The 115,343-nt window shown below is 37.6% G+C and carries 98 protein-coding genes, 16 tRNA genes, 2 rRNA genes and 5 pseudogenes (2 of these 121 cut by a window edge); 23 read left to right on the top strand and 98 right to left on the bottom strand.

The features are described 5' to 3' along the window. Positions 1 to 1,925, top strand: the 3' portion of a protein-coding gene (locus AC4QJR_RS06605) for an MMPL family transporter (protein ID WP_496525704.1). It extends 307 nt beyond the left edge of the window; the window shows 1,925 of its 2,232 coding nt (coding positions 308-2,232); the start codon falls outside the window, past its left edge; the stop codon is at positions 1,923 to 1,925. 72 nt (positions 1,926 to 1,997) lie between these two features. On the opposite strand, the gene alaP is transcribed toward AC4QJR_RS06605, so the two are convergent. Further along, complete coding sequence (gene alaP / locus AC4QJR_RS06600) at positions 1,998 to 3,398, bottom strand: alanine permease AlaP (protein WP_251456620.1); 1,401 nt, start codon at positions 3,396 to 3,398, stop codon at positions 1,998 to 2,000. A gap of 232 nt (positions 3,399 to 3,630) precedes the next feature. On the opposite strand from alaP, the gene AC4QJR_RS06595 reads away from it, so the two are divergent. Continuing rightward, the gene (locus AC4QJR_RS06595; RefSeq protein WP_098572127.1) at positions 3,631 to 4,941 is read left to right on the top strand and encodes a PucR family transcriptional regulator; all 1,311 of its coding nucleotides are present in this window, start codon (positions 3,631 to 3,633) and stop codon (positions 4,939 to 4,941) included. A 129-nt stretch (positions 4,942 to 5,070) separates the two neighbouring features. Continuing rightward, on the top strand, positions 5,071 to 6,204 hold the full coding sequence (gene ald, locus AC4QJR_RS06590; protein WP_098572126.1) for an alanine dehydrogenase: 1,134 nt from the start codon (positions 5,071 to 5,073) through the stop codon (positions 6,202 to 6,204). A 41-nt stretch (positions 6,205 to 6,245) separates the two neighbouring features. On the opposite strand, the gene AC4QJR_RS06585 is transcribed toward ald, so the two are convergent. The 6 genes from AC4QJR_RS06585 to AC4QJR_RS06560 form a co-directional block, all read right to left on the bottom strand. Then, positions 6,246 to 6,476: a hypothetical protein gene (locus tag AC4QJR_RS06585; RefSeq protein ID WP_496525703.1), complete on the bottom strand. Its 231-nt coding sequence runs from the start codon at positions 6,474 to 6,476 to the stop codon at positions 6,246 to 6,248. A gap of 282 nt (positions 6,477 to 6,758) precedes the next feature. Next, positions 6,759 to 7,328 (bottom strand): 5' nucleotidase, NT5C type, encoded by a 570-nt coding sequence (locus tag AC4QJR_RS06580; RefSeq protein ID WP_496526631.1) that lies wholly within the window; start codon positions 7,326 to 7,328, stop codon positions 6,759 to 6,761. Beyond that, entirely contained in the window at positions 7,328 to 8,434 is a 1,107-nt protein-coding gene (gene ribD, locus AC4QJR_RS06575; RefSeq protein ID WP_496525702.1) for a bifunctional diaminohydroxyphosphoribosylaminopyrimidine deaminase/5-amino-6-(5-phosphoribosylamino)uracil reductase RibD, read from the bottom strand. Before ribD ends, AC4QJR_RS06580 begins: the two co-directional genes overlap by 1 nt. Next, entirely contained in the window at positions 8,427 to 9,179 is a 753-nt protein-coding gene (locus tag AC4QJR_RS06570; protein WP_375376728.1) for a GTP cyclohydrolase II, read from the bottom strand. The genes ribD and AC4QJR_RS06570 overlap by 8 nt, the downstream gene beginning before the upstream one ends. A 130-nt stretch (positions 9,180 to 9,309) precedes the next feature. Then, positions 9,310 to 10,725, bottom strand: a complete 1,416-nt coding sequence (locus AC4QJR_RS06565; protein ID WP_496525701.1) for a SpoVR family protein — start codon at positions 10,723 to 10,725, stop codon at positions 9,310 to 9,312. A 91-nt stretch (positions 10,726 to 10,816) separates the two neighbouring features. After that, complete coding sequence (locus AC4QJR_RS06560; RefSeq protein ID WP_496525700.1) at positions 10,817 to 11,803, bottom strand: M14 family zinc carboxypeptidase; 987 nt, start codon at positions 11,801 to 11,803, stop codon at positions 10,817 to 10,819. Between the two features lie 137 nt (positions 11,804 to 11,940). Between AC4QJR_RS06560 and AC4QJR_RS06555 the strand changes: the two genes are divergently transcribed. Further along, entirely contained in the window at positions 11,941 to 12,195 is a 255-nt protein-coding gene (locus tag AC4QJR_RS06555) for a YhdB family protein (protein ID WP_026565946.1), read from the top strand. A gap of 149 nt (positions 12,196 to 12,344) precedes the next feature. Here the strand turns inward: AC4QJR_RS06555 and AC4QJR_RS06550 are convergent, their stop codons facing one another. Then, a complete protein-coding gene (locus AC4QJR_RS06550; protein WP_496525699.1) occupies positions 12,345 to 14,087 on the bottom strand; it encodes a phospho-sugar mutase in 1,743 nt (580 codons plus the stop codon). Positions 14,088 to 14,280: 193 nt separating this feature from the next. Further along, on the bottom strand, positions 14,281 to 14,667 hold the full coding sequence (locus tag AC4QJR_RS06545; protein ID WP_496525698.1) for a YhcU family protein: 387 nt from the start codon (positions 14,665 to 14,667) through the stop codon (positions 14,281 to 14,283). 107 nt (positions 14,668 to 14,774) lie between these two features. Between AC4QJR_RS06545 and AC4QJR_RS06540 the strand changes: the two genes are divergently transcribed. Then, the gene (locus AC4QJR_RS06540) at positions 14,775 to 15,698 is read left to right on the top strand and encodes an RluA family pseudouridine synthase (protein ID WP_496525697.1); all 924 of its coding nucleotides are present in this window, start codon (positions 14,775 to 14,777) and stop codon (positions 15,696 to 15,698) included. Positions 15,699 to 15,749: 51 nt separating this feature from the next. Here AC4QJR_RS06540 and AC4QJR_RS06535 read toward each other — a convergent pair whose 3' ends face one another. Beyond that, on the bottom strand, positions 15,750 to 16,007 hold the full coding sequence (locus AC4QJR_RS06535; RefSeq protein ID WP_098572117.1) for a GlsB/YeaQ/YmgE family stress response membrane protein: 258 nt from the start codon (positions 16,005 to 16,007) through the stop codon (positions 15,750 to 15,752). 394 nt (positions 16,008 to 16,401) lie between these two features. On the opposite strand from AC4QJR_RS06535, the gene AC4QJR_RS06530 reads away from it, so the two are divergent. The 3 genes from AC4QJR_RS06530 (at position 16,402) to AC4QJR_RS06520 (ending at position 18,732) form a co-directional block, all read left to right on the top strand. Continuing rightward, positions 16,402 to 17,019, top strand: a complete 618-nt coding sequence (locus AC4QJR_RS06530; RefSeq protein WP_251456635.1) for a DUF47 domain-containing protein — start codon at positions 16,402 to 16,404, stop codon at positions 17,017 to 17,019. Between the two features lie 11 nt (positions 17,020 to 17,030). Continuing rightward, on the top strand, positions 17,031 to 18,038 hold the full coding sequence (locus AC4QJR_RS06525; protein ID WP_496525696.1) for an inorganic phosphate transporter: 1,008 nt from the start codon (positions 17,031 to 17,033) through the stop codon (positions 18,036 to 18,038). A gap of 106 nt (positions 18,039 to 18,144) precedes the next feature. After that, entirely contained in the window at positions 18,145 to 18,732 is a 588-nt protein-coding gene (locus tag AC4QJR_RS06520; RefSeq protein WP_098572115.1) for a YitT family protein, read from the top strand. Between the two features lie 36 nt (positions 18,733 to 18,768). On the opposite strand, the gene AC4QJR_RS06515 is transcribed toward AC4QJR_RS06520, so the two are convergent. The 11 genes from AC4QJR_RS06515 to deoR all read right to left on the bottom strand — a co-directional run bounded on the left by AC4QJR_RS06515 (position 18,769) and on the right by deoR (position 28,947). Next, entirely contained in the window at positions 18,769 to 19,296 is a 528-nt protein-coding gene (locus tag AC4QJR_RS06515; RefSeq protein ID WP_496525695.1) for a hypothetical protein, read from the bottom strand. Positions 19,297 to 19,311: 15 nt separating this feature from the next. After that, positions 19,312 to 22,014 (bottom strand): hypothetical protein, encoded by a 2,703-nt coding sequence (locus tag AC4QJR_RS06510; RefSeq protein WP_496525694.1) that lies wholly within the window; start codon positions 22,012 to 22,014, stop codon positions 19,312 to 19,314. After that, positions 22,011 to 23,423, bottom strand: coding sequence for a glycosyltransferase family 2 protein (locus AC4QJR_RS06505; protein WP_496525693.1), 1,413 nt, complete (start codon positions 23,421 to 23,423; stop codon positions 22,011 to 22,013). The genes AC4QJR_RS06510 and AC4QJR_RS06505 overlap by 4 nt, the downstream gene beginning before the upstream one ends. 3 nt (positions 23,424 to 23,426) lie before the next feature. Then, positions 23,427 to 24,464: a HEAT repeat domain-containing protein gene (locus AC4QJR_RS06500; RefSeq protein WP_496525692.1), complete on the bottom strand. Its 1,038-nt coding sequence runs from the start codon at positions 24,462 to 24,464 to the stop codon at positions 23,427 to 23,429. Further along, positions 24,451 to 24,888: a response regulator gene (locus tag AC4QJR_RS06495; RefSeq protein WP_496525691.1), complete on the bottom strand. Its 438-nt coding sequence runs from the start codon at positions 24,886 to 24,888 to the stop codon at positions 24,451 to 24,453. The genes AC4QJR_RS06500 and AC4QJR_RS06495 overlap by 14 nt, the downstream gene beginning before the upstream one ends. A gap of 243 nt (positions 24,889 to 25,131) precedes the next feature. Further along, on the bottom strand, positions 25,132 to 25,935 hold the full coding sequence (gene proC / locus AC4QJR_RS06490; protein ID WP_496525690.1) for a pyrroline-5-carboxylate reductase: 804 nt from the start codon (positions 25,933 to 25,935) through the stop codon (positions 25,132 to 25,134). Between the two features lie 14 nt (positions 25,936 to 25,949). Continuing rightward, entirely contained in the window at positions 25,950 to 26,462 is a 513-nt protein-coding gene (locus AC4QJR_RS06485) for a DUF3189 family protein (RefSeq protein WP_496525689.1), read from the bottom strand. A gap of 115 nt (positions 26,463 to 26,577) precedes the next feature. Then, positions 26,578 to 26,976, bottom strand: coding sequence for a cytidine deaminase (locus tag AC4QJR_RS06480; RefSeq protein ID WP_098572202.1), 399 nt, complete (start codon positions 26,974 to 26,976; stop codon positions 26,578 to 26,580). A 25-nt stretch (positions 26,977 to 27,001) separates the two neighbouring features. Beyond that, a complete protein-coding gene (locus tag AC4QJR_RS06475) occupies positions 27,002 to 27,172 on the bottom strand; it encodes a XapX domain-containing protein (RefSeq protein ID WP_098572109.1) in 171 nt (56 codons plus the stop codon). A gap of 24 nt (positions 27,173 to 27,196) precedes the next feature. Next, a complete protein-coding gene (gene deoC, locus AC4QJR_RS06470) occupies positions 27,197 to 27,871 on the bottom strand; it encodes a deoxyribose-phosphate aldolase (RefSeq protein WP_496525688.1) in 675 nt (224 codons plus the stop codon). A gap of 134 nt (positions 27,872 to 28,005) precedes the next feature. Next, a complete protein-coding gene (gene deoR / locus AC4QJR_RS06465) occupies positions 28,006 to 28,947 on the bottom strand; it encodes a DNA-binding transcriptional repressor DeoR (protein ID WP_098572107.1) in 942 nt (313 codons plus the stop codon). A gap of 186 nt (positions 28,948 to 29,133) precedes the next feature. Here deoR and AC4QJR_RS06460 point away from each other — a divergent pair, with 186 nt between their 5' ends. The 4 genes from AC4QJR_RS06460 (at position 29,134) to AC4QJR_RS06445 (ending at position 34,366) form a co-directional block, all read left to right on the top strand. Continuing rightward, positions 29,134 to 31,311, top strand: a complete 2,178-nt coding sequence (locus tag AC4QJR_RS06460) for an MMPL family transporter (RefSeq protein WP_496525687.1) — start codon at positions 29,134 to 29,136, stop codon at positions 31,309 to 31,311. A gap of 216 nt (positions 31,312 to 31,527) precedes the next feature. Continuing rightward, positions 31,528 to 32,643 carry a metallophosphoesterase gene (locus AC4QJR_RS06455; protein ID WP_496525686.1) on the top strand — a complete coding sequence of 372 codons (1,116 nt, stop codon included), beginning with the start codon at positions 31,528 to 31,530 and terminating at the stop codon, positions 32,641 to 32,643. Positions 32,644 to 32,796: 153 nt separating this feature from the next. After that, positions 32,797 to 34,077 (top strand): ArsB/NhaD family transporter, encoded by a 1,281-nt coding sequence (locus AC4QJR_RS06450; protein ID WP_098572104.1) that lies wholly within the window; start codon positions 32,797 to 32,799, stop codon positions 34,075 to 34,077. A gap of 7 nt (positions 34,078 to 34,084) precedes the next feature. After that, complete coding sequence (locus AC4QJR_RS06445; protein WP_496525685.1) at positions 34,085 to 34,366, top strand: hypothetical protein; 282 nt, start codon at positions 34,085 to 34,087, stop codon at positions 34,364 to 34,366. Positions 34,367 to 34,462: 96 nt separating this feature from the next. On the opposite strand, the pseudogene larC reads toward AC4QJR_RS06445, so the two are convergent. From larC to AC4QJR_RS06415, 6 genes and pseudogenes are all read right to left on the bottom strand, one after another. Then, a pseudogene (gene larC, locus AC4QJR_RS06440) lies at positions 34,463 to 35,920 on the bottom strand (nickel pincer cofactor biosynthesis protein LarC). Between the two features lie 44 nt (positions 35,921 to 35,964). Continuing rightward, on the bottom strand, positions 35,965 to 36,720 hold the full coding sequence (gene larB, locus AC4QJR_RS06435) for a nickel pincer cofactor biosynthesis protein LarB (protein ID WP_098572100.1): 756 nt from the start codon (positions 36,718 to 36,720) through the stop codon (positions 35,965 to 35,967). A 25-nt stretch (positions 36,721 to 36,745) separates the two neighbouring features. After that, on the bottom strand, positions 36,746 to 38,218 hold the full coding sequence (locus AC4QJR_RS06430) for a gluconokinase (RefSeq protein WP_098572099.1): 1,473 nt from the start codon (positions 38,216 to 38,218) through the stop codon (positions 36,746 to 36,748). Positions 38,219 to 38,363: 145 nt separating this feature from the next. Beyond that, a complete protein-coding gene (gene larE / locus AC4QJR_RS06425) occupies positions 38,364 to 39,164 on the bottom strand; it encodes an ATP-dependent sacrificial sulfur transferase LarE (RefSeq protein ID WP_098572098.1) in 801 nt (266 codons plus the stop codon). Between the two features lie 88 nt (positions 39,165 to 39,252). After that, a complete protein-coding gene (locus AC4QJR_RS06420; protein WP_496525684.1) occupies positions 39,253 to 40,023 on the bottom strand; it encodes an SDR family oxidoreductase in 771 nt (256 codons plus the stop codon). 22 nt (positions 40,024 to 40,045) lie between these two features. Then, the gene (locus AC4QJR_RS06415) at positions 40,046 to 41,314 is read right to left on the bottom strand and encodes a nickel pincer cofactor-dependent isomerase, group 22 (RefSeq protein WP_496525683.1); all 1,269 of its coding nucleotides are present in this window, start codon (positions 41,312 to 41,314) and stop codon (positions 40,046 to 40,048) included. Positions 41,315 to 41,552: 238 nt separating this feature from the next. On the opposite strand from AC4QJR_RS06415, the gene AC4QJR_RS06410 reads away from it, so the two are divergent. Continuing rightward, complete coding sequence (locus tag AC4QJR_RS06410) at positions 41,553 to 42,734, top strand: ROK family transcriptional regulator (protein WP_496525682.1); 1,182 nt, start codon at positions 41,553 to 41,555, stop codon at positions 42,732 to 42,734. Between the two features lie 376 nt (positions 42,735 to 43,110). Here AC4QJR_RS06410 and moaD read toward each other — a convergent pair whose 3' ends face one another. From moaD to AC4QJR_RS06295, 23 genes are all read right to left on the bottom strand, one after another. After that, positions 43,111 to 43,344: a molybdopterin converting factor subunit 1 gene (gene moaD / locus AC4QJR_RS06405; protein ID WP_496525681.1), complete on the bottom strand. Its 234-nt coding sequence runs from the start codon at positions 43,342 to 43,344 to the stop codon at positions 43,111 to 43,113. Further along, positions 43,337 to 43,744, bottom strand: coding sequence for a molybdenum cofactor biosynthesis protein MoaE (locus AC4QJR_RS06400; protein ID WP_496525680.1), 408 nt, complete (start codon positions 43,742 to 43,744; stop codon positions 43,337 to 43,339). The genes moaD and AC4QJR_RS06400 overlap by 8 nt, the downstream gene beginning before the upstream one ends. A gap of 292 nt (positions 43,745 to 44,036) precedes the next feature. Beyond that, on the bottom strand, positions 44,037 to 45,029 hold the full coding sequence (locus tag AC4QJR_RS06395) for a molybdopterin-binding protein (protein ID WP_496526630.1): 993 nt from the start codon (positions 45,027 to 45,029) through the stop codon (positions 44,037 to 44,039). Positions 45,030 to 45,437: 408 nt separating this feature from the next. After that, positions 45,438 to 46,835 carry a sigma-54 interaction domain-containing protein gene (locus tag AC4QJR_RS06390; protein ID WP_496525679.1) on the bottom strand — a complete coding sequence of 466 codons (1,398 nt, stop codon included), beginning with the start codon at positions 46,833 to 46,835 and terminating at the stop codon, positions 45,438 to 45,440. Between the two features lie 222 nt (positions 46,836 to 47,057). After that, the gene (locus AC4QJR_RS06385; protein ID WP_496525678.1) at positions 47,058 to 48,830 is read right to left on the bottom strand and encodes a sigma 54-interacting transcriptional regulator; all 1,773 of its coding nucleotides are present in this window, start codon (positions 48,828 to 48,830) and stop codon (positions 47,058 to 47,060) included. 816 nt (positions 48,831 to 49,646) lie between these two features. Next, on the bottom strand, positions 49,647 to 50,108 hold the full coding sequence (locus tag AC4QJR_RS06380; protein ID WP_496525677.1) for a pyridoxamine 5'-phosphate oxidase family protein: 462 nt from the start codon (positions 50,106 to 50,108) through the stop codon (positions 49,647 to 49,649). Positions 50,109 to 50,156: 48 nt separating this feature from the next. Next, the gene (locus AC4QJR_RS06375; RefSeq protein WP_496525676.1) at positions 50,157 to 50,966 is read right to left on the bottom strand and encodes an alpha/beta fold hydrolase; all 810 of its coding nucleotides are present in this window, start codon (positions 50,964 to 50,966) and stop codon (positions 50,157 to 50,159) included. 416 nt (positions 50,967 to 51,382) lie between these two features. Beyond that, positions 51,383 to 52,780, bottom strand: a complete 1,398-nt coding sequence (locus AC4QJR_RS06370; RefSeq protein WP_496525675.1) for a UbiD family decarboxylase — start codon at positions 52,778 to 52,780, stop codon at positions 51,383 to 51,385. A gap of 74 nt (positions 52,781 to 52,854) precedes the next feature. Further along, positions 52,855 to 54,270: a sodium:solute symporter family protein gene (locus AC4QJR_RS06365; protein ID WP_496525674.1), complete on the bottom strand. Its 1,416-nt coding sequence runs from the start codon at positions 54,268 to 54,270 to the stop codon at positions 52,855 to 52,857. 56 nt (positions 54,271 to 54,326) lie between these two features. Next, complete coding sequence (locus AC4QJR_RS06360; protein WP_496525673.1) at positions 54,327 to 54,644, bottom strand: UbiX family flavin prenyltransferase; 318 nt, start codon at positions 54,642 to 54,644, stop codon at positions 54,327 to 54,329. Between the two features lie 112 nt (positions 54,645 to 54,756). Next, positions 54,757 to 55,605 (bottom strand): R2-like ligand-binding oxidase, encoded by an 849-nt coding sequence (locus tag AC4QJR_RS06355; protein ID WP_496525672.1) that lies wholly within the window; start codon positions 55,603 to 55,605, stop codon positions 54,757 to 54,759. A gap of 62 nt (positions 55,606 to 55,667) precedes the next feature. Beyond that, positions 55,668 to 56,819, bottom strand: a complete 1,152-nt coding sequence (locus AC4QJR_RS06350; RefSeq protein WP_496525671.1) for an iron-containing alcohol dehydrogenase family protein — start codon at positions 56,817 to 56,819, stop codon at positions 55,668 to 55,670. A gap of 13 nt (positions 56,820 to 56,832) precedes the next feature. Continuing rightward, positions 56,833 to 58,290, bottom strand: a complete 1,458-nt coding sequence (locus AC4QJR_RS06345; protein ID WP_496525670.1) for an aldehyde dehydrogenase family protein — start codon at positions 58,288 to 58,290, stop codon at positions 56,833 to 56,835. A 15-nt stretch (positions 58,291 to 58,305) separates the two neighbouring features. Next, positions 58,306 to 59,658: an MFS transporter gene (locus AC4QJR_RS06340; protein ID WP_496525669.1), complete on the bottom strand. Its 1,353-nt coding sequence runs from the start codon at positions 59,656 to 59,658 to the stop codon at positions 58,306 to 58,308. A gap of 115 nt (positions 59,659 to 59,773) precedes the next feature. Next, the gene (locus tag AC4QJR_RS06335; protein ID WP_496525668.1) at positions 59,774 to 60,433 is read right to left on the bottom strand and encodes a UbiX family flavin prenyltransferase; all 660 of its coding nucleotides are present in this window, start codon (positions 60,431 to 60,433) and stop codon (positions 59,774 to 59,776) included. 698 nt (positions 60,434 to 61,131) lie between these two features. Next, complete coding sequence (locus AC4QJR_RS06330; protein WP_496525667.1) at positions 61,132 to 61,533, bottom strand: PaaI family thioesterase; 402 nt, start codon at positions 61,531 to 61,533, stop codon at positions 61,132 to 61,134. A gap of 499 nt (positions 61,534 to 62,032) precedes the next feature. Next, positions 62,033 to 62,824: an enoyl-CoA hydratase/isomerase family protein gene (locus AC4QJR_RS06325; RefSeq protein ID WP_496525666.1), complete on the bottom strand. Its 792-nt coding sequence runs from the start codon at positions 62,822 to 62,824 to the stop codon at positions 62,033 to 62,035. Between the two features lie 21 nt (positions 62,825 to 62,845). Next, positions 62,846 to 63,331 (bottom strand): (2Fe-2S)-binding protein, encoded by a 486-nt coding sequence (locus AC4QJR_RS06320; protein WP_496525665.1) that lies wholly within the window; start codon positions 63,329 to 63,331, stop codon positions 62,846 to 62,848. A 4-nt stretch (positions 63,332 to 63,335) separates the two neighbouring features. Continuing rightward, positions 63,336 to 64,205, bottom strand: coding sequence for an FAD binding domain-containing protein (locus AC4QJR_RS06315; RefSeq protein ID WP_496525664.1), 870 nt, complete (start codon positions 64,203 to 64,205; stop codon positions 63,336 to 63,338). A gap of 51 nt (positions 64,206 to 64,256) precedes the next feature. Next, positions 64,257 to 66,677 (bottom strand): xanthine dehydrogenase family protein molybdopterin-binding subunit, encoded by a 2,421-nt coding sequence (locus AC4QJR_RS06310; protein ID WP_496525663.1) that lies wholly within the window; start codon positions 66,675 to 66,677, stop codon positions 64,257 to 64,259. A 2-nt stretch (positions 66,678 to 66,679) separates the two neighbouring features. Continuing rightward, positions 66,680 to 67,285, bottom strand: coding sequence for a nucleotidyltransferase family protein (locus tag AC4QJR_RS06305; protein WP_496525662.1), 606 nt, complete (start codon positions 67,283 to 67,285; stop codon positions 66,680 to 66,682). Then, on the bottom strand, positions 67,282 to 68,403 hold the full coding sequence (locus tag AC4QJR_RS06300) for an XdhC family protein (protein WP_496525661.1): 1,122 nt from the start codon (positions 68,401 to 68,403) through the stop codon (positions 67,282 to 67,284). The genes AC4QJR_RS06305 and AC4QJR_RS06300 overlap by 4 nt, the downstream gene beginning before the upstream one ends. A 49-nt stretch (positions 68,404 to 68,452) precedes the next feature. Beyond that, on the bottom strand, positions 68,453 to 69,217 hold the full coding sequence (locus AC4QJR_RS06295; RefSeq protein ID WP_496525660.1) for a response regulator transcription factor: 765 nt from the start codon (positions 69,215 to 69,217) through the stop codon (positions 68,453 to 68,455). 614 nt (positions 69,218 to 69,831) lie between these two features. On the opposite strand from AC4QJR_RS06295, the gene AC4QJR_RS06290 reads away from it, so the two are divergent. Further along, positions 69,832 to 70,224 carry a thioesterase family protein gene (locus tag AC4QJR_RS06290; RefSeq protein ID WP_496525659.1) on the top strand — a complete coding sequence of 131 codons (393 nt, stop codon included), beginning with the start codon at positions 69,832 to 69,834 and terminating at the stop codon, positions 70,222 to 70,224. A gap of 561 nt (positions 70,225 to 70,785) precedes the next feature. Here AC4QJR_RS06290 and AC4QJR_RS06285 read toward each other — a convergent pair. From AC4QJR_RS06285 to AC4QJR_RS06235, 11 genes and pseudogenes are all read right to left on the bottom strand, one after another. Continuing rightward, positions 70,786 to 72,051 carry a benzoate/H(+) symporter BenE family transporter gene (locus AC4QJR_RS06285; RefSeq protein WP_496525658.1) on the bottom strand — a complete coding sequence of 422 codons (1,266 nt, stop codon included), beginning with the start codon at positions 72,049 to 72,051 and terminating at the stop codon, positions 70,786 to 70,788. Positions 72,052 to 72,773: 722 nt separating this feature from the next. Further along, the gene (locus tag AC4QJR_RS06280) at positions 72,774 to 73,712 is read right to left on the bottom strand and encodes an MBL fold metallo-hydrolase (RefSeq protein WP_496525657.1); all 939 of its coding nucleotides are present in this window, start codon (positions 73,710 to 73,712) and stop codon (positions 72,774 to 72,776) included. A 141-nt stretch (positions 73,713 to 73,853) separates the two neighbouring features. Next, positions 73,854 to 74,033: a MoaD/ThiS family protein gene (locus AC4QJR_RS06275; protein WP_496525656.1), complete on the bottom strand. Its 180-nt coding sequence runs from the start codon at positions 74,031 to 74,033 to the stop codon at positions 73,854 to 73,856. Positions 74,034 to 74,054: 21 nt separating this feature from the next. Then, a pseudogene (locus AC4QJR_RS06270) lies at positions 74,055 to 74,546 on the bottom strand (molybdenum cofactor biosynthesis protein MoaE). A 128-nt stretch (positions 74,547 to 74,674) separates the two neighbouring features. Continuing rightward, positions 74,675 to 75,014: pseudogene (locus AC4QJR_RS06265) on the bottom strand (ThiF family adenylyltransferase); the annotation flags it as partial. A gap of 184 nt (positions 75,015 to 75,198) precedes the next feature. After that, positions 75,199 to 76,215: a GTP 3',8-cyclase MoaA gene (gene moaA / locus AC4QJR_RS06260; RefSeq protein ID WP_496525655.1), complete on the bottom strand. Its 1,017-nt coding sequence runs from the start codon at positions 76,213 to 76,215 to the stop codon at positions 75,199 to 75,201. Positions 76,216 to 76,354: 139 nt separating this feature from the next. Further along, positions 76,355 to 76,754, bottom strand: a pseudogene (locus AC4QJR_RS06255) (molybdate ABC transporter permease subunit). Between the two features lie 166 nt (positions 76,755 to 76,920). After that, positions 76,921 to 78,177 (bottom strand): benzoate/H(+) symporter BenE family transporter, encoded by a 1,257-nt coding sequence (locus AC4QJR_RS06250; protein ID WP_496525654.1) that lies wholly within the window; start codon positions 78,175 to 78,177, stop codon positions 76,921 to 76,923. Positions 78,178 to 78,308: 131 nt separating this feature from the next. Continuing rightward, positions 78,309 to 79,100 carry an enoyl-CoA hydratase/isomerase family protein gene (locus tag AC4QJR_RS06245; RefSeq protein ID WP_496525653.1) on the bottom strand — a complete coding sequence of 264 codons (792 nt, stop codon included), beginning with the start codon at positions 79,098 to 79,100 and terminating at the stop codon, positions 78,309 to 78,311. A 31-nt stretch (positions 79,101 to 79,131) separates the two neighbouring features. Further along, positions 79,132 to 80,700, bottom strand: coding sequence for an AMP-binding protein (locus tag AC4QJR_RS06240; protein WP_496525652.1), 1,569 nt, complete (start codon positions 80,698 to 80,700; stop codon positions 79,132 to 79,134). 43 nt (positions 80,701 to 80,743) lie between these two features. After that, positions 80,744 to 81,199, bottom strand: coding sequence for an SRPBCC family protein (locus AC4QJR_RS06235; protein ID WP_496525651.1), 456 nt, complete (start codon positions 81,197 to 81,199; stop codon positions 80,744 to 80,746). Between the two features lie 417 nt (positions 81,200 to 81,616). On the opposite strand from AC4QJR_RS06235, the gene AC4QJR_RS06230 reads away from it, so the two are divergent. Together AC4QJR_RS06230 and AC4QJR_RS06225 are read left to right on the top strand one after the other, a co-directional pair. Then, positions 81,617 to 81,817, top strand: a complete 201-nt coding sequence (locus tag AC4QJR_RS06230) for a helix-turn-helix domain-containing protein (RefSeq protein ID WP_496526629.1) — start codon at positions 81,617 to 81,619, stop codon at positions 81,815 to 81,817. 98 nt (positions 81,818 to 81,915) lie between these two features. Beyond that, complete coding sequence (locus tag AC4QJR_RS06225) at positions 81,916 to 82,137, top strand: transposase (RefSeq protein WP_496525650.1); 222 nt, start codon at positions 81,916 to 81,918, stop codon at positions 82,135 to 82,137. Positions 82,138 to 82,208: 71 nt separating this feature from the next. Here the strand turns inward: AC4QJR_RS06225 and AC4QJR_RS06220 are convergent, their stop codons facing one another. From AC4QJR_RS06220 to AC4QJR_RS06205, 4 genes are all read right to left on the bottom strand, one after another. Next, on the bottom strand, positions 82,209 to 83,069 hold the full coding sequence (locus AC4QJR_RS06220) for a sugar phosphate isomerase/epimerase family protein (RefSeq protein WP_496525649.1): 861 nt from the start codon (positions 83,067 to 83,069) through the stop codon (positions 82,209 to 82,211). 2 nt (positions 83,070 to 83,071) lie between these two features. Beyond that, positions 83,072 to 84,076: a Gfo/Idh/MocA family protein gene (locus AC4QJR_RS06215; protein ID WP_496525648.1), complete on the bottom strand. Its 1,005-nt coding sequence runs from the start codon at positions 84,074 to 84,076 to the stop codon at positions 83,072 to 83,074. Between the two features lie 69 nt (positions 84,077 to 84,145). Continuing rightward, positions 84,146 to 85,306 carry a Gfo/Idh/MocA family protein gene (locus AC4QJR_RS06210; protein ID WP_496525647.1) on the bottom strand — a complete coding sequence of 387 codons (1,161 nt, stop codon included), beginning with the start codon at positions 85,304 to 85,306 and terminating at the stop codon, positions 84,146 to 84,148. A gap of 2 nt (positions 85,307 to 85,308) precedes the next feature. Further along, positions 85,309 to 86,196 (bottom strand): sugar phosphate isomerase/epimerase family protein, encoded by an 888-nt coding sequence (locus tag AC4QJR_RS06205; protein WP_496525646.1) that lies wholly within the window; start codon positions 86,194 to 86,196, stop codon positions 85,309 to 85,311. A 187-nt stretch (positions 86,197 to 86,383) separates the two neighbouring features. Between AC4QJR_RS06205 and AC4QJR_RS06200 the strand changes: the two genes are divergently transcribed. Further along, positions 86,384 to 87,640 carry a helix-turn-helix domain-containing protein gene (locus AC4QJR_RS06200; RefSeq protein WP_496525645.1) on the top strand — a complete coding sequence of 419 codons (1,257 nt, stop codon included), beginning with the start codon at positions 86,384 to 86,386 and terminating at the stop codon, positions 87,638 to 87,640. Between the two features lie 106 nt (positions 87,641 to 87,746). On the opposite strand, the gene gnd is transcribed toward AC4QJR_RS06200, so the two are convergent. Together gnd and uxaC are read right to left on the bottom strand one after the other, a co-directional pair. After that, positions 87,747 to 89,159, bottom strand: coding sequence for an NADP-dependent phosphogluconate dehydrogenase (gnd, locus tag AC4QJR_RS06195; RefSeq protein WP_098572089.1), 1,413 nt, complete (start codon positions 89,157 to 89,159; stop codon positions 87,747 to 87,749). A 155-nt stretch (positions 89,160 to 89,314) separates the two neighbouring features. Continuing rightward, entirely contained in the window at positions 89,315 to 90,718 is a 1,404-nt protein-coding gene (gene uxaC, locus AC4QJR_RS06190; RefSeq protein ID WP_496525644.1) for a glucuronate isomerase, read from the bottom strand. Positions 90,719 to 90,976: 258 nt separating this feature from the next. Between uxaC and AC4QJR_RS06185 the strand changes: the two genes are divergently transcribed. Beyond that, positions 90,977 to 92,173, top strand: coding sequence for an ROK family transcriptional regulator (locus AC4QJR_RS06185; protein WP_496525643.1), 1,197 nt, complete (start codon positions 90,977 to 90,979; stop codon positions 92,171 to 92,173). 59 nt (positions 92,174 to 92,232) lie between these two features. Here the strand turns inward: AC4QJR_RS06185 and AC4QJR_RS06180 are convergent, their stop codons facing one another. Both AC4QJR_RS06180 and AC4QJR_RS06175 read right to left on the bottom strand, forming a co-directional pair. After that, positions 92,233 to 93,612, bottom strand: coding sequence for a glycoside-pentoside-hexuronide (GPH):cation symporter (locus tag AC4QJR_RS06180; protein ID WP_496525642.1), 1,380 nt, complete (start codon positions 93,610 to 93,612; stop codon positions 92,233 to 92,235). 329 nt (positions 93,613 to 93,941) lie between these two features. Next, complete coding sequence (locus AC4QJR_RS06175) at positions 93,942 to 95,351, bottom strand: MFS transporter (RefSeq protein ID WP_496525641.1); 1,410 nt, start codon at positions 95,349 to 95,351, stop codon at positions 93,942 to 93,944. Positions 95,352 to 95,777: 426 nt separating this feature from the next. Between AC4QJR_RS06175 and AC4QJR_RS06170 the strand changes: the two genes are divergently transcribed. Next, positions 95,778 to 96,437, top strand: a complete 660-nt coding sequence (locus AC4QJR_RS06170) for an FMN-dependent NADH-azoreductase (RefSeq protein ID WP_496525640.1) — start codon at positions 95,778 to 95,780, stop codon at positions 96,435 to 96,437. 490 nt (positions 96,438 to 96,927) lie between these two features. Continuing rightward, positions 96,928 to 97,911, top strand: a complete 984-nt coding sequence (locus tag AC4QJR_RS06165; RefSeq protein ID WP_496525639.1) for an ATP-binding protein — start codon at positions 96,928 to 96,930, stop codon at positions 97,909 to 97,911. 47 nt (positions 97,912 to 97,958) lie between these two features. On the opposite strand, the gene AC4QJR_RS06160 is transcribed toward AC4QJR_RS06165, so the two are convergent. The 5 genes from AC4QJR_RS06160 to nagA form a co-directional block, all read right to left on the bottom strand. Next, a complete protein-coding gene (locus AC4QJR_RS06160; protein ID WP_496525638.1) occupies positions 97,959 to 98,936 on the bottom strand; it encodes a CAP domain-containing protein in 978 nt (325 codons plus the stop codon). Between the two features lie 140 nt (positions 98,937 to 99,076). After that, positions 99,077 to 99,814, bottom strand: a complete 738-nt coding sequence (locus tag AC4QJR_RS06155) for an SIS domain-containing protein (protein ID WP_375376697.1) — start codon at positions 99,812 to 99,814, stop codon at positions 99,077 to 99,079. Positions 99,815 to 99,840: 26 nt separating this feature from the next. Continuing rightward, positions 99,841 to 100,563: a GntR family transcriptional regulator gene (locus AC4QJR_RS06150; protein WP_251456695.1), complete on the bottom strand. Its 723-nt coding sequence runs from the start codon at positions 100,561 to 100,563 to the stop codon at positions 99,841 to 99,843. A 31-nt stretch (positions 100,564 to 100,594) separates the two neighbouring features. After that, positions 100,595 to 101,332: a glucosamine-6-phosphate deaminase gene (gene nagB / locus AC4QJR_RS06145; protein WP_496525637.1), complete on the bottom strand. Its 738-nt coding sequence runs from the start codon at positions 101,330 to 101,332 to the stop codon at positions 100,595 to 100,597. Further along, a complete protein-coding gene (gene nagA / locus AC4QJR_RS06140) occupies positions 101,329 to 102,528 on the bottom strand; it encodes an N-acetylglucosamine-6-phosphate deacetylase (protein ID WP_496525636.1) in 1,200 nt (399 codons plus the stop codon). The genes nagB and nagA overlap by 4 nt, the downstream gene beginning before the upstream one ends. 270 nt (positions 102,529 to 102,798) lie before the next feature. Here nagA and nagE point away from each other — a divergent pair. Further along, positions 102,799 to 104,235: pseudogene (gene nagE, locus AC4QJR_RS06135) on the top strand (N-acetylglucosamine-specific PTS transporter subunit IIBC); the annotation flags it as partial. A 15-nt stretch (positions 104,236 to 104,250) separates the two neighbouring features. Continuing rightward, a complete protein-coding gene (locus AC4QJR_RS06130) occupies positions 104,251 to 104,766 on the top strand; it encodes a PTS sugar transporter subunit IIA (RefSeq protein WP_496526628.1) in 516 nt (171 codons plus the stop codon). 38 nt (positions 104,767 to 104,804) lie between these two features. On the opposite strand, the gene yhbH is transcribed toward AC4QJR_RS06130, so the two are convergent. The 6 genes from yhbH to queG form a co-directional block, all read right to left on the bottom strand. Next, entirely contained in the window at positions 104,805 to 105,971 is a 1,167-nt protein-coding gene (yhbH, locus tag AC4QJR_RS06125; protein WP_026565896.1) for a sporulation protein YhbH, read from the bottom strand. Between the two features lie 282 nt (positions 105,972 to 106,253). Next, positions 106,254 to 108,149, bottom strand: a complete 1,896-nt coding sequence (locus AC4QJR_RS06120) for a PrkA family serine protein kinase (RefSeq protein WP_098571987.1) — start codon at positions 108,147 to 108,149, stop codon at positions 106,254 to 106,256. A 323-nt stretch (positions 108,150 to 108,472) separates the two neighbouring features. Next, positions 108,473 to 109,222, bottom strand: a complete 750-nt coding sequence (nfsA, locus tag AC4QJR_RS06115) for an oxygen-insensitive NADPH nitroreductase (RefSeq protein WP_496525635.1) — start codon at positions 109,220 to 109,222, stop codon at positions 108,473 to 108,475. A 51-nt stretch (positions 109,223 to 109,273) separates the two neighbouring features. Beyond that, a complete protein-coding gene (trmL, locus tag AC4QJR_RS06110; RefSeq protein WP_098571986.1) occupies positions 109,274 to 109,747 on the bottom strand; it encodes a tRNA (uridine(34)/cytosine(34)/5-carboxymethylaminomethyluridine(34)-2'-O)-methyltransferase TrmL in 474 nt (157 codons plus the stop codon). A gap of 73 nt (positions 109,748 to 109,820) precedes the next feature. Beyond that, entirely contained in the window at positions 109,821 to 110,696 is an 876-nt protein-coding gene (locus AC4QJR_RS06105) for an amidase domain-containing protein (RefSeq protein ID WP_496525634.1), read from the bottom strand. A gap of 84 nt (positions 110,697 to 110,780) precedes the next feature. Then, the gene (gene queG / locus AC4QJR_RS06100) at positions 110,781 to 111,911 is read right to left on the bottom strand and encodes a tRNA epoxyqueuosine(34) reductase QueG (protein ID WP_496525633.1); all 1,131 of its coding nucleotides are present in this window, start codon (positions 111,909 to 111,911) and stop codon (positions 110,781 to 110,783) included. A 110-nt stretch (positions 111,912 to 112,021) separates the two neighbouring features. Here queG and AC4QJR_RS06095 point away from each other — a divergent pair, with 110 nt between their 5' ends. After that, positions 112,022 to 112,693: a B3/B4 domain-containing protein gene (locus tag AC4QJR_RS06095; protein ID WP_496525632.1), complete on the top strand. Its 672-nt coding sequence runs from the start codon at positions 112,022 to 112,024 to the stop codon at positions 112,691 to 112,693. 78 nt (positions 112,694 to 112,771) lie between these two features. Here the strand turns inward: AC4QJR_RS06095 and AC4QJR_RS06090 are convergent. From AC4QJR_RS06090 to AC4QJR_RS06005, 18 genes are all read right to left on the bottom strand, one after another. Continuing rightward, positions 112,772 to 112,845, bottom strand: a tRNA-Gly gene (locus AC4QJR_RS06090). A 331-nt stretch (positions 112,846 to 113,176) separates the two neighbouring features. Next, positions 113,177 to 113,258: transfer RNA gene (locus AC4QJR_RS06085), tRNA-Leu, on the bottom strand. Positions 113,259 to 113,285: 27 nt separating this feature from the next. Next, positions 113,286 to 113,371, bottom strand: a tRNA-Leu gene (locus AC4QJR_RS06080). A gap of 42 nt (positions 113,372 to 113,413) precedes the next feature. Then, positions 113,414 to 113,487, bottom strand: a tRNA-Cys gene (locus AC4QJR_RS06075). A gap of 8 nt (positions 113,488 to 113,495) precedes the next feature. Next, positions 113,496 to 113,570, bottom strand: a tRNA-Gly gene (locus AC4QJR_RS06070). 4 nt (positions 113,571 to 113,574) lie between these two features. Then, positions 113,575 to 113,649: transfer RNA gene (locus AC4QJR_RS06065), tRNA-Gln, on the bottom strand. Between the two features lie 29 nt (positions 113,650 to 113,678). Further along, positions 113,679 to 113,754: transfer RNA gene (locus AC4QJR_RS06060), tRNA-His, on the bottom strand. 11 nt (positions 113,755 to 113,765) lie between these two features. Beyond that, a tRNA-Trp gene (locus AC4QJR_RS06055) sits at positions 113,766 to 113,839 on the bottom strand. A 5-nt stretch (positions 113,840 to 113,844) separates the two neighbouring features. Next, positions 113,845 to 113,929, bottom strand: a tRNA-Tyr gene (locus AC4QJR_RS06050). 49 nt (positions 113,930 to 113,978) lie between these two features. Then, a tRNA-Phe gene (locus AC4QJR_RS06045) sits at positions 113,979 to 114,051 on the bottom strand. A gap of 5 nt (positions 114,052 to 114,056) precedes the next feature. Next, positions 114,057 to 114,133 (bottom strand) — tRNA-Asp (locus tag AC4QJR_RS06040). Positions 114,134 to 114,135: 2 nt separating this feature from the next. Next, positions 114,136 to 114,209, bottom strand: a tRNA-Met gene (locus AC4QJR_RS06035). A gap of 18 nt (positions 114,210 to 114,227) precedes the next feature. After that, positions 114,228 to 114,303: transfer RNA gene (locus AC4QJR_RS06030), tRNA-Val, on the bottom strand. A gap of 38 nt (positions 114,304 to 114,341) precedes the next feature. Then, positions 114,342 to 114,416: transfer RNA gene (locus tag AC4QJR_RS06025), tRNA-Glu, on the bottom strand. Between the two features lie 18 nt (positions 114,417 to 114,434). Further along, positions 114,435 to 114,526, bottom strand: a tRNA-Ser gene (locus AC4QJR_RS06020). Between the two features lie 5 nt (positions 114,527 to 114,531). Beyond that, positions 114,532 to 114,606, bottom strand: a tRNA-Asn gene (locus AC4QJR_RS06015). Between the two features lie 14 nt (positions 114,607 to 114,620). Next, positions 114,621 to 114,737 (bottom strand): 5S ribosomal RNA (gene rrf / locus AC4QJR_RS06010). A 128-nt stretch (positions 114,738 to 114,865) separates the two neighbouring features. Further along, positions 114,866 to 115,343 (bottom strand): 23S ribosomal RNA (locus tag AC4QJR_RS06005) (it continues 2,458 nt past the right edge of the window).

Here is a 115,343-nt window from a genome sequence, read left to right as displayed (position 1 = left end):
AAAATCCAGTAGATTCACAGGATTCTATTGTACCTTTTTATCAATTCCCACTCCCTGTACTTAAACAGCAGCTTTCAGAGGATGGTACTACCTTAATTTTACCTATTACGTTTAAAAAGGATTCAGACAAGGAGCAAATGGCTGATGGCATATTAACATTCAAAGAAAAAGCTGCTTCTATTTTTCCGGAGAATCCAAATAAAGCAAAAATGGGGGATAAAGATCAACTACTATTAAGAATTACTGGACCTGCAGGCGTTTCAACAGATGCAACAGCATTATTTAGTCAAGGAGACCTCTCCTTACTATTTGGAACAGTCGCTATTGTTCTCGTCTTATTACTACTAATTTATCGTTCACCGATTTTAGCTTTGATTCCATTATTAGGGGTTGGGATTGCCTATGGTGTCATAAGTCCCATTCTAGGTGGAATTGCAAAGGCTGGATGGATTGAAATGGACTCACAAGCCCTTTCGATCATGACGGTACTACTTTTTGGTGCAGGAACTGATTATTGTTTATTTCTCATTTCCAGATTTAGAAGTAATCTACTTGAGGAAAACAATAAGCTGACCGCTATGAAACTCTCATTAAAAGGCGCATCTGGTGCTATTGCAATGAGCGGGCTAACGGTTGTTTTCTCACTGCTAGTGTTATTACTATCTGAATACGGTGCGATCCACCGCTTCGCCATTCCATTTAGCTTATCTATACTAATCATGATGGCCGCTAGTCTAACGTTAATACCGGCACTCTTAAGTATTATTGGCAGAGCCTCCTTTTATCCGTTCATGCCGCTGACTAGATCTATGCAAGAAGAACGCGCCAAAAAGAAAGGAAAAACACTACCGCCTCAAAATAATAAAGAAGGATTTGGTGCACGACTAGGAAAACTTATCGTGAAAAAACCAATTGAGTTAATGGTAATTACGTTATTATTTCTAGGTATTTTTGCATTCTTTTCATCCAAAATTGTCTATACCTACGATACCTTATCTTCTTTTCCAAAAGATATGCCATCAAGAGAAGGGTTCAAGATCATTTCAGAACACTTTAATCCAGGTGAACTAGCACCTGTTCAAGTAATCGTGCAAACTGATGGGAAATCAAACGCTGTAAAAGAAGATTTAGAGAAACTAACTTTCGTTGAAATAGTTTCTGAAGGGGAACAGGGAGTAAAAAATAGCAATATAATTAGCTATAATGTAGAAATGAATGTTAACCCCTACTCAAATAAAGCAATGAGTCATATTCCAGACCTTCGCACAACAGTAGAGAACAGCTTAAAAAATGCTGGAATTGTGAAAACATCTGATCATGTTTGGATTGGGGGTCTAACGGCTGAACAGTATGATACCAAACAGACAACCAATCATGATAGCAGCATCATTATTCCGATCGTTATTAGTATCATCGCTGTATTACTGCTTGTTTATCTTCGTTCAATTACAGCCACAGCTTATTTAATTGGAACGGTTCTATTATCATACTTTAGTGCACTTGGACTCGGTTGGGTACTACTTCATTATATTTTTGGAGTTGAAGCGATCCAAGGATTTATTCCGCTTTATGCCTTTGTTTTTATCGTGGCATTAGGGGAAGATTATAATATCTTTATGATTTCGAGTATATGGAAAAAAAGCAGGCATTTGCCACTTCTTCAAGCCATTAAGGAAGGTGTCGCTGAATCTGGCTCAGTTATCACTTCTGCTGGTTTAATTCTAGCTGGAACATTTGCGATATTAACAACCTTACCTATTCAAGTCCTTGTACACTTTGGAACAATTACTGCAATCGGTGTTTTATTGGACACCTTCATTGTACGACCATTACTTGTTCCATCCATCACCGTTTTACTGGGAAAATGGGCCTTCTGGCCGTCCAAAAGGGCCATGGCAGCTGTAAAAGAAAATTCAACGAATTAATATTTGCCATAAATAAAGCAGTGGGGATCAAACTCTCCCACTGCTTTTTCTTATAGTAAACGATGATAATTTTTAGCTTACTCGTTCATCAACCTTATCCTGGTTTGAATTTCGTTTATGGAATCCTTTTGTATAGTAAACCGCGACCAAGAAAACTAAGAATAAAGGTCCAATAATTAGTGCAATCCGAGTATCTGGATTATACGCCATGAGACCAATGACGAAAGCTAAGAAGGCTAATGAAAGATAAGAAGTAAACGGAAACAATGGCATCTTATATTTTAAAACCTTTTCCTCAGCGGGCTTTAAAGTTTTACGATAGCGAATTTGCGATAAAAGAATAACTCCCCAAGTCCAAATCGCTCCAAAGGTTGCGATACTCGTTACCCAAGTAAAAACTTTTGCTGGGACAATATAATTTAAGACAACACCAATTAGTAATGCACCTGCAGAAGCTATGACTGCAACACCTGGAACACCACTTTTAGTTACTTTCGCGAAATTCTTAGGTGCCTCATCATGCTGTGCTAGATTAAATAACATCCGTGCCGTACTAAAAATTCCACTGTTACACGATGACAATGCTGCTGTAAGTACGACAAAGTTTATAATACCTGCTGCCCCCGGGATCCCAATTTGTTCAAAAGTAAGTACAAACGGACTGCCTTTTGTACCAATTTCCTCCCATGGATAGATGGACATGATCACGAATAGTGCACCTACGTAAAAAATAAGAATACGCCAGAATACCGAATCAATGGCTCTTGAAAGAGACTTTTCAGGGTTTTTAACTTCCCCAGCTGTAACACCAATCATTTCAATTCCTAAATAGGCAAACATAACCATTTGTAATGATAGCAAAACACCCTTAATTCCGTTCGGGAAAAGACCGCCATGTTCCCATAAATTCTTAATGCCGGTAGCGATTCCCCCGTTGCCAATTCCAAAGAAAATCATTCCAAGACCAATGGCAATCATCGCAATAATCGTAACAATCTTAATAAGCGCAAACCAAAATTCTAATTCACCATACGCTTTTACAGCTAGAAAGTTGACCCCTGCCATGATCACAAGTGCTGAGAGTGCCCAGATCCAACGTGGAACATCTGGGTACCAATACTCCATGTAAATTCCTACAGCCGTGATTTCAGCCATGCATGTTACAACCCATAAAAACCAATAATTCCAGCCTGTGATATACCCAGCAAGTGGACCTAAATAATCCCTAGCATATTTACTAAAAGAACCAGCAACCGGTTTTTGAATCGCCATTTCGCCCAATGCACGCATGATAAAAAACATAATTAGTCCAGCAACCGCGTATCCAACCAAAATACCTGGCCCCGCCATTTTTATTGCGGTTGCAGATCCAAGAAATAGTCCCACCCCGATGGCTGCCCCTAAAGACATCAAGGTGATATGCCTTTCTTCCAAACCACGATGAAGCTCTTTACCCTGAGTGTTCTTACTCATATAAATCCCCCTTATAAATACACTTTAACACTTTCTCATCCCATAGAAATAATTTCTTTGCTTTTTTACTATAGCAATCTTAGTCTTCACTTTTAAGTCTTTTATTACTTAATCCTCCTTATTACCTAATTGTTACCGCTTTCAAAAAGAGTAATTATGAAAATATTTTCTCTTTTTGAATTACTCGGAATCATTTTAACATTATAGCACATTATTTATTTTGTAAAAATAAATGAAATTATCATATTTTTTTTGTAAAATTAAACAAAGGGATTTTTTATATTTTAATCTGGGGGTAATCGTTCTGAATACTAGACTACCTGATCCATTTAAGACTGCCTTCGAAAGCTTAGATGAATTTGCTGACCTTATTAGTCAGGTACTAATGTGCCCTATTACAATTGAGGATGCAAATCACCGTCTACTTGCCTATAGTACACATGATGAACGAACGGATCCTGCGAGAATTTCTACTATCATTGGACGAAGGGTGCCGGAAAAGGTTATTAATCAATTATGGAAAGAAGGAACAATTCCTGCTTTACTAAAGACCCAAGAACCGATCCGTGTGAAAAATATAAGTGACATCGGTCTTAACAATAGAGTCGCCATTTCGATTTGGAAACAAGACGAAGTGATTGGATTTATTTGGGCAATTGAAATTGATAAGGTTTTAACAGAAGGGGATTTTATTCTTTTAAAGAAAGCCGCAGATTCCGCAAAAAATAAACTATTACAGCTTCAGACGAGAAAGAACAAAAAAGAAGAACGTTCACAAGAATTCTTTTGGAAACTTTTAACAGGTCATCTTAAAGTAAAAGAGGAGATTTTCGATCATTTCCACTCACTACAATTAACGCCACCCGCCTTTTTTGCAGTTCTTGTTTTTCAGTTTCAGGAAAATATCACGAACAAAGTAGAGCAATCGATATCATATCTGTTAAAAACCAATCAAAGAATAAAAATTATTCTTTACACAATAGACTGCAATCAACTCATTCTAATGGTATCCACCACGACTATTGAGAACCCTTTCAATGAACTGGAACAATTTGCAAAATCCTTTGTTCTTCAAATGAGTGAGAGATATGGAATCAAAGAAATCAAACCAAGCTATAGCAGTATTTATGAGGATTTTCTACAAACAAGCAAGGCCTATAAAGAAACATTAGCTGTTTTAACAATTAAAGAAAAGTTCCCATTAGAGACTAAGGATATTTTTACCTATCAAAAGCTTGGCATCTATCAAATAGTAGATCTTATTTTAGAAAAAAGACAAACTGATGCCTATGAAAATTATGCCTTAAAAAGGCTTCATGAATACGATCAGAAACACAATAGCAACTTGGTCGAAACATTAGAGGTTTTCTTAAATAAAGATAACAACATAAATGATGCAGCTAAGGAACTAAATGTCCATGCTAATACATTAAACTATCGGCTTAAACGTATCACGGAAATTGGGGATATAAATTTAAGAGATCCTAATCAAAAGATGATTCTTTTCATAGATTTAAAGCTGGAAAAATATCAGGGGATTTGAACGGTTTGTGAAAATCCCCAAAAAGAATGATTATCTTTCTCTTTTCTAAACAAAGAAATTCTCTAGGAAACATTCTATACTTTAGCCATAGCAAGACACTTATATGTAACTAGGGGAGGAAATTAAATTATGTTTATTGGGGTACCTAAAGAAATTAAAAATAATGAAAATCGTGTAGCACTAACTCCTGCGGGTGTTGTTTCATTCTTAAATGCTGGCCATAAAGTATTAGTGGAAAAGGACGCAGGAATTGGAAGCGGTTTCACCGACGAAGCTTATGCTAAAGCTGGTGCTGAAATCATAGATAGCGCTGAGCAAGTATGGACTAAATCTGATATGATTATGAAGGTAAAAGAGCCTCTTTCAAGTGAATATAAGTACTTCCGTCAAGGTTTAATATTATTTACTTACTTACACTTAGCAGCAGAGCCAGATTTGGCTCAAGCTCTTAAAGATAAAGGTGTCATCGCGATTGCCTATGAAACTGTATCTATGAACCGTACTCTTCCATTGCTTACCCCAATGAGTGAAGTGGCTGGTCGTATGGCTGCTCAAATTGGTGCGCAGTTCTTACAAAAGAATAATGGAGGCCTTGGCATTCTTCTTGCAGGTGTTCCAGGTGTTAACCGCGGAAAAGTTACTATTGTCGGCGGAGGAATTGTTGGAACCAATGCCGCAAAAATGGCTATCGGGTTAGGTGCAGACGTGACAATCATTGACTTAAGCGCAGATCGCCTTCGTCAATTAGATGATATTTTTGGAAATCAAATCAAAACATTAATGTCTAATCCTTTCAATATTGCCGAAGCAGTCGCAGAAGCTGACCTTCTTATCGGTGCTGTATTAATCCCTGGTGCCAAAGCACCTAAGCTTGTTACTGAAGAAATGGTTAAATCAATGAAACCTGGTTCAGTAATCGTCGATGTTGCAATTGACCAAGGTGGTATCGTTGAAACAATCGATCATGTAACAACACATGATAATCCAACATTTATCAAACATGGTGTTGTCCACTATTCAGTTGCAAATATGCCTGGGGCTGTACCTAGGACTTCAACAATGGCCCTTACAAATGTAACGGTACCATATGCATTACAGATCGCTAATAAAGGTGTTTTTAAAGCCATTTCTGAAAATGCTGCATTATATCTTGGGGTTAACGTGGCTAACGGTGAAATTACGTATGAAGCAGTGGCAAAAGATCTTGGCTATGATTATGTAACAGTAGAGAAGGCCTTAGAAAAAGAACTTGCTTCAATTTAATATTCGTATAAGAAGGCAGCTATTTAATCAGCTGCCTTCTTTTACTTTGGTTTTTCATAAACTGAGTTGCTGCGTTCAAATCCTGGTGGTCTTTGGACAGTTTTCATGATTTCAAAGGCAATCGTGTCCGAACTTCGGTCGCCTTCGGACTGCATTCGTGATTTCAAAGGCAAGTCCTGTCCGAACTTCGGTCGTCTTCGGACAGTTTTCATGATTTCAAAGGCAATCCTGTCCAAACATTGGTCGTCTTCGGACACCTTTCGGGATTTCAACGTCAATCCTGTCCGAACTTCGGTCGCCTTCGGACTGCATTCCGGATTTCAAAGGCAATCCTGTCCGAACTTCGGTCGTCTTCGGACAGTTTTCATGATTTCAAAGGCAATCCTGTCCAAACATTGGTCGTCTTAGGGAACCTCTCGTGTTTTCAAAGGCAAATCCTGTCCGAACTTTCGTCTTTGGACACCTTTCGGGATTTCAAAGACAATCCTGTCCGAACTTCGGTCGTCTTTGGACAGTTTTCATGATTTCAAAGGCAATCGTGTCCGAATTATATTTTATACCTTTTCTGTTATGATTCCCTCAAGTTCACTCCAATTTACAATTCGTGGTAAGTTCAAATGACGATTATAGGATTGATCGCGAAGAAAAAGTTTTATGGATTCGTTTAATAAGGTATCTAATATTTCAGGTTTATCATCAAAATAATAATCGAGATGTAACTTTTTAATGATTTCTACCTTTTCATGATCCTGCATTCCGTAAAAAAATCTTTCATCATTAACAGGAAAGCCGTTTTCTCTCATCCATTCCTTCGTTCGTTCACCATGTTCTTTAGGCCTTGCTGTTATATAGTATATTTCGTGCCCGTTCTTCTCCAGTTGTTGTAAAGTTTCAACTGCATCAGGAAAGGCAGGGCATGATGTATAATAAATTTCTTCTAATGAATTATTCCACATTTCTTTCCCTTGTAGATCAGTCAATCCAAAAGGTTCATGTATTTCAACTCTTTTTAAGTTTTGAAAAATTTCAATTGGAACATTCTGATTCAACCTTTTATTATAGATATTAAAAGCATGTTCTCGTAGATTGATTAATGTATCGTCAATATCAAAACCAAATCTCATCACATAATTCCCTCTTTTGAATAGCTTGGGTAGCCAATAAATTTATAGTCTTTTCCTATTTTAATGATTGAAGTATCCACTAAATCTATTGCATCAGCCATTTTCTCTATTCCAGTTCCTTCAAGGAAAGTAGGTGCTTGCTTTCCACCGATTAATTTAGGTGCAAAGTATAGGATTACTTTATCAATACATTTATTTTCTAGAAAAGCTGCATTTATGGTACCCCCTCCTTCAATTAATACAGAGGAGACTAAGTTCTCACCTAAAATTTGGACCACTTCATTAGGATCAACTTTTTGCAATCCATTAGTGACAAAAACTTTTATCCCTAAAGACTTTAATGTTTCTTCCTTAGCCTTGTCATAATTCTTGCTTGTAAAAATCCACGTTTCTGCAAGGTTATCAGTGACAACTTTAGACCCTAGAGGAATCTTTAAGGTTGAATCCAGAATTACTCGAATAGGATTTCTCCCATTTGGGATTCTCGTTGTTAATTCAGGGTTATCTTCTATTACCGTATTTACACCTACTAGTATAGCCATATTTTCATTGCGAAGATGATGAACATCGGTTCTTGATTCTCCAGAAGTAATCCATTTACTGTTTGATGCGTAAGTAGCAATTTTTCCATCTAAGGTAACCCCTGATTTCAAAGTGACAAACGGTCTTTTCTCAACAATAAACTTATTGAACACTTCATTCATCCGATGGGATTCCTCTTGTAGAACTCCAATGATCACTTCAATTCCAGCATCTTTAAGTATTTTTACACCATTACCTGCAACAACAGGATTAGGATCAAGTGTCGCGATCACTACTCTTTTTAATCCTGCTTCAACGATTGCTACAGCACAAGGGCCTGTCCTGCCATAATGGGAACACGGTTCCAATGTGACATAAATGGTACCTCCCTTGGCCGCTTCACCAGCCATACGTAGTGCGTGAATCTCGGCATGTGGCTCTCCTGCTTTTAAATGTGCACCGATACCGACTACACGGTTTTCATTCACTATAACGGCTCCAACAAGTGGATTGGGGTCGGTTTGGCCTTTCATTGCTTTGGCATTTTTTATAGCCAAATCCATATAGAACTCATGATTAGTCATTTGGACAAGTCTCCTTATCTCTTAAATGACCCGAACGTCTAATTTTTGTCTGAAGATACTTCTCGTTATATTCAGATACATCTCCCCACAAAGGCTGCCGGCCTGAGACCTCTAAACCAGAACTTTTTAATGCTTCTAACTTTTTCGGGTTGTTGGTCATTAGTGTTACAGGTTTTGAGCGTAATGCTTTAAGAACTAAAATCGCATCTCCATAATTTCTTGAATCATCTACAAAACCAAGTCCTTCATTCGCTTCAACCGTATCATAACCATTTTCTTGAAGAACATATGCCATTGCCTTGCTAAATAAACCAATTCCTCTGCCTTCATGGTTAGCTAAATAGAATAGTGCTCCTGTACCATGTTCTGAGATCATCTTCATTGACTTTTTTAATTGAAATCCGCAATCACACCGTTTGCTTCCAAAAATATCACCTGTATGGCAAATCGAATGGAATCTTATGATTGCATCGTCTCCGTATTCAAAATCACCGTATACTAAAACACTAGATTGTTGGAACTCCGCTAAATTCGCCGAAGATAGTTTTTCAATAATTCTTTCAAAATCCTCCGTTACTTCATCACAATTCAGCCAGCAGTACCACTTAAAAACGACCGTTTCACCATATAAATTAACGGGAAGCCGAATCGGACCGACTAAGTATATCGCTCCTTTTTGTGATTTTATTAATTTAATTTTGTCTTCTAAAACAGAAAGCACATTAGGGCTTAGCGTTTGTTTCATCAATTTTATCCCCTTTTTAACATAGTGTTCACTTAAATAAATAATATATATTCATGAAATGATATTCCTGTTTTCTATTATCCTAAATAAAAAATAGGCTACCTTGATAGTACAAGATAGCCTCAAGAAATTACAAATATTTGCGATGCACCCCTTTACCATCATAGGAGAACAACATTTTTCTTTCTTCGATCATCGATTCAATATGGACAGGTCTTCCCCAAAGCTGCTGGATGTATGGAAGTACTTTCTCGAGATATTTAACATCAAGTTCCACGCCTTCATACCAATGCTTTAAATAAAGTTCACCATTCTTTAAATAGTCTCCATCATTAACCGTAATATATGGGAATCCGCCATTTACGCGCATATTGACAAGCTGATCGCGAACCTGTTCCCATTGTTTATCAACTATTTTGTAGTCCCTGCCTTGTTTTTGGAAAAGATACATATCTTCGCGCATGACCAGGTCCTTATTTAAATAATTTCGCAAGAAGGAAATATCAGACTCCACTTCTCTTACTTCAAATATCTTTTCTCTTCCAGACCCTGGCATTACTCCCCTTCGTATCATCTCTTCTGTCGGATTATTGTACCGCTCTTCGATATCCTCAAAAATCTTGATTCCTAAGTAATATGGATTGATTCCCGTTTTGGAAGGCTGCACCACGCCAGCATTCAGTTTAGCAAATTCAATGGCTTCGCCGCTTGTTAGATCCATTTCTCGTAATATCCGTTGATGCCAAAAAGAAGCCCAGCCCTCGTTCATGATTTTTGTTTCAAGCTGTGGCCAGAAGTAAAGCATTTCCTCCCGCATCATTGTCAAGATGTCTCGCTGCCAATCTGTTAATTCTCGACTGTAGGTTTCAATAAATAATAATAAATCCTTCTCTGGTTTCGGAGGAAATTTCCGTTTCCTTGGTTGATTTGTTTCCTTTTTATCCCTTTCATCTAATCCCCATAGATCATCATAGGGCGTTGCCGCTTGAACTTCATGTTCATCGTCTGACTCGTCATCTCCAATTGACCAAGATAATTTAGGTCTCATCAATGATGGATCAATGTGTTCATCGATGGCCAATACCGCGTCAAGGAAAGTTTCTACCTCCTTTTTGCCGTATTGAATTTCATATTGATGAATCCTTTCAGCCGTAGCTGCCATACTTTCGACCATATCCCGCTTCGTATTTTGAAAACGAACATTATTCTTAAAGAAGTCACAATGTGCTAAAACATGGGCAACAATTAATTTATTTTGTATAAGGGTGTTAGAGTCAAGTAAGAAAGCATAGCATGGATTGGAATTGATAACCAATTCATAAATTTTACTAAGGCCTAAATCATAATGAAGTTTCATTTTGTGAAATTGCTTTCCAAAGCTCCAATGTGAAAATCGGGTTGGCATACCATAGGCCCCAAATGTATAAATAATTTCAGCAGGGCAGATTTCATAGCGCATTGGATAAAAATCCAATCCAAACCCGGTTGCGATTTCAGTAATTTCACTGATCGCATATTCCAGTGCATTACGTCCTTCCACATTCATTAGCCATTCCCCCTTTTCCTCTTACCACAATGTATGAAGTAAAAAGGAGAATGATGAAACAAGATAGAAAAAACAATGGGCAAGTATGGCTTTAATTTGATATTTTTTTAGCCTCTTTTGCAATTTTTAATCCTACATATTGATTTCGTTTCCATTCCTTTTGAAAAATTGATAGGGGTGGATTGGTTTCACCAACTAGGTAACTTATTTCGATTGTCATCGCCGGCCTATGATAAGTAGTGATAAACCAATCCGTGAACCCGCCACCCGTTGCGTTTTGATCCGGCACTGCTAATTTATACCCGGTTATCTTCGATATTTTTTTGGCAATCCGTTCATCCCGTTTTAAATTTTCGCCATTTTTATAATTCCAATAAATTTCTCTTCCTGCCGTGTGATATGCAATGGCAATCGTAGGGTTGATTTCCTTAATAAAATTTGTAAGGGATTTTACTTCTTTTGATTCCAGTGGTTTTTTCCCTTTATAGAATTTATACCACGGCGATGCTGGTTCTGGTTTGAGACTTTCCCATCCTGCCGGATATTGCCTGTTCAGGTCAATTCCTATGCCATTTGACTTCCATCGCTGAAAATCTCTTGAGCCATCATTCATCTTGACCAAAAGCTTCTGTTGTTTAGATGAAAAACCTTTCATATCATTCTGTTGGATGGTAACACCATCAGGATTTAACATAGGCACAAACCAGATGGAAACATCATTCAAAATTTGATTGGACTTGAAACCAAAAAAGGTTCTCTCATTATATGTCGATGCATAAGACTCAAGCATTTTCATTAGCATTAGGCTAGTCATCCATTCTCTGCCATGATGCGAACCAATTAAGACCACATTCTTCTTTCCCGTACCTAGCTTGATTGCCCAAATATCGCAGCCAAAGTGGGATGTACCGATTGATTGGACTTTTATTTTTTTTTTATATTTTTTGGTTAGTTTTGAAAGGTCATCTTCTAACATCTCAAAACTATAAGATTTATTGCCTTTAACAATTTTTGCGCTTGTCATATTTTCCTGTTGAACTGTAAAAAAGACGATGATACAGATTATGATTTTAGCCATATGACCTCCATTTGTTAAATTATGCAGGTAAATGTTGAAAACAGCGTAAATACTGAATGTCCAACATTTTCTGTGAAAGTTATCGTCAAAATATCACACAATAATCTCAACTCCTAATAAGGAGGAGATAAAAATAAATGAATAAAATGGATTATGATCGAGCGCTGTATTATACCCATCGTTCTGAGTGGGATAATTTACTGATTTTAATGGTACGAACAAAAGACCAATTCTTATCAAAACGAATTGAACAATTCCTGCATGCCTACAACTTTGAACGTGATTACACTGTTATTGAAACTAAACTGTATAATCTGCTGCGCTACATTGACCATGCAAATGAAACGGTAGAAGCGGACCCTAATGAGATACCGATGTATAGTCTTTCCTAATTTAGCAAGTGAATGCAAATGAAATTGAGAAACTTTTTACTAACCGGACCAAAGAATTCCACCACCAAAAAACACGGCTTCCCCAAGTGGGAAGCCGTGTTTTAAAACAGTCTTAAGATTTTAGTTACACAATCGGATATTGTTGTTAATTAAATTTCCTGAACCATTTTCATTTTATTGTTAACTAACGCCATAAAATCATTTTCAATGGTTTTTAGCTTTGCTTTGCTTTCTTCTAAGCTGTTACTATTGACACCAAAATAGAACTTCACCTTTGGTTCTGTACCAGATGGACGTAAACAAACCCATGAACCATCCTCAAATGTATACTTTAAAACATTCGATTTAGGTAAATCAATTGATTCTTTCCCTTTGTTCGTTACACGAGTACTTGTTAAATAATCCTCCGCAGTGGCTGCAGCTAATGTTCCAAGGCTGGTAATCGGCTCTGCACGGAAAGAAGCCAATAACTGTTGAATTGTCTCTGCGCCTTCCTTGCCTTTTAAGGTTAGGGAGCGTAAGCCTTCTTGGTAATATCCATACTTTTCAAATACCTGCATCAATCCTTCATAGAGGGACATGCCTTGTTTCTTATAAAAAGCACAAACTTCCGTTGCTAAGAGAGCAGCCTGTACCGCATCTTTATCACGAGCAAAATCACCAATTAAATATCCGTAAGACTCTTCATATCCAAATAAAAATTTACGATCGCCAGCTGCCTCATATTGATTGATTTTTTCAGCGATAAATTTAAAACCTGTTAACACATCAACTGTTTCTAATTGATTAGCCTCAGCAATCTTCCGGCCAATTTCAGATGTAACGATTGTTTTTAAAACCACTCCATTCTTTGGCAGTGTTCCTTTTTCCTTTTTCTGGGTAATAATGTAATCCAGTAACAAAGCACCCGTTTGGTTACCAGTGAGAACGACATATTCTCCCTCAGGATTTAATACAGCAATCCCTAAACGATCTGCATCAGGGTCTGTTCCAATTAAAAGATCTGCACCGATTCTTTTCCCATCACGAATCGCTAATTCAAAGGCAGCATGTTCTTCAGGGTTAGGACTTTTTACCGTTGAGAATTCTGGATCCGGAAGTTCTTGTTCTTTGACAATCGTTACATTCTTATATCCCAATGCTGATAGTGCAGCACGGACAGGCTTATTAGCGGTTCCATGGAGTGGCGTAAAGACGATTTTGATATCTGTTTCCTGAGCAAGAGTTGGATTCTCAGATATCGTTAATAGTTTCTCCGTATAAGCTTGGTCAATTTCCGAACCAATCGTTTTAATTAATCCTTCTGCTCTTAATTTTTCTTCACTATCAACCTCAATGAGTAATTCATTTTCAATCTCATTTACCTTTGCAATTACTTCATCTGCCGCTTCTAGTGGCAGTTGGCCACCATCCGATCCATATACTTTATAGCCGTTATATTCAGGTGGGTTATGGCTTGCAGTAACCACAATGCCTGAATAAGCATTTAAATATCTTAGAGCAAATGATAATTCAGGAGTGGGTCTTAATTCATCAAAGACATAGGTTTGAATACCCTTTGTGGCCAAAGTTCTTGCAGCCTCCAGCGCAAATTCTGGAGATTTATGGCGTGAATCATAAGCAATGACTACTCCGCGCTGTTTTGCTTCCATTCCATGGTTTTCTATGTATGCTGCTAGGCCAGCTGATGCTTTGCGGACAGTATAAAGGTTCATTCGGTTGGTACCAACCCCAATTTCTCCACGCATACCACCAGTACCAAATTCTAAATTTTTATAAAAGGCTTCCTCTAACTGCCTCTCATCCTTCATTAATTCATTTAATTGATTCTGCAATTCAGTATCCAATCCGTCAAATTCCATCCAACTCTTTGCTGTCTGTTTCCAATTCATGTCGATTCCCTCCAAATTTTGTCTACTGTTATTGTTTCTAATATCAACACTGTTACTCCTTTAAAAATCTTATCAAATTAAACGACAATTTTCGCAGAAGTAAATTTATTCAGTTCTTTTTCTATATTACCTCATATCCTACAATTTTTAGTAGAAAAAAATAAAAGCCTGCATGTGCAGACTTTTATTTAACTTATATTAGTAACTCATTATCAGCTTTAGAATAGATACTTAACATAGGAATTCTTATACTTTTTGCTTCTTCGAAATGTTCATATTTGAATGGAAACAGTAAACCAAACTCCGTTAATGTCTCCACATTCTTATTAAATAATGTTGCATACTGCTCATCAGGTTGAGAGGACTCTAGAATGGAGATTAATGTTTGAATACATGTCATTACCTGAAAGGCATCTTTTAATGTATTAAACTCTTCAGATGTATGAAGAACTTTTAATCGCTCAAAACGAAAAATCTCCTCATCAGTAAAGTAGAGCGGAAATATATTCGAATAAATGTACCTCACCAGTCCGTTAATTTCTTTTTCTTGACTTGGCGTCGAGGCAAATACAATTTTCACTTAAAACCCACCTTTGCCATCGCTTATTTCTGACGTATTGTATATGATAAGAATAACATAACTAAGTCAGTATTGACCGTGGTAATTATAACCTTAAGGAGAATTAAATGCTAAACACAATGCGAATGGGAGAATGGTTTCAAATAGTGGTCCCGTTAGAATGGAATGGAAAAACCATAGAGGAAATTTTTCGGAATGTCTGGGAAGCCCCTAAAAAATTAACCCACACCTTTAGAATGGAGGATAAGGTGAAAATTAATGGAGAACGCGCGAACTGGACTACGCCTCTTATCAAGGGTTCCAAATTGCAATTAAAACTATTTGAGGACGAAAGTATAGAAATTTTGCCCAAATTTATAGATATAGACATACTTTTTGAGGACGAACATGTTTTGGTTATTAACAAACCACCATTCATGAATAGCCATCCGAATAACCCACTAACAGATCAAGATACACTGGTTAATGCAGTACAATTTTATCTTCAAGCCAAAGGAGAAAATCGGAACATCCGTCAAGTTCACCGATTAGATCGAGATACATCAGGTGCCATTCTCCTTGCTAAACATTCACTAGCAGGGGCTATACTGGACCAGATGCTTTTTAAGAGAAATATTAAAAGAACCTACATTGCGTTAGTTCATGGGGTAGTTAAACAAAAAAGAGGCTCTATTAACGAACCGATTGGACGGGATCGCCATCATGCAACTAAAAGGAGAATTTCTCCAACGGGTCAATCTGCCCTTACCCATTACACGGTAGTAAAAGTGGACAAAGAGAAACAACTTTCATATATAAAATGTTGGCTCGATACTGGGAGAACACATCAAATCAGGGTTCATTTAAGTTACTTAGGGCATCCATTAGTTGGAGATACGTTGTATGGCGGAAAACCAATTGTGAATAGACAAGCACTGCATGCCGCAAAGATTGAATTCATTCATCCATTTACTCAGGAAAAGATTGTATGTCATGCTCCATTTGTGGATCGACCTGTAATTTTTAAGAATATTGATATCCTTTCATTATAAAGCACAAAAAAGCCTCCGAGCATTTCGGAGGCCTTCTCAAGTAAAGAGATATTATCTATCGGTTCTTCTAAAGGCTCGCAGAATGAAACTTACTAGCAAGACCAAAACAGCTGACCCAATAATTGCAGGAATTATTGCAAAATCAGCGACATGCGGCCCCCAATCACCTAAAACCGCAGTTCCAAGCCATGCCCCAACAAAACCTGCAATGATATTACCAATAATGCCACCCGGAATATCTCTTCCAACGATAAGACCGGCTAACCATCCAATAATCCCACCAATAATTAATGCCCAAATGAAACTCATTCAGTACACTCCTTTTTAGTAACCAATTATTTTGTCTCAGGCAGTTGGAAAAGTAACTTATTTTCATGCTACCTGTATTAATAAAGTACCCTATTTTCTTTTATATACTCAGAAAAGAAAAAAAAGATAAATTCTTAACACGGGAACTAAGTACATAAATACATAAATTTAGGCAAAAGTAAAAATATCTTTATTTCAGAACTAATTAACAACATATTAATGTAAAGATTTTGTTAACATACATAAAATTTGTTTCAATAAATTGAACGATTCAAAAGATTCTAATGTTAAGTTTTTGTAAATTTATAAAGAATTTGTTTCATTTTTCGACATTTTTCAGATAAAATTACTTGGGTCGGTATACGATTGTTTAATTGAAAATGGGGGTAATCACATGGCATTTAAAAAAGTAGATAAATTCTCAGCATTACTTAGTAATATTTCTGCAAACTTAAAGGAAAGTGCAAATTTCTTTACTGATTACAAATTGAAAAATGTGAGTGATTTAAAAATTTTCTCAGAGAAAATGAAGGAACTTGAAACAAAAGGTGATACATATGTGCATGAAGTAATTAAGGAATTGAATGATGCATTCATCACTCCGATTGAACGGGAAGACATCCTTCACCTAGCAATGAGTATGGATGATGTACTTGATGGGCTTGAAGGTTGTGCCGCATTATTTGAAATGTACTCTATTACAAATGCAGATGAATTCATGAAGAAATTTGTGGATGCGATTCAAGGTAGTGTCCATGAAATTGACAAAGCCGTTGAACTACTTTCCAATAAAAAGTTACAGCAAATAAGAGAACATGCCATTAAGATAAAGGATTTTGAATCCAACTGCGATAATGTCTTACGCCAGTCGATTAAAAATTTATTTACGGTCGAAAAAGACCCGATCCGAATTATCCAATACAAAGAAATTTATGAAAACCTTGAAGATATTGCCGACTATTGTCAAACAGTTGCCAATACACTTGAAACCATTATCATGAAAAATGCCTAAGGAGCAAACATATGAGCGTTGTATTAATTCTTACAATTTTAATTGTCATTGGTGCCCTTGCATTTGACTTTATTAATGGATTCCATGATACTGCAAATGCAATTGCTACATCTGTATCCACAAAAGCACTTAAACCACGCCAAGCAATTATTTTAGCAGCAATAATGAATTTTGTTGGAGCATTGACATTTACTGGGGTTGCCAAAACTATCTCTAAGGACATTGTTGATCCATTTTCACTTACAGGTGGTCATACAGGATCAATTGTTATTTTTGCAGCACTACTTTCTGCTATCATTTGGAATTTACTTACTTGGTATTATGGAATTCCAAGCAGTTCTTCACATGCGATTATCGGATCCATTGCTGGAGCTGCCATTGCGGCGAAGGGGTTTGATGTAATAAAGGCTGAAGGTTTTATTAAAATTCTTGAGGCGTTAATTCTATCACCTATTTTAGCTTTTACCGTTGGATACATTGTTTACAGTATTTTTAAGGTCGTTTTTAAGAACTTTAATTTAACTAAAACGAATCGATCATTTCGTTTAATTCAAATTGCAACGGCCGCGTTGCAATCCTATTCACACGGAACAAACGATGCACAAAAATCAATGGGGATTATTACCATGGCTCTTTTAGCTAACGGTTATCTTCATACAGATGAAGTTCCTTTTTGGGTTCAACTCTCTTGTGCGATTGCAATGGGACTAGGGACCTCGATTGGCGGATGGAAGATTATCAAAACTGTTGGTGGTAAAATTATGAAGATTCGGCCTATCAACGGTGTTGCAGCCGATTTAACAGGGGCAGCAATTATCTTCGGTGCTACTTATATTCATTTACCTGTTAGTACAACTCATGTTATCTCATCAGGAATCTTAGGTGTAGGTGCTTCTCATCGCTTAAAAGGAGTTAAATGGGGTACTGCCCAACGAATGTTAATAACATGGGTTATTACACTTCCAATCACAATCCTTTTAGCAAGTATTATCTACTTCATCCTTAATATCTTCTTTTAAAAAAGAAACCAGAAATATTTTCTGGTTTCTTTTTTGCTATATCACTTCTAAAAGTACCGAACGCTCATATTTTTATGATAGAGGACAAGTTTTGGGGTGATGGTTGATGAAAGAAAAACTAGCAGCAATGCTGCTCGGGAGTTTGCTCTTAAGCCTTGGAGTAAATGGATTTTTAGTTCCCTATCATTTACTTGATGGAGGAGTCATCGGGTTAGGACTAATCATTCATTATTTTTACGGATGGCCGGCTGGACTAAGTATTATTGTATTAAGTCTGCCTTTATATGTGTTGGCCTGGTTCTTTGAGAGGCGCTATTTCTACTACAGCCTCCATGGACTTATCATCTCTTCCTTTTGTATTGATTTTCTATCCTTTATTAATGGTAAAATTGAAATAGGGATATTACCAAGTACAATTATTGGCGGATTGCTTGTCGGAATTGGAATAGGTCTAATGCTTCGCTATGAAACCAGTACAGGCGGGACAGATTTGCTTGCCCAATTATTAACTAAATTTACTTCTGTTAATATTGGGATCATCATCTTCTTAATAGATGGTCTAGTCATCACAAGCGGTATTCAGGTTGTCGGGTTGGAGAAGTTCTTTTATTCTCTACTCACGATCATATGCGTCGGCGTTATGACGGCGTTAACAGTAAGAGGTAACAATAATCAACATTTTCCTTATTATTAAACAAAAGGAAGGACAGAGCTTGTCCTTTCCGTAATACTACTTTCCCAATATGTCCATTGTTCGATACGTTTCTTTCATAATTCCATAGGATCTCTTCAACCGTTCATTAAATGATGGTTCTTCCCACTTCTTCCAGCTATATATATATGCATCTGACTCGTGAATCCGATTCTTATTTGTTTTAGGTAATGTTTGAGTGACCTTCCCTAGTTCTGTTGTTACTAATGCGAGTCGAATTCCACTTGTTTCATCACTGCCAGATAAACCACTTTCCCAGACATCACCCATTACTTCCTTTAAACTAGGGTCTTTCACATTCAAGAGCTGCCATGGAATCCTTCCTTCGATCACTTTTCTATCATTACTAATGCTAACATCTGTTAATGAGTCGAATTCTTTACTATTTGGATTGGCGTTCCCAAACTTTAGTTTTCCTGTCTCGTAACTCGCAAATGGAATTACCTCTTTGGTAGTTGGAATTGTTAATTCCTTATTAAGAGCAAGCCTGATGGGATGAAATACACCATTATTCTTTTGATTGGCATACGGTTCCTCAGCAATCATCTTCAGAAGATGGGCCTACTGATAATAAAAGGCATCATAGTAACTATCGACCATGATACTTGAAGTCTCATGTCCTGTAAGACTTACTAAAAAATCAACTCCAAAGTCTGTTTTGATTGATATATGATCGTTTAATGGAATTTGGGTTTGGCCCTGTTGCTTAATAGAGTCAAGCAGAAGGAAGGTTCCTTGTCTGCGAAAATCAACTGGTCGATTATATTTTAACAGGAAATATAAATATCCATTGTCAGAGGTCAACCGAACTTCATTTAAAGTGGCCTTTTTATCTTTGCTAGGATGACTCTTCTTGACTCCCGATAATTCCCAATCCTTAGCATTTCCATCCACAATAATTTCTTTTTCTTTTTTCCCAGGTTCAAATTCTAATAAGCCAAAGTGCTGTTCATTTGTTTGCACGTTATTCCAAAATGGCCTTCGGTCGGGATTATCAAAATCCATGGTATTCCATGTTCGCTTAAACCATTCATCCTGCCAAGTGAAGACAAGCCCCCCCATATAGCCTTCTGATACAATTGATTCATATAAATGCTTATTTATATTTCCTTGTTCTTCTTCTGAATGAAATCCTTGGTTCATTCCATATGCATTTTTATGTGTTAACCCTCTTGAAGACGGAACACCAAATTCTGCAACAAGCACTGGCATTTGATGGACAGCACGCAGCTCATTTAAATAGCCAGCATAATTGTTTTTCTTCCCCGTTTCATCTACATAATTAAGGTATGACTTTTCATAGTTAAGAAAATCAGGATAATATGGATAGATATGATAGGAGGCAAATATTCCTGCAGAAAACTGTTTTGTTGCCTTAATATGATTTGGATTCACAGAAACCATATCTTCATTCTCCAGTGGTTCAGTGGGATGCTTCAACAAATCTGTTGTAACCCAGTTCGTAAAACTCATTGAATGCTGCCACTGGTAGTGTTTCACCTCATAATCAGCAGCATAATCCATTAAACCAGCGAGCCAAATTTCAAACGGATTAGCCCCTTCTGTTTTAAAGTATTTCCCTGTAAATTGACTAATTTTTGAATGCTTATCATTCGTGTTGGTGACCATGGCTGGATCCCATTCCGTGCCAACAATGATTCCCAGAATGTACTTCGAAATATCGTACTTATATTCACCTGACGCATGGCCTGGCCGGTCTGGAATGTTTGCTTTTCCATGGATTATATCTATCATATTTTTTATTTCCAGCTTCGCGTCGTCTAGATTTACTTTGGCAAAGGCATCTTGTGTGTGAATCAGATTCTCTTCATTAACCCATGTCCCATGGAATAAGAATAATGGCTTTTTTGCGATTTTGTTATATTCATGAAAGGCTTCATAAAATTGTGGTGGGTGGAGTGTGTAAATTCTTATCGCATTTGCGTTCATTTCACCAATTTCTTTAAACCATCGAAGGTATTCATCTTTGGTAACCGCCGTCTCCCCAGGAAAATAACCAGGTTTTCCTATCCCCATGTTTACACCCTTTATCAAAAGGTCTTCCCATTTCCCATCCTTCTGAATCTGAAGATAAGATTTCCCAGTTTTGCTGTTTGATTTAATACCATTCAGTTCGACAATGTCTACTTTTTCCTGTTGAGTTACCTGGTGTAATCCATACTTTAAAATATCCTTCATCATTGGTACATAAGTCCCCCAATAGAAAGAATCATTAGAACCAACATTCTTCTTCCAAGCATCCAAACCTTTGGTTTGATAAATTCCTGGAACATCAGCTTCATCTGCAAAATCCCCTGAAAAGTAATAGGAAGAATACCGAGCATTTTGATGATAAATCACGGCTGGGAAAGAAGTTGGAATCCCATATCCCTTCAATGTTTCTTTTGCTTCCTTAGTGATTGGCAGCTTATAGTCTGCCAATATTTCCTTATCATCTCTGGCATCAATAATATCGAACCAATAACTGTACTTTCCTTCTAACCTTTGTGTAAAATGTTTTTTTCCGTTTCTAGTCAATTCAAACAGAATACCATTGTTTTTAACGTCCTTTTCTCCAATTACAACGATATAATTGTTTTTACTGACAAATACAAATCCTTTTCCAGTAAATGACCACTTTTTATTTTGCTTCTCATAATTCTCTCTTACCCATTCTGGTACCTCTGTACTATTAAGGTTGGAAAAATAGCGACCGATCCAGCCTGACCATTCTACATTAAGCAAATTCGAGATCTTAGCCTTCGACGATTCTGATGTAGGACTTGCAAACGTATTAAATTCTGCTATTAATGTTTTCCCTTTCGATTGAATAAGTTCTTTTTTTATTTGATTAACTTCATCTGTTTCAAGTCCACCATAAATTTTTGTAGAGTGTCTTCCTGATGGATTTTGTCCGTAAAACTCCTCTTTATATACTCCATATTGATCCGTTAAATAAATCACATCGTATTGTTTTAAATCCTTGGGTAATGAAGTGATCGAATATTTCTTTCCTTCCTTTGGTTCAAATCCTTTATAATCCTCCGTAAATGAATAAGGTTTTTTTCCATTCTTAAAATATTTTGCATTATTTAATATCCAAACCAAGCCTTTATGTTCCCGATACGAAGGATTTGGAACCGTTTTATCAACAATCAACACATTTAATTGTTTCACAGGTTGAATTTGCCATAGCCAAAAGGGGCAGGTGATAATACTTAAAAAAAGAACGGTATACATAATTAAATTAATTGGTTTTTTCATTCGGAAACACCTTTTCTTTTCATTTCTCCCCAACTTCGATCACCGATTATCATCTGCCAAATTCCCTCACATCTCCAAAACACAGTCAACGGCCTATACCAAATGGTTTCTGTTAAGGAATATAAAAATAACTTCATGATATCTGATACTTTTGGATACTTTGTTAGACTCCATTCCTCCAATAGAACCGATGTCATTGAAAAAATAGAACCATATATACAGGAGAGAAGAAATAACAAAATGGCAAATTCTATATAGATCCCCCCAAGTAATAAACAAAGGATCATAAACAGGTATCCTAAACACTCAATGACTGGCCCGAAAAATTCGACAATCCAAAAGTAAGGGAAGGAAATCAAACCAATTGAACCGTATTTAGGGTTAAATGTGATTTTCCTATGTGTCCATAAGCTTTCCAGCAGTCCCCTATGCCATCGTCTCCTCTGCCTGCGAAGGAAGGTCACATCCTCTGGGACCTCCGTCCAACATACAGGATCTGGAACATAGACAATCTTTTTCTTTATTTTTTTTTCCCTTAAGAGTCGATGGATTCTAACAACTAATTCCATATCTTCCCCGACGGTATCTGTTTTATAACCTCCCGCTGCAATCACCCATTGCTTTGAAAAAACTCCAAATGCTCCTGAGATAATTAATAGAAGATTGTGCCGGCTCAAGCCAATTCTTCCCATTAAAAAGGCACGTAAATATTCGATGATTTGCATAACAACTAAAGGTTTATTCGATAAACCGATTTTTTGGATATGACCATTTTTGATTTGGCATCCGTTCGCAATTCGAACACTTCCACCCGAGGCAATCACTTCTTCATTTGAATCAATTATTGGTTTCATCACCTTTAAAAATGCATCCTGTTCAAGAACAGAATCGCCATCTAACGAACAAAAATAAGGGTAATGGGAAAAGTTAAGACCCACATTAAGGGCATCCGCCTTTCCCCCATTCTCCTTATCAATAAGAAACAAATTCGATAAAATAGCTGATTGATAAATCCTGCCTATTGGTTTTGTATCCACTTGCCTTCTTACTACTTTTTTTATTTCCTTCATATCATAGTGCTCGATTACTTTTGCAAGTGTTTGGTCGGTTGATCCATCGTTCACAACAATCACTTCAAATGTTGGATAATCTACACTTAATAAAGAACGCACACTTTGAATAATACCTGCTTCTTCATTGTAAGCAGGAACAATAATTGAAACAGGTTTGGTATAAAATTCATCCGCATAATCCTCATATGCCTGAACTCTGTCAAGTTGATATTCCTTCCGCAACTGAAAAAAAGAGATCATTAAGATAACAGAGTAAAATGAAATGACAATAACCATATATACAGCGATAAACCAAGCAAAAAGCGTTACAACATTTCCCCACTCTAAAATTGCCATTTTCTATACCCCTTTATGAAGCCATTCCCATGCCATATCCTTAGCAAATACATCCTTCGAAGTTTCTAACACTTCCTGTAAGATCTGGTGACCATTTGGAAATTGGCAGATAGCCTCTCCGGCCTGGGACCGAACCCACCACATTTGGTCATGCAAAAGCTCGATTAATCTTGATATCCCTCTTACTTCTTTTAATGAACCAATAAGTTTGGCAGCAATCATTCTTTCTTCCCATTTACTAGAATAGAGTAGTTCTAAGTAGGGGGCTGTATTTTTCACATTGCCCACATTCGATAATGCCTTTAAGGCTCGGAGCCTGATTTCACCTTTATAGACTGAAAAGATATTCTCAAGGAAAGGAAGATAATTTAATTCCTTTTTTATTGAAATTACCTCTAAGATGGCTTTTTGTAACGGCTGACTGCTCTTATGAAAATGAAGAATAAACTTTTCAAATTGCTTCTGCTCGAGGTGGACTAATATCGTACGGTATTCAAATTCAGAGAAATTCTGGTAACGGGTTATTAACAGGTCAAATAAAGATTCATGTTGAAATAATGCAAGGATTCTTAATGAATGAATGAGTTCTGCGTGGGAGAGCTTTTTTTTCTTTGTTAGCATGTAGATTTCATCGTTCAGGAGAGTTAATTTGAAATCTTCAATATGATAGAGAGTATTCATACGTTTACTCCACCTTTTACTATTCAGTTGCTTGCGATACCTCTCTAATAGATACATTGATGCAAGTTCTGTTAATCGTGACTTTTCCTCCTCACCCTCTAAAATTTTGCTGTACCTGCTTAAAAGTTCCTCGATGGCTTTCTGTTCAAGAACTGATTTCGGACTCAGCCCCCTAGAGTATCCGCCTTCTATAAGCATTGTAAAAAGTTTCGTATCATTATTTTCTATATATTGTTCAATTGCCTTCCGTTTTTTAATTTCTAGTGCTTTTCTTATCGTTAAGTATATTAATAAAACCAATAACAACCCTAGAATGGTTATCGTTAGAATTGTTAAGAAAAATAACTCATTCTTCATCATGCAATTTCATCCTCTTGATTAACCTTTCAATCCTAGCTTGAAGTTCTTTAATACTAAAAGGTTTCGTGATATAATCATCCGCTCCTAGCATTAATGCCCTTTCAATGTCCGTTTCCCTTTTTCTCCCAGTCAACATAAGGACATAGATATTTCTTCCACCATCTATTTTTTTTACTTTCTGCAAGATTTCGATACCATCCATAACAGGCATAATACCGTCAAGTATTAAAAAATGTATGCCCTTTTCTTCTAAACGTTTTGATTCAAAGAATTGTTGTCCATCTTCAAATGTTTCAATGTCTAATTCAAAATGATAAAAAGCCATTCCCTTAAGTATCCTTATTAACATGGTTCGAATAATCGCATCGTCATCAATGACCGAAACGAACAAGGTTTCTTTTTTATCTATATTATTTAAATCCATAACTACCTACTTCCTGACTGACGAGCCTTTAAGTATGTATGAAAACAGCCCTTTCCTGTTTTTGATTCATACAATTACTATTCCCTTATTTTCAACAGATTTTAAGTATTTAAAGTTTATAATTAATAATTCCATGTGTCACGCGAAAAACACAGAAAAAGTCGAAAAACAATAAAATTTGTCGAATTTCCTTGAAATCTAAACACAAAAAAGGACCCAAAAATTGGATCCTAAGTTCCCTATTTATAATAGGTTTTTAACTTTATTTGTACAATTGTCCATTGCTGTCATGATTGATCCCCGAAATTGCTTTTCCTCTAAGGTAACAACTGCTTCTATTGTTGCCCCTCCTGGTGTACACACATTATCTTTGAGTTCACCAGGATGTTTTCCGGTTTCAAGGACCATTTTTGCAGCCCCAAGAACAGCTTGAGCAGCTAGTCGATATGCTTTATTCCTTGGTATTCCTTGCCTTACTCCACCATCTGCCATAGCTTCAATAAGCATATACACATATGCCGGGGAGGAACCGCTGATAGCTGGAACGGCATCCATAAGCTTCTCTTCTAGCCTTTCGGTCTTTCCAAAGGTCTGGAACAAGTGCTCTACCTCAATAATTTCATTTTCAGTAAGGTAATCATTCGCACAGATTACACTCATGCCCTCCCCAACTAAAGATGGAGTATTAGGCATTGTTCTAATCGTCTTTATCTGAAAACCAAATGACTTCTCAATATCCATTAAGGTAATTCCAGCAGCAATCGTTACAATGATTACATTTTGTTTTATATCGTTTTTGATTTCCTCGATGATAGTTGCATATAGACCTGGTTTCACCGCAATAATAAGGATGTCAGCAAACCTTGCAACATCTCTATTATTTAATGTTGTGCATATATCAAACTTTTGTTTGATTACTTTTGTTGTATCTTCAGTGTTAGCACTAACAAAAATATTCTCTTTTGGAATCGTTAAAGATTTAACCATTCCTTCGATCATGGCCTGCGCCATTTTTCCTGCCCCAATAAAACCTATTTTCTTTTTCACTTGAATCTCCTCACCTATTTATACATCTCATTCTCCAATACAATGATGTTTTCTGCAAAAGTTGTTTTCCCTATTTCTTTTGTATTTTCCACCAACCTGTATATATTATCACAACATTGTTTAGCACCTATAACTAATAACGGTACTCCAATAAAATCAATTTTTAACCCCCTTGAGAACATTCCGCCCATAGTCATGGCAAAAGGAACAGTTGGTGAAGTATTGGAGAAGACAATTTTTTCATCAAATTTAAATTTTTCTTGTAACAATAAACTCATCTCTTTTAATGCAGGGACCACATATTTGTTTCTTTTGCGTCCAATCGTATAAACAGAGTTTCCATCTTCATCCATTCCATGGAAAATGATCTTACCAAAATCTGCTTTTGTTAATTTATTGAAATATTTCACATTTAAAATCTCTTCTTTTGTCAGTTTTCTTTCAGATTGTGGTAATTGTTTTAAATGGTAGGCCGCTGCTAAGGAAGTTGTATGAGTTCCGCCATAGTCATTATAGATATAAATCATGGAATCATCCTTTATTTTTGCTATGTATATTATGGTCTATTTTAATGTTTCCAATTCAAGGTAATTTTCGCACTAAAAAAGAAGTTTATCTCCATTGGATAAACTTCTCGAATACTTATTTATTTAAATCCTTTGGGGAAAAAGCTCCAGGGAGTAGATCTTTTACAAGGATTTTTTGAACATCACCTTTTAAATTTGTTAGCACAACTTCCATTTCTGCATCACAAAGTTCAGAAATAACCTGACGGCAAGCTCCACAAGGTGAAACCGGACCCTCAGTATCCGCCACAACTACGAGTGAAGCAAATTGTGTAATCCCTTCAGAATAAGCCTTAAACAAAGCAGTTCGCTCTGCACAGTTAGTCATACTATAAGCAGCATTTTCAATATTGCAGCCATGAAATACTTGGCCATCCTTTGATAATAAAGCGGCACCCACTTTGAAATTAGAGTAGGGTACATAAGCATGCTCTCTAGCTTTATTTGCTTCTGCAATTAAGTCTTTCTTTTCCATCATGTTCACACTCCGCCAAGGAATTTTATTGCTGAACTAATTTAGTAATCCACTCAAGAAGCACACCGCCAAAGTACACCCCGAAAACACCGACAACTGCTGAGAATACTGGGGGAGCAGGTATTGGAAGCTTTAAAAATTTAAACAACATACCAACTATTAAACCGGCAATTAAAGCCATTATTACGTCTCTCATCGAATTAACCTCACAATTGATTATTTAGTAATTGCTTAAGGATAGCTCACCTTTACTAATTGATACGCCAGAACTTGCACCAATTCTAGTCGCTCCTGCTTCAACCATTGCGAGTGCATCTTCACGGCTGCGAACCCCACCTGAAGCTTTCACACCAATTTCTGGACCCACGGTTTGACGCATCAAGCGAATATCCTCGACAGTGGCTCCGCCTGTTGAAAAACCTGTAGATGTTTTTACATAGTCTGCCCCAGCTTTTACAGAAATTTCGCATGCTCTAATTTTTTCTTCTTTTGTTAACAGGCAAGTTTCGATGATAACCTTCACCAATGCTTTCCCTTTAGCAGCCTCGACAACAGCAAGGATATCTCTTTCCACCAAGTCATCTTGCTTATCTTTTAAAGCACCAATATTAATTACCATATCGATTTCATCTGCTCCATTTTCAATCGCATTTTTTGTTTCAAATGCTTTAGTTTCAGGAGTAGCTGTTCCAAGAGGAAAACCAATGACGGTACATACTTTCACTTCAGGAGTGTCAGCAAGCATATCAGCTGCTGTTCGAACCCAAGTGGGATTCACACACACCGACGCAAATAAATATTCCTTTGCCTCTTCCACTAGCTTTACAATTTCTTCTTTTGTTGCATCAGCCTTTAATAATGTATGGTCAATCATTCCTACTAAATTCTGTGTCATATTCTTCGTCTCCCTTATCATGAAATTATATATAAATGTTTAAGTCAATTATCACAATGTAACTATATCAAACAATATGAACATTTGTAAATACATTTATGAACAAACGTAAAATTTTTTCCTTCTGTTTATATTTAGTTTTTATCTAGCAAGAATTGTGCTGTAAACTGGTCCGTAACAAGCACGTTTGCATACCCGCCTTTTAATGCCCCAAATATTCCCTCAATTTTATTGGGTCCTCCTGCTACAAGAATGGAATAATCCTTTTTCTTTAGATCATCTAAATTTACTCCAAGTGTTCTTTCATTTAGACTCTCGTTACAAACTTCCCCGTTTTCATCAAAGAAACGGGAGCAAATATCACCCACAGCTTTTCCATATAGGGACTCTAGGTCACTCTCTGTAAAATAGCCTAATTGAAATAGTAAGGAATCTGTTTTAATTGTTCCGATGGTAAATAGAGCAATATTCGCCTGACTACCTAGGTCAAGGATTTTTCGGATATGACGATCAGCCTCCATTGCCTGTTTTACAACGACATGGTCCACTATCGCTGGAAGAGGAAGATTGTGTGGTGTAGTATGAAATGCCTTTCCAAAAAGATATAAAATCTCTGATGCATACGTATTTGTTTCAGCGTGGCTGACACCACCCTTTAGTTGGACAACTTTTACCCCTTTAACAAATTTCTGTTTTAATTCAATGGCAATATGGTAGAGGGTGGTTCCCCATGTTACACCAATTATGTCATCATCCTTAACAATTTGATCTAGATAAATGGCGGCTTTTTCTCCTAGATAATTTTTTATAATATGGTCTTCATATTGTGGAATTGAAGCGACAACCGCCTTCTTCAGATTGAATTTTTTTTCAAGTTGTCCTGCAAGATTCTCAACATCTTCCGTCGGATCCATTATATTAATCTGGACAATTCCCTCACTTTTTGCCTGTTGGAGTAAACGCGACACAGTGGGACGGGAAACACCTAGTTTCTTAGCAATTTCGTTTTGATTATAATCCAACAGATAATAGAGCTTGGCTGCTTCAATAACTTTAGTTAACTTTTCACGATCCACTATTATCACCTTATCGTTTATTATTTTACTTTTATTGTAACAAAAAAATGAAACAATATCACTTTTATTTAACATTTGTAAAATACAACATGAATATTATTTCAATTATTCACACGAGGCTAAGCGAGGAACATGAATTTTCGGCCTCTTTAATGGGGAACAATTATTATGAGAGGTGGCGATATTGTGCAGAAATTAGGTGAACTTATTTACGAAAAGCGAAAATGGGTTCTGGTAAGTTGGAGTCTCATTATTTTACTATTAGGTTTGTTTGCATTAAAACTGCCAAGCGTTCTTAGTGGAAATGGTTTTGACTATAACGGAGAATATAATAAAACACGCAACCTTCTCGAGCAAGATTTTGGATATGCAAAATCCTCCATTATTCTTGTTTTTGAAAAAGACAAAGCCATTAGTGATGAAGATTTCAGACAATTTATTTTAAACAATTTTGAAAACTTAGCAGGCTTTGATGCTGCACAGCAAATTATTTCCCCTTTGGAACGAGAAGGAATGATGAAAACACAATATGCCTATGGTCTTCTTACTTTTAACAAAAAAGCTGAAAACCTTGGGGCAGAAATCAGCCAATTAAAGACTCTACTAGTAAATAAAAAGGGCCTAAAGGTCACAATGACTGGCGAACCTATTATTGTCCAAGACCTTAATACTGCAAGCCAAGAAGATTTAGCAAAAGCGGAAATGATCAGTCTGCCAATTGCGTTAGTGGTTCTTATTCTTGCTTTTGGAGGTCTTATTGCGGCATCACTCCCGATTGTTATTGGCGTAGTTTCTATATTATGTACAATGGGAACTGTTTACTTTTTTAGCTATCGTGCTGATTTAACAATCTTTATTTTAAATATTGTTCCGATGATCGGGTTAGCGTTAAGTATTGATTTTGCCTTGTTATTTATTAATCGATATAAAGAAGAAGTGAAAACAAAGTCTATAAAGGATGCTCTTGAGATAACAGTTTCTACTGCCGGTCGTTCGATTATCTTTTCTGGAATTTGTGTTTTTATTGGTCTATCTGCATTGTGGTTTATCAAAATCGATATTTTTCAGAATGTTGCGCTTGGTGGAATGACTGTTGTGTTCATTTCTGCGGTATGTGCCTTAACCTTTCTTCCTGCGCTGCTAGGTGTTTTGGGAACTAAAATTAATAAATTTAGTATTTTACCCGCTGTGGACAAGCAAACGAAAAGTTTTTGGCACCAGTTTGCTAAATTTGTCATGAAACGACCTATTCTTATGTCAGTAGCAGCCCTTGCAATTCTTTTAGCAGGATTGATTCCTGTTAAACAAATGGTTTTAGCGATCCCTGGTACAGAATCCCTGCCGCCAAATTACCCTTCAAGAACTGCCTTAGAGATCTATAAAGACCATTTTGTTGCTAAAGAAAAGCGAGATGAAAAAAAAGTCGTCGTGATCCTGGAATCAAGTGGTAACATTCTTGATTTGAATAACCTAAAAAAAGTGAATAACGTGATTAAAAACATTGAAAACGATGAACTGGTGAATACCGTTCATTCACCCTTTTCAGCAACTGGAATAAAGGATGTAAACCAGCTTTATCAAATACTCACCTCCGGGAAAACAACAATGGCATCTCCAATTATCGACTACTTTATAAGAGATAATAAAATGCTCTTAGAGGTATATTTAAAAACTGGTGAACATTCTGCTAAAGCAAGACAATGGGTAAGTGACTGGTCAAATAAGGATCTAGGTTTAAACGCTTCCTTCGGCGGATCGATAAAATTCGAGCAAGAAATTTTTTCTGAAATCTACCAAAAAGCACCAGACGGACTTTTATTGATTGTTCTTTCGACTTTTGTCATTTTAATGGCAGCATTCCGCTCCATTCTTATACCATTGAAAGCAATTGTAATGAATATCTTAAGCCTGAGCTGCACCTTTGGGATCCTAGTCTGGATTTTCCAGCAAGGGCATTTTGGTGTCACACCTGTAGATATTGCATTAATTTTACCTGTATTTGTTTTTACTCTTGTTTTTGGACTATCGATGGATTACGAAGTGTTCCTTATCTCAAGAATTCAAGAATTTTACTTAAAAACTGGAGATAATAGTGAAGCGACTATATCTGGTTTGACTTATACTAGTAAAATTATCACTTCAGCGGCTGCCATTATGATTGTCGTCACGGGTGCATTTGCCTTTACCGGCGTCATGCCTGTTAAGCAGCTAGGTGTAGGAATTGCTATAGCAATTTTTATAGATGCAACCATAGTGAGGATGGTGCTAGTTCCAGCTCTCATGAAACTACTTGGCGATTGGAACTGGTGGTTTTTTGGCGTCAAACATAAAAAACGGCATGTGACTAACAAAAAGCCAGCCTGATTTAAAATACAGGCTGACTTTTTTTGTATTTCACACTCTAACTAGCAGCTCTTAACATTGTTCCTCTTAGATGTTCTATTTCCATTGTAATTGAAAATGATTTTCAATTAAGTGAGCCTGATCCCATTTTATATTATGGTCCCTTTATCATAATTCTAGTTAGATAACGAATACTAAGAAAACCTTTAATGCAAGATTATGAAGGAGGTTTTCAAATTGAACAAAAAAATGCTTATTTTCCTTATCATTCTCTCACTTTTTGAGTTCTATCATCCTGCCTTATCGTTTAAGGCTGCTACTGTACATCCACCGCCAGGGGTAGTTGATTTACGTATCCTGGAAACTACTGATTTGCACGCATCTTTAGTCAACTATGACTATTACCAAACAAGAGTAGACAACCGAATTGGCCTCGTCAAAACAGCGACACTTATCAAGAAGGCAAGGAAGGAAGTACAAAATTCTTTATTATTTGACGATGGAGATCATCTGAAGGGAAATCCCCTTGGAGAATATTTAGCGAGAATTCGAGGAATACGTAAGGGAAAACTTCATCCGGTTTATCGTGCCTTTAATTATTTACATTATGATGCCGTTGCCATTGGTAATCATGAATTTAATTACGGGTTAGAATTCTTAAATGCCGCCGTGAAAGGCGCAAAGATGCCCGTTCTTAATGCCAATGTTTTCTCTGTTAAAAAGAAAAAGCCATACTTTACTCCGTATGTTATTTTGAAAAGAAAAGTGGTTGATCAGAATGGGAGAAAACATCATCTAAAAATTGGGGTAATAGCATTTATGCCGACACAAATCATGAAATGGGATAAGGCAAATCTTGAAGGTAAAGTTATGGCTAAACCCATGGTAGATACTGCAAAAGAATTTATCCCAATCATGAAATCAAAAGGAGCAGATATTATTGTCGCCCTTGCCCATACAGGAATCAGTTACGGAACATATAGCGCTGAGTCGGAAAATGCTGTTTATTATTTATCAAAAATCCCTGGCATCGATGTCATTTTGGCAGGGCATTCTCATAATGTCTTTCCAAGTTCTGTGTATAAAAACTCTCCTGACACTAACATCGAAACGGGACAAATTAATGGTAAACCTGTTGTAATGGCAGGGGCCTTTGGAAATCATCTTGGAATTATTGATCTCAGATTAAAAAAAACAAATGGCCAATGGGGCATATTAAAAGGGACTTCCTTCACAAGACCCATTGTTAATGATGCTGGGACATCCCTCGTTAAGAGAGATAAACGTCTTTATCAGTTAGTTAACCCAGAGCATCAGGAAACTGTTGATTTTATTAATAAATTAGGGCTTTAATAATTAAAACTTTCTTTACATTCAAAGTTTAGTTAATTAAAATAAAGTTAAAAATATAAATGGTGATTTTATTTGGGGGAGTCTGTCACACAGGCTCCTTTTTGTCATTTTTTAAATGGAACCATTTAAAAACTTGGGAGAAGAGGTTATTACATGTCAACTCAAGCATTAATCGCACTTGGTGTATTTTTAATTACCTATGCCTTTATCGTCACTGAAAAGATTCATCGAACGATCATTGCCATGTGCGGCGGAATTATGATGGTATTACTAGGAATTGTCGGGCAGGAAAAGGCGCTTCACCATATCGACTTCAATACACTCGGATTATTGACCGGTATGATGATCATTGTTGCGATCACTTCTGAGACTGGATTGTTCAAATACATAGCGATTTGGTCAGCAAAAAAAGTGAAAGGTGATCCATTAAAAATATTGTTGGTGCTCGGAATTATTACAGCCTTGGGGTCAGCCTTTTTAGATAATGTAACAACGGTACTATTAATGGTTCCAGTTACTTTCAGTATCACGAGACAATTACGGGTTAATCCGATTCCCTTTTTAATAACCGAAGTAATTGCCTCGAATATAGGCGGTACCTCTACACTGATTGGCGACCCTCCGAATATCATGCTCGGCAGCGCCGTAAAAGAACTTACCTTTATGGCCTTTATTAATAATCTAACAGCGATATCATTCTTTATTCTATTTGTTAATATTGCGATCCTAGCATTTATTTATCGGAAACAGCTTCGAACAACAGATGACTTAAAGGCCAATTTAATGGACCTAGATGAAAAGGAAGAAATAACAGATACCAAGTTACTAGTTAAATCGTTAACTGCTCTCTCGCTAACGATTTTGGGGTTTTTCCTGCATCAACTTTTTCATATTGAATCTGCTACCGTCGCGTTAGCTGGTGCTTTCCTCCTGCTTCTATTAACTGGAGAAAAGTATTTAGATAAAGCATTTTTAAAAGTAGAATGGACAACTATATTCTTCTTTATCGGCCTTTTTGTATTGGTATCAGGATTGATAGAGACAGGGGTAATTTCGTTATTAGCAGATTACTCTGTACACCTAACTGGAGGGGATGTTACATCCACATCAATATTAATTCTCTGGGTTAGCGCGATTGCCTCAGCTTTTATTGATAACATTCCGTTTGTTGCCACCATGATTCCAATGATCAAAGATATGGGGGAACTTGGCGTTACTAATTTAGAACCTCTTTGGTGGAGTTTATCTTTAGGGGCATGTCTAGGTGGAAATGGTACATTAATTGGTGCGAGTGCCAATGTGATTGTGGCGGGTCTTGCTGCGAAGGAAGGCTATCCGATTACATTTGGAAAATTCATGTTGATTGCTTTTCCATTAATGATTTTATCCATTATTATTTGTACGGTTTACATATATTTAAGATATCTCATTTAGGAGGGTTATGATGAAAGTAGAGTATAAATATAACGAACAGTTTCTCGAGCTAAAGGAAACCCCTAACGGCGAGGATTTTGAATTCACCCTTACTTTGGTTGATAACAAATGGAAGAAAAAAATCGAAGAAATTCGTGAGTATTTTGATACAAACAACATCCTAACTGATATCCATTTTTATATTCATCCGAATAATAGGTTTCAAATAATCGTTAGAAAAGACTTTTATAATGAATTTATCATTCAGTTGTTTAAGCAACAAATAGTGGAAAAGATTAAATGGGTTTAAAAAGGAGGCTGCCATTATTCTGAATGGCAGCCATTTTTATACTCCAAATCTATTATTAGCTACGAATCTTGCTTAATATGAGGTGAGACTTCGGGCTTATTCTTCTCTTCCCAAAGCCTTCCAAACCATTTCGTAAACCTTTTTCACGGGAATGTCATGAAGTCGTGCAATGCTTTTACATTCTTCAAACTCCGGAGCACATTGAACAATTTGTCCATTATACATTCCTTCTTTTACTGTCACAGGACCCCACATGGTAGTAACTTTCCTAAACTTTCTTTCTAACCGGTGTACGGTTAAAGGATAGTAGCGTATTCCTAGTGTGGTAGTTTCCTTAAAAAGAATTTCTTTCATTGTATTTATATGTTTCTCTGAACAAAGTAGTTGAAGTAATACGCCTGGTCTATTTTTTTTCATATATATCGGGGTATAGAAAACATCATTAGCGCCAGCCTCAAACAGCATGTCCATTACATAGCCAAGCCATTCTCCAGGAATATCATCGAGATTGACTTCCATTTTAACCATCTGATTATCAAGATGCTCATTACTGGGAGGAAGTTGAGAGACCATTAAATCATTTCCTTTCCTTTGGTAACGAAAAATAAATATAGAAAAAGGACGTCAGCTTAAAGTTTCCTTTTAGTCTTCTCCAATGACGACACGAAGCACATTGGGATGATTTTTAAAGGTCTTCGTTCCAGCACCATAACCAATGGATGTAACCTTCATGGATGGTATCGGGCAAAATTCATCTGCCAAGACAGCCACAATTGCTGCTCCCGTTGGAGTGGTGAGCTCGAAGCGAATGTCAGATTGTTCAATTGGTACACCTTTTAAAATTTCAAGAGTGGCCGGTGCAGGTACAGGATAAATACCATGATCAATATGGATACGACCTGTTCCCACAGGAATGGGCGAGGATTTAATAACATCTATTTCTAATTGATGAATTAAGATAGCTGCACCGATAATGTCAATAATCGAATCAACTGCCCCAACTTCATGAAAATGGACCTTCTCCAAGGGAATTCCATGGATATGTCCTTCCGCTTCACCAATTCTTTTAAAGATTTTTAATGCTGTATTTTTCACAGGCTCAACAAAACCTGCCCCCTCAATTAAAGCAACAATGTCTTTATAAGCCCGGTGTTCATGATCATGATGATGGCCATTTCCATGGCTATGATTATGGTGGTCATGATGATGCTCATCCTCGTGCGCATGGATGTGTTCGTGACTGTGTCCATGTTCGTGTTCATGGTCATGTACGTGACTGTGTTCATGTTCGTGTTCATGACTGTGTTCGTGATCATGTTCGTGTTCGTGATCATGGGCATGGATGTGTTCGTGATCATGTTCGTGTTCGTGATCATGGGCATGGTGATGGGAATGAACATTCTTCAACATCACATCAAATTTAGTACTTGTAATCCCATTTTTCACTAACTTTGTCCATTTCAACATATATTCATCATCAATATGAAGTTTTTTTAATTCTTCTACTAAACGATTCGGATCTGCGCCCGCATCAATCAAAGCTCCAATGACCATATCTCCGCTAATACCTGAAAAACAATCAAAATAAAGTGTTCTCACTATTTCCCGGCCCCTTTTTGTGCAAGTTGATCAATTAATACGGCATTATATCCCCCGCCAAACCCATTATCAATATTCACAACACTAATCCCTGATGCACATGAATTCAACATCGTTAATAAGGCAGATAATCCATTAAAATTTGCTCCATACCCCACACTCGTTGGCACAGCTATAACCGGATGTGAAACGAGTCCGCCAACTACACTTGGAAGTGCCCCTTCCATACCCGCAACAACAACAGAGACTGTGGCATTTTGAATTTCCTCAGCATGACTTAGCAAGCGATGAATTCCAGCAACACCTACATCATAGATACGATGTACTTTGCTGCCTAATACTTCGGCAGTAACCGCGGCTTCTTCGGCAACACGTAAGTCCGATGTACCTGCACAAATTACGGCAATATATCCTTGTGACTCTCCTTCAAACAATTTGTCCTCTTTCCAAAAAAGAATTTGTGCTACTTCTTTGTAAATAAATTCAGGGCAAGAACGTTGGACAATTTCTGCCTTTTCCTTGTTAATACGCGTGACGAGCACTTGGTTATTTCGAGCTCTTAACACTTGGATAATCGAAATAATTTGTTCAGTCGTTTTCCCTTCACCGTATACGACCTCTGGGAAGCCTTGACGTTTCTTACGATGATGGTCAACTTTAGCAAAACCCAAATTCTCAAATGTTGCTAGTTGCTCTTTTGCTTCTTTGACACTTAGGGTTCCTCTTTGAACCTGCTCTAAAATTTCTTCAAGCATTCATTTCCCCCCTATTTATATAAACTCAAAAATGTTTAGACATTCCACTTGCCAGCTTTTCATATTTCTCATAAATAAGTCTATATTTTTCACTATTCTCTTTATTAGGAACGATTGCCTTACCCATTGGGATATTCCTTTTAATCTCTTCAAAGGAATGAACTTTATCAATGGCCACTAATGCTGTCCAGGCTGCTCCCCATGCTGCGCTGTGGTGGCTCTCCGGCACATAAATTTCCGCCTCGAATACATCTGCCATCATTTGCAGCCACAATGGAGATCTGGATAAACCACCATTAACATAAATCTTTTGATGTTTCCCTGCTAAACTCTCTAAAGTTTTGCCAATTTGAAAGAGGTTAAAAGTAATCCCCTCTAGAACCGCTCGAATAAAATGTTCTCTTTTATGCGTAACAGATAATCCAAAGAAATTCCCTTTTGCCCGTTGATTCCAAAGTGGTGCTCTTTCGCCATTTAGATAGGGGTGAAAGATGATTCCATCGGCACCAAGCGGCACCTTTTCTGCATCTGCAAGGAAATCAGCAAAGTCTCTAGGATCATTCAAAAGGTCTTTTAACCATTGTAGTGCATTCCCGCCATTATTGGTAGGACCTCCAATGATAGAAAAATCCTTTGTAAAAGAATAACAAAAGGTTTCTTGATTTTCGCTCATTTTAACTCCACTTGTGAATTGCCGAATGGCCCCGCTAGTCCCAACTGAAACCGCCACTTCACCAGGGAGAATCGCTCCAATTCCCAAGTTAGCCAATTGGCCATCCGCAGCACCGATGACAAAAGGAAGGTCAGAATCAATCCCCATTTCATCGGCTTTTAGAGGATTAATCCCTGTTAAAATCTCGGTTGGGGGGACAATTCTAGAAAGCTGATTTTCATGAATACCCGTTAGAGATAATAATGTTTGATTCCACGTATGTGTGTCAGGATTAAATAACCCTGTCGCAGATGCCATTGAATAATCTATAACCCTTTGATTATACCAGCATTGAAGTAAATACTCCTTAATTGACATAAAGTATTTCGCTTGAACGTAAGGTTCATATTTCGTTTCTTTCATCCATAATAACTTAACAAATGGCGTCATGGGATGAACCGGTGTACCTGTGTCTGAATACACCTCATTTCCCATTGTTTCTATCACTGATTCTGCTTGTAGATAACTTCTTCCATCCGCCCAAATTAAGGCCGGAGATATAGGAGTGCCATTATTATCCACACAAATAAGGGAATGCATGGCGGAAGAAAATCCAATTGAAATCAAATCATTTTTCTCAATCTTGGCTTTCTCTATTGCCTCATGTATTGCTTGTACAGCTGATTGCTCAATCTCAATAGGGTTTTGTTCGACCCATCCTTGCTTTGGATAATGGAATGTGTTCATTCTCTCAGCTTCGGCGACTAATTTACCTTGGAGGTCAAATACGCATGCTTTAACACTTGTTGTTCCGATATCAAGTCCCATTACAACTTCTCTTGACATGTTCTCCTCTTCCTTTTCACATAACAATAAGTAATATTATTATTTATTGCTATTTTTATAATCGTTATATTAAAAGGCTCTGGATTATTCCAAAGCCTTTTTATTAAAAGTACTTTCCTAAAGCACATTTGCAAAGAAGAAAGCTCTATGACAGCACCTTATTCATGCTTCCACTCTGATATCCAATTAAATCTAACGTGATATATTTGTACCCATATCCTTGAAGTGCTTTCACGATTGCGTCATGATTTTCAAGAATCTTCTTCATTTCATTAGGTTCTACTTCGATCCTTGCAATCTCCTGATGTGTTCGCACCCGTACCTGATGGATAGCAAGTGACTTTAAATAAGCTTCGGCTTTTTCTACCTTCGTCAGCTTTTCTTTTGTAATATATTCCCCGTAGGCAATTCTTGATGAAAGACACGCTAATGATGGTTTATCCCAAGTTGGCAAATCAAATTCTCTCGAGAGTTCTCTGATTTCTTGTTTAAACAGATTAGCTTCTAGGAGTGGACCGCGTATCCCCTTCTCTTTAGCGGCCTGCATACCTGGTCGAAATTCATTCATATCATCTGCTATGACACCATAAACCACATTTTGAAAGCCCTTTTCATCCATGACTGGAATCAAATGATCAAATAAACTGCTTTTACAAAAATAGCATCGATTTCTATTGTTTTCCGCATATCCTGGAATAGCAAGTTCTGAGGTTTCAATCACTTGGTGCCTGACACCTATTTGATTTGCAAGAACTCTTGCCTCTTCTAGTTCACTAGAGGGGTAGCTTTCAGAGTCTGCTGTTACTGCGAGTACATGCTCAGCCCCTAGGGCATCCACAGCAGCCTTTAATAAAAAAGTACTGTCTACTCCTCCTGAAAATGCAACTACCACTGATTCCATATCTCGGAGAATAGACTTTAATTTTTTGTATTTCTCTGTTAGCATGGTCTGTTTCTCCCCCAATCCCATATCTAATTTAAGTCAGCCATTGTTAATTTATTTAATGGACTTTAGAATTATGTTCACCTTGGATTTATATTGTCATGCTGCCAAAGCCGCCATCTACTCTTATAAGCGTTCCTGTTACAAAACTCGACGCTTTTTCAGAAGCAAGCCAAACCGCAGCACCTTGTAACTCTTCCGCTTCACCAAAACGATTCATTGGAGTATGTCTCATGATTGATTCAATCCGCTCTTTATCTAAAATTTTTCGGTTTTGTTCCGCAGGGAAAAATCCTGGAATAATTGCATTGACACGAATCCCATTTGGTGCAAATTCACGTGCTAAAAATTGTGTAACGCTGTTAAGGCCAGCTTTTGATACGGAATACGTAAATACTCTTGATAATGGGGTTGTTGAAGAAACAGAAGAGATATTAATAATACTTCCTTTTCTTTCCTGCTCAATCATTTTCTTTGCAAAAATCTGACAGGTTAACACAATACCTTTTAAATTTATATCCATAATTTTGTCCCATTCGTCCATACCAAGTTCAAAGAAGGGTGTAGCACTATTTGTACCCGGGGCGTTTAATAGAATGTCCCATCCGCCGGACCATTGTTCAATTTCATTCGCAACGTTTTCTAAGGAATCTTTTGAACTAACATCTGCAGAAAATGCCTTGGCTTCCCCGCCACTCTCATTAATTTCCTTGGCAACTTCTTCTGCTTTTTCAAGATTACGTCCAACAATTGCAACTTTGGCGCCGTGGGAAGCCAAGCCTTTTGCCATTGCTGACCCCAAAACACCATTTCCACCAATTGCAACTGCAACTGTGCCACTTAAATCAAATAATTGTGCCATGATTACTCTCTCCCTTTTTCTATTAAAATAAATTTCCACTTTCATTGAAAGGAATGTCATAAAGATCAGAACATTGTTCCATATTAGGATGCTGCCTCACGTAATCTAGTAAAGGCTCCGATACTTCAATTTCACTTAATACTAATGTATTTTTTATGCGTACTAATTTAACGTTCGTAAAATCTAGAATGTTACATGTTTTAATTGCTGCTTGGAATGCTTGTTTATCATTTGGTAAGGTCGTAGCAATTTTAGTTGGAGCCACAACGGTTGAAGTTAAACCATTCGCATAGGTTCCTTCTTTATCCATCTTGTCTACAAGCCGTTGCGTCGTAAAGTCTGCCGTTCCTACCCCATTTGCATTTCCCTCGGATTGATGGGTTACATCGAGGACCACCATTTTGTTAACATCCGGTCCACCAGAAGCATATGGAGTTGGATAACGTCCGGTAATATTAGGATCCATTCCATCTCCACTAATGTTTTTGCCAATTTCATCAATGACAAGGACATCCAATTGATCAAAGAAAAGCTTTGGCAATAACTCTTTTGCTTGCTTTTGAAGTTCAGGTTCTTTATTTATAATCTCTTCTGTCGTAAGTACTTCAATAATAGCTACTTTATCAAATGCATTTTCAACGGATGCAACCCCAAACAGGAATGGGGTCTTTTCCATGATGATCTTCGCCATGGCAGGAACATTTTCTGCCATATACTTAAATCCCATTTGATGGCAAGCTTCTGCACCTTTTTGCTTTCCTAACCCAATACTGATCATCTTCATCATTCCACTTTCAACAGGACCACGAAAAGCTGTGTGTGGTTTGATACGGTTAATGACCACAATTCCATCTGCTTCTGAAGCAAATTTATCCACATAAATAGGCAATCCATTCGGCAGCTCACTAATTTTTACTACTTCCATTGAAGAGCGAATCTCACAGCCGACACTTTCTTCGGTTACCCCAAGATGTGCTAAAACTTCGCGCTGTCCCTCCGCTGTCGCGCCCCCGTGGCTCCCCATACTTGGCACTATGAAAGGTTTGGCCCCCAAATCTTTTAAAAATCTTACTGTTACTTCGGTCATTTCAACGAGGCGATCGAGCCCCCGGCTGCCAACAGCGATGGCAATTTCCATCCCAGGCTTAACCTTTTCCTGAATTTCTACTCGTTGTAATTGTGCCATCAGGGTTGAACCAAGGTCATCAATTTTTTTGTTATCAAAGTTCACTTTGACCTTTGCCATTTTAGGAACTGGAATATCTTTTAATAATTCTTGCAGGATACCCATAGTTGCTTCACTCCTTTTTTATACCTATTAAGTTTTCCTCTTTCGATCCTATTCCATGTACTTATGAAATTTTATAAATGATAATCCTCTTGTAATCCCTTACAAAAGAAGTATAAAAAAAGGTATTTTTATTTAATTTGTTTACCAAACAAACTAATTATCTGTATAATAACATTATGAACAATTTACGTCAATAAATATGAGATTTTTTCCTTTTAAAAAACTAAGGAGGTTCTTTATGCTCACAGGAGATGCAGCATTTATCAAAAAAATGAACAGATCGTTAATCTTAAGTAAAATTGTTGAGCATAAAATGATATCTAGAGCAGAGTTAGCAAAAATGACGGGATTAAATAAAGCTACAATCTCAGTACAGGTATCCGATTTGTTAGAAAAAAAATTAATTATTGAAACACAACAGGAACACAAAAGTTTAGGGAGAAGGCCAGTCATGCTCTCTGTTAACCGTGAGGCAGGTTTTGTCCTCGGAATCGATTTGGATAAAAATTCAATTACATTTACCATATCAGATTTAATCGGTACTTCCGTTCAGACCGAAATAATTGAACTGCAAGTATCAGCTTATGATGTCATTCTGGATTTATTAATTGAACAAATTAAAAGTTATACACAAAGGTTCGCTCCTTCTTATTACGGTATTGTTGGAATTGCGATTGGAATCCATGGAATTGTCAATAAAAATGAAATGGTTGATTATGTCCCCCAACATGGCTGGCAAAACAAAAACTTAAAAAAAGACTTAGAGAATGAAATTGGAGTCAAAGTTTACATCGAAAATAATGCCAACTTATGCTCGATTGCGGAAAAAGTGTACAAACACCATCAAAGTAGCAACTTATTATCGGTTAGTTTGTATTCTGGAATTGGAATTGGATTCATTATCAATGGTGTATTATTCAAAGGATACCACGGCTATGCAGGTGAGATTGGGCACATGATTGTCGTTCCAAATGGCCTGCCCTGCAGTTGCGGAAATTTAGGATGCTGGGAGCAATACGCCTCTGAAATGAGCCTATTTATCAAATTGGCTGAGAAACAAAAAGATTTGGCTTTCAACTTTGAGGATATCCAGCATCGGATTAAAGAACATGATTCTGCTTTCAATGAAGAGTTAGATCAATTTCTTTATTTTCTTTCGATTGGGTTAAATAATTTAATTAACCTTTATAATCCTGAAATCCTAGTGGTCAATAGTGAAGCACTTCGTTTATTTCCAGATACCGCCAATAAACTCAAAACCCATCTTTCTTCCTCAATTAGCCATTTTTCTGAATTGTATATCTCTGAATTTGGCAAAAAGGCATGTATTATGGGAGCCTGTGCTTTAGCCCTTCAAAACTTTTTAGGAGTTTCAGAGCTATGTTTAACTTTGAGCGAAGAAAGCTTTCCCCATAAATAGAAGAAGTAAAAAGTAACAATAATCTGAACCAATCAGAACCAATTCACGAAAATAAAATGTGAATTGGTTCTCTCTGGAAAATCATCTACCGTTAAGCCAAACAGCGGGGAGGCATTTTCAGCCCCTAATTCATGTGACTCATATTCTATGGTAGAGACAAAGGGTTCCTTGGCTACTAAAAATGTTTACCATCTATTAGTTTTTAATAATAGAAAACAACTGTTTATTTCTTATAACTAAATCATTTATATAGAAAGAATCTACTTAATTTATTTTATGTCATTAATTTTATCTTAATGCAAGAAAGGGCTGCTACCCGGCAGCCCTCACCATAATATTCATTTTAACAGTACACCGTTTCCTGACTTGTTCCCACTTAACCGCCGCTTACTGGCGGGATGAAGGCGATGACATCCCCAGCCTTGATGATTTCCTTATCCGGTGCGAATTCCTCGTTAATGGCAGTCATTACATTATCGATTTTGGTAAGCTTGTAGGTTTCCGTAACCACTTCCTTTAACTCGCGAACCGTTTTCCCTGCTGCATCCAGCATTTCTTCTTCTTGACCAACTTCATCACGAAGAAAGGCAAAAAACAATAACTTATTCATCTAAATCCCCCTGTTTAGGCCCCCCGGTGAGACACCTCACTGTTTCGAGTTGATTACAAATCCATTTTTTACCATTTTTCCAATGCTCTTTTTTCCAAATTGGGACAATTTGTTTGATTCGATGAATAACATAGCGATTGGCATCATATGCGTCAGCACGATGTGGAGTGGACACTGCAATTACAACTGCGACCTCAGTTATATCCAAGCGGCCGATACGGTGGGGGATGGCTACTTTTGCGCCGGGCCATCCCTCCTCGACTAAAAATAACGTTTTTTTACCATGTGTTAACTCTCGCACTGTCCCGATAAAGGTAGTAATTGCTCCGGCCTCGCGTTGTACCACTTTATCAATCACAGATTGAATATTGATTGGCTCTTTTGAAATTTCAAAGTTCATTAACTCGCACTTTCCTTTACCATTTTTTCTGTTCCTTTTACAAAAAAAACGTTTAAGGTGCCATTCACCTACCAATTGTTTCAGTTAAGTTAAGTGCATTAGTTCTCTTTCCGACCATCCCTTATAAAGTTATACTTTTTTTACTATCTTGAATCTATTAATTTTCGTTTATAAACAGTAAACAATGGTTACAGGAATGTGTAAATCACGTAGAGAACGATTTAACGTATCATATACTTTTATTGAGTTTTCTTGTATTGGTTTTCCTCACTCTTTGTTTCTAGAAGTTATTTTAACATTTATGAAATCCGCCATATCCAAGTTTAATGATGTCATTTTCCGCTATTTTTTCACCAGCTAGGATACGCGGCAGAAAAACATCAAATGACGTAAAAGGGTCGTGCATAACACAGCCAGGCAAGCCTAAAACAGGTGTTTCATTATAATAGGAAACTAGCATCATTGAGCCAGGCAACATTGGGATTCCATACCTAATAATATCAGCACCGATATTGTTAATCGCTGCAGGTGTACGGTCGTCAGGATCGACTGACATTCCGCCTGTCACTATCACCATGTCCAGATTCTGTTCTAGTAAATATCTTATTTTAGTTTCTATTACATCAGATTGATCGGGCACAAAACATTGATCAACAATCTCCGAACCAAAATATTCTACTTTCTTCTTGACTATAGGTCCAAATTTATCTTGGATTCTTCCTTCAAATACCTCGGTACCGGTAGTAACCATACCAATCTTTAACGAGCGGAACGGAATAACCTTCATAAGAAAAGAATGTTCTTTACAAATAGATTCAACTTTCCTAATTATGGACTCTTCCAAAATTAGCGGAATCTGTTTCACTCCAGCAACGGCTTCATCCTTTTTTACAGGGCGATTGGTAACTAGAGTAGAAAGAGAGATTCCTAGTTGTTCGTTGATTTTATGTACGGCTTTTTCATTGACTTTTAAAAGACCATCAATCTTGCTTTTAATCGTCATTTTTCCTTCCGAAGGCCCTACAGCGAATAAGTTTTCTCCAGTTATCGCACTGCTTAGACGAGCAGCTGCGTCATCCTCGTGGATGTAATTTTCCGGTATATCCAAAATGTATATGTGGTCTTTTCCTATATTTAATAATTTTGGGATATCCTCTTCTCTGATTATATGCCCCTTTTTAAACAATCTCCCTTTAAACTTTCCTGGTATAATCTGTGTAAGATCGTGAGCAAGCGCCATACCAACAGCCTTTTCCACTTTTATTTCCTTCATAAAAGCTTTCATCAATGGACTTACCTCCTATACTTTTTAAAGATACAAGGTCAAGATTTTTATGTAACTTTTTAAATAACATACATTTTGATCATTCCAAAGTTTTTACGTTTAATAAAAATTTGAATTAATCATTCTGGTAAATCTATTGTGCTGCATGCGGAGTATTTCACATGCAGTCCTTTGAATAAATATAGTTGTGACCGTCTAGTTAAGTGATACACTTAAATGGAAATTAGATTAAAACCAATATTCTTTGACATGACTTGCCTTATAATTGTATTGACAGTTGGCTATTCTTAATGCCTATTTTTCGGCGGTAAGCCTACTTAAAATTTTTTGAATGACGATAAAGGGATGCAAATATAAAAATAGCTTTCCTATAAAAGAAATATCACATATTTTAATAGCGAGTTTCTTCTAAGATGAAGAGACATTTATATCATGTTTTTTCATTTTGCGGATTAAAGTCGTATGTGAAACGCCCAATGCCTTGGCTGCTTTGCGAATACTCCCTTCCTGCTGGATCATGCTCTCAATTAGATTTATCTCCACAGACTCAAATAAATTTTTTGCAGTTTTCTCCTTTTTTAGAAGTTTTGATAGACTGACATCTGCATTTTGCTTTGCAATGGGCAGTTCATTAGTTTCTATTACATCGTTTTTGGTGGTTAGAACAAGCCTCTCTATAATGTTAGATAATTCTCTGATGTTACCTGGCCAGTGATATGCACAAAGTAAATCTATAGCGGCCTTAGAAAGCGATTTATTTTTTTCATATTCCTTATTAAAATTTCGAAGAAAATGACCGATTAACAATGGGATTTCGTCCTTTCGTTCCCTTAATGACGGAATTTGAATTGGGATGACATTCAATCGGTAATAAAGATCTTCCCGAAATTCCCCTCTGGAAACCATAGATTCCAAATCCCTATTGGTTGCTGTGATAATCCTCACATTGCCCTGAATCACCTTCGTTCCGCCGACTCGAGTAAACTGCTGATCTTGAAGGACCCTTAAAAGTTTCGCTTGAAGTTGCAGGGGTAACTCTCCGATTTCATCTAAAAACAATGTTCCTTGATTTGCCAGTTCAAATAACCCCGGCTTCCCTTCTTTCTTCGCCCCGGTAAAGGCACCGGTATCATATCCGAAGAATTCGGATTCCAAGAGATCCTTTGGTATGGCCCCACAGTTCACTTTAATAAAAGCTCCAGAATCTTTCCGTTTACTTGTCTCATGGATTTCCCTAGCCAAGACATCTTTACCTACCCCAGATTCGCCCAATAAAAGTATCATCGAGTCAGTCTGACCAATATAATGAATAAGCTCGATGATTTCCTCCATTTGCCTGTTAGCGGTGATAATTCCCCGTTTGGAATGGTGCTGTCGAAGTTCCAAAAGTTCCGTATAATATTTGGCGGAAAGCCTTTCAATTTCTTCTACCTTTTTCTTCATATTTATCAGCTCGGTAATATCATGGGTAATGGACAGCATCCGAATTAAACGGTTTTTATCATCAAACATGGGAATTGCTGTAACCAAGACATTAATTCCATTCTGATACTGTTGAAAGTCGGTTATCATTTGTTTTTCCTGTAAGGCTCTTAAGGTGACAGATGGTTTTTGAAAGATTCCACTATCTACAATATCCCGGATATTCCGCCCAGCATAGGCTTCTCGAGGCAGGTGACTTAATTTGAGCATTGCCTGATTGACCAATAAAATTCTTCCTTCCTGATCTATCACCAAAATTCCATCATGGAAATTTTCCACAATCGTCCGATATAATTCTAAGTCAGGCACCCTTGTAAGTCCCATGTCCCCCTCCTACAATCTAATAGTATACTATTATTGAAGAGAATATTTTTTGAATTGACTTTTTACATCATACAAGACGTTTATAAATTATGAGACTCTTGCTTTACGATAAGTTAAGCTTTAGTAGAAGTGCTTCCAAGGCTCATAATAAGCGAAATTCACCCCAAAATACTAATAGTCTGAAAAAATAATTCTAATCAAAGGAGTTATTGTTATCTTCCTTTAGCGTATCTTCTCAAGGGAAACCCCAAATTTTTTCAATTTATTAAGTACAGTTGTATGGGGTACTCCTATGGCCTTTCCGGTTTTTCGAACTGATCCGTATTTCTTAAGGGCTTGGATCAGCGCTTCCTTTTCCACGTGCTCGAACAGGTTATCTCTTTCTGCCGGATCGTTCCAAAACAGCTTAAGGATATCCAAGTCAGCCTTAGGTTCCTGTTGGATTATCGTATTTTCTTCCGCCTTGCTGCATTCGCTTACCTGCTTGGGAAGGTGGCGCGGTTCTAAGACTTCATCACGGCAGGTTAGCACGAGTCGTTCCACTATATTGGACAATTCCCTCACATTCCCAGGATAGTGGTACAATAACAATTGATCCACTATTTCTTTTGAAAAGCGTTTCGTATATTGATATTTCTCATTAAACTGCTTCAAAAAATAACCAAGCAGCGGGATGATATCATCCTTTCTTTCCCTTAGCGGCGGGATTCTGATTGGCACGATATTTAAGCGATAATAGAGATCCAGCCGGAACGTACCTTCCTCCACCATCTTTTCCAGGTTTCGATTAGTTGCAGCGATAATCCTTACATTAACCTTGATCGTTTGTGTCCCACCAACACGCATAATTTCCTGTTCCTGAAGAACACGCAGCAATTTTACCTGCATTTCCAAAGGCAACTCTCCGATTTCATCTAGAAAAAGGGTTCCGTTATTGACCAGCTCAAAAACACCTGGCTTTCCTCCTTTTTTCGCCCCAGTAAAAGCACCCTGTTCATATCCGAACAATTCGGATTCTAGCAAATTAGGGGGAATCGCTCCGCAGTTGACTTTCATGAATAAATTTTTTTTTACACGTAGGCTGTTTTCATGCAGCAACTTGGCAATGACTTCTTTCCCAACACCGGATTCTCCTAATAACAGCACAGTAGAATCGCATGATGCAACATGATAGACAAGGTCAAGAACCTCCTGTATTTCTTGGCTGTGGACAATCATTTCCCCTGACGCATTTATTTTCTCAAAGCGCAACTGTTTGAGTTCGGATTGAGTAAGGGATGACAACCTTTTGGATTCATCCATTTGTTCCTGAATTCTAGTTAATTCAGAGATATCCCTAACGTTTGCCAGAACCCGGATCAAATCTCCTTTTTGATCGCAAACGGGCGTGGCTGTAACTAAAGTATATAATCTAGTGTTTTTATACTTCTGGATGTTAGTATAAGACTTTCCTAATTCAAGTGTTTTCATCACAACAGAATCATTCAGAAAAAGTCCTTTGTCAACTAAATCGGTCATGTTCATCCCGATTATTGCCTCTTTGCTCAGCATAGCTATCTGTTCAAATGCTTTATTAATATGCAGGATACAGCCCTCTCCATCGGTAATCAGGATTCCATCGAAAGAATTATCTATGACCAGCATCAAATGATTCAATTCATCCTGAAGACAGCGGTAAATATTATCCGATCTAATAATGCCGCAGTAAATTCCGTCCTTTACTACAGGATGGAATTGATTGGTGAAGGATGACAAGCGATGAAACTCGGTCGTACAGTCGATTGTTACACATTTCTTATCGATGTACTCTTCGATAGAACTATCTGAATCTTTATTTAGTAAATCTCTCGCATGAATAATTCCTATGAAATTCTGATCAGACAAAACAGGAAGCATATCTAATTCTGCAATATTCATGTATTCAGACACTTTCCAGATAGGATCAGCACTCTGAACAACAGGAACAGTTTGTTCGATAATATCTGTCCATTTCATGGTACATCACCTTTTTGTCATATTTTTTGCAAGAATCGTATATTTTTGGAACATTACTAGATGAATTGATGAAAGGAAATCATTTTTTGTGCTATTTTAGTATTTATCCACTCTTTAATAGAAAATAAAGGTTTGAGAATCTAAAAAAAAATAGCTACACGAAATTTAATGATCGTTATTGGTATAAGAACAAAGTTGTCTTAGAAACGATAATTAACTTAAACATTGTTTTATTTAACAGCTTAGGTAAAAATCACGATCGATTATACCTTTACTTAAAATTATTTTGTTGAATCCTTTTACATAAATTTGACATGATTTCAGTCTCTCTAAAGTAAGTAATAAGCCATCGTATATTCATTTACGATGGCTTATTACTTACTTTAACTATTGTCAATAGAATAATAAAAAAATGTTTTAGTAATTAGGGTAAAAGTTCCTATACCATTTATCTCTTTATTGTCAAAATTGTAATACTCTTCTTATTAAACATTTATAGTGAACGCTTTCATAACTTAATATATAATAAACCCCTAACATGTATTTTTAAAATTTTATTTAGTTTATTTTAAAAATTTGATTAAGTTAATTTCAGCTAACATGGAACAAGACTCTTTTTTCTATGAAAAAAGTCTGATCAAAATCAGAAATATCAGTTGTTGGATTATCTTAATAAGGAATCAATCTAGAGGAAACAAGGAATCTATGTTTCTAGTGAGTGGTTTTTGTACCAGACCATTAATTCTGCTAGAAATCAGTAGGAGTCTCTCATCTATCAACATTCTTCGTATTTAAACCATCTAAAGTTTTGTTTTTTCATCTTAATAATTCCTCAATTGTTTCATACCAACGTTTGATAATAGTATCTGAATCTTTTAAGTTAATTTTGACACCTGACGTAATGTCCGCATATTTTGCTGTATCTTCTCGAACTGAGACAACTTCTGCTGAAAACCTTTCTCTTGTATGCTTAGCATTTGATAAGGGAGTAAGCCTCTGTAGGGAAAGCCTAATGTAATAAGCTTTTCCTGCGAAAAATACGACAAAAGTGGCTTGACTAGTTCGAAGGATATTATGAGTTGTAGTAGTATTCGGCCAAAGCGCCAATCTTAGCTTGGTACAATCCTTTGCTACAATCTCACCCACACTAATCATAGCTATATGAGGCCAAAGGTCTTCGGTCATAGTAAGCAACATCATAGCTTCGTGTTGTTTAGTATCCAGATCTTCCCCGTTTAAGAGTTTATATAACTCCTTTGAAATCTTCTGATTATCCATATTTACTCACCTTTTCCTATGACATCGACAAATGACTCCAGTTAAAGTTTAATTTTCTAATGTGGAGAGGAACTCCTTTAATAAATGATTAAACTCCTTCGGCTGATCCACATTAGCCAGATGACATGCCCTCGGAACAACCATTAGGTTTGAATCGGAAATACTTTCTGCAATCACTTGGGAGTAATGGAGTGGAGTTTTTTGATCATTCTCTCCTATCAATACCAGTGTTGGAATATTTATGTTCTTTAATCCGCTATCTAAGCTTGCTGAAAAACAGGTTTTCGCAGATTTCTGGTAGGCAACTGTCTCCATCTTTGCTATACTGTGCCGCATAGTTTCGCGAATGGATTGGGCTGTATTCGAAAATGATAGCGTTTGATCCAGGTATTGGTTTGCATACTTTTCCATCCCCAATTCCTTGGCAATTCCCGCCGTCAATCTGATTTTCTCAGGTACTGCTTCCGGTTCAATCCTTGCGAAGGTATCTGCCAGTACAAGACCACTAACACGTTCGGGATATCTTTGTGCAAAAGCAAGCGCCTGAACCCCCCCCATAGAAACACCGCAAATAATTATCCTTTGTAAACCTAAGAAATCTATTAACTGTAAAATGTCATTCACCCAAAGATCCAAGCTGATTCCTGTATACCTGGTAGATTTTCCATGTCCACGGGAATCGGGTGCGATCAATAACCTTCCTTTTCCATCTAAATCCTCTAATTGATATTTCCACATCTGATGATCTGTACCCAAACTATGAAGGAATACAATTCCCTCATGGGTTCCTGTGGTATTCAGATTCTCGGTCTGATTATGATAAAATAAACTTTCTTTATCGGTTTTCAAAAAAGGCATAAATTTCCCTCCAGTAAAAAAAACTTAGATGTCACAAATAATTATTTTGGTACCCAAGGCGCCCACCCGTCTATGGGTGACAAGCATAAGACGAGCCAGCTGTAGGGATGTTCTTTAACCTACTGGACGAATTGGCTTATGCCCTCGAGCCGATGGCGCCCTGACTAGATACGAAAACTAAGTATTAAAAACTTTCTTATCTTTTCCTGCTTTTTAAGTCTGCAGGGTTCAAGTATATAGCCAAAAAGTGGGAACCACACTCCCAAATCAGCGAAAAATAACAAAATAAGAAGAAAAGAATTCATTTCAGACTATCCTTTTTTATCCCTAAATATCTAAAAGAAAGACTAATAGAAAAAGCCGTATTTTAACGACCGTTTGAGTCAGCTTTTACTTTTCATAAGTTTTGACCTGTCTTACCGGTGTCTAACTTCTTCTAGATGAACGGATTGAATCGATTTATCACGATTGACATATTCATCAAGATTGCACTCATTATAACCCGGTATTTGAACACGCAAGTATTGCATCGGTTCACTGTTTAATGGAACTGTACAGTCCAATCCCATCTTCGAGCCCACTCCATCTCGGCTAGACGGATCAAGCTTTGAACTCTGGGCTTCATGAACCACAACTAAATCTCTGTCCGCTTGAAAGCGGGTAGCGATAGCCCATTCCACCTCTTCCATATTAAAAATATCAACCTCTTCATCAGTTACAACGACATGTTTAATATCAAAACTATTAGCAAGAGCAGCTAAAATTGCATTTTTCGCTTCGCCTTCATTCCGTTTTTTTATTGAAACAATCGCATGGTAGCGACATGTGCCACCAGGGCTCATATGCACCGCTCTTACTGACGGGACGGTCTGGCGAATGCTTTGGAATAGACTTGCCTCACGTGGAATCCCACCAAGCAAAAGATGTTCGTATCCCGCAGGAACAATCGTATAAAAAATCGGATTGTTTCGGTGAGTTACTGCTGTAATCTCAATGACCTCCTTGTCACTGCGCGGCCCATAATACTTCGGAAATTCCCCGAAAGGTCCTTCCGGCTCACGAACATGTGGAAGAATTTTTCCTTCTAATACAATTTCTGCATAAGCCGGGACATCTATATCAACCGTCTTACAACGAACCACTTCTAATGGTTCTCCACGGAGAGCACTTGAAATTTCAAGTTCATCTACTCCGAACGGAGTGCTAGCTTGCGACGCCAGTAAGGTCACCGGATCGACGCCAATGGCGATTGCACATTCCAGTGGTCTACCCGCCTCTTCAGCCTGCTTATACAAATGAAAAGTATGGCGAGGCAAAATTAAGGCCCCTATCTTATTTTTCCCAGAAATTTGGAGCCGATGAATCGAAACGTTCTGCTTCCGAGTAACTGGATCCCTAACAATAAACAATCCAGCGGTGATGTAATTACCCGAATCTTTCTCATGGTGAACCGGAATTGGAAACATCTTCATCAAATCGATATTTTCTAGAATAATATTTTCTTTAACAGGGGCTTCCTTTTCATTAACTAGAAGACATGCTTCTGGAGCGGATACCGCCTTTGTGAATTTTGTTATAACATTGTATTGATCCGTTTCCAAAGCTTCTGCAAAATCCTCACGTGTTGAACAAATTCCTGATACGACAGGAATCTCATAATCTTCTACGCTAGTAAAATAGGTAGCCCTTTTTCCATCTAATTTTTTCGCAATAGCAGCAACCTCATATTCTAAACTGACATTTTTATCAATTGTCGCTAAACGACCCGTTGTTTGCAGGTGTGTAAGCCATGTCCGAAACGTCTTTGATCTCATAAATTGAATCCTCCTGATTTTTTTAATAGTTATTATTATTTACTTCATTTTAGCTTCAATTATAGCGTTCAGCCCTATATGATTTCCGTCTTGACGACCTTAGGTTCGTTGTGCGAAACTCTATTATTCTTATTGATGAAATGATCAAACAACATGACAATTAATGGAGTAACTGCAGCGACATAGATATTATCCATCCCTAATGGATCACCGCGAAGATACCAGACAGTTGTCGTAATCACGGCAAAGACCATTCCCAATACTGCTCCTCGTCCACTACTAAAACGCGGGAAATAGAACATCAAAATGACAATAACGGCTAAGGTGGTTCTTAAAGCTCTAGCAAAAAAGACAGTGCTTAATATTTCTGGTGCAAAAATCGCAAATGGAATCGGAATCAGTCCCATAACAATTGTTGCAATTCGGGCAAACCGCAGCGATTTCGAGTCAGAAGCATCTTTATTAAAAATGGGATTGTAGAAATCTTTCAATAGAAGGGCAGCCGACCCAATAGTTGAAGCTGCAACTGTACCAAAGACAGCAGCAATTAATCCAGCTACAACTAGTCCCGCCAGAAACGGATTCATTAGCGTTGTCATCATAGGGAAAGCTTCTGCTGGCGCGATGTTCGGAAAAACAATTGAGGCAGTCATCCCAATCAAAGATGCAATGATACCAACGGGAATTACCAGGAAACCGGCATAAAAGCTCGCTTTCTTGGCCTTAGCATCATCTTGTGTTGAAGATATCGCCTGGATAATATATTGAGTTGAAAAAATGGAACCGATATTAGCTATTGTCCAAGCAATGATTGTTGACACGCCGATTCCCGTCCAGTCAAACATCTCAGACTCTAGATTCAAGGATAACCCGGAAAGTCCCCCCGCTGCCGCCAAACCAAATGCAAGCGCCAGTATCAACCCCAAGTACTTGATAAAGGCGTGAATTAAATTGGTATATGCAACTGCGAACATTCCACCTAATGAGACATATACTACGGTTATCACCCCAACAATTATTGCAGCCATTGCATGTGGGACATTAAGAATTGCTGATAATGTAGCCGCTCCGCCAGCGTACATTGAAACATTAACTACTGCCAGGGCATAGATCATAATTAGTGAGGTTATAACACGTGCACCTTTCCCATACGTTTTGGCAATGGCTCCCGAGATTGTATACTCTCCTCGTTCATGAAACTTTTTTGCCATAGTGTATGCAAATAACGCAAATGCCAATGCAAGTGTAATCAAATTCCATGCTGCCGAAATACCTGTGCTGTAAGCAGTTTGGGCTGTTCCGATCGTTGAGCCGGTACCAATAAACTCTGACATCATTAAAACTCCAATAATAAAAGGCCCAAACGCCTTTCCGCCTGTCATGTACTTATCGGAACTTTTCGAGAATTTTTTTGTAAATAAACCAAAGAAAGCAGTAAGCAAAATATAAACGACGACAATTCCTAAAATTATTATATTACCATTAGTCACAGTAACTCCCCCATTTTAATCTAGAAATGAATTTATGAATTTTTAATTTATTCATGTTAATCTAGTCCATTCCAACGTTCAAAGAGTCGGGCATCAATGCCAAACTGATCTAAAGCCTTTCCTACGCTTTGATTAACAATATCATCGATTGATTTTGGTTTATGATAAAAACTAGGTACAGGAGGGAGGATTATTGCACCACTCTCTGTTACGGATTGCATGAGCCGAAAATGTCCTAAATGAAAGGGCGTTTCACGAACCATTAATACCAATTTCCTTTGTTCTTTCAACGTTACATCGGCCGCCCTTTTGAGTAAATTATCATTAAAACTATTAGCAATTGATGATAGAGTTTTGATCGAACATGGGGGCAATAATCATCACTGTAAACTAATTTTGCGTTCAATTACCGTTAAACGGTCAGTCGTTTGAAGATGCCCGAGCCAGGTACGCAATGGCTATGCTTTCATAATAAAAGAATCCACATTAAACGGTAACTGATGCACCTAATATGTCTTTAAGTCTGCGTTCAAACATTTTGGTTACTCTTTCACGTCCCCGAACTTCAGGTGGAGTTGGATATTCCATACCATCTACAACAACCGGCTGATCATATCGGATCAATATAAGGGGAAGATATTCCTCGTACAATGCAAGAATTCGCTTGGCATGCTCTGGTTTACGGGCAAACAGTTTTAGCATACGAAGTCCGAAACCAACATGACGTCCTTCGTCTTCCTTAATCCGAGCATATCCTTCACCCAAACCAGGAAATAAACCTTTACTCCCGAATACCGCTTGGAATACATCATATCCAGTCATCGCTTGAACACCTTCTATTATCCCTTGGTAATGGGTTAGCCCTTCAACCAGTGCCTCTTCACGTTCCTCTTCTCCCTGGTCAAGAGCAGCCAGCATCTTTTTCACACGCTCATCGAGCTTCTGCTGAACCGCATTTTTCACTGAAGGAATTCGCTCACGACCAATTACTTCTTTAAAATAGCGCATAAAGAATTCTGTATGCTTAAATTCTTCGAGCAATTGAGTACTGAGGAATGCCTGTTGTTCTGTAGAAGAACCTAACATGATCCAGGGACAGAACTTTAATGCTACATTTTCTTCAGCATCGAGAAATCCTGTACAGAAATGAATAAGATATCCTTTTAGATCCTCATCAAGCGCTTCATAGTCTCTTTTGTCTTGGCTGAGGTCAATAGCAGCAGGATCCCAAGTTCCAAATCGAATGGCTTTTCGATATAAATCCCATGCTACTTCATCCGTCGTCTTATCAACACTAGGAATTAGCTCTTCAATCTTATTTACATTTTCAGTCATAATCATTTCCTCCTAAATATTTAATGTGAATTTAAACACTTTCTTCAAAAGCTTTATATTTTCTAAAAAAGTTGCTTGAGTAGCCCCAAAATCTCTTCTTCTGTCGCTCGTCGAGGATTAAACTTCCACATTCCACTTTTCACAGAATCATTTGCAATCGCCTTTAGCTGCTCTTCTTTAACCCCTACCTGTTGTAATTTCTGCGGTAGTCCAACATCGTCACGTAACCTCGTTACCTCTTCTATAAATTGGTCTGTAATCTCCCAATCAGGTAACGATAGGTCGATGTCTCGAAAAACGCTGGCCATTTCAACGTACTTATCCATTAAGGATATCGAATTATAACGAATAACTCCCGGTAACAGGAGACCTATCGCCACACCGTGACTAACATGGGCATGACCGCTTACTGCACTGCCGATCGCATGTGTCAAACCTAGGAAGGATTGATTGAAAGCCATTCCTGCTAAAAGACTAGCCTCTGCCATTTTGATCCGTGCCTCAACATCCTCCCCATTATAAACGGCCCGACGAAGGTATCTGCTGACAGTGCTCATCGCTGACAGTGCAAGCACATCACTGGCAGGCTGGGATATCCGTGACACAAAGGTCTCTGCCCCGTGTGCGAAAGCATCGAACCCTGATGCTGCTGTAATTTTCGGTGGCGCAGTCATCGTCATTTTAGGGTCAACAATACTTATATCCGGTGCAACAAATGGGCTCGTTACCGTAACCTTCCGATTCTCCTCACAATCCGACAAAACAGCAAAAATAGTTACTTCACTTCCAGTACCAGACGTTGTAGGTATCGCAATGAGAGGTATATTGGAGGCCTGTTTGATAAGATTGACTCCAGCATAATCACGAATACTTCCACCATTGCTAGCGATGACACGGACACCTTTTGCTGTATCTATCGGACTGCCCCCACCAATGGCGATTAAAGCATCTCCTTCTTCCTGTTGAAACACTTGAGCTACTTTGTCAACGGTTTCAACACTCGGGTCCGGTTCCACTTCATCATAAACAACATAAGAAATTTGGTTGTCTTTTAATATCTTTGTTACATGCTCAATTAGACCCGAATTTAACACACCTTTATCGGTAACGATAAATGCACGTTTTACTTTAAAGGGTAAATTGCCAAGTTGTTTGATCTTGTTATAGCCAAAATGAATTTTCGTGGGCAGATGAAACTCAAATGAAGGATACATAGTGAATTCTCCTTTATTCTTCAATTTCGATATTAATATGTTTGGTTTCGGTATATTCCAATAATCCTTCTATTCCCCTTGTGCGTCCTATTCCGCTTTCTTTATAGCCCCCAAATTCAGTTTGCGGGTAATTCTTGTTATAGGTGTTAATCCAAACAGTTCCCGCCTCCACTTTTTTTGCAATACGCATTGCTCTGTTGACATCTTTTGTCCAGACCCCGGCAGCTAACCCAAAAATAGTTCCGTTAGCGAGGGAGATCGCTTCTTCCTCATCCCTAAACACTTGTACGGCAAGCACGGGGCCAAAAATTTCTTCCTGTGCAATTCTTGATTCCATTGGTACGTAATCAAAAATTGTCGGCTCGATATAAAAACCTTTATCGAATTCGCCTCCGATTAGCCTATTTCCCCCTGTAACAAGCTTTGCATCTTGTCTACCAATCTCGCAATATTCCAAAACTTTATTCAGCTGTTCTTCCGAGATTACAGGCCCCATATCGGTAGATTCATTTAATCCGTTACCTATTTTCAGCTTTTCAGCTTCTTTACGTAACCCTAGTACCACTTCCTGATGTATCGATTCATGGACAATCACTCTTGAACCCGCGAAACACATTTGGCCGGCAGTAATAAATGCTGATTTTGCTACAGTTGGAATAGCCTTGTTTAGATTTGCATCAGCAAATAATATGTTTGGAGATTTCCCCCCAAGTTCAAGAGCTAGTTTCTTCACCTTTTCTGCTGCTTTTTTCATTAAATTTTTGCCGGTAGTCGTGTCACCTGTAAAGCTGATGGCGTTAACATCAGGATTTGTCGTCATTTCATCTCCGATAACCTTACCGGGGCCTGTCACGATATTAACAATTCCAGGTGGAAAATCATCAATTTTTTCGATTAATTTGACGATCGCAATGCTCACAAGCGGTGTTCGGCTTGCCGGTTTTAGAACTACTGCGTTTCCTGCAGCAAGTGCAGGAGCAATCTCGCGAATCATTAGCATTGCCGGCCAGTTCCAGGGTGAAATAATCCCTACAACTCCAATCGGCTCTTTGTCAATAATTCCATATGAAGTGGAGGAAAGATTAATTGACCTTCCGAATATGCTGCGAGCCATACCTGCAAAATATTTTAGGGTATCAATACAAGCGTCCAATTCTATACGTGACTCTTTGATTGGTTTTCCGTTCTCCAACGTTAGAATTCTAGCAATTTCTTCTCTTTTTTCCTTCAAATTATAGGCCCATTGCATTAAAGCATCAGAACGTCGCGAAGAATTTGAACGCCAATCTGATTTTTCAAATGCCGACTTCCCATCCTTAATGGCCAATTTAATATCTTCTAAGCCTGACTTTTGCGACTCTCCAATAATCTCAGCCGTAGCTGGATTGACAGATTCCATCGTTTCTCCAGTTTCAGCTTCCCGCCACTCGCCATTAATGTAATTTTTAGTAACCTCTATTTTGGTAAGCATTTTTTCCCTCCCTATTTATTTAAGATTGCCTCTTGTCTCCGGTACGATGAAGCTTCCAATGATGTAGACAAGAAAAATTCCAATTGCAAAATACATGAGTGTATTAGGTATGTTTTCAACCGTACCGCTCGCTAAGGTGACGAAAGTTGGCATCATACCTCCAAGTGCGAATCCCATGTTCCATGATAATCCGGTTCCTGTAGAGCGTATGGCTGTTGGAAAACGCTCATTAAGAAAAATTAGTACAGGTGCATATGCTGCATTTCCTAAAAATACAAGTCCCATAGCATTCAAATAAATCGAAAAAGTGGTAACAGAGTCTGCTAATGCTAGATAAAAATATGGAAGTCCGATAATATTTAAAACACCAACAAGTAAAAATGTTTTCTTTCTGCCAATCAATTCACTAATGTGACCAAATAGAAGAGCCGCAATGATTGTCACAATACTCGTGGAAATTAGTACCCCAGATAAGACTTCTGGCGATACCTTATTAACTACTTTCAGGAACGTTGGAATAAATCCAGACGTAAGGTAATAACCTGAACCGCCTCCAATAACGATCATAAGGTTCACAATCAAAACACGGGAGTATTTTTTAAAAAACATTTTAAGAGGTGATTGCTCCAATACAACCTCTTGATCTTTATTTTTCTTATCTTTCACTTTATTTTTTTCACGTAATTGTACCCATAGGGGTGACTCGTTAAGGGATCTAAATACAAAGAGTCCAGCTCCAGCACCAAGAATTCCTGTAAGGAACATCACCCGCCATCCCCATTCATTAAATGCCTCACCAGGAAAAATAGCGGAAACAATACTAAACGTCAATGAAGCGAACAAAGCCCCTAATCCCGCTCCTCCACCGCCAATTAGACCAGACATTAATCCACGCCATTTAGGAGACGCAGATTCTGTTCCAATTGTATGTGTAGATGCCACGACACCACCGACAAAAACCCCTTGAACTAAGCGTAAAATTAAAAAAATGATTGCTGCCAAAAAACCAATTTGTGGTACTGTAGGTAAAAGTCCGAAGGCAGCCGTACTTACACCAACCCCTACAACAGCGATGATCATCGCTTTCTTTCTCCCGTTTTTATCAGCATAAGATCCAAATATTGCGGATCCAAGCGGTCGCATAAGCAGCGTTACAGCAAAAGAAGCATACACAGCAGCTAAAGAAATCGTAGGACTGCTTGTCGGGAAAAACAATTCACTTATTGTGGGTGCGACAAAAAGAAGAAGAAAAAGGTCATAGAGATCAAAAGACCATCCTAATACTGACGCAACCATTGCAGACCTAAATTGACGTCCGGTAACTGTGACTTTTTCTTGTGTTAAATGAGTGGTTAAAACATTTGACATTAGAGTCCCCCCAGTTTTTTTAACATGTTCTGTAGTTCCTGTTGAACCATATAAAATAAAGTAGAGTTACCGAAAAAAATAGTAGAGTATAGGAAAATATCATTAACCCGCTTAATTATTTTGTTATTGATTCTTTTTCATTTAGTCCTAACCACCGTTCAAAGAGTTGAGCATCAATCCCAAATTGATCTAATGCCTTCCCGACACTTTGATTAACAATATCATCTAATGATTTTGGTTTATGGTAAAAACTAGGAACAGGAGGGAGGATAACTGCACCATTCTCTGTAACTGATTGCATGAGCCGCAAATGGCCTAAATGAAATGGTGTTTCACGTACCATTAGTACCAATTTCCTTTGTTCTTTCAAAGTTACATCGGCCGCCCTCGTGATTAAATTGTCATTAAAACTATTAGCAATTGATGATAGAGTTTTGATAGAACATGGGGCAATAATCATTCCATCCACATGAAATGAACCACTTGAAATGCTTGCCCCAATGTCTTGTAAGTCATATACAAAACTACACAGTGATTTTACTTGTTCCACCGAGTATTCTGTTTCATATTCAATCGTTTTTTCAGCCGAAGCACTAATAATGACATGACTCTCTATCTGCAGCTTGTTTAAAGTCTCAAGACACCTGATACCGTAAATTGATCCACTTGCTCCAGTTATACCTAAAACAATTTTTTTCATCTTTGTTGTCCTCCTGTACTTGAAATCGTTTTTCAGAAAAAGCACATTGTAATTTTTTAACGAGATGGCAATCATCAAGAACCTTTAAATGTTGATTAGAAGAGTTTTTGAAACGCTTACAAAAATATGGGTGAGAACTCTACCAGTAAGCCAAATTCATTAAAAAGAATTCATTGACGATAATACTTAGCTGTAGACTGGCCTGCTACGCTATAAAAAAATATTTCGGACAGTGTATTTAGCGCTCTTTCCTCCAGCTTTTGCATTATTATCTAATCTGTTTTTTCCAGTTTATTAGCTGTCAAAGTTAATCCCCCCTTAAAACTTTTCATTATATATACTTGCAAATTTTATGCCAATAATGAATTCGCTCAGAACCTAATTTTGTAAGCCCTTTGATCTTCAAACTGGAACGTATGTAGTTACAGGTGGAACCTCTGCAGTTCCGTAATTTAGATGGAAATCATAAAGGGGATGACTCAAAAGCAAAGTGCCTAGCACTAATGAGTCATCCCCTTCAATTGAAAAAGATATGTGACATAGAAAGTCACTTTTTTCATATTATTAAGTTTTTATTTTATGATCCTATATTATTCTTAGAATCTTTCAAAGATTGCTCTAATCTTTGATTTATTAATGTATATTTCATCTTGCTTAATACCCCACAGATGAACTGGAAAAAGAATATCCCTTCATCCCGATTATGAATAAAGATTGTTTGGCATCACAACCAACGATTTCAAGTTTATATCAATAATTTGATTAAATTGAAATCATTTATCTAAAATCATAAAATTAGCTCTTGCTGTTGCAATATGTTTCCCATCCTCATTAAACGCATCAGCATTTACAACCGTTATATGCTTTCCTCTTTTTACAATACTTGCTTTTGCAACCAACCGTTTTCCAAACATCGGACGAAGATAGCTAGTATGTAAATCAATCGTATTACTATATTTATTGCTTCCCAATGTTGTAGAGATTGCTGCAGCCATTGACATGTCAAGAAGAGTTCCAATTAAACCTCCATGCATCGAATTATAAGATTGTGTAAAATCTTCTTTTACCTCTATTTCTAATTCACATTCTCCATCATTTCCTTTCACCACTTCAGCACCCATCATTTTCCACACTTTTCCCTCTGCCATTGCTTTCACTCGTGAATGAATTTCCATGATCTATTCCCCTCATTTCTCAGATATTTGTTGGTCATTATAGTAAATTACTTCTGTAAGAATTTTGCAGCCTTGAAATTTCTTTAGACCTTCTCTTGCCTCTTTTTCTGTGTCAAATTCAAACATTCTAATATGTTCTTATGAATATACAGTGATTAACCGCATAAAAAAATCCTCCAATTAAAGACAATTTTCTACCCCTTTGCTCTTTGGTAATTCTAGAAAATAACAGCAGCTAATATCGAGATAGTTTTTCTAAAAGAGTATAATAATAGTATTTTAATTACTGATACAAACATTATTTTCTACTTTCCCTGGTCTGAGGAGACCTTCGCAGTTGTGCACAACCAACTTTAAATTTCTGGAGATTATACAAAAAAAGCTTGTAGAGAAAAAGAACACCCTCTTTCTCCACAAGCTGGCAAAGAACTTGTTCTCTATTCTTTCCTTTTGCTTGTTAGGACTTTTAGTTGTTTGTCAACAGCATAAAGTATCGATCTTACTTCCCTTTAAAAATAGGCTTTCTTTTCTCAACGAACGAATCTACGCCCTCTTTAAAGTCTTCTGTTGTGCGCAAGAGACCGTATGCTTTTCCTTCCATTTTCAAGCCAATACTTAGCGGACTTTCTTCTGATGCATTCAACACTTCTTTCGCGACACGCTGGGCAAGCGGTGAAAACTTAACAAGCTCCTCAACCAATGCATCGACCGTCTGCTGAAGTTCCTCTTTGGATACAACCTGTGTTAACAGACCCCATTGGTACGCTTCATCTGCCGGGATTTTTCTTGCACGCATAATCATGTCTTTCGCTCTTGTTAAGCCAACTACCTTTGCAATCCGCTGTGTACCGCCGCTCCCTGGAATCATTCCGAGGTTCATTTCCGGAAGGGCTAGCAGTGTATCTTCCCGTGCGATTCTGAAATCACAAGCCATCGCGAGCTCCAGTCCTACACCGAACGTATACCCTTGCAGCTGAGCGATGACAGGTTTTGGAGAACGCTCAGGAGCAGCAACGTTCTCTGCAAGATGGGAAAGTTTTTCTTGATGTGTCGCCAAAAATTCAGGAATGCTTCCTCCTGCACTGAAGCATACATCACCTGCTCCTTTGAGGATGATAACACGCACTTCATCGTCTTGATTTAAACCAGCAAAAATTTCTGTAAGCTGATCTCTGCCGAGCATACTGATATAATTCATTTTCTCTGGACGATCGAACACGATTGTTGCCGTTTGTTTTTCTACATTTTTCTCTACTCGAATGTGGTCATAGATTTGTTCTGTTATAGTCATATCTTTTTACCTCTTTCTACTTTAAGATGAAATCAGTGTTTTTTTATCTTCAATTGTTTTCTCAATTGCTTTAACGATACCGTCATACCCTGTGCAGCGGCATAAGTGTCCAGAAAGCATTTCTTTTATTTCTTTAGAAGAGGGATTTGGGTTTTTCTCAAGATAATCGGACGTAGACATTAAGATACCCGCTGTACAGAATCCACATTGCAGACCATGACACTCAATAAAGTTTTTCTGTAAATCTGTTAATTCACCCTTATCCGCTAACCCTTCAACTGTTCTAATGCTTTGCCCATCTGCTTGTACGGCAAACATAAGACAACTCCTCACTGCCGCGTCATTGACGTTTACGGTACAAGCACCGCAAACACCGTGTTCACATCCAACATGTGTACCTGTCAGTCCGCATACATCACGAATAAAATCACTTAACAGCATTCGAGATTCCACTTCTTCTTGGTAAATCTTCCCATTAATTGTTACTTCTATTTGGTGTCGTCTCATTTCGCTACCTCCTTGCTCTTTCATAGGCTTGAGTTAACGTACGCTTTGTTAGTATTTTAGCAAGATGTGTTCGATATTCTGCTGCAGCATGAAGATCAGATTCGGGCTCAACTGCCATTTCAACACTTTCTAATAACTTATCTATTAAAGAATCAGACAATATCTCTCCTACCAATATATCTTCTGCATCCTCAATTAATAAAGGAATTGCCTCAACTCCGCCGAGAGCTAATCTTACTGAAGAAATTTGGTTTTGATCATCAACTGTCATAAGACAAGACGCAGCAACTAACGCGAAGTCTCCATGACGCCTTGCGATTTCCTGAAATGAATATCCGCTTCTATCTTCGATAATCGGAATAGAAACCTCAGTTAAGATTTCTGTCGGCATAATATCTGTTGTCAAATAGGTAATAAAGAAATCTTCTGCATCGACGTTGCGAACCTCATCTTTTGAAGCAATTTGCACAGAACCGTTCATTGTTAGCAAAGCAAGCGGTAGTTCTGCACTTGGATCTGCATGAACGATACTTCCTCCAAACGTTCCTCTGTTCCTTGTTTGCACATGTCCAATTTGAGTAATTGCTTCTAATAAAAGACCACAGGCATTTGCAACGATCTCCGATTTTTCAACTTTGCTTTGTCTTGTCAAAGTGCCTATTTTAAGGACATTTCCTTCATGTTTAATATAATCAAGTTCATTTAAACCATTGATATCTATTATGCACTTTGGTGATGCAAGGCGCATATTCATAATCGGCACTAAACTTTGCCCCCCAGCAATGATTTTTCCATCATCACCGATTTCTTCTAAGAGATCCAATGCTTCATTAAGTGTAGTAGGTTTATAGTAATCAAACTTCGGTGGTTTCATTTTCTCCCTCCCCTTCAGTAATGGTCTTTAAGATTCATGTTTAATTTTCGCTTAAGGTGTTAGCATTTTCTCTTTTGCTTCACTAAGTAATTTCCAAATGCGGTTTGGACTTAATGGCAGTTCATCAATCACAATATCTAAATGTGCTAATGCATCAGTTACTGCATTAGCAATTGCTACTGGTGCACTCATTGTATTCCCTTCACCAAGCCCTTTAGCACCTAAAGGAGTAATAGGGGATGGCGATTCAGTATGTTTAATGGTTACTTTTGGGATTTCAGGTGCAGTCGGGCATAAGTAATCCATAAAAGATCCCGTCAAGAACTGACCATTTTTGTCATAAGCTAGTTCCTCGTATAAAGCTCCGCCTAAGCCATGTGCAAGACCACCCATAATTTGTCCATCTACAATCAACGGATTTAGTAGTTTCCCAGCATCATGAACAGTAAAATAATCAATTATTTTCACTTCGGCTGTATCTGGGTCAATTTCAACTGTAACCATATCAGCAACAAATCCATATGTGACAGAAGAATTGATTCGATCGTTTTCATCAGGAGCCTCTGCTACTTTTGCTTTATAATAATAAGTTTCATAGATTCCTGGTTCCATATCTTCAGGCAAGGAAAGCGGATTCCAGTGAGCAATGCCTGCTGCGCGTTTTATCGGAAACTTTTTAGAAGGATTATCCTTTACGTAAATGACACCATCCTCTTGATCGAGCTCTGATACCTCAACTCCAAGTTGAGAAGCTGCAATTAGATATAGCTTTTTTCGTACTTTATGTGCAGCATAATAAATCGCACTTGATCCTAATGAGGCAAAACGACTTGAATAGCTTCCTGATGCAATAGACCATGGACTCGTCGATGTATCAAGTTCTGCAATCACATTTATTTGTTCTCTCGGGATGCCTAAAACTTCAGATACAATTTGTGCCGCAACGGTTTCATGTCCTTGACCTGTTGGCGTTGTGCTAATTCTTACGTTAACACTCCCTAATGGATCCATTGAAACAGTAGCAGCTTCATTAGCTCCTGATTTCGGTAATGATTTCGCCCTCTCTTCTGGTGTTAAGGCAACAGTGATATATCCCATATTAGATCCTGATGGTTCGACAATACAGGCAAGGCCTACTCCTATAATTTTTCCTTTTTTACGTGCTTCTTCCTGTTTCTTTCTAAACGTCTCATATTTCCCAGTGATAAGCGCAAGTTCAAACGAATTCACATAATCCCCGCTGTCGTAAATACCTCCAGAAGCTGTTGTATATGGAAATTGTTCTTTTCTAATCAGATTTCTTCGAATAACATCTGCATGCTCCAGTTCAAGCTCTTTAGCGACTTGGTGCATGATTCGTTCTAATGAGAAGTAATGCTCCTGTCCACCGTAGCCACGAATTAAGCCTGTAGGTGACTTATTTGTCATGACAGCATACGCATCAATAGCTAAGTTTGGAATATCGTATGCCCCTGTTGAGTTTGCATGGTTACGATATAAGCTGGCTGGTTCTGGTGCTCGAATATATGCACCAACGTTGTCAATTAGTTTCATTCTTAATCCGGTAACCTTGCCATCACTTTTTACTGCTGCTTCAATGTAAGTCACGCGATCGGTTCCACTAGCACTTGAAGAAAGATGTTCTTGTCTGTCTTCAATCCACTTTACCGGACAACCAACAAGCTTACTTGTGATTGAACAAAGAACGATATATGGGAATATTCCTGCTTTTATTCCATAACTTCCACCGATATCCTTTGGAATAATAATTCTTAATTTGTTGCTTGGAATTTGTAATGATTGAGCCATAATAGAATGAATAACAAATGGTCCATGAAAATTTGCATTAACTGTATATTGATCATGAGCCGAATCATAATTCGCAACCACGCCGTATGTTTCTACAGGGGTAGCTGTATATTTTGGAAAGTTGTATTTATGCTTTACGATTCGATCGGCTTCCTCGAATGCCTTATCAACATCACCGTAATGAAATTGTCGATGATTTGCGATATTTGAACCAACATTTTCATGCAATACGGGTGCATCATCATTTAATGACTTTTCTATATCAACTATTGGTGGTAAGGATTGATAAGATACCTTAACTTTTTCAAGAGCGTCCTCCGCAATATAACGGTCCTTGGCAACTACGATGACAACAGGCTCTCCTACATACCTCACTTTATCGATTGCAAGAGGAAAATACTTAACAGGTGCAGTAACACCAACACTAAAAGGCTTTAAAAGATTTTTAATGTCTTGTCCTGTTACAATTCCTTTAACTCCCGGCATTTTTTCTGCTTCCGCTGTGTCAATGGATTTAATATTTGCATGAGGGTGAGGACTTCGCAAAATAGCCGCATGTCCTGTTTTTGGTGTCGTACCAAGATCATCTATATATGTCCCTTGTCCGGTTAGAAGCCGTTTGTCCTCTACTCTCGTCGCAGACTTACCAATTATCTTTGTCATTTTCAAACCTCCTCTTCTTTAATCAAGCGTTGATAATCTTCCAAAGTGTCAACATCAGGTATGTTCATCTCGTTCATTTCGGCATAAACAACCTCCCTAGTGAACTTTTGAACCACTGACTTTCCCCCACTATCTCCATCTATCTTTAAAAGATGAGGAAACAATTTCCGATTGAATAATACTGGATGACCTTTTTCGTTGTTCAAAAAGACAGACTGGACAATTGATGGCTTATGGTTTAAAAGGTAAGTCTCTACTACTTTGTTAATTGAATGTTCATATATTTCAGGCTGATCTCCCAAAAGAATAACTGCTGCCTCTACTTGTTGAGGTAATGAATGCAATCCTGCTTTAATAGAGGTTGACATGCCTAAATGTGAATCATTATTTTTGATGACTTCCTTTACTCCAGGAATTGAAACTTCCTTACATAACCCCATAACTTTTGGATTTATGACGACAACCACACCATCAAGAACTGAATTTAAAGACTTCTCAATAACATGGCGAACAAGGGATTTTTGCTGATAAGGCAAGAGCATTTTCGGGGTGCCCATTCTACTTGATAATCCTGAAGCTAAAACAATACCCCAGACTTCATTTTTCATATTTGCAATGAAAAATCACACCCCTCTGTTGAATTGGAAATGTTTAAAAGGCTGTTCCCCATTGTTTGTTTTAAGTGCACGGAATTGCCATCCCGATGAACATTGACCAATTCCGAAGCAATACTTAAAGCAATTTCTTCAGGATTTTTTGCACCGATATCAATCCCTACTGGACTATAAATCCGATCAAGTTTTAATTCGGCAATGGAATACTTGTTACATATCGGCTGCAGCAGTTGTTCTGTTCTTGTCACTGGCCCGAGCACTCCGATATAGGGAATGTTTGACTTTAAAAGCGTTTCTAAAACAATTTGGTCTTGGATAAATTGATGGCTCATTACAACGGCATATACATTCTCATGTAATCCAACTTCAGGACTTTCATCTCTTTGATAGCAAATTAACTCATCAGCTAATGGGAAATTAGTCTCACTCACAAAGCCTGGCCGATGATCAACTACCTTTACCAACCAACCTAAGTTTTTCACTGTCTTGACCAATGGCGCAGCATCTGGTCCAGCTCCAAAAACGCACAGTGTAGGCACGGGATCAATATAATCAAAGAATACCTCAGTGTTATTATTCAGTGAAGCAAGCATTGATTTCCCCTTTAATAATTTGGAGTAGGGATTGGTTTTTCCTTCAAACCGATTAATAGAAATAACTTCGTTTTTAACAGAAACAATCCATTTATCGCCGATTTCAAATTCGTTTTTAGATGCTGTAATCGTTGCAATTATTTCTGTTTTACTTGTTGTAAAAGCTGCTTTCATTAACTCGCATTTTTCAGGATGACCGATGGGATCATATAGTTCGAGAAAAATTTCTATCGCGCCGTTGCAACCTACTCCAAGCCCCCAAATTTGGTCTACTTCATCTCTGAAATCATAATAGATTTTTTTGGGCCTCCCAGTTTGTAAAACTTCTTTTCCGTGTTCAATAACATCGCTTTCAACACATCCCCCGCTTAACAAACCTATTAGCTCTCCATCCTCAGCAATAAAGCATTTTGCCCCTTCTTTCTGATATGCTGATCCTTCTACCCGAATGACGGTGGCCATGACGCCTCTTTTATTCTCTCGACCACACCTTTCCATCTCATTTGTTATCGTAAACACAACAACCCCTCCTGAAGTTTTAATATTTTGTCAACGTTACAATATTCATTTATATTTTTTCTGTCTGATCCCAGAAAAAATGCTCACGATACTGAGTTGGTGTTTTCCCTTCTATTTTTTTAAATGTTGTTGCAAAGTAACTAGAATTAGCAAAACCTACATTATTAGCAATAACGTCAATTGGTAGTGAAGTCATTCTTAACATATTTTTTGCCTTATGAACACGAATCCAAGATAGGTATTCGACAAAAGTCATCCCTATTTCTTCCTTAAATAATTTACTAAAGTACGATGGACTTAAATAAACTTTATCAGCAATATTTTTAAGAGTAAGACTTTCGTTGTAATGTAACTGAATATACTGCACTGCGCTTTGAATTGGCTTTCTTAAGTCAAAATTGATGCTGTCTTCATCATTCACTGTCTCATTTATTTCCTTTTTAATTACAGGTTTTAAAACACGATCGAATGTGTCCAAAAGTTGATTTTTCGTAAGCGGTTTCAATAAATAAGCTGAAAAACCTGCATTAATTGCTGATTGGACGATTTCAAACATTTTTAAACCGGTAATTACAATGATAGATAAATCCGGATAAAGCTGCAGTGCATTTTTTCCCAAAGTTATCCCATCTATATCAGGAAGTGAAACATCCAACAAAAGCGCACTTGGACGGGATTGTTTAAGCATCAACATTGCCCTTTGTGCGGAATTAGCTTCATAAATACGAAGAAAACTATAGGCGCTGTTTTCAACAATATGACGTATATCACTTATACTACTAGAGTCTGTATCAACAATTAAGAGTTCAGCCAAAAGATCCCCCCTTACTTATAAATCTTTTTATTAAACATATTATTTTGAACTTAATTATAAAAATTATCTAGATATAGCTGTTTTAATTTTTTAAGATATGTATTATAAAAATTTATTATATTTTCATTATTTTAAGTATTCAACCTTTCCAGCAACGACTTCCATAGAGATTTCTGCTTCTTACTTATTTTCTTCGACAAGCGCTAATTTCTTATTACCCATAATACATTTCATTAGTACTTCTGAATTTTATAACACGTATTCAAACTCCCTTTACCTTTCATTAATAATAAAATAATCGATAAACTTTTTTCTATATTCAAAATTTTGATCATTAAAATTACTATTTGACAACATACACTTATACCATATTGACTTTTATGCATCAGGAAAAAGGCGAGTAACGGTTAAACAATAAACTGGTCTCATGAAATCCCTCCGTTTATCACAACCTGTTATCCATCATTCCCCTTTGTCTATTTTTCAACAAAACGTTGTATGAGTGAGAAAAGTAAATAAATATTTAAAACACTTTAAAAAAGCTTTTAATAATTTTCTGTACACATAACAGATAAGTTTATATAGAAGAATTTTTGTAAAGGGGCCGATCCAATATGTCATGGAAGGAAAAAGCAGTAGGTGAGTTCGGTATATCTACGATAGTAGTTGATCAGGAAGTAACAGCACATAACTTGGGTAACGAGGGTGTCCATGTGTTAGCAACAGCAATTGTAGGGCTAATGGCGGAACCGGCTTTAAACGACGCACTTCTTCCACTAATACATGAAGGTCACGGTATTGTAGGAGTTCGTCAGCAAACTTACCACCGCGCACCTACATCAATTGGGACAAATGTAAAAGCTACAGTAAAAATCACAAAAGTTACTAGACACTTTGTATCTTATGAATTTCAAGTAGAGACTGACAAAGGAGAAGGACTAGGTGACGGTGATGGTGAAAGTGCGGTTATAGAAATGGCACGTTTCCAAAGACTGATGAACAATTAAATTAATAATTGGAAGCTATTAGGGATGGCTCAATCGTTGTTTATTTAGTAGGAGAAGTAGGATCGACTCTTTTTGGATTTTATAGATGATTTCATTTATAGTTGGCCTATCTCTTTGCTTATACTGATTGTTGGGGCCATTAATGGATACCCAGTAGCAGTAATTATGCCACGCCTCATAAAAGATCCAGTTCTTTAATTTGAAATTGTATGGATAATTATTATAGTCTAGCAATTGCTAGACTATTTGCAAAACACTAATAGCTTTTTCTGAATTAAGAAACTTTGTTTGATATTCTTAATAAAACTCATTGCTCTTTCTCCTCTCCCTTTTATAAGATAGATAAGATCTCAGGATTTTCAAGAATTCAAAAACTATAGATATCCATCGCTCACATCTTAAATATTAAGAGAAATACAAATCATGATTAAAGAAAATGATCCCAGTTTAATACTGAGATCACCTACTAGCAGCATATTCCCTTTTTAGAAAAACGTCTATTATAAAAGATACAGTCAAGGGCCGAATGCTGCTTTTTCAAATATGATTAAGCTATATATATTATGCACTCTTTGCTTTTTCATTTTCTGTAAGCATTTTACTTTTTGCTTTGCGATAGTCCTCTCGATCAAGTAATAATGAAACGACAAATCCAACCAATAGAGCCCAGAAAGCGGCACCAACTGAAAATACGGTAACATTAGAAATAGCTATAAGAAATGCTACCATGGCTCCATTTTTAAATTTCCCGTTGAAAGCTCCGGCAAAAGTGCTTATAAACACTCCAAATATAGCTAGACCGCCAAGCACTGAAAGTAATTGGCCAGGAACAACCGTTGAAACTGCAATAACCATCCCTGCTACTAAGCCAAAACAAATCCAGAGAAATCCATCAAAAGTTGCTGCTACATATCTTAAATTTTTATCCTCACCAGCTGCATCGCTAGAAACCATTGCAGTACTTGGTCCTGCTATAACAGTAGGATGTCCTCCAAAAAGAGAGTTAATGATCGTACCAATACCTGGAAGAGTAAACATCGCATTGATAGGCGGTTTATATCCTGTAGCGTAAAGCACCCCGACAGCTTGCATATTTTGAACACCGATAATAAGTATAATTAAGGGCAACGTGAGTTCTAAGGTTGCTTGAATACTAAAATGAGGTACTACAAATATAGGATGAGTAAATGAAGGTTCTATCGACCCCCAGTTTGTCTGGCCAAGTGCTGTAGCGAATACCCCTCCTATTATCATTGCACCTAGAATAGGTGGGAATTTCTTAGAGAACTTTTTCATTGATAACAAGAGAAAAAATGCTGCAAAGGAACTCCCAGCAACAGCTGGTGCCTCTACCACAGCCTGAATTGCTTTAATACCAAAAGAGAGAAGGACACCAGCAATCATACCTAACATGACAGGTAGAGGAATATACTCTATTACCCTCTTTATCAAACCTGATATTCCAAGAATTGTAACCACTATACCAGCAACAATAGATGCCCCAATTGCCTCTTGAAATGGTATATGATTTAAGGCATTACCTATAAGGATAGCACCAGGTATGGTATAAGCAACCACAATTGGTATACGATAGCGGAGTGACAAGAAAATTGTAGATATTCCGCCAGCTATATAAATAATGCATAACCAGGAAACTGCCTGCTCAACTGAAAGATTCCCTTCTTTAGCTGCATTCATTACAATTAAACCTGGCCCCATAATGCTAAACAATGCAGCAACCAGACCAGTTCCAAGAGCAGCGGGAGTTAAATTACCGAAAAAATCCTTAATATTTTTTCTAACGTCTGTACCTCTTTCGATACCCAAATTGTAAACCTCCTTTTTTATCACTCCATTGGAAAGAAAAAGATTCTTGTTCCTGGTCACACAGAACTAGGTCTAAGGCTAAAAGTCTACCTAAAACATCTGACCATTCCTCCTAGTAACTTTTGACCACAATAAGCTAACATGATAGATCGCGTTACGAGTTTCCAAGGAACAGAATTTAGTCCTTTTGAATCCAGATTGCAAGCGCCTCCTCCTTAAACCAATGGCGGCGATGACTTTTCCAGAAGATACGCTGCTTTCTTTTACCTACCATTATTCTATGTTTTTAATAATCTTCCAAATTTCAAAACAACATAGAAAACGTTTTCAAATATCGGTAAGTAAATAGGTATTCCAAAATGAAGTAGAATGAAAAAATAATCCCTAATAACAGAATAATCAATTATTTTACATTAGCCTTTTAAAATCTTATTTTTCTATTTTTAAATTTTTTCTTATTTCAAACTCTAAACTCTTTGTTTTATAATTTATGTCCTTTATAGGGGTATCGCTGATATCCATGGTAATACATTTGATAGACTTACTCCTTCTAGAAAATAATTTCAAGAATTCGGGAAACGTACCCCAAACCTGTAATAATTCATTCAGAATAGATTGCGTGCACAAAATACGAATTTCCGTCACACAAATACCTTTTGCTAATTGCAAGAGGTATTTATGTTCAGAGATAAAGAGAACAGAATAAAATAATAAATCATTCCTTATATTTTATATATGTAAATTCCATTATCCAATTCCTTTGTACATTCCCCTCTATTTAATAAATATTCTAGATGAGATATTGTTTCTCCGATTGCAAATCTCATTTCGTGAGAAGTAAAATTACGGCCAAATATTAGATTATTAATCTCATAAACAGAACGAGGGGAAACTAGTATTTCGAGTATTTTAGAAAGTCGCTCATAATGATGATTAATTATCTCATCAATTCTTTTATTTGCATTCCAAAATGGCTCACCGTGAGAAGGTATTACAAACTCCGCTTCAAGTTTTTTAAATTTATGAAGTGACTCTAGAAATTTTTCGAGTGGATTTCTTTCACCATGAAAATGATAGGAAATATTTGGTGTTATCTTAGGAAGGATATGATCTGTAGAAAATAAGACACTTTTCTCTTTATTATAAAGACAAATCAATCCGTCAGAATGCCCTGGAGCATTTAATACCTCATATTCATATTTACCAAAATAAAATTTATTGCCTTCTTGTAAAAAATAATCTACTTTGGGGTGTGGAGTTACTAGAGGTGTGAATCCTGCCTCATTATTGGCCATCTCATATGCTGTTTCTTTGGGTATCCCACATTTGTAGTAGTTCTCTCCTAAAGAGTCAATATTTTTTTCTCCCCAATTTCGTATGGCTGTATTTTTATCAATCTCGGTCATAAATACCTTCGCACCTGTCATTTCCTGCAGTCTACCAGCAAAGCCGTAATGATCTGGATGATAGTGAGTAATAATGATATTGGCAACTTTTTTGTTTTTAATAATAGGTTTCCATTTGTTGTAAGTTATTGAATTATGGAGTCCTGAATCGATTATTGTCCATCCATCTTCTCCTTTTGCCAAAAAACAATTGACATGGTTTAATCTGAAAGGCAAATCAATCGTTACATATGATACTTCTAAACTATTTAGCATACATTTCACCTCTGCACTTTTAATTTTGTCGCTCGGATATTTAATTTCCTCTCTAGTCTTTGGATTAGAGCATTTTTACGTTCCCTATTTTCATTTCTTATTGTTTAATACCTTGCATCAGATCAATTGATATTCATGTTATTATCCTCCACTGACAGGAGGAATCAGCGCAACAATGTCGCCTTCCTTAATTAAATCCTCATCAATCGCATATTCTTCGTTAATTGCGACCATCAAGGGCTGTCTTTGATCCCAACCAATTTCTTCTACTACTTTTTCTTTTAATTCTGCAACTGTTAATTCTACCTTATTGATTATCATCTTATCTGTTCCTAACTGTTCTTACAGATGCGCAAATAATAAAACGGTAATCATTTGTGTTCCTCCATTTCCGGTTTCCCTGAGTTGATTACCAATCCACATATCACCATCTTCCCAATACTCTTTTTTCCATATAGGAACAATTTGCTTAATGCGTTCTATAGCGTATTCGTTAGCATCATATGCGTCTTTGCGATGTGGAGTCGAAACAGCTATCACGACGGCAATATCAGAAATGTCCAGTTTTCCGATTCGATGGGTAATTGCCGCTTTCGCTTCAGGCCATTTCTCTTTAATTTCCGTCCCAATTTTTTCAAGTGTTTTTACTGCCATCGATAAATACACATGATACTCTAGATACAATGTCCGTTTTCCTTTTGTAATTTCCTAGACAGTCCCAATAAAAGTTGTCAGCGCTCCAGCTTCTCTTCTTACGACTTTATCAATCACTTTCTGAACATTGATGGGGTTCGTAATTACTTCATATAATAATTTATCCACTGCGTTTTTCATTCTTTCCATGAGCCATTGTATGCTAGAATTCGGCGAAAATTTATTAACGAATAATCTCACAATCTAACTCCCTAGTTAGAGATACGCTTTGCTTTTTTAAAAAGTTAAAGATTAGAAGTGAGAATAGATATTTTCCCTACCTTAACAGCAGTATACTGGTTTTTCCATAAATCAAAAGACACAAGTGTTTGCCTTAACGATTCTTCGTCTTCTACTAGTATTTTCAGCGCTTCTGACACTTGATAAGCTACAACCATTTGGACAACAGGACTGATAATTCCGACTGTATCACATGTCATTCCTCCAACAGGCACATGTTCAAGCAAGCAATGCAAACACGGCGTTTTTCCTGGTATAATCGTATAGCTTATGCTGAAACTTCCGACACAGGCCATAAATCCAAGGAATATTTTTCTTTTGAGAAAGGTCATTGAGTACCATTCTTGTATCAAAATTATCCGTTGCATCCGTCTTTTATCTTTTTCTGACCCTCTTTTCCAATCGGTGAAAAGAGCTCCTGTCTAGAATATCTGTCTTTCACTTTCACTCCTTCCTTCCTGCACGCCTGTTAATATTTCGGTACATTCATTTAGAAAACAATTTTTATTTTCAACGTTAAAAAGGACTTGATTAAAACTGTTGTTTACAATTTTTATCCCCCAATATAAGACATTTCAATTCGTTCTCGGTTTTTCACTGTCTCTTCTGTACGTTCATCAGAATAACGGTCTTTTCTGTTATTCCATACTTCCTTAACCGCCTTTGCTATCTCTTCGTTTGTTGCATCTGATCTGAGCTTTTCTCTTAAATCAAAGCCTTTTGCTGCAAATAAACACGTGTACAGTTTTCCTTCCGCTGAAATGCGTGCGCGTGTACAGCTTGAACAAAATGATTTCGAAACAGAGGTGATAAAGCCTACCTCCGTATTTGTACCTACGTAACAGTAACGTGTTGCTACCTCTCCAAAATAACTAGGTTCAATCGGCTCAAGCGGATAAACAGCTTGAATAATCTCGTATATTTCCTTTTTGGAAACAACTTGATCAAAATTCCAACCGTTCGTACTCCCAACGTCCATAAATTCAATGAATCGTAAAGTAATCCCCCGCTCCTTAAAATAAGAAACCATTGGAATAATTTCATGGTCATTCATCCCTTTTTTCACAACCATGTTCACTTTTACTTCAAGCCCTGCATTACGTGCTGCTTCAATTCCTTTTAAAACTGCTTTCGTGCTGACTCCGCTTCCATTTATTTTTTTGAATAACTCATCATCGATTGCATCGAGACTGACATTCACCCGCTTTAAACCAACCTTTTTAAGATCAGCAGCGTGCTTTACTAGATAAACGCCATTTGTCGTTAACCCTATGTCATCAATTCCATCAATCCTCATCAGATTCTGGACTAAAACAGTCAAATCTTTTCTTAATAAAGGCTCACCGCCTGTTAAACGAATTTTCTTCACCCCAAGCTGAACAAAAATTCTTGCCAACCGCTCAATTTCTTCAAATGTGAGAAGGTGTTCCTTTGGCATAAATACATAATCCTGATCGAAAATTTCTGCAGGCATACAGTACGTGCACCGGAAATTACAGCGGTCTGTAACGGAAATCCGCAAATCACGCAATGGACGGTTCAAATGATCATGTATTAATAAATGTTTCATGATTGTCACCTCAAATTCAACATTCTCCTATCAAGTGCAGGTACTTGAACTAGGCCATCATCCCAAACACTGAACCCTTACGGGGGATATGGTCTCATTCCCTCTATACGTTGAAAGCCCCAATGAAAGAAGTTTCACATTATTTTAAACAGGAGCTCATCCATAAAAAGAGGAAGGAAATGGCGATGGACACGGCCACCCATAGCCAAAGCTTTTGCATGTCACTAGTTTCATACGCCATATAAATAGCTACAGGAACAGTTGGGTTTTTCCAGGAAGATTGCCTGCAAACATCAAGGTTGCACCAAACTCACCAAAACTGCGTGTGAAACTTAAAATGATACCTGCTGCGAGCTGTTTTAAAGTAAGCGGTACTTCTACTTTCCAAAACACCTTCCACTCTCCTGCCCCATCGACGTAGGCAGCACCAAAGGAATCATCAATATTGTCTCTAGTACGATTTTCCCTCTAAATAACTTTCCAGATAACCATTTTCCCGCATAAGTTCCAAAAAACGCCGTAAAAATGAATGCTACGATAGATACTTTTACGGATAAAAAGAATGGAGACCAAAAGTCCTACATAACATCCACCTCTCTTTCCCCATAAATCTCCTACTAATTTTTTATTCTTTTCATAAGTGACATACAGTCTGTGTTCAACCATTCCCCCCATACTTCTAGAACCTGGGGAATGTTTATTATTTCACACTCCATGAGATACTTTAGAATCTGCACCTTTTACGTTTTGATGATCACGAGTGGCTTTAAAATCAGCTTTTTCAATGATCAGAGAAATAGCAACACCGCCTAATATCGCCCAGAATGGAGAGCTTACATCATAAAAATGGATTCCTGACATCGCAATGATGAGGGCAAAAAATGAACCAACCTGGAAGTGAGGTTTAGAAAACGCTTCCTGCAATGAACTTAAAAGAACTCCAATCATAGCCAGTCCAGCAACAGTACTGATTAATACTTTCGGCATTGCAGCTACAAAAGGTATGACTGAACCTGCATACAATCCAAATGTTGAAAATAACACACCACAAACAACGACTGCTGCATATCTTCCTTCCATTTGACCAGCTTCTTTTGATGCACAGATTGCTGTCATTGACCCCGCTATATTCGCATTATGTCCTCCAAAAAAAGACGTGATAACCCCGCCAATGCCGCTTAAAATGGTCATCTCATTAATCGGTGGTTTATATCCCTGTGTCATTAACACACCTGTAGCCTGAGCGTTTTCAGCACCAATTACTAATAGTGCAAGTGGGATACCGATTGAAATAATCGCATCAATGTTAAACGATGGTGTAACTAGCTGAGGTACGATAAAAACTGATTCCAAATCTCTCACTTGGAATTCTCCCATTGTTACCGATAAAACGATAGCAACTGCTAATGACATTAAAATGGGTGGAAAATTTTTTATATAACGGAATGAGAGAAGATACACGAGGATTGATGAACCTGCAATGACTGGTGCTTTTTCGAGTGATGCAATCATCTCTGTCCCAAAACTAATCATTGCTCCAACAATCATCGCCATAACAATTGGAACCGGAATCCAGTGCATCACTTTACCGATAACCCCTGTAATCCCCAAAATAAATACAATGATCCCTGCCGCTAAATAAGCACCTGCAGCTTCATTTAAAGAAAAGTTTGACAATGAACCGACAATAAGCACAGCGCCAGGAATTGAATAAGCGCCAGCAATCGGCTGTTTATTTCTCAGGGAGATAAGTATTCCTAAAACCCCACCAAAAAAATATATTGCAAATAACCAAGAAATCATCTGTGTTTGAGTTAATTCACCATTTGCTGCTCCGTTTATTATAATTAATGACGGACCAGTACAGCCAAAGATTGCTGCCATCGTTCCTGCACTAATAGTATTTACATTCAAATGACTTGAAAACCCTTTCTTGTTTTCCGAAACCTTGTTTAGCTGCATGCCAACACTCCTTCTACTATCTATGTTCTATTAACCCCCTTGAAGCATACATGAATTGTAATAGTAACTTTTTTTAACTCCCTTTATAAAGAGATAATCACCGGCATCCTCTGCCGGTGATTATCTCTTTATTACACTCCTGTAAAAACAGGTTTCCTCTTTTCAACGAACGAGTCTACGCCTTCTTTAAAGTCTTGTGTTGTACGCAAGAGACCGTATGCTTTCCCTTCCATTTTCAAGCCAACACTTAACGGACTTTCTTCAGAGGCGTTTAACACTTCTTTAGCGACACGCTGGGCAATCGGAGAAAATCGAACAAGCTCCTCAACTAGTGAATCTACTGTTTGTTGAAGGTCCTCTTTGGACACTACTTGTGTTAAAAGACCCCATTGATACGCTTCATCAGCAGGAATTTTTCTTGCACGCATAATCATGTCCTTTGCTCTTGTTAAGCCCACAACCTTTGCAATTCTCTGTGTACCTCCGCTCCCTGGGATCATTCCTAGGTTCATTTCTGGAAGGGCAAGCAGCGTATCTTCCCGTGCGATTCTGAAATCACATGCCATCGCAAGTTCTAGTCCTACACCAAACGTATACCCTTGGAGCTGAGCGATGACAGGTTTTGGAGAACGCTCAGGAGCAGCAACGTTCTCTGCAAGATGAGAAAGTTTTTCTTGATGTGTCGCCAAAAATTCAGGAATGCTTCCTCCTGCACTGAAGCATACATCACCGGCTCCTTTGAGGATGATGACACGCACTTCATCGTCTTGATTTAAACCAGCAAAAATTTCTGTAAGCTGATCTCTGCCGAGCATACTGATATAATTCATTTTCTCTGGACGATCGAACACGATTGTTGCCGTTTGTTTTTCTACATTTTTCTCTACTCGAATGTGGTCATAGGTTTGTTCTGTTATAGTCATTTGTTATTTCCCCTTTTCTATTTTAGGATTTTTATTTGCTGATAGTTTCGCTTTGATTGTGCAGCGCATCAAAATCACCTTCACGCAATTTTCGGCGAAGAATTTTTCCTACAGGACTTTTTGGAATTTCTTTTACAAACGTATACTTACGAGGTCTTTTGAAATTAGATAAACTGGGAAGATTCTTGCAAAATTCATCCAGTTCTTGCGCTGTAACTGATTCGTCTTTAGAAACAATATAGGCTGATACGATCTGTCCCCAGCGATCATCCTGCTCCCCAATAACGGAAGCTTCCAAAACTTTAGGATGTTGAGTCAGACAATCTTCAACTTCTAATGGATGAATGTTTTCTCCTCCAGAGATAATCATATCGTCAACCCGGCCAACAACGAATAAGTCGCCGTCTTCATCAATAAAACCAATATCCCCTGTAAAATACCAGCCCTCGCGAATCGCTTTATTAGTAGCATCAGGGCGATTCCAGTACCCCTTGAATGCTTCAATGGAATCCAGGTTTGCAATAATTTCACCAACTTCTTCTTTCCCAACAATATCATCAGGAGTAGAATGGCCATCTGGATCTGCTTTTACCAGACGAATATTTTGGTGTATACCAGGTTTACCAGCACTGCCTGGCTTTTCATGAACATTCGGGCAGATGGTAAACGTATAAACTTCCGTACTGCCGTAATGATTTACAAACAGTTTTGGTTTAAGTAAGCTCATACATTGATTTACTAATGTCGTTGTCATCGCTGCACCTGCATAACCGATTTTTTCAAGCTTAGAAAGGTCATACTTGTCAAAATCTGGGTGTGTTAGCATATCATGATAAAGCGTCGGCACTAAATAAAGGGAAGAAATTCCTTCTTTGTGTACAATTTCAAGCGCCTCACCAGCATCAAAGTCACATTCTGGTAAAAGGGCAAATTTCCCATTTAAAAAAGCTATTGAGAGCAGCGAACGAACTCCCATTGTATGATAAAGCGGCATTACTCCTAACGTGCTTTCCCATAAATGATACTGGTTTTGGACGATATGTGCCATTGCTGAGGCATATTCATTCCTATGGGTTCGTGGTACACCCTTTGGACGTCCTGTTGTTCCAGATGTGTAAAGCATAATAGAAATATCATTTTCATCTAAAGTTGGCTTTTGATAACTTCTTGGGCTTCTGTCTACTAGTTCAGGATAAGAAATATCTACACCATTGTAATTCTCAACACCAATCAAGATTGGCCTTCTAGCAAAGTTCGAACCTAACACAGCATTTTGACTTGCTAATTCATAGACGACCGCTTTCGCTTCAGCATCGTTTACACAATACTCGACCTCTTTAGTAGATAAGCGGTGATTTATTGGAGTATATATCGCACCGATCTTTTGTAATGCCCAGTAAACCATAACATTCTCATGTCTGTTCTTTAAGATTACGACAACACGGTCCTGCTTTTGAATGCCTAGACGCTGCAAAGAAGCAGCTACTTTTTCTACTTCATTTTGCAATTGGACATATGTATAAGATTTTAGTCCTTGAACTAGAGCGATATGGTTTGGATAGCGCTCAACCGCAAAATCCAATAATGTACCTAAATTCATAAAAAATCTCTCCCTTCTCCCCTTTATTTGATTAATTATTTAATTAACTGTGTACGTTTGCTTTTTTTAATTCTTTCCCAAATTTACTAAAGAAGTCTTTAATGACCAACTTGGCTACGCCACCTAGCATTCGTTGACCGACCATCGCAACTTTTCCTCCCACTTCTGCTTCAAAGGTGTAATGAAGAACAGTTGTGTTTTCATCTACTGATTCAAGGTTAATATCTGCGACAGCCTCAATACTTCCAGGACCGCCCTCACCTTTTACGATCATTCGATAAGATTTAGGTTTATCAATATTTGCTAATTCAATAGTAGAGGAGTAGTCACCTTTCACTGCTGCAACACCCATAGAAATATCAGCTTCATACTTATCTTCTTCTACAAGCACTAATTTTTTGCACCCCATAATACATCTTTTAAGCACCTCGGAATCTAATAACACATCCCAAGACTGTTCAATACCTGCTGGCAAATTCAACTTCCCTTTACCTTCCATCTTAACTCCTCCTATTCTATCTTTAAATAATTTTCTAAATTTAAAAAACTTTTAAGAAAGCGATTACAAACGTTAATGAAAAAAAGTTAAAAAAGAGTATTAAATATTAACGGAGTGTTTAGGTTGATTTCACCTTCCATTAATAACATAATAATCGATAAACTTACTTTCTGTTTTCAAAATCTTGTTTTAATCACTTAAAATATTTCTCATTATTTCAAATATTGAATGTTTTTGATCAGCGAGAAATGAAGCAATAGGAGCGCGAAAATGAACGGCTTCGTGCAGAAAATGCATTCTTAAAAAAATTGGAGGAACTAGAAAGGAGGCGTTTAAAGAAGCGTCTTTGAGCCACGTTCAGCTTATTATAAGTGGATTATCCGTTCCCCTTCAGAAAATGAGAGTTTTAATTAAGAAATCCTTAAGGAGATAAAGCTTCTATATAAAAAGGTAGATGGCATATATGGCTATCGTCGAATTACATTGAATCTCAGACGTACCTTATCAAAGGATATTAACCACAAGCGGGTGTATAGAATAATGAGGGGTGGGGGTATTCAATCGGTTATCCGACGGAAAGGAAAAAGTATAAGCCAAGCATTAAAACCTCTGATTTAGCTTTGGAAGCTACCCAGGAGCAAAACCCCTCCTTCATAGTGATCGAGGATTTCAATACACTTCTCCTGCATTTTAAAAGGAAAATTAATAAAGCAGAGATGGTTCAAAGTATGTCGAGGGTCGGAAGGTGTATCGATAATGGACCAATGGAGGCTTTTTGGGGAACATTGAAAAGTGAAAGTATTTATCTAAACAAGTACAGTACATTTGAAGAGTTGAAAAAAGACATTGAGGAATACATAAGATTTTATAATTATGAACGATTACAAAAAAGATTAAACGGCCTTAGTCCCTTAGAATACAGGGGTAACGCCGCTTAGTCTGTTTTATTTATTTTCGCTGTCTACTTGACGGGGGGGCACTTCATTCTAGTGCCTGACACCCATTTTATTTAAAACCATTCAGTAAATCCTAATTTTCTCAAATGTTTTGCTGAAATTTCTAAACAGTCGAATGGATCGCGGCCATATGTATCATCTTGTTCCACCAAGAAATATTGTGCGCCACTCTCTAGACCTGCTTCAGTAATTGCCTTGATATCAAGGTTACCTTCCCCAAGTTCCGCAAATTCAATCGTATTCGTAAAAATATGCATGAATTTTGCCATATCTTTAAAGTCTACTTCACTTAAATCCATTTGTCCGATTCGGTAATCTTTGAGGTGAATTAAAGAAATGCGGCCAGCGTATTGTTTAACAAACTCAACAGGGTTTACGCCTGCTCTTTGAATCCAGTGAACATCTAACTCAAAACCTAGTTTAGTTGTGTTGTTTTTAATGATATCCAATAAATATTCACCATCATATTTTTGGAATTCAAGGTGATGTGTATGATAATACAATTCAATTCCATGTTCAGCTAATCTATGGGCCATCGCTTCTGCTTTTTCAATAAAATCCATTATTCTATCTTTGTGACCCATACAAGTTAACGGCAGCATTCCGATTCGTAAAAAATTACAATCGAGCGTCTTACAATCATTTACGATTTTTTCAAAATCACTAGTTAATGTCTCACCAGGCGCTCCAGGAAGCATGGGCTCTAGTGCAGCTGAAAGAGCCGCTATTTTGATATCAAAGTCGTTACTAGCTCTCCTTAATTCCGCGACGTTCTCAGCTGTCATCGGGATCTGTGATACCTCTACAGCGTGATAGCCAAGTTCACTTACTTTTTTCATTGTTTCATAGGCACCAAGTTCTTCGACTTTGCCTTTAAGCATCATCATTTGCACGCCGATTTTACCCTTTTTCATGGTTACCCCTCCATCTTAATACTTTGTTTTGTCTCTGAAGATAGTCGAATTGCATCAATCATTTGAATAGATACAAGCGCATCCTTTGCATGAACATAATCATGATTGCCCTGTAAAATACAGTTATAGAATTGATTAATTGTTTTCGTATGGCTGGCACCATAATAGAATTTCGATCCAGGCAGCTTAGCATCTTCTATCAATTCTTCCTTTTTTCCCTCTTCATTTACCCTTGTGAGAATGCTGTCTTTAATGATGAATTTACCCTTTTCAAGATATACTTCTAGCTCTACACTAGAGTTCTCAGGATTTGCATTGGTTGAAAAATATAATCCTCTTGCACCGTTTTCGAAGAGTATATGTGCAGAAGCTGTATCTTCCACTTCAATCCCATAATCCAATAATTGGTCCACAGAACCTCTTATTGATTCTATTTTTCCGCCGACTAGCTGGATTAAATCCAGTGTGTGAAGGGATTGATTGATCATGGAACCGCCCCCGGCATACGCCATTTTTCCACGCCATGGTTTCACATCATAATAAGCTTTTGGCCTATACCAAGCCACCAGCCCTTTAACCCCTGTGACTTTGCCATATTCGCCGCCTTTGACAATCTCCATAAGCATTTCAAACGACTCATTATAACGGTTTTGTAAACAGACTCCGATTTTAACTTCACTATGGTCTTCCTCTAGTTTTACCAGTGCCCTTCCTTCCTCAGTGTTCAAGCCCAACGGCTTTTCTTGAAAAACATGAACTCCCGCATCTACACAATCTCTTGTTACAGGATAATGTAGATAGTGAGGAAGACAATTATGGACAACATCAAGGTTTTCTATTTCAAGCATCTCGTTATAATCCGTATAAAAATTTACCCCTGGTACGGTATCTTTTAATGATTCATTAATTTCACAAACTGCCACCAACTCGGCATTTGGGTTAGCTTGTATAGATGGAATATGAATTTTAGAAATATCTCCAAGTCCAATTACCGCTACTTTTAGCATTTGCTCCTCCCCTTTTTTGAAACGAACTCGGGAGCGTATTTTGCACCCGAGTTCGTTTCAAATGTTCGATTACTTTCTAACCGGGTATTTACCTTCTTCAGCAATCCGTTTATTTAATTCTTCTAGGAATAAATCTTCATCAAATGGTACTTCTATTTCCTTGCCTAACCAGCTTGATAGGTGCATCGCATTTGCAAGTCTAACACCATTAATTCCATCGCTGCCAGGAGCTAATAATGGGGTACCTTCTACAATTGCAGAAGCAAAGTCTTCTAATACAGCAATGTGCTGTTCGCCCCAAACATTACCAAAATCAAGTACTTCCTCAGTGAAAATGTCACCTGCACCGCCGCCCATAAACAGCTTCATAACATCTGACATATCCATGGAATTGCTCATTTCATTCTCAGATTGTTTCAGGCGCTTAATGGTTACTTTCTTACTATCGTCTACCACGATTTTTCCTTTATCTCCTAGGATTTCTAAACGGTCAGTTCCCATTACATCGTGTGTACGAGTTACGAATACACCAGTAGCACCATTTCCATAATCAAATACTGCAGTCACATCGTCCTCAACCACAATATCTCTTTGATAGCCATAATTTACTTTTGCATAAACCTTTTTCGGCATGCCGCAAATCCATTGAAGCAAGTCAATTTGGTGTGGTGCTTGGTTTACAAGGACACCACCGCCTTCACCACCCCAAGTTGCTCTCCATTCACTTTGATTGTAGTACCCTTGAGGTCTCCACCAGGTAGTAATAATCCAGTTGGTATTGCGGATGCTGCCAATCTCACCATTATCAATAAGTTCTTTTACTTTTTTATAAAGTGGATTTGTACGCTGGTTAAAGAAGATGGCAAACTTAAGTTCAGGCTTGGATGCTGCAAAATCGTTTAACTCTTTCACTTGTTTTGTATAAACACCAGCTGGTTTTTCCACTAATGCATGAATGTTTCTTTTTAGTGATTCAATTCCCATTTCAGGATGTAGATAATGTGGAACAGTTGTAACGACTGCATCAACATCACCACTTTCAAGCATATCGATATAATTATCGTAGAAAGGAACACCAGGATACTTCTCTTCCGCTACTTGTTTTTTAGCAGGATCATTATCACAAATCGCACCAATCACCATGTTTTTAACTTTTCCTTCAGAAATGAAATTTGCGTACATACCACCTTCTGCACCTAATCCAATAATCCCTAATCTTACATCTGCCATAATTAAATTCCCTCGCTTTCGATTTTTTTAAGAATGTCTAGAAGTGCTTCATATTGAAGCTTGTAGCCGCTGGCACCATCCAGCCCTTTGTTGTCCTTAATAACCTCCGCCGCATCCTCAAGCTCTAGATCTTTTAAGGAGTCAAAGAGAACTAGATGTGGTTCAAGTGTTAGAAAGCCTTTGTAACCACTGTTTATTACTTGGGATAGAATCTCAGGAATCTTACCTTCACCCGTGCCACATACTACGTTTTCATGATCGGTTGTAACTGCATCTTTAATATGGATATAAACTATTTCTTCCTTTAATAAATTGAAACACTCCTGTGTGTCCTCACCACATTGAACAAAGTTAGCAAAGTCAAAAATCCCCTTAAAGTGTGCTGAACCAACTTCTTTTAAAATCTCATAACATCTTCTCGCAATATCTCCATAGATGTCCTTTTCATTTTCATGTAATAAAATAACATTGTGCTTTTCCGCAATCGCCGAAAACTCTTTTAGTTTGCTAATCACTTCTTCTTTATATTGGTCGGGGACTTCACCTTTTGGAATATAAAAACTGAATATACGAATGTATTTACAATCTAATAAAATAGCAATTTGGCAAAGCGTGTCCAACATTAGCTTTTGCTTTGCAAATCCTTCTTCATCATTGATGAAGACTTTACCAATTGGTGAGCCGATAGAAGAAACACCGATTCCAGCTTTTTGAAGCCTTGGTTGAACATTTTCTTTAACTTCATCGACAGTAAAGTCACCTATATTTTTTCCATCAATACCACGCAATGAAATGTAACGCATACCTAACTTCGCTACAACTTCTATTTGAATATCAAAATCAGACGAAATTTCATCCGAAAAACCTGAAATCAATAAATCATTATTCACGTCAGACTGTTCCTCCTTATTTCTATAGGTTGTTAACAGACCTTTTGCTATCATCTACAAATCAGGATTTGATGATTTATGCTCTAATCATAAATGAAAACGTTTTTCTATTCTCGTAAAATTTTGCGAATAATAGTAAAATGTTTATAATAAATAAGAAAATTAAAGACAATCAGGAAGTGTTAGCATGTCCTATCAAGAACTTGAAAGATTATGCAAATTTGCGTTCAGTTTTTCCCATATTGATACCATTTTTATCGATCTCAAATCACAGATAATAAGTGAATTTGGCCACAATCAAGTACCTGAACCTTTAAAAGAGTACTATGGAAATTTTCATAGTTTATTGAATCTACACGATTTAGCGTCTGAACCAGATGTTCTATTCCATTCTAGTTCATACAAGATTAATTTTATCTCTGCAAAACTGTATAGACAGGAGGTTTACATAGGGAGTATTGTGGTGGGACCTTTTTTGTTTGAGGAACCTACTTCTCTAATGATTCATGACATACTCTTTACTAACAAATTCTCTATTTCACTTAGCCATATAATGGAACAATTTTATTTATCTCTTCCGTTAATTAGTACATACAAAGCACAAACCATCGCCGAATTTCTTGCTTATCTTTCCTCAAATTTTAACCGGAATAATTCTTCCACCCGAAAGATAACGATCGGTAAAATTAATTATTCGCTGCACTCTGAATACCCTATGATTTCCGATGCCGTAAAAATAAACGCTAGGCCATCTATTGCTACTATCGAAGAAAGATATCGTACTCAAAATGATCTCATGTCAGCTGTAGAAAGTGGAAATCGAGCAAAGTTAGATAAAGTATTAAACGAAGGTATGTTTCTCTTTGAGAAAATCCCAGATCGCATTCCGAATGACCCTTTACGATCCAGAAAGAATTTAGCTTTCGTAAACAATACAGTGTTAAGAATCTCAGCTGAAAGAGGCGGTCTTCATCCTGTATATATCGACAGCATTTCAGAAAAATTTGCTATCCAAATTGAAAAGACGTCTTCCATTCAGCAGCTCTCGGACCTTCAAATGCAAATGTACTATGAATATTGTGATGCTGTAAAAAAGCTCTCCTTAAAAAATTTCAATCGTTTAATTCGAAAAGCAATCGAGTATATTCGTTTAAATTTAGATCAAGATTTAAGACTGGATACCATATCCAATGCTATTCAATCTAATAGTTACGAACTTTCAAGACAATTTAAAAAAGAGACGGGTAAATCGATAACAGATTACATCAATAAACTCAGGATTAATGAAGCCATAAAAATTATGGAGAATGAAAGTCTGTCCATCACAGACATTGCTTTATTAGTAGGCTTTAACGACGTCAACTACTTTACAAAGGTATTTAAAAAGATCAATGGAATCACTCCTTCTGAATTCCGAAAAGGATTGAATGGTGTCAGGCACTAAGAAAAGTGGAAGTGCTATGTAAAAATAAAAGGGCTGCCCCAAGAGTGATTTATCACTTTTGAGACAGCCCTTTTGGCCATATATTCATTTCGGTAACTTGCTGTTATTATTCCATCCAGTTTGTATGGAAAATACCTTCTTTATCAATACGTTGGTACGTATGTGCACCAAAATAGTCACGTTGTGCTTGTAATAGATTTGCTGGAAGTGTTTCTGTACGATAGCTGTCATAATAAGCAATTGCACTTGCAAAGGATGGGACAGGGATTCCACGTTCGATCGCCACAGCAAGAACTTGACGTAATGGCTGCTGATAGTTCTCAACGATTTCTTTAAAATAAGGATCTAGTAATAGGTTTCTTAATTCAGGATCACGATCATAGGCATCTTTGATTTTTTGTAAGAATTGCGCACGAATGATACAGCCGCCGCGGAAAATCATTGCGATATCTCCGTAACGAAGATTCCAATCGTATTCTTCTGATGCAGCACGCATTTGTGCAAAACCTTGTGCATAAGAAACAATTTTACTCATATATAACGCCTTACGAACTGCTTCGATTAATTCTTCTTTATTGCCTTCAAAAGCCTTAACTTCTGGTCCATTAAGAACCTGACTTGCCTTAACACGCTCATCCTTCATTGCAGAAATAAAGCGGGCAAATACAGATTCAGTGATAATTGGAAGTGGAACACCTAAGTCTAAAGCATTTTGGCTTGTCCATTTACCAGTACCCTTTTGACCAGCTGTATCGAGGATTAAATCTACCATTGGTTTACCAGTTTCTTCATCCACTTTTGTAAAGATATCAGCCGTAATTTCAATCAAGTAGCTGTCTAATTCGCCTTTATTCCATTCAGCAAAGACCTCATGAAGCTCTTTTGCATCTAAACCAAGGACATTTTTCAAAATAAAATAAGCTTCACAGATTAACTGCATATCTCCATACTCAATTCCGTTATGAACCATTTTCACATAGTGACCCGCACCATTCGGACCAATATACGTACAGCAAGGATCGCCCTCTACTTTTGCAGAAATGGCTTCTAAGATAGGTTTAACAAGGTTATAAGCTTCTTCTTTACCGCCTGGCATGATAGAAGGACCTTTTAATGCGCCTTCTTCTCCACCTGAAACGCCAGTTCCGATGAAATGGAATCCTGCTGTCTCTAGTTCCTTATTACGTCTGATCGTATCTTGGAAGAATGTATTCCCACCATCAATTAGGATATCGCCTTCTTCAAGATATGGCTTCAAGGAGTCAATTGTCGCATCTGTTGCAGTACCTGCTTTAACCATTAATAAAATTTTGCGAGGCTTTTCTAAAGAATTAACGAATTCTTCAACGGTACGAGCACCTACAAAGTTTTTTCCTTCTGCCTCATTCTTTAAGAATTCTTCTGTTTTTTCATAAGAACGATTAAAAACAGCGACAGAATTACCGCGGCTTTCGATATTTAGGGCAAGGTTTTTACCCATAACGGCTAAACCAATTACACCAATTTGTTGTTTAGACATACAATCCCTCTTTCTTATTTAATAATCCTATTTAGATAAACATATTTCTGATAATAATACAAACAAAAAGTGCTTTTTGACTAAATATTCTTTATAATACACATCAATAGTTTTTCCAACCATGTAAAATAAATGTGGTCAATGAGAAGCCTTATTTAGCGTTCTAAAAAATATCTTTCAGCATTATTAAAGCAGATATTCCTTACCATTTGCTCCATATGCTTCATGTCATTTGGTACCGATCCTTTTTCCACCCAATCGCCAAGGATATTACACAGAATTCGGCGGAAGTAATCATGACGAGCATAAGATAAGAAGCTGCGCGAGTCTGTTAGCATACCGATAAAATGGCTGAGTAATCCAACATTTGCATAATCCTTCATTTGTCTCTCCATACCATCGATATGATCAACAAACCACCATCCTGAACCTAATTGAACCTTACCAGGAACACCTTCTTCATAGAAGTTCCCCATCATGCCAGCTAATGTTACGTTATCTTTTTGGTTCAAGTTAAATAATACTGTTCTTGGCAGTGCGTTTTCTTGATCTAAGGAATCAAGGAATCTCGACAAGCCTTCAGTCATATTAGCTTCTCCAACTGAATCAAATCCCACATCAGTCCCAAGCAATTCTTTCATTCTAGTGTTATTGTTTCGCAGCGCTCCCATGTGAAGCTGCATAACCCACTGCTTTTCAGCATACATTTTTCCAAGTTCTTTTAATAGGAAAATCCGATAGGCGATCAATTCCTCATCTGTAAGCTGTTCACCGCTTATACGTTTATTGAAGATCGCTTCTACTTTTTGTTTACTTGTTTCTACATATTCCATCTTTTGGATGTCATGATCAGACGCACGGCCGCCATTTTCATGAAAATACTCGACTCTTTGTTTTAAAGCTGATAAAAGGCCATCTAAGGAATCTGTTTTTATGCCGGAAACATCCGCCAATTTTTGAATCCAGCTTGCAAAAGTTGGGCGTTCAATAAACATCGCACCATCTGGTCGAAATGTTGGTGCAATCGTCGTTTCAAAGGTGTCATCATTTTTTAATAATTGATGGTATTCTAGTGTGGAGATTGGATCATCGGTCGTTCCGATAAACTTTACGTTTGACCTCTCAATTAAAGCCCTCGCACTGAATTCTGATGACTGTAATTTTTCATTACATTCATCCCAAATTTCACGAGCTGTTTCTGGACTTAATACTTTATTAATTCCGAAAAACATTTTTAATTCCAAGTGTGTCCAATGATAAACAGGATTTCCAAGTAAATGAGGGACTGTCTCTGCCCACTTTTCAAATTTTTCCCAATCACTAGCTTCACCTGTAATATAGCGTTCACCAACACCATTCATGCGCATCGTTCTCCACTTGTAATGGTCCCCACCAAGCCAAATTTGGGTAATATTTTCATATGACTTGTTTTCCCAAACTTCTTTCGGATCTAGGTGACAATGGAAATCAAAAATTGGTGAAGTTGCTGCTGCATTTTCATATAACTTTACTGCAGCTTCGGAATTTAGCAAAAAGTGTTGATCCATAAATTTTTTCATCTAATCCATCTCCTTATAATACAATTCATACGTAGATGCGCTTGCTGTAACCCCTTACAGTAATCTATAAATATTTGCTAACAGATAATTCTATTTTAATTTGTTTATTAAACAAATTAATTACATACATAATTTATCATGTTTAATATGTTTAGTCAATTAACTATTTAGGAATAAATAGAATATAAACGTCCAATTAATTAAAGAACTGATATAATAAGAATATACACAAAGTAATGCCCGAAATGGAGGATATTAATGGTTACCGGTGATGCGGCATATATAAAGAAAATTAATCGCTCTTTAATCATTAGAGAAATTGTGAAAGAAGGCATGATTTCAAGAGCAGATCTATCCAAAGCCACTAATTTGACAAGAGCAACGATCTCAGCGCAAGTTGCTGACTTATTAGAAGAAGGGCTAATTATAGAAACACACCTAGAGCATTATTCGGTTGGAAGAAAACCAATTATGCTCTCATTAAATGGAGATGCCGGCTATGCACTTGGTATTGACCTTGATTATGGTCAAATATCATTTACAATATCAGACCTTCTTGGTTGTCCCGTTTCTTCAAGTATTATCCAATTAAATACTACAAAATATGAGGAGATTCTCCCGATTCTAATTCAACAAGTCAAAAGGATCAAATCAGATTACACTTCCAGCCGCTATGGTATTGTCGGAATTGTTGTCGCCATACATGGTCTGGTTACAAAAGACGAAGAAATCCACTATGTTCCACGTTTTGATTGGCATGAAGTTAATCTTAAGAGTGATTTAGAGAGAGAAATAAATATCGCAATTTACATTGAAAATAATGCAAATCTAAGTTCTTTCGCCGAAAGGGTCTATGTGCACCATGAAACAGACAACCTGTTATGTGCCACCCTCTATTCGGGGATCGGCCTAGGCATGATGATGAAAAATGACTTTTTCCGTGGCCATGATGGATTTGCTGGTGAAATAGGTCATATGATTGTGGTACCAGAGGGGAAACCTTGCAATTGTGGAAATAAGGGCTGTTGGGAAAAATATGCTTCTGAATCGAGTATTTTTGAGTATTTATCTGAAAAACGCCAGATTAAAGATCTGACTTACGAACATATTCAAAAATGGCTTAATGAAGGCGACGAAGAAGTACACCAATTGATGGAAGATTTCCTTTTTTATCTGTCTATTGGATTGAATAATATGATTAACATGTATAACCCAGACGTGCTCGTACTTGATAGTGAATTGTTGCGAATTTATCCCGACTCGCTCCATAAAATTAGCAAAAATCTAAATTCCTCAATTAGTCATTATCGTGAATTAATGATTTCTACTATCGGAAAAAAATCATGTGTTCTTGGAGCATGTGCACTTGCTATCAAACAATTTCTAGATGTCCCGATGCTAAATTTGCCCTATGATCTAAAAGACAATGAAATTGAAAACGCGCTCTCAATTTAACTTTACAGTGAAAAATCCCCTTCTAGCAATTGCTAAAAGGGGATTTTTATTTGTAATTATTACGCGCTTTTTAAACCATTATTAGCTTTTTGTTTATTTTTAAGTTCATTAACAATCTTTTTATATAAGTCTTCTGTTAAATTATACAGAACAATTAAGATAATCGCTGCAATTAAGTTTAGTCCAGCTGGAACAAGAAACATTAACCCTTTTATACCAATGAGTGTGCTAGCAGTTTGCTCTGCATTTGGAACGTAACCAATTAACCCAAGTGCTACACCAGGAATAAATCCAGCAAGTGCCTGCGCTAGTTTACGGAAGAAACTATAACTTGAATATACAATCCCTTCTGTCCTTTGTCCTGTTTTCCATTCATGATAGTCCACTGCATCTGCAACCATTACCCATGGTAAACCAAGTGCAAAGCTAAGACCCAAACTTCCAATTGTAAGCAATATTAGGAAAGTCGGTATGTTTGCCGGTAACAGAAAGTTTGCAACATCCGCAGCAATTCCAATTAAAAGACCGATTATGAATGTTTTCTTTTTTCCTAATCTTTTAACAAGTGCTGGAATAAAAAATGAACCAATGACAGCGATTCCAATACTAGTAAAAGAAAGCAAAGACATAAGACCGGGATTATTTAAATTATACTGTAAGTAATATAACTGAACTGCCGTGCGCAGGTTACTTCCGGCAACCATAAACAAGCAAACGAAACAAAGGGCAATTAACGGTCTGTTACTAAGTAATAGTTTGAATAGTTTTGACATCGGAACCTTTTCTTTTTCTTTTTGAGGCTCTCTAATAATATTTTCAGTTGTGTTTCGGTAGCAAAAATAATGGAAGATTACCCCTACTAACGCCATCGAAGCGATCCCTACCATATATCCTAATTTTTCATTTGGAAAATATAGAACAATTGGGATTACGACCATACCCGAAATAAGCAGTGCAAATTGGCTGCCAATCGCTCGAAAGGAGCCAAGTGAGGCACGATCCACAGAATCTTGGGTCATGGATGCTGCAAGTGATCCGTAAGGGATATTGACAATGGAATAGGACAACCCAAAGGCCATATAAGTAATAAAAGCAAAGGCTATTTTTCCAGTGTCTGAAAACTCGGGTGCCATGAAAGAAATAACAGTCATAATGGCAAGCGGAATCGATCCAAATAAGATGAAGGGACGGAACTTACCTCTCTTACCTACTTTTCGCTTATCTACGAATGCACCAACGGCAGAATCCGCAAATGCATCAAAAATCTTCGATATTAAAAATACTAGCCCGCCCCAATAAGCAGAAATTCCTAAAACATCGGTATAAAATTTTAGCAAATAAATTTGCCCCATATCAAACATAAATCCATTACCAACATCACCTAAACCGTATGAAAATTTTTCTTTTAAGGTTAGTTTCTTTGAGACACTATTCTCCATTGCTTTCACTCTTCCCTTCCTATTTACTTAAAAGCGTTTACTTGGAACCCTTTTCAAAACTACCAAGAATGTATGGATGATATTTTGAGGTTTCAAAGCGTGTTAATTTAATTTAATTTGTTTAATAAACTAATTAATTGTCTGCACCGTTAGAATAACACCATCGACAAATTCCGTCAATACTAATTTGTAAGCGGATATATCAAGAAAGGAGCTAATGCGCTGGAGCTAGACAGTAATTCAGGTTCTAAAACTTATACATTCTTATCATTATAAAAAAAGAAGATAGCTAAGCTGATCTTAGCTATCTTCTCTCTTATGCTAATGAATTAGTGTTTTCCTTCTCTTTTTTCAGCTAAATCAGCCGCAAGTTGTGCCGTACGCTTTTTGTTTAATGGATAACAGAATACTATGATTAGGAACACAAGACCAATTCCAATTGCTGGTACTAGAGTTCCAATTGTATGGATTCCTTGAAGCGTATCAGCTGTCTGTGCTTTAAGATTTGAATTATAACCGACTGCTGCGATTGCTGCTCCGCCAACGCCGCCAGCAACTGCTTGACCAACTTTACGTGCCATAGAATAGATCGAGTAAACGGTTCCATCTTCACGTAAGCCAGTTAAATACTCATGATAATCAATAACGTCAGTAACGAAAGCCCAAATGACAAGGTTGAAAAGACCATAACCTAACATTCCAACCGTTAAAATTCCAATAAATTGTGTTGCTGTTAAGTTAGGAAGGAAATATAGAGCACCATATACAAGAGCAGCAAGTAATAAACCACCAGAAGCCACTTCTTTTTTACCAAATTTCGCAACTAATGGTTTAACAAATGGCATACCTACAAATACTGCAATAGATTGAAAAAGACCAACCATACTTAATGCTTTTGCATTTCCGAAGTAGTCCTTAAATAAATACACGTTTACTGCACCAATTAACATAAAGATAACCAGGAACAATAATGAAGCAATAAGGAACCAGATTAATGGTCTGTTTTTAACAAGACCTTTCATTGTTTGTCCAAAGTTCATCTGTGGTTTATTTGTTTCATCCATTACAATCCGTTCAACAGATAATTTATAACAAGCCATGTAACAAGCTAGTGCAAGTCCACCAAAAAGTAATGCAGCTAATAAGAAGTGATTAGCATCTGGTCGGTTGTTAACAAATAAAATCATTGGTCCAACCACGTTAATAATTAAACCAGCCAAATTTCCACCTAATGTTCTCCAGCTAGATAGTGCAGTACGTTCAACAGGATCGCCTGTGATAACTGACGCCATCGATCCGTAAGGGATATTAACTGTACTATATAGTGTTCCCCAAATAATATATGTTACGTAAGCATAAGCAAGATAAAATCCATCTGACATTCCTGGAATATGTACAAACATCAAAACACCAGAAATAACAAGCGGGAAAGACATTCTAAAAATCCAAGGCTTGAATTTGCCGTTTTTCCCTGCTTTTCTTGTATCTATAAAACGGCCCCATGAAACGTCGGCTATTGCATCCCACAAACGGGCAAGAAAGAATAATCCACCGACTGCAGCAGGATTAATATGAAAGACATCTGTATAGAAAACCATTAAGAATGCTGCAACTAGAATAAAGAAGAAATCATTCCCCCAGTCACCAAACATATATCCAATTTTGTCTTTCATTCCAAACTTTCTGAATCCATTTTCAGATACTGTTTCTACAGCGGATTTTTTAGCTACTTGACTCATTTCTACCCCTCCATTTACTTCCCTTATTTTTTGTAATTTACCCCAAACCTTAAAACCGTTTAAATCTCTTGAATCTTCAATATCTTGAAACCCTTTTCAAAATCCTTTAAAAAATAAAAAATAGCGCTGTTAATATTTTCTATTAATTAGTTTAGTGAACTAATTAATTAGTATAGATGTATATTATCATCGAGGATAAAATCAGTCAATAGATTTTGTAAGCGTTTAAATAAATAATTTTGCATATTATTAGACTCCTCATAATTAGAATTACCTCATACAAACCCGAATAATTAATAGCTTGACACGTAATGTTCATTAACGTCACGTAATGTTCATTAACGTCACCTAATGTTCAATATTGAACAATGATTTTTTTTTTATAATAAATTTAGTGAAAAATATGTTAGATAGGTTGTGTATAATATGGAAAAATTACTTTATATCGCTGCGAATCCGAAGGGACTGGAGAAATCAAAAGGGCTAAAAATTGGGGAGGCTTTTCTTGAGTCCTTTCACCAAGTTCGGCCAGAGGTAGAAATCAAGAAAGTTGATCTATTTTCATTAGATTTCCCGCAAATGGATGCAGATTTGGTATCTGCAAGAGGAAAACTAGCTGGTTACGGGTATTCCTTAGAACAACTATCAGACATAGAAAGAGAAAAAATACTACTTATGCATAATCTCGCTAATGAATTTATTAGTTTTGATTACTTTGTTTTTGTCTCCCCTATGTGGAATTTAAGCTCCCCAGCCATATTAAAAGCATATATCGATAATCTATTTATTGCAGGAAAAACGTTTGCCCATACAGTTAACGGACCAAAAGGGCTCTTAATGAATAAAAAAGCGATTCATCTCCAAACAAGAGGCGGCCAGTACACGGGGACTCCAATGGAGGCATTGGAGTCCGGTGATCGGTATTTAAAAATCGCACTGCGATTCTTAGGGATTGAGGTTGCTGATTCAGTTATTACAGAAGGTTTTGATATTAATCCACTAAAGGTACCCGAGATTCTTGAACAAGGACAAGAAAACGCCAGATTTGCAGCTAAAGAATTCGCAACTAAACTTGTTACCGTTTGAGATACAAGATAACTTTGGCTTCCCTTTAAAGGGAGGCCTCTATTATTATGTCTGCTCAATTAAGTTTGGAAGGATTGTAACAAACAAGCCTTCCATTTTCACCTTGGAAACACTATTTTATTTTTTCTAAATTATGCAAATATTGTTGTATAATGTGGAAAATACATGTAAAATTTCCCTAACAGCCTTATTTTGGATGGTGACGTTAATGGACATAACGAAACATCTTTTTTTAAACCTCTCAATTTTTATCATATTATTATTTCTCTGTTTAATTTTTTTCGATAATAAAAAAAAATTTACCCTTTCTAAATCCTCACTAATTATCATTTGTATTGCCATGCTATGGCTGTGTATTCAATTCTCTTACACTCCTGTTCCGTCTGCCCGATACGATTTAAGAATTATTCCGTTAGTGTTGGGGGCCCTTTATATCGGAATCGGACCAATTCTTATAGTTGCCACTATAGTTATAAGGAGCTTCTATGGATTGGATTTGGGCTTAATTCAAACAGCCGTACTATATGCACCCTTGGGAGTAATTTTCTGGCGAGTATATCCGTGGTTTTTAAGACAAGTTCCAGGACGGCGTATTTTCGTTACGGTATGTTTAGGTGTGGTTCTTGGTGTGATAACGGTTATTGGGATGAGTTTCGAAAATACCCATACCTATTGGCTGGATGCTTGGTTTGCATTCCTAATTATTCCCTCTCTTGGAATTGGCATTATCTCATATGGGATTGAATTTGTCAGACGAAATAACGAAATGCAGCAGGAGCTCATTAAAGCAGAAAAATTAAAAGCGGTGGAACAGATGGGAGCTGCTATCTCTCACGAAATCCGGAATCCACTAACGGCTGCCAGTGGGTTTGTCCAACTCCTTCAAGATGATTATCTTTCAAGGCATAAAAGAAAAGAATACCTCTCGATTGTTAAAGAGGAATTAATTTCTGCAGAACGTGTTATTCAAGATTACTTAACTTTTGCGAAGCCCTCCTTGGAAGTGCTTGAGGAGCTAAATGTAAAAAGTGAATTGAGGCAAATAATTAATATTCTTCAGCCTTTGGCCAATCAAAATTCAGTAGAAATTATTACTGATTTCTCAGTTATTGGTTTTATTGAGGGCGACGGACAGAAGTTTCGTCAATGTTTTGTGAATGTTATCAAAAATGCGATTGAAGCAATGCCAAATGGTGGATATTTAACCATTACCACTAAGTTCAGTAAAAATTATGTAACAATCAGTGTCAATGATACCGGTATTGGAATGACTAATGAGCAACTTGAGCGTTTAGGAGAACCGTTTTATTCAACAAAAGGAAAAAATGGAACAGGTTTAGGGATGATGGTAGTTTACAGCATTGCCCGTGCCATGGATGGAACAGTCTGGGCAGAGAGTGAAGTCGGAGCAGGGACCACTTTTCATTTTAAATTTCCAACCATTCCCTCGATTTTAAAAAGCGAATCCAATTAAAAGTAAACCGACAGGAAAATACCTGTCGGTTTACTTGACTTACTCCTTTATTTTCCGATAAACATTTGCGTCCAATGTTTGCCAGTCGCTTCATATCCAACCCCAATATGAGTAAAATTAGCACTAAGGATATTCTTACGATGGCCTTCACTATTCATCCAGGCAGTAACTACTTCCTGTGGTGTACGTTGCCCTTGGGCAATATTTTCACCCGCAGATTTATAGGTCACACCAAAGTCTCTCATCATGTCAAATGGAGATCCATATGTTGGGCTAGTATGTGAGAAATAATTCTTCTGCTGCATATCCAGCGATTTTTTCTGTGCCACTCCATTAAGCTGTGAGTCAGCTTTTAATGCTGGAAGACCATTCTTACTGCGTTGTGCATTCGTCAAGTCAATTACTTGTTGAACGTATTGACTAACATTTCCAGTGGTTGGCGCTGGTGCATTATTTTTTTGTGTAGTAGCTGGCTGTTTTGGCGCCGGTGCTGGCGCGTTTTGCTTCGGTGTTGGTGTTGTTTGCTTTGGCTGGTGAATAGGCGCTTGCGTCACTGACGGTGCCTGTCCAGTCGGTGTTTGCTGCTGGATATATGGTTGGATTTGCATCATTCCCCAATTTTTAGGGTCGATCGTAATATACTGATATTTTGCATCACGGATTAATACCGCTCTAGTATGCGGATATTGGTTACTGTTTAAGGATGTCTGATACGAAGAAATCATATCATCATCATTTTTGTAATAATTTTTCTTGTTTTTCCGTTTAGTATTGAAAAGATTTACATCAAGATCCGATTGACTGTTATTAGTGTTGGTGTAATCCTCAGTTAATGGACCATTGTGGTCAATCCCATCATCTCTGCCATTACGGACATCCATATATGGGGTGTTATTTCTTATATCATTGTTCATCCCAACATGTGTATCCTGATCATTTAAGTCATTATTATCATTGTTATTACAAGCAGCAAGTCCCATTGTTAAAACCGCTGTTAAAACTATCCCAAAAGATTTTTTTATCAATCGAAATACCTCCTTTGAAAAAATCATGTTACCCCTTTATTTTTCTTGTTTTTCAAAGAAAGTATTGGTGGAAAATAAACGCATTTTTAATTTCCCACAAAAAAACCAACCAGTATAACTGTCGGTTTCGTTTTTTGCATTCAATTTTCCAACATTGGAATTCGTTCTTTATACTTGTTAATCAACGCACGATTATGTTCTTCTGCACCGTCAGCATTGCCGCTTTTAAAAATTGGCGGTTCAAAATTATTACTGATCATTATACTTATCGCTTCCACCATGATTCCGTTAACGATTGCTGTCCCAATGACTGTTGACCCTGAACCAAAGCTAACTGCAATAGACTCGTGCTCCATTAGTGCATCACCCACCTTAATATGATTATCAATAGCAAGGTTAGCGGAATGATACAAATATTTACCATCTTTATGTCTTGATGTTACTGCCTTTATATAACTGTATGATGTGATTGCAATAACAAACGCACCATTATTTTTAGCAAACTCCGCTACATCTATGGGCACAGGGTTCCTTCCAGAGGTTGATGCAACAATAACCACATCCTGAGGTTGAATTTTCACTCTAGTTAGAAATTGTTTTGCTAAGTCATTTTCCTTTTCTAATTGAGATGAACGAACAGCCCCCTTATGAAGCATTAAGTCCTCAATTAAAATAGGGTTAATTGGCACTAGTCCACCTGCACGGTAAAAAAGTTCTTCTCCAAGGATATGTGAATGTCCGCACCCAAAGACATGAACAATTCCATCGTTTTGGATACATTCTGCGATCTTTTTAGCAGCTGTTTTGAGGCCATCAGTTTCATCCTTTTCAACTAAGCTTAATAATTCGTGAAGCTTTTGAAAATAATGATTGAACACGTTAAATAACCTCCATTACTATGTCTTCAGCGTTTCATTTGGATCATAAATTTATAGCGATCTGCACGATAGACCGATTTAACAAATTCAACAGGGGTATTGTCCTTTAGAAAAGTGTTTCTTTGGATTAACATAACTGGTGCACCCTTGCTAATCTTTAGTAAATCAGCTTCGTTTTGACTGGCAACAGATGATTCGATGATCTGTGAAGCACTATCAATTTTTAAGTCTAATTGCTCTTCAATGTATTTATACAGGGAATCATTTACAATTCCTTCTGTAAGTCCTTTAATAAGGTTTGCTGAAATATAGTTTGTTTCTAAAGCCATTGGGACATTATCGGCCAGACGAATTCTTTTGATTTCATATACAGGACCATGTTCAGAAATTAAAAGCTGCCCTGCTACTTGTCTAGTTGCAGGAATAATTTCAAAGTGAAGTAATTGGTTTCCAGGCACGAATCCTCTGGCCTTCATATCTTCTGTGAAGCTGGTTAATCCTTGAAGGGGCTGTTCAATTTTTCTTTCTGCAACAAAAGTACCTTTACCTTGCAATCGATATAACAATCCTTCATTTACTAACTGTGTAAATGCCTGTCTTACTGTCATCCGGCTAATCTGATATTTTTCCGCATATTCTCTTTCTGGCGGGAGTGCATCACCAGGCCGCAACTCACCATTTTCAATTAGTTCTTTAATATATTCTTCAATTTGGTAATAAATTGGAATCGGAGAATTCTTATTAATCATTTCCTCCAGCTGCATCCTTTCCTTATAACTGTCACGTTGTAACCTTTAAATCTGCTATTGCCGCTTTATCTGCAATAATTGTAACACATGGATGATTTTTCAACACAGATGCTGGAAAGTTTTCACTTATCTCCTCATTCAATAATCTAAAAAGTGCTTCACTTTTCTTCTCACCTGACACGAGAAGCAGAATTTCTTTGCTTTTCATAATGGTGGAAATTCCCATTGTAATGGCTTTAGTTGGAACTTCTTCGATTTTATTAAAAAATCTTGCGTTTGCTTGAATAGTTGAAGAAGCTAACTCTACAATATGCGTTTTGGAAGCAAAAGAAGTTCCTGGTTCATTAAAGCCAATATGTCCATTACTGCCAATCCCAAGGATTTGCAAATCAATACCGCCATGCTGATTTATTAAATCCTCATATCGATGGCACTCCTCTTGAAAATCTGCAGCAATACCGCTTGGAACATTTGTCTTGGCTTTATTGATATCAATATAATCAAAAAGCTGGTTGTTCATAAAATACCGGTAGCTATTTTTATTTTCACCCGGGAGCCCCACGTATTCATCTAAATTAAAAGTGGTTACCTTTTGATAAGTAGTCCCCTTTTTTTGATGGTCGTCAATTAAGCATTTATATGTCCCAACTGGAGTACCGCCTGTAGCCAAACCAAGTTTAATACTTGGATTCTGAATAACCTTTTTTATAATATATTCAGCTGCTTTATTACTCATTTGTTGATAATCTTTGACCTCAATAATCTTCATTTAGAATTTTCCTCCCTATTGTAAGCAAGAGCTCCCCTGCATAATGTCATATAAACTTCCATATTCTCATCTAAAATAACAATGTCCGCATCTTTTCCAACTGCAATACTCCCTTTTCGATCATAAAGGTTCAATTGTTTAGCTGGGTTCACTGATGCCATTTCAATTGCTTCCTTAAGTGAACAGTCCGCATATGAAATGATATTTTTTACCGCCTGCCCCAATTTCAAAATACTTCCTGCGAGAGTTCCATCCTCAAGTTCTGCTTTTCCATCCTTTACAAAAACCTCTTGGCCACCGAGATCATACTTCCCATTTTTCAAACATTTTGCCCGCATTGAATCAGTGATTAAAATCAATCCATCACTTCGTTTTTGCTTAAAGGCAAGTTTAACCATTTCTGGACGGCTATGCACCCCATCGACAATAATCTCAGCTTTTAATTCTTCTCTTAAAAAGGCCGCTCCCACAACTCCAGGTTCACGATGATGCAGCCCTCTCATTTGATTATAAAGATGAGTGACATGATTTGCTCCGGCTTCAATAGCTTCATTCACCTCGTCATAAGTAGCATCTGTATGACCAATCGATGCAATAATCCCCTTCTTCTTTAAATATCGGATCATCTCTAAACCATGCGGTCTTTCTGGAGCTAAAGTGACAAGTTTAATCGTCTCATTAGAGAGCTTTTGCCATTCTTCAAGTAAAGCAAGATCAGGATCAATTATATGTTGAATTGGCTGTGCCCCAGCCATTTTACTATTCACAAACGGTCCTTCTAGATGAATGCCGAGTATTTCAGATTTACCTGGATCGTGCTCCTCTTTAATGTAATTCCCGGCATTTATTAAGGCATTCTCAATTTGTTTCCCTTCCTGGGTCATCGTAGTAGCTAAAAAGCTAGTTGTACCTTCTTTAGGCAATGCTGCTGCCATTATATCCAGTGCTTCCTTGGTTGCATCCATTGTGTCGGCACCGGCTGCACCGTGGATATGAACGTCGATAAAGCCAGGAACTGCACTAAACTGGGCAGGAAGTTCAATCACCTTATAGTTTTCCTTAGACAACAACACAGATGATGAACCAATTTCAATGATTTTTTGATTCTTTATTTTAATATATCCATCTTCTATTATTTGTTCTTGTGAATAAACCCGTATACCCTTTAGCAAAATATGATTATCTTTTGGAATCATCTTTGATACTTCCTTTCAGGTTATATCTAAATCTTAGCATCACCATTATATAGTTGTCTATACCAATTTACTTTATAATAAAAATATGAATATAATACCATTTCAACACTAATATTGTTCTAACCCATAGGAAATAAAATTTCGCGAATTGGTATAGACATCTATAAACGTTTAGTGTTATATTAGAAACGGAAAAGCGCTTACACCCGCAATATTATTTTTATGAATTATTTTATAGTTATTTTTTAGATTCTATTAGGAGGTAATGTGATGAAGAAATATTTACAAAGAATTGGTCGTTCATTGATGTTACCTGTAGCTGTTTTACCAGCTGCAGCCATTTTGATGGGAATTGGTTATTGGATCGACCCTACGGGTTGGGGGGCGGATAGTCCTCTAGCGGCCTTCCTAATTAAAGCTGGTTCATCGATCATTGATAATATCCCCATCCTATTTGCTGTTGGGGTAGCACTTGGGATGGCGAAAGAGAAAGATGGTTCATCAGCGTTAAGTGGTTTGGTTGCCTACTTAGTTGTGACAACCCTGCTTTCACCAGGCTCAGTGGCATTGCTCGAAGGGATTAAACCAGAAGAGGTAGATCCTGCATTTGTGAAGATTGGAAATGCTTTTGTTGGTATTCTTTCAGGTATTGTTGCTTCTTCGATGTACAATCGATTTAGCCATGTTAAATTACCGGATGCTTTAGCATTTTTCTCTGGTAAGCGCCTTGTCCCAATCATGACTGCTGTATCTATGCTTGCTGTTTCTGCAGTACTATTCTTCTTATGGCCTGTCATCTTTACAGGACTTGTATCATTTGGTAAAGGCATTGCTCATTTAGGAGCTTTTGGCGCAGGTTTATATGGATTCTTTAACCGATTATTGATTCCAACTGGTCTGCACCATGCCTTAAACTCTGTATTCTGGTTTGACGTAGCTGGAATTAATGATATCGGTAATTTCTGGGCTGGGAAGGGAACTAAAGGCGTTACTGGTATGTATCAAGCCGGATTCTTCCCTGTCATGATGTTTGGTTTACCAGCAGCAGCTTTAGCAATGTACCATACTGCGAAGGACAAGAAGAAAAAGGCAGTGGCTTCTTTAATGTTGGCAGCAGGTTTCGCTGCATTCTTTACAGGTGTAACAGAACCAATTGAGTTTGCCTTTATGTTTGTTGCTCCAATGCTATATTTCGTCCATGCAATATTAACAGGTATTTCCTTAGCCATTGCAGCTGCATTCCATTGGACGGCTGGATTTGGTTTTAGTGCTGGTCTAGTTGACTTTATTCTAAGTTCTAGATTACCTTTAGCAAACCATCCTTACATGTTAATGGTTCAAGGCTTAGTGTTTGCAGTAATCTATTATTTCTTATTCAGATTCATCATCACGAAATTCAACTTGATGACTCCTGGACGTGAAGAGGATGATGAAGAATCTTCTGAAATCAATATTGCAACAGGTGAAAGTAAATTTACTGTTATGGCCGCACAGATTTATGAAGGATTAGGTGGAGATGCCAATGTTACCTCTGTTGACAATTGTGTAACTCGTCTAAGAATGGAAGTAAAAGACATGAACGCAGTCGACCAACAAAAAATTAAATCGACTGGTGTACCAGGAATTAATATCGTTGGAAAGCAAAGCATTCAAGTAATTGTTGGAACGAATGTACAATTCGTAGCAGATGAAATTTTAAAACTTCGTAATAATCCAAATGCAATGAAAAAAATTGATACAACCAAAAATAATGCTTATACTTCAGTGGAATCTAATGAACTCACTCCACTATCAGAAAGAGATTTTGTTATGCCAATCGAAGGGGATATTATCCCGATTACTGAAGTGCCCGATCAAGTCTTCTCACAAAAAATGATGGGTGATGGCTTTGCAATCGTACCATCTAAGGGATCAGTAGTTTCCCCTGTTGACGGTGAAGTCATGAACGTATTTCCTACGAAACATGCGATTGGTATCAAATCAAAGCAAGGATATGAAATTCTTATCCATGTCGGCATGGACACTGTGAATTTAAAGGGCGAAGGTTTTACAGTGCTTATTAAAGAGGGAGAAAAGATTACAAAAGGACAGGAAATTCTAAAATTTGATTTAGATTTCATTAAAAAGTCAGCACCATCAACAATTACTCCTATTATCTTTACAAATTTAACAAAACTAAATGTAATAAAACAGGGTCACTCATCCCAAGGTCAAGACGGAATCCTATCAATTGAATAACAATAAAAACGACTGGTGCCTGACACCAGTCGTTTTTGTTAGGCAAATAATTTCGATTCCTCTGCTTGGAAAAAACTCTTCATCGCATGAAAGACATCTGCTTTTTGCTTAAGAATATAGTAGCGGAATTGATCATCTTTAATGTTCTTATAGGCGGACATTAATGTTGAGTGGCGGTTATATTGATTTACTTCACCATAGCCAAACATATTAGATACCTTCATTAATTCTTCAACTAGCTTTACGCAACGAGCATTGTCCGAAGTAAGATTATCACCGTCTGAAAAATGGAATGGATAGATGTTGAACTTACGTGGATTATATTTGGCATCAATGATTTCAAGTGCTTTCCGGTATGCGGACGAACAAATCGTTCCGCCACTTTCCCCTTTTGAAAAGAAGTCTTCCTCTGAAACAACTTTAGCCTCCGTATGGTGGGCAATAAATTCAATTTCTACCGTTTCATATTTGGTTCTTAAAAATCGAGTCATCCAGAAGAAAAAGCTGCGCGCCATATACTTTTCCCAGATCCCCATCGAACCACTTGTATCCATCATGGCAATCACAACTGCTTTAGAATCGGGTTTTATTACTTCATTCCAGGTCTTAAATTTTAGATCGTCCTTGTAAATCGGGTGGAACGCTGGCTTTCCAGTCATCGCATTTCTTTTAAAAGCTGACATCATCGTCCGTTTCTTATCAATATTCCCCATCAGCCCTGTTTTGCGAATATCATTGAATTCAATGTTTTCAACTAGATGTTCTTGCTCTTCTTTTCTTTTCAAATTTGGAAGCTCCAATTGTTTAAATAATGCTTCCTCCAGCTCCATTAATGATACTTCCGCTTCAAAGTAATCTTCACCTGCTTGGTCCCCAGCTCCTTGGCCTTTTCCAGGTCCCTTCTGGCCGCTAGAACCATCACGTGCTACTACATCACCTACTTGACTGTCACCATCACCTTGGCCCACGTGTTTGTTTTTGTCATAATTATAACGGATTTTATATTCGTCCAATGAACGAATTGGAATTTTTACGACATCTCGACCGTTAGACATGATTATGCTTTCTTCAGTAATTAAGTCAGGAAGATTGTTTCGAATTGCCTCCTGCACTTTTTCCTGATGCCTTTGCTGGTCATCGTGGCCTTTACGGTGGAGGGACCAATCTTCTCTTGAAATGACAAATTGATGGTTGTTTGTTGACAATGTAAACCCCTCCTTATTAATTTAATAGGTTCCAAAATGCACACATTTTCATCCAATACATATGATAACGAGAGTGAAAAAATAAGATAAATATGGATTACTTTATCCTATGCAGAAATAAAGAATAATTTACAAATTATTTTGACAATTGTGCTTTCGCCTATGAATTTGGACAAAGTGTTACAGTGAGAGCATTACAGATGTTATCGTGAATTTGAGTAAGGAAAAAAATAGACTGACAGATTTCCTTCTGCCAGTCCCTACTATTTTAACCCCACCCTATTATCTATTTAATAGACTTCCTACATAACGAAGTAATTCATTCGCTGATTGTGAATTATAGCCATGTTCATCCACTAATCTTGCAACTACATTATTGATTTTCTTTAACTGCTGTTCATCAGGTGTTTTGGATGAAGTGGTAATTTTCACAACGTCTTTTAGATCAGCAAATAATTTCTTTTGAATGGCTTCACGGAGACGATCATGGGAATTATAATCGAATCGTTTCCCTTTTCTAGCAAAGGCTGAAATCCTAATGAGGACTTCCTCCCTAAAGGCCTTTTTCGCATTTTCAGAAATCCCAATTTGTTCTTCAATGGAGCGCATCAACTTCTCATCTGGATTGATCTCCTCGCCAGTGAGCGGATCACGCAGTTTCGATTTATTGCAATAGGCTTCCACATTATCAAGATAATTGTCCATTAAGGTTTTTGCTGATTCTTCATACGAATATACAAATGCCTTTTGGACTTCTTTCTTGGCAATATTATCATACTCTTTCCGGGCTAATGAAATATAATTCATATAACGTTCCCGTAACTCTGCGGTGATGGACGGATGCTGGTCGAGTCCATCTTTTAATGATCTTAATACATCAAGTGCGTTAATTGATGGTATTTCTTTACGAATGATTGTCGATGAAATTCTGTTAATTACGTAACGAGGGTCGATACCACTCATACCTTCATCAGGATATTCCTTCTTCAATTCATCCACATCGGCAGTATTAAAGCCTTCTACACTTTCCCCATCATATAGGCGCATTTTCTTAAGTAAATCAATATCGCCTTTTTTCGGTTCCTTTAAACGAGTAAGAATAGTAAACATTGCAGCTACTTTTAATGTATGTGGTGCAATGTGAACATCAGAAACATCACTTTCATTGATCATTTTTTCATAAATTCTTTCTTCTTGGGACACCTTTAAGTTATAAGGTATCGGCATAACAATAATCCTTGAATGTAATGCTTCATTCTTCTTATTGGAGATAAAGGATCGGTATTCCGTTTCATTCGTATGAGCAACGATCAACTCATCAGCACTAATGAGGGCAAAGCGGCCTGCTTTAAAATTCCCCTCCTGGGTGAGCGACAGTAAGTGCCACAAGAATTTTTCATCACACTTTAACATCTCCTGGAACTCCATCATTCCTCGGTTAGCCTTATTAAGTTCACCATCAAATCGATAGGCACGAGGATCTGATTCAGAACCATACTCCGCAATCGTTGAAAAATCAATACTACCTGTTAAATCGGCAATATCCTGTGATTTCGGATCGGATGGGCTGAATGTACCGATCCCTGTTCGCTTATCTTCAGAGAAGAAGATTCTTTCAACCAATACATCTTCGATCCTTCCACCATATTCCTGTTCAAGACGCATCATGTTCAGAGGTGAAAGGTTACCTTCAATGCGGATGCCATACTCATCAAAAAAATCCTTCCGCAAATGATGTGGAATTAAATGAAGTGGGTCCTCATGCATCGGGCATCCTTTAATCGCAAAAACAGAGCCTCGATCCGTGAGGGAGTATGCTTCAAGTCCACGTTTCAGCATGGTAACAAGCGTGGATTTCCCGCCGCTTACAGGACCCATTAATAATAAAATACGTTTTCTTACATCTAGTCTTTTGGCTGCTGGATGGAAGTACTCTTCAACAAGCCTCTCAAGTGATTCCTCTAACCCAAATAATTGATTACTAAAGAATTCGTACTTCTTCGTCCCTTTTTCTTCAGTAATTCCTGCATCCTTAAGCATATTATAAACTCGTGAATGTGCCGACTGTGCAACCCATGGCTTCTCTCTCAACAATTGCAAATAATCTGCGAATGACCCTTCCCAACGTAACTTTTCTTCTTCCTCACGATACATCTCGATTTTTTTTAGAATATCCATAAGGCCCTCCCCCGTAGGTTTATCAGAGACGATTAATATACTCTATGCTGATAAGCTTTTGAACATGCGTAACCATTGTGGTTAGCGTCTATCTTTTTTGTAACAATAAAAAGAATCTTCCTCTTTTCATTTTTATAAGATAGGCTATAATAAAACTATATGTGAGACAAGATAGAAAAATGTATGACGAAGGAGGATTACATAATTATGAACACTTTCATCGTTTGTTTAGTAATGGTCGCATTTTTAGCGGCAATCTTCACATCAGGTTATAATGACAAACCAGGTTCAACCAAATAAAAGCTGCCAATTGGCAGCTTTTTTTAGTGAAGATCCAGTTTATTTTTTTGAATAAATTCCTTCATATACATTCTACTCTTCCTATCAAGCATCCTTGCCATTTGTTCTGTCCAACGGTCTTTTCTTTTCCCGCCTGTCCGCTCTTCATAGTAATTAGAAATTAATTTATCATAATTCTGCAGCTGGCTAAGGTATGCCTCTGTATCTTGTTCATATTCGTCTTCATGATAAACATGTTCAAATGACAACCTCGGTTTTTTTTCATTTAGTTTAGTCGGAAACCCCATTGCTAGGCCAAACAAAGGAATAACCCGCTCTGGTGTTTTTAAAATCTTTGCTACCTCATCTAAATTATTTCGAATTCCACCTATGTAACAAATTCCTAACCCCATCGATTCTGCGGCAATCACTGCATTTTGTGCGGCTAAAGATGCATCGATGAGGGCTACCATAAACTTTTCCGTGCTTTCAAGCGAAGGGGCTACATTTACCTGTTCATTCTCCCCAATAATGGTATGGCGGTATAAATCCGCACAAAAGACAAAAAAGTGGCCATTTTTTTCAACATATTCCTGATTACCTGCAATCTCTGCTAATTTTTTCTTTATTTCTTTGTCTTTCACACCTATTATAGAGTAAGCCTGAATAAAGCTGGACGTGGATGCAGATTGAGCACAAGTAACAATTGTTTTAATTTGTTCGTCTGTTAGTTGCTTGTCCTCAAATTGGCGAATAGAGCGGTGGTTTAATATTGTTTGGATTAGTTCATTCATAACAATCTTCCTTTCCATTACATAAAAGGAGGCCCTTTAGGCCCCCTCGGATTATTGTAGATGCGCATAGTTTTGCTGTCTTAGCGCTTCATAGATAAGAATGGCGGCTGTATTGGACAGGTTTAGAGAACGAATATTTTCATTCATAGGAATCCGCAAGCTGACTTCTTTATTATTTTCAATGACGTCTTTCGGTAGTCCTGTTGTCTCACGCCCAAAGATAAAATAATAATCTTTGCCTGAATGACTGTAATCAAAACTGCTAAAAGCCTTCTGCCCAAATTTTGTAATATAAAAAAATTCACCGCCTGCATTCTTCTCATAAAAATCATCAAGAGAATCATAGTAGAAGATATTAACGTGTTCCCAATAATCGAGTCCTGCTCTTTTTAACATTTTGTCATCCGTAGAAAAGCCTAACGGACGGATTAGATGTAAATTTGTATCTGTCCCTGCACAAGTTCTTGCAATATTTCCTGTATTGGAAGGGATCTGCGGTTGAAATAAAACAACATTAATTGACATGGAAATCACCTCATGTAAAAACTCTACATGCAATTATACCATTATCATAGACCCTTTCAATAATTAAGCATCCTTAATCGATGATTGAAAAAAATCTATACTTTATATTCGGGGTATAGGCAGATGAATCTTCATATGCCCAATACCTCATCCGACTATTATACGTATGGGCATTAACTAACGGCATACCATTTGCGTCCTTACCAGTCACAATCGTATTATGATTAAACCGTCCATCCCCTTCAAAATCGTAACAAATTATATCGCCCAATAATAATTGATCCGGACTGTTCACTTCCCTTGCCCGTAAACCTATTTTCGAATTAGCGAAGTATCCCTTTAGAGAGTGTGCCACTGCCCAACTATAGCTATAATTGCTCTTTTGGAGCCACCAGCCTGCTGCCCGATTAGGATAGCCTCTCATAGGTGCACCGCCACTATGAAGGCATTGTGAAATGAAATTGGTGCAATCATTCTCAAACTTTTTATATGCAGGATTGTAGCTATTCCACCACCTTTCTGCATATTGGACAGCCTTTAATCTGTTATACTGATAGCTTAATCGTTCATCCTGATCCTTTACATCCAATTCTGTTGGAAACTGATAGGTTTCTTGCGCTCCATAAAGGCTGATTTCCTCGTCCATCACTAAAGCATTTTTATAAAACTTAGCTAATCTTTCTTCCACTTCTTCTTCCATATACAGTAATTCATTTTGCTTGATTAAATATTGATAATGGGCTTGATATTTTACTGTTTGAAATTCATCTTCTTTATCTATTTCAATTATTTTACCGGAAGTTTTTACTTTTACAATTTCAGCAGATCTTTTTGCAAAGGTGCTTTGCTTCATATCAGCCTTTGGAAAAAATACTTTAGGAGTAGTTCCTTTATCGCTAACAAATTGATTTGCTCTTTTTTCAAATAACTCTTGTATCAAATGAAGCATATTCTTCACCCCTTTCATTCATACATATGATAGTCAGTAGAATTTAATCAAAAAAATGAGCGAACCATTTTAGTTCGCTCATTTTTACCTATAAAAATGTAGTCCTTTTTCAATTTCTGTTTGTACTTCAAGATTTGTTTCTTGTTCTTGTGCCTTTTTTAATGCAGATAATGCTGTCTCACCGCCAATTTTCCCAAGGGCCCAAGCAGCTGTTCCTCTTGAAACGGGATTACCCTCTTTCTCTAGAATGTCTACTAAATCTGGAATAGCTGATTCATCTTTAAAATGTGCCAGGGCAATAATGGCATTCCGTTGAATTGGCTTTTTCCCTCTCCAAGCACCAGAAACATTTCCGAATTTGGCTTTAAACTCTCGATTACTTAATTTTAGAATCGGCTTTAATAAAGGTTTCGCAATTTCAGGTAGTGGTTCTAGTTCCTCATGAAAATGATAGTTCTTCCCTTTGTTAACAGGACATGCAGTCTGGCATGAATCACAACCATAGATGCGATTACCAATTTTATCTCTATACTCATCTGGAATAAACGTTTTTGTTTGTGTTAAAAAAGAAATACAGCGCTGTGCATTAATCTGTCCACCTTGGACCAGCGCCCCTGTGGGACAAGCGTCCAAGCACTTTGTACAGGACCCGCATTGATCTTCTATTGGAGTATCAGGTTCAAAAGGTATACTTGTGATCATTTCCCCTAAATACACATACGACCCAAACTCCGGTGTAATAATGGCGCAGTTTTTCCCACTCCAACCAATTCCAGCACGTTCAGCTACGGCTCGATCTGAGAGCTCTCCAGTATCGACCATCGATTTTAACCTCGCATCAGGTACCTTTTTGATGATAAAATCCTCTAACTTTTTAAGACGATCATTAAGCACATGATGATAATCAAGCCCCCATGAGGCCCTGCTGAAAATCCCTCTCCGTTCACCCTTTTTACTTTCGACACGGTGATTCATCTTAGAAGGATAAGCAATCGCAATAGAAATAATCGAACGCGGTTCCTCTAGTAATAGTGAAGGATTCACTCGTTTCTCTATATCTGGTTCTTCAAATCCTGATTGGTAGTTAAGTAACTGCTGCCTTATTAGGAGATTTTTTAATTCAGAAAACATGTCCGCTGTTGTGAAACCAATTTTATCGATACCTATTTCTTTACTATAGGCAATCAGTTCTTCTTTTAAGTCCTTGACTTTCATTTGGCCCCTCCTTCCTTTGAAATGATTTATTAAAATATTGGATAGTTAAATTATTAGTTACGCATCATTTTATGATAAACTATTTCCATTGATTTTTGGAGGTGGAATGGTTGGAAATTAATCTATCTGAGGAAGTAACCCAGCTAATACCTAGTTTTAAAGTGGGGGTAATTGAATATAAAAATATCAATGTCGATGAGTCGCCGCAAATGGTTAGAGGACGGCTTCAGCTCTTCCAAGAGTCTATTTTTTTTGATTTAGAAAATAAAAATGTTAGCGAACTCTCTGGTATTCAGGAATGGCGTTCGGTTTTTAAAAAGTATGGGAAAGACCCGAATCGATATCGTCCCTCAGTCGAAGCGTTATACAGAAGAGTTCAAAAACAAAATTATCTTTCATCTATTCAAAGTGCAATTGATATAAATAATTTTTTCTCCTTACAATATCAAGTACCTATTGGAATTTACGATCAGGATAATTTAAATGGACCCGTGAACATTCGATTGGGAACGGAGGGAGAAGAGTATACTGGGTTGAATGGACGAAAAAACTCTTTGCATCGCCTGATTGTATCATCAGATAATCTGGGGCCCTTTGGAAGTCCCTTCGTCGATTCTGATAGAGCACCAGTAACGTTAGCGACCAAAAATGCCCTGCAGATAATCTATTTGCAGCCGTCAACCAATGTTGAAAACTCGAGGAGACTAACAGAGTCATTGATGAACATGTTTACTCAAATACATGGAGGAGAAGCAACCTTCCAATTAGTCAGGTGTCCATAGGACATCTTTTTTCTTCATATAAAAAAACGCAATTCATCGTTCTCTTATGTAACGATAAACTGCGTTAGTTAATATGTATGGAGCGGGTGATGGGAATCGAACCCACTACATCAGCTTGGAAGGCTGAGGTTTTACCAGTAAACTACACCCGCATTTTTAACAGTTGATGAATCATTTATATCAGCAACTGACCCTTATTATATTACACACTATTTTTACTATAGTCAAGGGGAAAATGCAGATTTTGTCGAAAAAGATTACAAAGGGGGGTGCGTATGTTCACGTCCCTCACAATGACCGAAGAACGGACATATCTATTCGTTACCGTGAACTGTCTTTTTCTTTAATTAAGGGAACGATTAGGGTCTATTCGTTACCGTTAATTGCTTTTTTCTTTATTCAAGGGAACCATTAGGGTCGATAATCTTAGTCAAAAAAAAGTTGCCCATAATAATATGAGCAACTTTTTTTAAAACCATTTGATACCGGTGATCGGGGTCGAACCGATACTCCTCACGGAACACGATTTTGAGTCGTGCGCGTCTGCCAATTCCGCCACACCGGCGCGTATTAAAATGTTTTGATAAAGCAATGCCGAGGACCGGAATCGAACCGGTACGGTAGTCACCTACCGCAGGATTTTAAGTCCTGTGCGTCTGCCAGTTCCGCCACCCCGGCGAAAACTAATTACGTAGTCTTATATATACTTGGCAAATATTATGGAGGCGGCAACCGGATTCGAACCGGTGGTAAAGGTTTTGCAGACCTCTGCCTTACCACTTGGCTATGCCGCCATAAATATTGGAGCGGAAGACGGGATTCGAACCCGCGACCCCCACCTTGGCAAGGTGGTGTTCTACCACTGAACTACTTCCGCAAATTGGCTGGGCTAGCTGGATTTGAACCAACGCATGTCGCAGTCAAAGTGCGATGCCTTACCGCTTGGCTATAGCCCAATGTTTACTAATTTTGAATTTTAATATAATGGGGCGACTGATGGGAATCGAACCCACGAATGTCGGAACCACAATCCGATGCGTTAACCACTTCGCCACAATCGCCACAGTATAATTGGCAGGGGTAGTAGGAATCGAACCCACACCAAAGGTTTTGGAGACCTTCGTTCTACCTTTAAACTATACCCCTATAAATGGTGGAGGGGGACGGATTCGAACCGCCGAACCCGGAGGGAGCGGATTTACAGTCCGCCGCGTTTAGCCACTTCGCTACCCCTCCACATACTATTCATAACGCTCGCAACAAGTGCAAACAATAAAACTAAAGGTGGCTCAGGACGGAATCGAACCGCCGACACAAGGATTTTCAGTCCTTTGCTCTACCGACTGAGCTACTGAGCCACAAGTGGCGGTCTGGACGGGACTCGAACCCGCGACCTCCTGCGTGACAGGCAGGCATTCTAACCAACTGAACTACCAGACCAATTGCGGGGACAGGATTTGAACCTGCGACCTTCGGGTTATGAGCCCGACGAGCTACCAGACTGCTCCACCCCGCGACAATTATAAAGTAAATATGGTGGAGGATGACGGGATCGAACCGCCGACCCTCTGCTTGTAAGGCAGATGCTCTCCCAGCTGAGCTAATCCTCCAAATTAATGAAAATCATCTTCACTAGCGTAAAAAACTTTGGTGACCCCTACGGGACTCGAACCCGTGTTACCTCCGTGAAAGGGAGGTGTCTTAACCGCTTGACCAAGGGGCCATATCGTTTAAAAAGTTATGGCGGAGAGCAAGGGATTTGAACCCTTGAGACAGGGTTACCCGCCTACACGATTTCCAATCGTGCTCCTTCGGCCACTCGGACAGCTCTCCATATATGGCTCCGCAGGTAGGACTCGAACCTACGACCGATCGGTTAACAGCCGATAGCTCTACCACTGAGCTACTGCGGAATAATATAATTACAGCCTGGCAACGTCCTACTCTCACAGGGACGCGTGTCCCAACTACCATCGGCGCTGAGAAGCTTAACTTCCGTGTTCGGTATGGGAACGGGTGTGACCTTCTCGCCATAATTGCCAGACCATATATTCGACACTATTTTATTATAATGTCTTTTTCATATTTTTCAAGAGGAAAATTTAATTTTTTTCATTCCCTCAAAACTAGATAATGCAGAAGAAGTTTGTAAACTCAGAGTTCACCTTAAAATTGGTTAAGTCCTCGAACGATTAGTATCAGTCAGCTCCACATGTTACCACGCTTCCACCTCTGACCTATCAACCTGATCATCTTTCAGGGTTCTTACTAGCTTGCGCTATGGGAAATCTCATCTTGAGGGGGGCTTCATGCTTAGATGCTTTCAGCACTTATCCCGTCCGCACATAGCTACCCAGCGATGCTCTTGGCAGAACAACTGGTACACCAGCGGTGCGTCCATCCCGGTCCTCTCGTACTAAGGACAGCTCCTCTCAAATTTCCTGCGCCCACGACGGATAGGGACCGAACTGTCTCACGACGTTCTGAACCCAGCTCGCGTACCGCTTTAATGGGCGAACAGCCCAACCCTTGGGACCGACTACAGCCCCAGGATGCGATGAGCCGACATCGAGGTGCCAAACCTCCCCGTCGATGTGGACTCTTGGGGGAGATAAGCCTGTTATCCCCGGGGTAGCTTTTATCCGTTGAG

The sequence above is a fragment of the Neobacillus sp. BP17 genome (assembly GCF_059579525.1).
Note: the sequence above shows the minus strand (reverse complement) of the source record. Positions and strands in the feature narration are given on the sequence as shown.

Bases quoted from the DNA above. Each gene is read 5' to 3' on its own strand.
- AC4QJR_RS06540 (WP_496525697.1), top strand. From the start codon at position 14,775: ATGCTAAACACAATGCGAATGGGAGAATGGTTTCAAATAGTGGTCCCG.
- gnd (WP_098572089.1), bottom strand. From the start codon at position 89,159: ATGTCTAAACAACAAATTGGTGTAATTGGTTTAGCCGTTATGGGTAAA.
- AC4QJR_RS06330 (WP_496525667.1), bottom strand. From the start codon at position 61,533: ATGGAAATTCATTCACGAGTGAAAGCAATGGCAGAGGGAAAAGTGTGG.
- AC4QJR_RS06555 (WP_026565946.1), top strand. From the start codon at position 11,941: ATGAATAAAATGGATTATGATCGAGCGCTGTATTATACCCATCGTTCT.
- AC4QJR_RS06200 (WP_496525645.1), top strand. From the start codon at position 86,384: ATGTCCTATCAAGAACTTGAAAGATTATGCAAATTTGCGTTCAGTTTT.
- AC4QJR_RS06370 (WP_496525675.1), bottom strand. From the start codon at position 52,780: ATGAGATCAAAGACGTTTCGGACATGGCTTACACACCTGCAAACAACG.
- AC4QJR_RS06415 (WP_496525683.1), bottom strand. From the start codon at position 41,314: ATGGGTATCCTGCAAGAATTATTAAAAGATATTCCAGTTCCTAAAATG.
- AC4QJR_RS06175 (WP_496525641.1), bottom strand. From the start codon at position 95,351: ATGAGTCAAGTAGCTAAAAAATCCGCTGTAGAAACAGTATCTGAAAAT.
- alaP (WP_251456620.1), bottom strand. From the start codon at position 3,398: ATGAGTAAGAACACTCAGGGTAAAGAGCTTCATCGTGGTTTGGAAGAA.
- AC4QJR_RS06505 (WP_496525693.1), bottom strand. From the start codon at position 23,423: ATGGCAATTTTAGAGTGGGGAAATGTTGTAACGCTTTTTGCTTGGTTT.
- AC4QJR_RS06560 (WP_496525700.1), bottom strand. From the start codon at position 11,803: ATGGCTAAAATCATAATCTGTATCATCGTCTTTTTTACAGTTCAACAG.
- AC4QJR_RS06150 (WP_251456695.1), bottom strand. From the start codon at position 100,563: ATGATTAATAAGAATTCTCCGATTCCAATTTATTACCAAATTGAAGAA.
- AC4QJR_RS06475 (WP_098572109.1), bottom strand. From the start codon at position 27,172: ATGAGAGACGTAATAATGGCTTTAATTGCCGGTTTAATAGTTGGTATG.
- AC4QJR_RS06485 (WP_496525689.1), bottom strand. From the start codon at position 26,462: ATGATTTATATCTATAATGACTATGGCGGAACTCATACAACTTCCTTA.
- AC4QJR_RS06280 (WP_496525657.1), bottom strand. From the start codon at position 73,712: ATGCTAAATAGTTTAGAAGTATCATATGTAACGATTGATTTGCCTTTC.
- larE (WP_098572098.1), bottom strand. From the start codon at position 39,164: ATGCTAACAGAGAAATACAAAAAATTAAAGTCTATTCTCCGAGATATG.
- AC4QJR_RS06445 (WP_496525685.1), top strand. From the start codon at position 34,085: ATGATGAAAGTAGAGTATAAATATAACGAACAGTTTCTCGAGCTAAAG.
- AC4QJR_RS06120 (WP_098571987.1), bottom strand. From the start codon at position 108,149: ATGGATATTCTAAAAAAAATCGAGATGTATCGTGAGGAAGAAGAAAAG.
- AC4QJR_RS06290 (WP_496525659.1), top strand. From the start codon at position 69,832: ATGTCATGGAAGGAAAAAGCAGTAGGTGAGTTCGGTATATCTACGATA.
- AC4QJR_RS06375 (WP_496525676.1), bottom strand. From the start codon at position 50,966: ATGCCTTTTTTGAAAACCGATAAAGAAAGTTTATTTTATCATAATCAG.
- AC4QJR_RS06315 (WP_496525664.1), bottom strand. From the start codon at position 64,205: ATGAAACCACCGAAGTTTGATTACTATAAACCTACTACACTTAATGAA.
- AC4QJR_RS06185 (WP_496525643.1), top strand. From the start codon at position 90,977: ATGGTTACCGGTGATGCGGCATATATAAAGAAAATTAATCGCTCTTTA.
- AC4QJR_RS06550 (WP_496525699.1), bottom strand. From the start codon at position 14,087: ATGAATTGGAAACAGACAGCAAAGAGTTGGATGGAATTTGACGGATTG.
- AC4QJR_RS06380 (WP_496525677.1), bottom strand. From the start codon at position 50,108: ATGGATAATCAGAAGATTTCAAAGGAGTTATATAAACTCTTAAACGGG.
- AC4QJR_RS06250 (WP_496525654.1), bottom strand. From the start codon at position 78,177: ATGCAGCTAAACAAGGTTTCGGAAAACAAGAAAGGGTTTTCAAGTCAT.
- AC4QJR_RS06235 (WP_496525651.1), bottom strand. From the start codon at position 81,199: ATGGAAGGTAAAGGGAAGTTGAATTTGCCAGCAGGTATTGAACAGTCT.
- deoC (WP_496525688.1), bottom strand. From the start codon at position 27,871: ATGACACAGAATTTAGTAGGAATGATTGACCATACATTATTAAAGGCT.
- AC4QJR_RS06245 (WP_496525653.1), bottom strand. From the start codon at position 79,100: ATGACTATAACAGAACAAACCTATGACCACATTCGAGTAGAGAAAAAT.
- AC4QJR_RS06570 (WP_375376728.1), bottom strand. From the start codon at position 9,179: ATGAAACAAACGCTAAGCCCTAATGTGCTTTCTGTTTTAGAAGACAAA.
- nagB (WP_496525637.1), bottom strand. From the start codon at position 101,332: ATGAAGATTATTGAGGTCAAAGATTATCAACAAATGAGTAATAAAGCA.
- AC4QJR_RS06500 (WP_496525692.1), bottom strand. From the start codon at position 24,464: ATGATGAAGAATGAGTTATTTTTCTTAACAATTCTAACGATAACCATT.
- AC4QJR_RS06335 (WP_496525668.1), bottom strand. From the start codon at position 60,433: ATGATTGCCATCTCGTTAAAAAATTACAATGTGCTTTTTCTGAAAAAC.
- queG (WP_496525633.1), bottom strand. From the start codon at position 111,911: ATGAAAGTCAAGGACTTAAAAGAAGAACTGATTGCCTATAGTAAAGAA.
- AC4QJR_RS06480 (WP_098572202.1), bottom strand. From the start codon at position 26,976: ATGGAAAAGAAAGACTTAATTGCAGAAGCAAATAAAGCTAGAGAGCAT.
- AC4QJR_RS06105 (WP_496525634.1), bottom strand. From the start codon at position 110,696: ATGCTTCATTTGATACAAGAGTTATTTGAAAAAAGAGCAAATCAATTT.
- AC4QJR_RS06210 (WP_496525647.1), bottom strand. From the start codon at position 85,306: ATGGCAGATGTAAGATTAGGGATTATTGGATTAGGTGCAGAAGGTGGT.
- AC4QJR_RS06350 (WP_496525671.1), bottom strand. From the start codon at position 56,819: ATGTATCCTTCATTTGAGTTTCATCTGCCCACGAAAATTCATTTTGGC.
- AC4QJR_RS06450 (WP_098572104.1), top strand. From the start codon at position 32,797: ATGTCAACTCAAGCATTAATCGCACTTGGTGTATTTTTAATTACCTAT.
- AC4QJR_RS06510 (WP_496525694.1), bottom strand. From the start codon at position 22,014: ATGAAAAAACCAATTAATTTAATTATGTATACCGTTCTTTTTTTAAGT.
- AC4QJR_RS06325 (WP_496525666.1), bottom strand. From the start codon at position 62,824: ATGACTATAACAGAACAAATCTATGACCACATTCGAGTAGAGAAAAAT.
- AC4QJR_RS06355 (WP_496525672.1), bottom strand. From the start codon at position 55,605: ATGACTGAAAATGTAAATAAGATTGAAGAGCTAATTCCTAGTGTTGAT.
- nagA (WP_496525636.1), bottom strand. From the start codon at position 102,528: ATGATTCCAAAAGATAATCATATTTTGCTAAAGGGTATACGGGTTTAT.
- AC4QJR_RS06385 (WP_496525678.1), bottom strand. From the start codon at position 48,830: ATGAAATGGACAGATATTATCGAACAAACTGTTCCTGTTGTTCAGAGT.
- AC4QJR_RS06410 (WP_496525682.1), top strand. From the start codon at position 41,553: ATGCTCACAGGAGATGCAGCATTTATCAAAAAAATGAACAGATCGTTA.
- AC4QJR_RS06180 (WP_496525642.1), bottom strand. From the start codon at position 93,612: ATGGAGAATAGTGTCTCAAAGAAACTAACCTTAAAAGAAAAATTTTCA.
- ribD (WP_496525702.1), bottom strand. From the start codon at position 8,434: ATGACTAATCATGAGTTCTATATGGATTTGGCTATAAAAAATGCCAAA.
- nfsA (WP_496525635.1), bottom strand. From the start codon at position 109,222: ATGAATGAACTAATCCAAACAATATTAAACCACCGCTCTATTCGCCAA.
- AC4QJR_RS06275 (WP_496525656.1), bottom strand. From the start codon at position 74,033: ATGATAATCAATAAGGTAGAATTAACAGTTGCAGAATTAAAAGAAAAA.
- moaA (WP_496525655.1), bottom strand. From the start codon at position 76,215: ATGAAACATTTATTAATACATGATCATTTGAACCGTCCATTGCGTGAT.
- AC4QJR_RS06170 (WP_496525640.1), top strand. From the start codon at position 95,778: ATGGAAAAATTACTTTATATCGCTGCGAATCCGAAGGGACTGGAGAAA.
- AC4QJR_RS06390 (WP_496525679.1), bottom strand. From the start codon at position 46,835: ATGGGACTTACAAGGGTGCCTGACTTAGAATTATATCGGACGATTGTG.
- AC4QJR_RS06565 (WP_496525701.1), bottom strand. From the start codon at position 10,725: ATGAATGTGGAAGGACGTAATGCACTGGAATATGCGATCAGTGAAATT.
- AC4QJR_RS06240 (WP_496525652.1), bottom strand. From the start codon at position 80,700: ATGAATTTAGGTACATTATTGGATTTTGCGGTTGAGCGCTATCCAAAC.
- AC4QJR_RS06220 (WP_496525649.1), bottom strand. From the start codon at position 83,069: ATGAAAAAGGGTAAAATCGGCGTGCAAATGATGATGCTTAAAGGCAAA.
- AC4QJR_RS06520 (WP_098572115.1), top strand. From the start codon at position 18,145: ATGAAAGAAAAACTAGCAGCAATGCTGCTCGGGAGTTTGCTCTTAAGC.
- AC4QJR_RS06400 (WP_496525680.1), bottom strand. From the start codon at position 43,744: ATGAACTTTGAAATTTCAAAAGAGCCAATCAATATTCAATCTGTGATT.
- larB (WP_098572100.1), bottom strand. From the start codon at position 36,720: ATGCTTGAAGAAATTTTAGAGCAGGTTCAAAGAGGAACCCTAAGTGTC.
- AC4QJR_RS06580 (WP_496526631.1), bottom strand. From the start codon at position 7,328: ATGAGATTTGGTTTTGATATTGACGATACATTAATCAATCTACGAGAA.
- AC4QJR_RS06395 (WP_496526630.1), bottom strand. From the start codon at position 45,029: ATGAAAGCTTTTATGAAGGAAATAAAAGTGGAAAAGGCTGTTGGTATG.
- moaD (WP_496525681.1), bottom strand. From the start codon at position 43,344: ATGAATAAGTTATTGTTTTTTGCCTTTCTTCGTGATGAAGTTGGTCAA.
- AC4QJR_RS06595 (WP_098572127.1), top strand. From the start codon at position 3,631: ATGAAATTATCATATTTTTTTTGTAAAATTAAACAAAGGGATTTTTTA.
- AC4QJR_RS06305 (WP_496525662.1), bottom strand. From the start codon at position 67,285: ATGAAAAATGAAGTCTGGGGTATTGTTTTAGCTTCAGGATTATCAAGT.
- AC4QJR_RS06340 (WP_496525669.1), bottom strand. From the start codon at position 59,658: ATGTCAAATGTTTTAACCACTCATTTAACACAAGAAAAAGTCACAGTT.
- AC4QJR_RS06345 (WP_496525670.1), bottom strand. From the start codon at position 58,290: ATGCTTACCAAAATAGAGGTTACTAAAAATTACATTAATGGCGAGTGG.
- AC4QJR_RS06430 (WP_098572099.1), bottom strand. From the start codon at position 38,218: ATGTCAAGAGAAGTTGTAATGGGACTTGATATCGGAACAACAAGTGTT.
- AC4QJR_RS06225 (WP_496525650.1), top strand. From the start codon at position 81,916: ATGGTTCAAAGTATGTCGAGGGTCGGAAGGTGTATCGATAATGGACCA.
- AC4QJR_RS06320 (WP_496525665.1), bottom strand. From the start codon at position 63,331: ATGAGACGACACCAAATAGAAGTAACAATTAATGGGAAGATTTACCAA.
- AC4QJR_RS06215 (WP_496525648.1), bottom strand. From the start codon at position 84,076: ATGCTAAAAGTAGCGGTAATTGGACTTGGAGATATTTCTAAAATTCAT.
- ald (WP_098572126.1), top strand. From the start codon at position 5,071: ATGTTTATTGGGGTACCTAAAGAAATTAAAAATAATGAAAATCGTGTA.
- AC4QJR_RS06130 (WP_496526628.1), top strand. From the start codon at position 104,251: ATGAAAAAAATTGATACAACCAAAAATAATGCTTATACTTCAGTGGAA.
- AC4QJR_RS06515 (WP_496525695.1), bottom strand. From the start codon at position 19,296: ATGATTGCTGAGGAACCGTATGCCAATCAAAAGAATAATGGTGTATTT.
- AC4QJR_RS06495 (WP_496525691.1), bottom strand. From the start codon at position 24,888: ATGGATTTAAATAATATAGATAAAAAAGAAACCTTGTTCGTTTCGGTC.
- AC4QJR_RS06525 (WP_496525696.1), top strand. From the start codon at position 17,031: ATGAGCGTTGTATTAATTCTTACAATTTTAATTGTCATTGGTGCCCTT.
- AC4QJR_RS06310 (WP_496525663.1), bottom strand. From the start codon at position 66,677: ATGACAAAGATAATTGGTAAGTCTGCGACGAGAGTAGAGGACAAACGG.
- uxaC (WP_496525644.1), bottom strand. From the start codon at position 90,718: ATGAAAAAATTTATGGATCAACACTTTTTGCTAAATTCCGAAGCTGCA.
- AC4QJR_RS06535 (WP_098572117.1), bottom strand. From the start codon at position 16,007: ATGAGTTTCATTTGGGCATTAATTATTGGTGGGATTATTGGATGGTTA.
- AC4QJR_RS06530 (WP_251456635.1), top strand. From the start codon at position 16,402: ATGGCATTTAAAAAAGTAGATAAATTCTCAGCATTACTTAGTAATATT.
- AC4QJR_RS06420 (WP_496525684.1), bottom strand. From the start codon at position 40,023: ATGGCACAATTATTTGATTTAAGTGGCACAGTTGCAGTTGCAATTGGT.
- trmL (WP_098571986.1), bottom strand. From the start codon at position 109,747: ATGTCAATTAATGTTGTTTTATTTCAACCGCAGATCCCTTCCAATACA.